Raw genomic sequence first — 115,343 nt, 5'->3', positions numbered from 1 at the left:
CGCTGCCAGCGTGCGCACCGCCTTCGCCGAAGGGGTCGACTACAGCAACAGCGCGCTGAACTGGGGCGCCACAGGCGCGGCCGACAACGAGCGCTGGATCGTCAGCAGCGGCGGCGCGGCTTACATGGTGTACGCCTACGACGCGGACAATAACGGTGCGACCGACGAGATCCAGATTTTGGCGCCGCACCAGCTGCTGGGCCAGCAAGGCTTCGGCTTCCTGCTCACCGGCACCATCATCACGCTGCAAGACAATGCCGATTTCGTCGTCAGCGGCGCCGGCGACGCCATTGTACGCGGCAGCATTACGCTGGCCGGCGCGCATTCGGACCTGGTGATCCAGTCCGACCGCTTCACCTACTGGGAAGGCACTGCCAACGTCGGCGGCAACATCACGCTGCAAGGCGGCGTGGCGCTCGACGGCACCAACCTGCACGGCGCCAATGCGCAAGGCACCAGTCTGTACCTGCACGCGGTGGCAACCCTTACCACCAACAGCGCCGGCAGCAGCATCGTGCTGCAGGGCGGCCAGGACGTCGAGCTGCACGGCTCGGTGGTTGCCGGCGGCTCGGTCGATATGGGCGGCCTGCATCTGGACAAGGCTGACGCCACCATCAGCGTCACGGCCGGCCAGCAGATCCTGCTCGACTCGGCCTTGTCCGCCTCCAAAGCAGTGTCGCTGCTCACGACAAGTGTGCTTGGCGCGGACGACAACGGTTACTCGGTCATCATCACCACGGCTGGCGGCATCACGGCCGCAGGCAACACCTCGGGCGTTTCCGGCGGCCTGGTCAGCATGACCGCTGCCGGCAACGCCAGCATTGGCGGGCATATTCTGTCGGGCGGCGTGAACCGGCCGATTTCCGAAGGCGGCGCGGTCGTCTGGTCGGGCAAGGATTCGAGCGTGAACCTGTCGGCCGGCGGCCAGCTGTACCTGGGCGCGGTCGTGCCAGTGGTTGGCGGCGCCTTTGGCGAAACAGCGGAAATTGGCGCCACCATCCGTGCCAGCGCGCTCGTTGCGCTGCATGGCGGGGGCAACAGCGACGGCGTGGGCATCAAGATGCCGGGCGGCGCGCGCATCGCCACCAGCAACGCCGACGGCATGATCACCATCGATTCGGCGCAAGACGCGCAGATCGACGGCGTGCTGGTCGCCGGCGGCGACGTCGTCGACCATTACGACGCGCGCGGTGAACTGCTCGGCAGCACCACCACCGTCTACAGCGGCGCTTCGCGCATCGTGATCGAAGCCGATGGCCAGATCCGCCTGGGGCGCGACCTGGTCGCCGGCGCACTGATCGACGTGCGCGGCGGCCATGGCACCGGCGCCGTCACGGTCCAGTCGCCGTGGGCCGACGAAGGCATCGTCCTGTCGGGCAACGTGCACCTCAAAACACTGCAGGAAAACAGCGTCATCAACCTGTCGTCCTCGGGCGACCTGTCGGTATTGACCCCGGCCTGGACCGAAGAAATCGTCGCCGACGACTTTGCCCAGTATGCCCGCGGCGACATTGCGTCGGACGTCTCGTTTATCGTCACCCTCAACCTTGGCACCCATACCGTGCAAGGCACGGTGACGCTGCATGCGCTCGACACGCAAGACAATGCCGGCCCGGTCAACCTGGCTGCCGACTTGCAGGCCGCCATTGCCGCCACCACCTTTACCGTCACGGTCAGCGCCAGCGGTTCGCCCGCCGTAGGCAGCAGCGCCACCGTTGGCGACGCGCAGCTCAAGGTCCGTCTGCAGGACAGCCGTCTGCAACTGACCAGCAACTTTGGCTTTACCATGGCCAAGGCCAATGGCGGCAATGCGCAGCTGCTCGGCTTTACCCAGCTGGCCGCCACGGCTGCCACCGCCGGCGCCACCGAATCGGCGCGCACCATTGCGCTTGACGCGGCAGCGCGCGGCTCGGTCGTGAACCTCGGGCGCGCCGACGCGCCGGGCGGCGAAATTACCGTCTCGGGCTGGATTCGCGCCTACAGCGGCATCAATATGTTCGCTTCGAACAGCGCCAGCGGCAACCAGAACGTGAATCTGACGGCTACCGGCGTACTGGAAACACTGAGCGGCAGCATGACGCTCAACCCGACCGGCCACCTGGTGCTGGAAGGCGCGCTGATCGCGCGCGGTGCGTATGCCGACATCGTCATCAACGCCGCCGGCGGCGTCGAACTGCGCGGCGACCTGACCGCCCAGCGCGACATCGTCGTCAACGGCGGCAGCGTGGTGCAGGCGGGGGCAGTGAGCGTGCAGACCACCAATACGGCGCAATTCAATTCGCTTGGCGCCAATGGCCGCATCCTGATCAATGGCGTAAACAACGTCATCATCGACAGCCAGATCGGCGTTGACAGCGCCCAGCTGCGCCTGCTGCAAATCGGTTCCAGCGCCGGCACCTTGATGGTCACCGCCAACGGCGGCCTGTCGAGCGCGCTGGGCCTGGTGCTGTCGGGCCAGAACGTGGACCTGACCGGTTCCATCAAAACCACCGGCGCCTCGCTGCAAGCCTACACGCGCGACATTTCCGTCACTGCGGTGGACAGCATCGCCATGCACGGCACCATCGACGTGGCCGGTTCCATGACGCTGGCCGCCGGCGGCAACATCGACATCTACAATACGCGCCTGCTGATGCAGGGCGCCGGACAGCGGCTTGAAATTACCGCCGGCGGCGCGCTTGCCATCGGCAGCGCCGCGAGCAACACCGGCGGCGTGATCATCGCCGTCAACAGCCTGCTGGACGTTCGCGCCGGTGGCATGCTCAGCATCTCGTCCGACTCCAAGCTGTACTCGGAAGGCGACAACAGCGCCATTTCGCTGCGCGCCGAGCGCATCGCCATTGCCGGCAGCGTGCTGGCCGGCGCCTCGTTCCACGTGGCCGACTACAGCTCCACCTGGACCGGCAAGAGCGCTTCGCTGGAACTGCGCAGCGCGCGCGAAATCGTGATCGGCAACGACACTTTCGGCGCCAATTTGCGCAGCACCGGGCGCCTGCAAATCCAGGCGGGCGTCAATGCAGTGGGCCTGGCGTTCTCGATGACCAACCGCAGCGCCGTCACGGCCGACGCCACCGGCGAAGGCGCGTGGAGCGAAGTGGCGGGCGGCGCGGACGCCTTCCTGTCGATGCAGGGCGAAGGCGACATCCAGCTCAAGGGCCAGGTCGCCGCCAGCGACAAGGGCGCAGATGTGAGCATCCTGTCGCGCTCGCAGGTATGGATCGACGGCCTGGTCCATGCGGACGAGACCTTGACCATCACCGGCGGCACCGACGCCACCCGCATTGGCGTGTTGATCGACACCATGATCGTGGACGCCGCCAAGCAGTACGTCTCCGGCGGCACGCTGGACACCGCCGCCGGCGGCACCATCATGGTCAGCGCCACCGACGGCGTGCTGGTGCAAGGCGTGGTCGGCCAGAACGACCCGAACGCGGCCGGTCCGGCCAACCTCGGCCAGGCCAAGGTCGGCCTGCTGCAAATCCAGTCCACCGGCAGCGATGTGGTGGTACTGCGTAACATCAATGTGCGCGACCACGTGGTCTTGCTGGGCGGTCGCATCAGCGTGCTGTCGGGCAGCGTGGTGTACGCCACCGGCATCAATTCGGACGTCTTCATCCAGGCCCGCACCCAGTTGCTGGTCTCGGGCGTGGACCAGACCCCGGGCGCGGAACGCGACGACGCCATCATCAAGGCCGACGGCCTGGTGCACTTGACGGCGCCGCGCATCGAACTGAACGGCATCGTCCAGGCCGGCATCACCTACAAGGATCCGGCCACGCAATTGGCGGTGCACGTGGGCGGCTCGGCAGGGCGCCTGCTGGTCAACGCCGGCAGCGAACTGAATATGGCAGGCTATTTGCAATCGGACGGCGCCATTGAATTGAACGCGGGCGTTGACATGTCCTGGACGCGCGCGCGCATGGAAGGGGCGATCGCACGCTCCGAACTGCAAAGCGGCGCTATCACCATCCACGGCCAGGGCGTATTGCTGGCCGACGGTTCGGTGGCGATCAAGGCCGGCGGCGACGTCACGGTCAACTCCGACGCGGCCGTCGCCGGGCGCGAAGTGACAGTCGAGACCTTCAACACGGTAGCGCAGACGTTCAACGTCATCACCGGCTACCAGCAAGTGATCACCGGCCAGATCGATGTGCCGGTCATTTCTTACGTGCAGACCCAGATCACCGAGCACACCAGCGACAAATCGGTGAAAATCGGCAGCACCAACCACACCATGGATGTGACGCTGTCGCAGACCGGCTACTACAACCCGAACGCGCCGCAAGGCCAGCAGTTCCGCGAGTACCTGATCGAAGGCATCGATTATTTCAACGACAAGGTGGTCTGGTCGAATGCGGGCACCCCGGGCCATCCGGCCTCGGCCACTTCGCCAGGCTTGACCACGGGCGCGGTGACCACGGTTGCCGAACGCACCGCCTACAAGGACTTCGGTTCGCTCAACGACCTGCAGCGCCAGGCCGTGCTCAATTCGACGCATTACATGACGCTGTACGCGTTCAACGCCACCAACTTGCAAACCCACAGCACGGTCGACGGGGTGCAGCAGCCGAACACCGTCTGGGCGCCGACCTGGAAGACCGATGCGGCCACGCCGCTGGTGATCTACCATATCGCCCTTGAGGGCTGGAACGACAAGTACATCCTGATGCCCAAGGGCGCCCAGAATGACCTGTTGTCGGCCGCCTCGGTCGGCGTGCCGCAGTACTACAGCGACACCACCGACGATGGCCAGGACAACGGCATCTGGACCGATGCCGCCAGCGCCGTGGGCGAGATCGTGGGCCACTACAAGGATACGGCCGGCGTTTCGTACGACCAGGATCATTCGGACTACTACTATCCGGTCAATGGCTTCCCGGCCGTCACGCTGCCGCACGCCGAACAGGAAGACGGACGCGGACGCTGGGACGTGGACTACGACCAGGGTTCGGGCACGCGCGTGTTCGATATTTCGAGCCGCTTGCCGGCCTCCAGCACCACGGTGCTGGTGCGCACCGCCGACTGGGCGCTGCAAGAGGGCGCCAAGGCGCAGTACTACGCGGATGACGCCGACGCTTACAACGCCGGCAACTACACCTACGCCATCAACGAATTCCAGGGCAACCGCTTCACCGACGTTATCTACGCTAGCCAGAACTGGGCCGACATCCTTGGCAACGACACCGCCACGCTGGTACAGACCTGGAGCGGCAGCGAGTACGACGCCAACGCGTTCGCCTACAAATACTGGAGCGGCTGGACCAACCTGGTCGGCCATTGGGTCGACAACGATGATGGCAGCGGCTGGGGCGACTACGACGACGAGGACGAAGTGCCCGAGTGGGGCCACGTGTCGAACTACGACACTTACCGCGACATCTGGAAGCTCGGCTCCGAATACCACAACTGGGAGCGTGACCTGCTGTACATGTTCGCGGGCGGCGAGGACGCCTACGATTTCTGGGCGCCGGATGTATTCAACGGCGCCAACTTCGCGACCTGGAAGCAGCAGTACCAGTGGATCACCACGTCCAACGATTACCGTTACGGCAGCGAAGCGAACGGCGGCGGAGGCGACGACCTGTACATCCACATCATCGGCCGCAAGGAACTCGATGGTGTGGTGGCGGGCACCAACACCAGCTACGACTATGCGTGGACCTCGGACAACCACAAGATCACGGATCGGCGCGACCAGCTGACTTTTAAAGTAACCACCAACGACGTCGACGTCAACGGCCTGCGCGCGGTGTACACCACCAGCACCCAGGACGTGGCGGTGGTGACGATGCAAAAGATTAACGTCTGGAGCACGCAAGCCATTGTCCAGCAGCAGACGGTGCTCACGACCGTGGCAACCAGCCAGACCGAGGCCTTCGACAACGCCGGCGGCGACACGGTCAAGGCGACCAATATCATGATCGACGCTGGCGGCGCGGTCCAGGTCAGCGGCAAGCTGACGGCCAGCGGCCTGCTCGACATCGACGCCCAGAACCAGCTTACCGTGCGCGGCAACGTCATCGACGGCATCCAGGTCGGCTCCGTGCTGGCCGGCGCCAGCGTCGACCTGCACGCAAGCAGTACCTTGACGCTGCACGACTCGGCACTGATTGTCGCCACCGGCACTGCCAGTACCGTGCGGCTCGATTCGTCGGCCGACATGGTCGTCGGCGGCGACATCGCGGCCGGCGCCAATGCCGTATTGACCTTGGTCACGCTGGGCGCGGACCGCGACATCAACCTGTCAGGGTCAATCACGGCCGGCGCCATCGTGATTGACGCCGGCACCGGCAACAGCGGCGACGGCGGCATCCACGCCGACGCCGACACCACGCTCACGGCCACGGCCGGCGACCTGCGCCTCACCAGCGGCATCTACGGCGGCAGCATCGTGCTTGACAGCGCCGTGCTGACGGCCAGCGCCACTGTTCACCTGGACGCAGCTGCCGGTTCGATCCTGCAAATTTCGCCGACCGTGACGATGACGGTGAGCGATATCGATCCGCTGACCCACGCCACCGTGGTGCATGCGCTTGATGTGGCCAAGGCCAACAATGCGATCACCGCCGCAGCGGTCGTCGCGCACGCTGAAAACGCCATTACGCTCAACCTGCACACGGCCAGCTTGACCTTGGCCACTAGCGGTTCGGGCAATGTGGACCTGACCAGCCAAGATGACCTGATCCTGGCCGACGTCCGCCTGGCCGACGGCGCATTAAACTTGATCGCCTTTGGCGACGTGCAGGCCCAGCAGGTTAGCACGGTGGGCTCGAGCGACCGTAATGATATTAATATCGCAACGTACAAGGCCAGCACGGCGACCGCCAACCTGGTTCTGAATAATATGTCGACCGGCGGGCGCGGCGACATCACGCTGGCGGTGCAGGGCGGTATCACGCACGCCAGCGGCCTGATTAAGTCCGACGAACTGATCGTCACCGGCGCCGGGGCGATTGCCTTGACCACCAACGTGGCCAGCCTGACGGTGTCGAGCACCGGCGTCGGCAGCATGGTCATTGCGCAGGGCGCCGCGGCGCTCACCATCAAGAACGTTTCCGTGGCCGACGGCTCCTTTACGCTCAACGCCCAAGGTGCGGTTGACGTGGCCGAACTGCGCCTGGCGTCCAACCGCGCCGGCAACAACATCGACATCACCGCCCAGGGCGACATCCTGGTGCGCCATGCATCGGCCGGCATTTACCTTGACAGTGCAGCCGGCGCGGCTGGCCTGGGCGCCAAGGTGGGTTCGGCGGGCAACATCACGCTCGACTCCATCGGCGGCAAGATTGCCGAGACCTATAGCGACACCGGGGTCGACCTGGTCGGCAAACGGCTGACCTTGTCGGCGGCGAACGGCATCATTGGCCTGGAAATTGCGGCCAGCGAACTGGACGCGCGCACCGACACGGGCAACATCGAACTGTCCGAATTTGACGGCGCGCTCGAGCAGACCGCCGGCCTGTCCATCATCAACGCCACCACCAGCGTCAGCGCCAACGGTAGCAATCTGGTCAGCATTACGGCCCAGGGCGAACTGCGCGCCGGCAAAGTCACGCTGCACGACGAGAACAACGTCGTCATCGGCACCACCGGCGTGGACGCAAAAATCGCCGGCGACACCGTGCGCCTGGTCTCTACCGGCGCCGACGTGCTGGTCAGCGCGCGCACGAGCGGCGAAACCGTCGAATATTCGCGCGGCGTCGCCTTCAATGCGGCGCACGTGATCCACCTCTACAAATTCCTCGGCATCAGCGCCACGCCGGGCTTCAATGCGCCTGAACTGATCGAATACCGCGCCGGCGACTACTTCCTGTTCGGCCCGGACATCCTGGGCCAGACCACGAAGCTGCTGCCAGGCGCGATTGCGGCCGACACCTTGATCCTGGAAACGGGCGGCACCTTGTCGATCGACGGCACGCTTTCGGCCAACACGCGCCTTGAACTGGTGGCCGGCGAAGACGTCAACGTCTCGGGCACCATCAGCGTCAAGGGCCTGCATTTCGACGGCAGCGTGGCCGCCGCCAAAATCGGCACCCTGGCCATCATGGCCAAGGGCGTGCGCACCGTCAGCCAGGAATTTGACTTCAACAAGGATGGCGACCGTACCGACATCTTTACTGAAATTGCCGCCGGCATCGACTTCAACAACGACGGCGACTTGAACGACACGATCGACGAGCACGGCGTAGCCAAGGCCACCGGTGCGATCAATATCCGCACCAACGCGCTGCCGGCGTCGAACTTTGAATTGCGCGCGCTAAATAGTGTGTCCGTAACCTTGAGCAGCGCGCTGGAACTGACCGGGTTCGTCGGCGGCCTGTCCGGCTACGACTACACCGGCAGCGTCACGCTCGACATCGGCGGCACGCTCACCGTCAAGGGCGGCATCGTAGCGGCCAACACCACCACCGGCAAGCTGACCCTGAACGCCACCGCGATCACCAGCGATGGCGCTTCGGTATTCATCGCCAATGCGCTCAATGTGACGGCGCAAAACGGCATCCAGCTCAATACGCTGGTCTCGTCGTTGTCGGCCAAGTCGACCGTCAAGGGCGACATCAAGGTCAACGAAGCGACCGATCTGTACGTCGGCAGCGTGGTAGCCCAGGAAGGGGCGATCGACATTTTCGCCGGCGACAATGTCTACCTGCGCGATGTGCGTAATATGGTCGACGGCCACGACATCGTGGTCAAGTCGGGCGGCGACATGTTCGTCGACTATGTGGAAGCGGCCGTGCTGCAGGGCGCCCAGAAGACCAGCGGCTCGGTCGTTCTCGACGCGCGCCGCACGCTGGTCGAGTGGCAAGCCATCGAGCGCGACGTCAACGGCAGCGTCACCGGCGCCGCCTACGACAACAACTCGGCCGACGTGTATGGTTTCCACGTCACCTTGCGCGGCACCCAGCCGCTGGCGCCCGTCGAAATGACCGACGCCTCCAAGTACGGCGCCGGCGCCGAACTGGAAATTCGCTACCTCGACGCCGACGGCTACCTGTCTGGCGTCACCCAGGTGTCGCTGGAAAACGTGCAAAGCGTGGCCGGCGCCGTGTTCGGCGCCGACGTTTCCAAAGTTACCGCAGCGGGCAGCACCGCCAAGCAGATCGACAAGCTCACCTTTGTCAACCGCATGGGCGACACCTACAGCTACAGCGTCACGCTGGGCGGCGTAGCCTACAGCGTCCAAGCGGGCGACCTGGTGGACGGCAAGACCGTTGTCGGCACCTGGACGTCGATCCTCGAAGCGCTCGAGTTCAAGCTCGAGTCGAGTGGCCTGGTCACCGTGGCGGCCGACCCTGGCGCGCACGCGCTGACCATCACCGCCGTGGCCGACAATAGCACCTTCGTGCTCGGTGCGGTTGACGTTGTCCAGCACCTGGACACGGCCGTGTCGAACGCGTTCGTGGACGATGGCCAGATTGCGACCACCGCGCCTGGCACCGTTGCCAAGCAAGTGAGCGAAGTGCGCTACAAGTTTGAAAACCTCGCCACCGGCACCGATTACACCGTGGTCATCAATGACCATGTGTACAGCGTGCAGACGGGCGAAAACGGTATCCTGAGCCTAAAGAACACGGGCGCTGGCGCCATCAGCGTGAACGTCAATTCACCGATCACGGGCGCCTCCGCGTCGGCCGTGAGCGTGGCCGGGGCCGACGCCACGGTCGACCGTACCATCAACCTGTCGGGCACCGCGGTTGTCATTGGCGGCACCTACACCATTACCGTGGCCGGCGTGGCCTTCAGCCATGTCGCCGTCACCGGCAACACGCTCGACAATATCGCTACCGCGCTGGCCGCCAAAATCGAGGCGCATGCCTCGTATGCGGCCTCGGCCAGCACCACCGTAGTCACCATCAGCGACGGCGCCGGCACCGCCACCTTGTCAGTCTCGGGCTTCAGCCCTTATGTGGGCGCCGACAAGATCACCCTGACCAAGACCACCGAAGCGGGCGTCACGGCCAACCTGACCGGCGCCCCGCTGGTCAACAATGGCCAGTACGTCGTCACCATCGGCGCCAGCCAGTTCGTCTACGTGGCTGACGGCACCGCCACGCTCGCGGAAATCGGCGCCGGCCTGGCCGCTGCCGTCAATCCGCATGCCACTTACGACGCCACGTACGCAGCCACTACCGTGACCAAGACCTGGGCTTCGGTACTGACCACGCTGGCAGCGCGCATTGAAGCGGGCGAAGCGATCACTGTCAACGCCGACGCCACCAACGTGGCGCTGTCGAAAATGGTCTTGACCGCCGTTGCCAACAATACCGCTTTCTCCATCGATGCGGTCGCCGCGTCGCTGGTGGCAAGCGTCACCATCGACGGCACCGAGCCGCTGGTGGCCGCAGCCTCCGGCGTGGCCCAGCAAAACCTGATCGACTTTGGCGCCGTTACGTTCCAGGAAGGACGCAGTGTCGTCGTGCTGGTCAACGGCGTACAGCATTCGGCCCTGACGGTCAGCAAAGTGGTCGCCGGCAACGGCACTACCACCTATCCGGTACGCACCTGGACCCAGGTTTTCACCGAGCTCAAAACATCGATCGAGCTGGACGGAAAAATCACCGTCACCATCGACGCCACCAACCAGGCGCTCACGCTGCTGGCCAAGACGGCCAACGTGGCGTTCTCGGTGGACGCCGCCTTCATCTCGACCAAGGCGGACGTGCTGGGCGCGCCCAATACGCCGACCACCCGCGCCGGCGTCTCGCAGGCGCAGGTCAACACCATCGACTACGCGGCGCTGACCATCCTCGATGGTCACGCGTTCGACGTGAGCGTCAACGGCAATCTGTACAGCGTCACCGCCGGCAAGAATGGCGTGACGGCCAGCTGGAGCAGTGTGTTCACCGCGTTGAAGAGCGCAATCGAAGGCGCGAACAACGTCACGGTGACCAATACCGCCAACGGCGGCGGGCACCAGCTCGTCATCACCGCCAATGTCGTCAATACCGCGTTCACGGTTGGCAAGCCTGCGCTGACCTACAGCACCGACCAGGTGGTCGCCAATCCGGCCAGCCAGGTTCACGTAACGGCAGCCGGCGCCAGCGCCACCCAGGTCAGCGAACTGGCCTTCCGCAACGCCGTCTCGTCCAGCGTCACCTACACAGTGAGCGTGGGCATCGATGCCTACAGCGTCAAGGTGGGCGACAACGTGACCGGCTTTGGCATCGTGAGCGCAGACTGGGCTTCGGTACTGGGCGCGTTTGAAGCGAAGATCGACGCGAATGCGGCGTCGACCGTCGGCGCCGCGTTCAGCGTCGGCGCCACCAATGCCTTGACCCTGACGGCCAAGCAGGCCGACAAGGCTTTTGTGACCAGCGCCTCGGGCGTCGATGGCGCCCAGACCTTGCAGATCAACGACGACTACGTGTTGATCGTGCCAACGCGCGCCGAAGGCAGCTTCGGCATCCACACCACCGGCTCGCTGACCGTCGTCAACCTGCCGACCCACCCGAACGAGTCGATCAATTTTGCGACCGACAAGGATCTGGTGGTGGTCTCGGCGCTAGACGTAGGCAACACCGGCGGCAGCGTGCTGCTGTCGGCCGGCAAAGGCATGACGCTCGGCGGCAAAGTGACGGCCACCTCGCTGACGGTCACCGCAGGCGCCGACCTGACCATTACGTCCCAGGTCAATACCTTGACCGCAACCGTGCACGGGGCCGGCAGCGACCTGACCGTGCTGCAGAGCGACGCCAGTAACCCCGCGCTAGAACTGTCGATCGCGCTGATCGCCATGGACGGCATGGGCAACGGCGGCATCGGCGGCGGCGACATCAACCTAGTCGTGTATGGCAACGTGACGATCGGCGAGATCAGCGGCCTGGTGGGCAACGTGAGCATCACGTCGCTGACCGGCAGTATCACGATCGGCAAAATGGCCAGCGGCGCGCACGTGTTCTTGAGTGCACTGAACGGCAGCGTGACCGCCGGCAGCAGCGCAGGCGCCAGCATCGAAGCGGACACGCTCGAGATCGTGGCCGCCGGCGCCATCAGCGTCTACGAAAAAGACAGCGTCACCATCAACCGCATTGAAAGCAGCAGCGGCGCGGCCGTCACCGTCACGGCCGGCGGCAATCTCACGCTCGACGGCGCCATCGCGGCCCAGCTGGGCAGCGCGGTATCGCTCGCCAGCACGGCGGGCAATATCGTCCTGAACCAGGCAGTCTCCAGCGCCAGCGGCAACATCACGCTCGACGCCGCTGGGGCGATTTCGCTGTCGGCCCAGGCCGACCTGACCTCGACCTCCGGCAAACTCACGCTCAACGCCCACGGCGGCGCGCTCGTCATGACGGGTGAAACCGTGCTCGACGCAGGCAGCGGCTTGATTGAACTGGACGCCGGCGGCGACATCTTGCTTGGCAAGCTGCGCACCACCAATACCGGCGAACTGAATATTGACGCGGGCGCCAAGCTTGGCGTGACCGACGGCGACACCGACATCGTTGCCAGCGGCGCCAGCCTGGTCATCCATGCAGTTGGCGGCATCGCTTCCGACGCCCAGGCGCTGCGCACCCAGGTCGCCCTGATCGAGGCGGCCAACAGCGGCGCCGGCGCGATTGCCATTGAAGAGGTCGACGCACTCGAACTGCGCCATGTGACACAGGGCGGGGCGGGCGCGGTTTCCATCTCCACCGTGGCAGGGGCAATCCACGTGGCCGGCCAAGGCATCACGGCACTGGCCGGCAAGGTCAGCCTGTACGCGGGCGGCATCGGCGGGGCGATTGCGCTGGACGCCGACATCGCGACGACCGGCAGCATCGCCGGCAGCGTCAGCGTGGCCATGACGGCCGAAGACGGCGACATCGTCATGAGCGGCGGCGTGCACGTTGCCGGCGGCGGCGACATCGTCATCAAGGTGCCAAAAGGCGGCTTGCTCAATTCGCACGCAGCCGTCAGCGCTGCGGGCGTGACCCGCGTGGCGGGCTGGCTTACCGTGGCCGACGGCCCGGACGCCGGACTTGAGCGCGACTTCAACAGCGAGCTGTCGTGGGCCATGTCGCAAGGTATGTTCGACGTCGATGCGGCAACCGGCCAGATCACGGTCGCCCACGTGCCGTTCTACCTCGAAGCGGCGCACCTGGCCAACGGAACGATTCTGCGCGCGGCCAATGGCGCCATGCTGCAAACGGCGGACGGCAACATCACCATCGCCGTGCGCGACGAAGTGGGCGAGACGGTCGCCGGCTTCCTGTTCAGCCCATTGTCGATCACGGTCGACGCGGTCAGGCTGACCGCTTCGTCCAGCGAACGCATGGATGTGGCGATTCTGGCCACCGTCAGCGTGGACGTGGCGCGCGACGTTGCGGCCAACGGTTCCAAGGGCGGCAGCACCGAAGTGGTCAGCCTGACGGGCGAACAGATCATCTCCGCGCCGGTGGACGCGAGCGGCAAGGACATCACCGTGCGCGGCAACGACGTCAAGATCGACGGCACCATCCGCAGCGCGGGCGCCGTCATTTCCTTCGTGCCGCTGGACCCGGCCAGCGTCATCGTGCTGGGCAACGGCAGCAGCACGGCTGGCAGCATGCATCTCGATAATGCCGAGCTGGCTGAATTGCAGGACGGTTTCTCCGAGATCGTCGTGGGCAGCTATGTGGGCCACCATGTGATCTACATCGGCCAGGCAGGAAACACCGATGCGGTGACGCTCAACGATACGCTGCACCTCATCAATCCGGTGCTGGGCGGCGAAATCTTCTTTAATACCGACCTGATCCTCAACAACGGTTCCTCGCTGATCATCGACGGCTCGGGCCACACCAGCACGTACTCGGCCGACGTGACCGCCACCGACGACATCCTGGTCAATGACTCGGTGCGCTTTGACGGCGCCAACATCATCCTGACCGCCGGCAGCGACGGCAGCGGCAACATCCACCTGGGCTTCAACCCGGCGCATATCTTCCAGGGCAACCTGGACGGCACGCCCGACAGCGCCATCCTGCGCGCGCCTGGCAATATTTCCATCGGCGGCGAAGTGGGCGGCACCAGCCTGGCCAACGGTGGTCTGGCCGGCTTGACCATCGAAGGCGTAGATGTCGCGGGCACCATCAATACGCCAAACGACGTCACGTTCAGCGAGTCCGTCATCATCAATGGCGACTTCGTGATCCACGCTTCGGGCGTGGTCACCTTCACCAAGTCGGTCACGCTCACCAATGGCGGCGACTTCTCCATCTTTGGCGCCACCCAGGTCATCTTCCAGGGCGGCGTGGTGCTCTCGGGCGGCGGCGACCTGTTCATTGAAGCGGACGAGATCACCTTCTCGAGCGGCGGCGAATCAGTCGTTGGCACCGGCACCATGACCTTGCGGCCGACCACGGTCGGGCTGGCGATTGAACTCGGTTCGCCGCCAAACGGCATCACGGCCGATACGCTCAATATCGACAACAACGAGATCGCCACTTTTGCCGACGGTTTCAGCAAGATCATCATCGGCCACCAGATGGCGGGGCACGCCACGGCCGGTGCGGGCGCGGTGCGCATCGGCGCCATCGGCGCGGTCGAGCAGCCTACGCTGCGCGACAACCTTGAAGTCTACGGCGGCAGCATCGCCGTCGACGACTTCAGTTCGCCGACGCTGAACTACACGCTGCTCGTTTCCGGCACCATCAAGTTCGATGCCGTCAACGACATTTCGATCTACAACCAGGTTGAAGCGCGCAACGGCACGCTGCAAAACATCACGCTGTACTCGGCCTCGGGTGCGATTACCCAGTCCAACGTCATGGCCGACGGCGTGGGCGGCGAAGCACTGCGCGGTGCCAGCCTGGACGCCCATGCGGCGCTGGGCATCAGCCTGCTGTACACGGAATTTGCCTCGGTCAGCGCCCAAAATACGGGCGCCAGCGGCGACATCGTGATTCACGAAACGGCGCTCGGCGGCGACTTGCTGCTGACGCTTGTCAACCAGTCCAGCGTGGCCGGTTCCGGCGACATCGACATCAGCACTGCCAACGGCGCCATGACGGTGCTGGCAAGCGGCAGCGGCGTTGTCGTCAGCGGCACCGGCGACATCAGCCTGTCCGTGGCAGGCAGCGCCAAGGCGCTGCTGGTCAACGACGTCGTCACCACCACCAGCGGCAGCATCAACCTTTACGCGTCCGGGACACTGTCGACCCTTGACGACGCCAGCAATGACGGCGTCACTACGTCCAGCGGCGGCGCTATCAGCCTTGTTTCCAGCCTGGCCAATATCAGCCTGGGTGGCAACGTCAGTTCGGCCGGTGGCCTGGTCAGCGTACACGCTGCCACGGCAATCGCCATGGCGGACGGCAAAAAGATCACCTCGCTCAACGCGCTCGACTCGGGCGCGGTCAGCCTGGTGGCAGGTACCGGCATTGCGCTGTCGATCATTGAAGCCGATGGCATCATGATCCTCACGGCCCAAAACGGCGCGATCGTCGACGTGCTGACCGGCTCCGGCCTGAATCTGGACGGCGACACCGCCCAGGTGACGCTGGCAGCCACCACCGGCATTGGCGCCGGCGCCGGCCTGGCACTGCAAACGCAAGTGGCCGGCCTGTCGGCGGCCAACACCGTCAGCGGCGGCCTGTTCATCCAGGAGGCCACGGCGCTACGCCTGACCAGCGCCGGCAGCTTTGCCGTCGACCTGGGCGGCACCAGCGGCAACGCCAGCATCACCACCGCCAATGGCGCACTGACCGTGGCCAGCGCAGTGCGCAGCACGGGCGCCGTCGGCAACCTGCTGCTGCGCTCCGGCGAAACCGGGGAAGCGACGGCCGCCAACGTGATCATCAAGGCGGACCTGAGCTCGACCAGCGGCAGCATCAGCATCATCGCCGCCGACAGCATCAGCATCGACAACCTCGGCATCGGTGCGCCGCGCCTGGAAACGCTCAAGGCCGGCCAGACGCTCGACCTGTCGGCAGCGGACTCGGTCAGCATGGAAGCGCAAGCCCAGCTGCAGACCAACAATGGCAATGTGCGCCTCGAGGCTGTCGCCGGCAGCGTCAGCGTAGGCGTGGTCAACGCCGGCATCAGCGCCAGCGGCGGCACCATCAGCATCAACGCAGGCACGGCAATTACGGACGCGCAGGACGACGACCTGGCCGCGCCACCTGGCGTGAACCTGGCCGCCTACGGCCTGCGCCTGCAGGCGGGCGCCAGCATCGGCGCCTTTGGCGCGGTGATCGAGACGCAAGTGTCGGTCATGGCGGTGTCCGCAGCGGGCAGCGCCTACCTGGCTGAACGCGATGGCGTCGCAGTTGGCACCGTCGGTCCAGTCTCGGTCAACCGGGTTGACCTGTCTGGCGCCACCGCGCCGGTCATCGACCTGGCCATTACGGGCCTGAACACCGGCGCCGGCTCGGGCACCAATATTTCGGCTGCGGGCAATCTGTCGATCGACAGCGATATCAATACCGGCAGCGGCAATGTACGCATCGACGTCGCCGGCGCACTGACGCTCAACGCCAGCATCGGCAACGGCAGCGGCAGCGGCAGCGGCAGCGGCAGCATTACGGTTCTGGCCACGAACAACATCGTCCAGACCGTGCTCGGACGCCTGGTCACCAGCGGCGGGACGATCGACGTCCAGTCGAGCACGGGCGCAATCATCATGGCCAATGGCGGCCTGGCCCAGACCGACGGCGGCAATATCCGCTACCAGGCAGCCGGCAGCATCACGCTTGGCCTGATCGACGCGCGCAGCGCCGCCAACCGCGGCGATGGCTTGCTCGGCGGGCAAGCTGGCTGGGGTTCGGTCAGCGTTCTGGCTGGCGGGGCAATTGCCGACATCGCAGGCGATACCGCCGCTGACATCTATGCCAGTGACTTGCGCCTGAACGCCGGGGCGGCAGTGGGCGCCGCCGGCGAAGCGCTTGAGATTGAAGCGCTGCGCCTGTCGGCCGTGGCCGGCGGGCTGTATCTGATCGACAGCGGCAGCATCGTTGTCGACCGGACCGCCGCGATCAGCGTCAACCGCGTACTGGCTGACGGCAGCATCGCCGGCTCGAGCGTTACCGACGCCGCACAGGCGGGCATTGCCAGCAGTGCAGCGCTGGTCTTGCAGGCAGCGGCCGGCAGCATTGTCACCGGCATCAATGGCGCGCTTGGCGCCAGCGGCAACCTGCTGCTGGCGGCCAGTGTCGACATCACGCTGGTGGCAGCAGTGACGAACAGCAGCGGCAGCACCAGCGTGCTGGCAGGGCGCGACATCGTCCAGGGCGGCGCCATTGCGGCGGCCGGCGCGGGCGCCAGCATCGAGCTGGTGGCCACGCGCCACGTCGTGCAGCAGTCGGGCAGCGCCATCACCAGCAACAATGGCAATGTATCGCTGCTGGCAGGTCTTGACGCGACGATCGAATCGATTGCAGCGGGCAGTGGCGCCGTGCGCATCATCGCTGGCAACGACATCATCGACAGCGACACCGCTGGCGACAATGAAGTCGATATCAACGCGGGCGCCTTGCAGCTTTCGGCTGGCAACGCCGTGGGCAGCGGCGCTAACGCGCTGGAAACGAGCGTCTCGGTCCTGTCGGCACACGCCGGGGCGGCTGGGATGTATCTGCTTGATACCGACGGCGTCACTGTCGATACCGTCACCATCCAGGTCAACCGGGTGGACGCCACGGGCGCTGCGGCGCAAAGCGCCAATGCGGCCCAGTCGAACCTCAGCGCCAGCGGCAATGTGGTGCTGGTGTCGAATACGGGCAACTTGCTGGTCAGCGATGACGTCAGTTCCACCTCGGGCAGCATCCTGCTCAAGGCAAGCGGCGGCGGCATCACGCTGAACAACAGCGTCATCACGCTGGCCGGTTCGGTCTCGCTGTCAGCGTCCGGTGCGATTGCCCAGAAGGCGGCGATCAGCAGCGCGGCCAGCGTCGACATCGGCGCCGGTGGCGCCATCAGCATGGACGATGGCGTCATCACCAGCGCGGCTGGCACCGTGCGCTACGTGGCCGGCGGCGCGCTGGCACTGGGCGCCATCAGTGCGGCCAATGTCAGCCTGCAGGCAGCAAGCATGACCGACAGCGGCGCGGGCGACATTGACGTGACGGCCGCTACACTGCGCCTGGTCACCACTGGCACCGGCGCTGGCGAAGGCGCCGGCACGGGCGCTGCGCACCTGCAAACCACGGTGGGCACGCTTGCCGCCAATGCGGCAGGGGCGGGCGGCCTGTACCTCGATGAAACGAATGGCCTGGTCATCGGCAGCGTGGCCGGCATGTCGGTCAGCCGCCTGGCTGCCGACGGCAGCAGCAGCGCCGTCAGCGACAGCGCCATGGCCGACCTGATCTCGGGCGGCAACCTGGTGCTTGCCAGCGGCGGCAGCATCACGGTTGACGCCAGCCTGTCGGCCAACGCCGTCACGGCCGCCGGCAACCTGCTGCTGCAAGCGGCAGGTGCGGGTTCGGACCTGGTAGTCAATGGCGGCTTGCTCAGCAGTGCGGGCAACCTCAGCCTTAACGCGGGGCGCAACATTGCGCAAGCATCGGCAATCGCGGCCACGGGTGCGGGCAAAACGCTCGACCTGCTCGCCGCTGGCAGCATTGCCATGGCGGCAAGCAGCAGCTTGGCTTCCAACAACGGCAATATCGTGCTGGAAGCCGGCGTTGACGTCACCATTGCCGCGCTCGATGCAGGCAGCGCGAACGTGAATGTACGGGCAGTTGCGGGCAACATCATCGACGGCGACGCTGCCGGCGACGTCGATGCAGACATCCTTGCCAATGGCTTGCAGCTGCGTGCTGGCGGTGCCATCGGCAGCGGCGGCAACCACCTTGAAACCAGCATCGTCACCCTGACGGCGCAAGCTGGCGTGGGCGGCATGTATGTCAGCGAAACCGATGGCTTGATCGTCGATACCTTGACAATCCAGGCTAATCGGTTGGGCGCGAGCGGCGCGGCAGTCGTTACCGGTAACGCTGCCCAGAGTAACCTACAGTCCGGTGGCGATATCGTTCTGGTCTCGAACGCGGACAGCCTGGCGATCAGCGACACGGTTCTCGCGGCAGGCAATGTGCTGCTGCAGTCGTCCACCGGTGGCCTGGTTGTCAATAGCGCCATCACCAGCACGGGCGGCGCAATCTCGCTCGCTTCCAGCGGCACCATCGTGCAGCACGCCGACATTGGCGTCACAGGCAGAGGCAGCATCGACCTGGCCGCCAGCGGCAGCATTGCAATGGACAATGGCACCCGCATCAGCGGCAACGCCAATATCCGCGTGGCCGCAGGCACCGTCATGACGCTGGGTGCGGTCAGCACCACGGGCAACGTGAGCCTCATCGCGGGCAGCATCACCGATGCGGGCAACGTGGAAACCGACGTTACGGCATCGCAGTTGCGCCTGACCACGGCCAGCACCGGCAACACCGGCGCGGGCCTGGCCGGTTCGCACCTGCAGCTCAATGTTGGCACGCTGGCGGTATCGAGCGCTGGCGTGGGCGGCGTTTATCTGGACGCGGTCAACGGGATCGTCATTGGTTCTGTGGCCGACATTGGCGTGACACGCGTGAACGCTGACGGCAGCGTCGTCAGCGTGGTCGACGCCGGGTTCTCGGACCTGGTCTCGGCCGGCAATGTGGTGCTGGTCGCCAGCACCGGCAGCATCACCGTCACCGAGGGCGTGAGCGCAGCGGGCAACCTGCTGTTGCAGGCTGCCTCCGACATCGTCGCCGGCGCCGCAGTGACCGGTGCGGGTAATGTGAGCCTGAACGCGGGGCGCGACATCGTCCAGAACACCAACATCGTCAGCACCGGTGCGGGCAAGACCGTGGACCTGCTGGCCGTGCGCGACATTGGCATGGCCGCCGGCACGGGTTTGGTGAGCAGCAGCGGCAACATCGCTGCGCAAGCGGGCAACAACGTGACGGTCGCGATCATCTCGGCCGGTACGGCAGGCGTGCGCGTGGTTGCAGGTGCCAGTGTGATCGACGGCGCCAATGAGTCGGGCATCTTTGCGGGCAGCCTGCAACTGGTGGCGGGCAAGGCCATCGGCGCTGCCACCAACGCACTCGACACCACGGTGACGACGCTGTCCGCGCAAGCGGGCGGCGCCATCTACCTGCGCGAGACCGACGGCGTGACTGTCGATACGGTCAGCGTGCAGGTGAACCGCGTTGACGGGCGCGGCGTCGTAGCAGCCACGGTCAATGCGGCCCAGGCCAATCTGGCCGCCGGCGCCGACCTGGTGCTAGTCACCGGCGGCGCGCTGGTCGTCAGCGACAACGTCTCGGCGGCGGGCAGCATCTTGCTGCAGGCGACTGCGGACGACATCACTGTCAATAACGCCATCAGCACGGCCTTGGGTTCGGTCACGCTGTCCGCTTCCGGCGCCATTGCGCAAAAGGCAAACATCGGCAGCGCCACCACGGTGTCGCTGTCATCCGGCGGCGCCATCAACATGGATGACGGCGTCACCACCACCGCAGTTGGCAATGTGCGTTATGCAGCCGGCGGCACGCTGGCGCTGGGCAGCATCGTCAGCGCTTTGGACGTGAGCCTGTTGGCCGCAGCGATTGTCGACAGCGGCGCTGGCGACACCGACGTGACGGCCCGTTCGCTGCGCCTGGAAGCGACCGGCGGCGCCGGAATCACCGGCGCCCACCTGCAGGTAGCGGTAACGACGCTGGCCGCGCAGGTAGCCGGCAGCCTGTATGTGGACGGCATTGGCGCGATTGCGATTGGCAGCGTCGGGCCGGTTGCGGTCAGCCGCCTGGCGGCCGACGGCAGCGCCAGCGTTGTCACCGATCTTGCGCTCTCTGGCCTGACTTCCGCCGGTAGCATTGAACTGGCTGCGGGCAGCATTGCGCAGGCAGCGCAGATCAGCACCACTGGAATGGCAGGCAGCATTGTGCTGGTCGCCACTGGCGACATCACCATGGCGCCGGCAGCAACGAGCAGCACGGATCGCGGCGCGATCACTTACAGCGCGGGCGGCCAGATCGTCATTGGTCTGCTCGACGCGCGCAGCGTCATTGACCGTGTCAGCGGCTCGCGCGCTGGCCAGGCAGGCTGGGGCAGCGTTACGCTCGCAGCCGGCGGGGCCATCAGCGGCGCGGTCCAGGCCTTGCCTGCGCTCGATGTGATGGCAGGCGCGCTCACGATCAACGCAGCGGCGGCCGGTAGCGGCGCCAATGCGCTGGCGACTGACGTAGGCGTCTTTAGCGCCAGCATCGGCGCGGGCGGCCTGTACGTGGCGGCAGCCGAATCGCTGCACGTGGCGGCCGGCGGTGTTGCCGTCACTGGCAATGCGGTCCTGGGCGCGGCGCGAGACATCATCATTGACGCCGGCGTGACAGCCGGCGGCAATCTGCTGCTCGCATCAGGCGGCATGATCGTCACCAACGCCGGCTTGCTCAGCACCGGCGGCAGTATCAGCGCCATTGCAGGTTCGTCGCTGTTGCAGAACCAGGCGATCAGCACGGCAGGCGCGGGCAGCACGATTGACCTTGCCGCCGTGGGCACCATTGCGATGGCCGGCACGGCAAGTACCAGCAGCGCCAATGGCAACATCGCCTTGCATGCGCAGGATATTGAAGTGGGCATGATTTCGGCAGGCAGCGCCAACCTGAGCGTTGTAGCGGGTAACATGATCACGGACGGCCAGAACGCAGGCGCCACGCAAGGCGTCAAGCTGCGTGCGGCAGGCTTGCGCATGGCAGCCGGTGGCGCCATTGGCAGTATTGACAATCCGATCGAGATCGCGGTCAGCCAACTGGCCGCGCAAGCGGGCGGCGGCGACATCTCCTTGGTCGACACCGATGGCCTGGCAGTCAATGCGGCTGGCGTAGCGGCAAGCGTGAAGCGCGTCAGCGCCGATGGCAGCGCCACGCTGGTCACGGAAAGCGCCTTGATCGGCGTGGCTGCACCAGCGGGCAATATCACGCTGGCGGCGAGCAGCGGTCCGGTGGTCCTCGACGTGCCGCTGGCAGCGGGCGCGGGACGCGACGTGAGCGTCACGAGCGACACCTTCGTGGTGAACCAGCCGCTGGTTGGCGCGGGCGGCGAGCTCTTGATCATGCCTGCCAACCCGGCCCTGGGCATCCAGATCGGCGGCGCAGCAGCGGATGCTGCCGGCCAGCTGTACCTGGACAGCGCGTCGCTGGCTAACCTGAAGGGCGGCTTTGACGACGTTGTCATCGGCGCCGGTTCGCTGGCGCCGGGCCAGGACATCGACATCGATGGCCGCACCGTTCCGGTCGTGTTCCGCGATGGCCTGGTCTTGAATGTGTCCGGTCCGGGCAGCGTGATCAGTGTCGAAGGCCAGCTGACGGCCGATTCGCTCGAAGCACGTTCTGCGGTAACGATCGTCGGCGTGGTGACGGTAACGTCCGGTAACGGCGCACTCGCAGGCGGCGACATGCTGTTCAACGAGAACATCGATGGCGCCACCGGCAACGACCGGCTGACGCTGGCCGCAGGCGGCGACAGCATCGTCTTTGGCGGCCCGATTGGCGCCACCACGGCGCTGGCCTCGCTCACCATCAATGGCGCGGCCAACGTCAGCTTTGCCGACGCGGTGACGGTCAACGGCGACGTTGTCATCAACGCCACCGGCGTGGTGCGCTTTGACAGCCTGCTGACGCTGGAAAGCGGTTCGCTGGTGATTCGCGGCGCGAGTGAAGTGATCATCGGCGACGTCGTGCTGCACGCCGTCGACGGCCAGTTCATCGTGCAGGCCAATACCCTCACGCTCAACGGCGACGTCAACGGTGCGGCCAACGTGCTGCTGCGTCCAAGCGACATGGCGCGCGACATCGTGGTCGGCGGCGCTGCTGCCGGCGCCTTCAATATCAGCGCCGGCATGCTGGCGCACCTGTCAAGCGCCGACAGCCTGGTGATCGGCGTGCAGGGCAGCGACGGCCACGCGGCTGTGGGTGCCGGCAACGTCACGCTCGCACCAATCGACCTGGGCGCCATCACGGCCGCGCCGGTCAAGGTGTTCGGCACCAGCATCACGCTCGCGCAGGGCGCCGGCAGCCTTCAGGCATCGAGCATCGTGCTTGACGGGCGCAACGGCGTTGTGCTGCACGACAGTGTGGCTGCCAGCGCGGGCGACGTGGTGATCTACAGCGTCGCGGGCGCGATCGCGATGGATGCCGGCACGGCGGTGACGTCGAGCGCGGCGGTGGTGTTGAACGCGGCGGGCACATTGGGTGTGGCGCAAGTCAATGCCCAGCATGTGGTGCTGCGCAGCACCAGCGGCGGCATCGTCGACGTCAACGGCGACAATGCCGTCAACGTGGTCGCTGCGACCGTGTCGCTGTACGGCTACGGCGCGCCAGTGGGCACCGGCAACCCGATCGAAGTGCAGTCCCCGGCCATTTACCTGGCCGCCCGCACCGGCATCGAATTGCAGGATACGGGCGCGGATGGCCGTACCCACTTCTACGTGCTCGACGGCGCGACGATGTACGAGCAGGCGGTAGGCATTGGCGAAGTTACGCGCCGCACCGAAGACCCGACCCCTGCGACGGTGCCGCACGCACCAGCGCTGGCCACCCCGGCGCCGCTGTCCTTCTTTGGCGCGCCCGCCTTTGCCTCGGCTGAAGGCGGCAGCACGGTGGCAAGCTACCTGGCCGGATCGATCGCGCTGGACAAGGCGGTCAGCGGTCTGCTGTCGGCCACCAGCCAGGGTATTGGCAAGGCGGCAATGAGTACGGGTGCGCTTGGCTTGCAAGGTGCTGGCGGCGCGCAGGCCGAAGAAACGCTGGCGTTCGACTACTGGCTGGAGGATCTCGCTATCTGAGCATGATTTCAAGCAATCAGGCGGCAAAGCGGGCCAGGTATTCTGGCGGTCGGGTAAAGATATGGTACATGCATGTCAATACACGTCCGCCAGACTTACCCTCTCTGCGTGGATTTATTCCTACAGCTCTAGTTAAATTACTTGACAGCAAAACCAAAAGCCATCGACACTGGCCTCCTTCGCTCGTACTGTCTCGGGCTGTCACAAGGGGTCGGAATGCGTTGTCTACACACTGCCAACAAGCGCGGCCATGCGCCAGCGATAATGGTGCGCCGCTCGCTGATCGGAACTGCACTCGTATTGCTGAGCGCGTGCGGCGGCGGCGGTGGCGGCGGTTCCGCGCCGGCGCAGCCGCCGGTTGTCGTCCCGCCCCCGCCGGACGTGCTGGCGGTAAACTCCGGCGTTGCCATCCAGGGTCTGACCGGGGAGGCTGTGCTGTCGTTCCGTCCGGCGCTTCTGGCGGCGGCAACCTACCCGGTGGGCATGAGCTTTACGATCACCGGGGCCACCGGCGGCATTGCCTGTTCGCCCGGCGTGGATTTTTTCGTCGTCGCAGCTTCCAACGTCAGCGCCACGCCGGCGGCCAGCACGACCGGCCGCCTCACGCTTGACGCCGGCTCCGTCAACCGCCAGGTCGATCTGGCCATTTGCAGCGGCGCGGGCAGCGCCGACAAGACGCTCAGCTTTGCCTGGAACGATGGCAACGCAAGCGGCGTAGCGAGCGGCCTGTTGCGCGCCAGCGCAAGCAGCACGCTTGAACTGAGCAAACGTATCAACGACACCGGCATCACCACCTGCGCCAGCCTGGCTGCAGTGGGCCTGGCTTGTCCGCAGGCGGGCCTGGCCGGGCAAGACGCCGAGCTTGGGCGCGACGGCACGGCAGCGATTACAGGGCAGGGCGGCTTTCGAGTGTCAGCCTTCATGCTCACCACCTTGCCCAATTCAAGCTGCGTGCAAGATGGCGTGACCGGGCTGGTTTGGGAAGGCAAGACTGCCAGCGGCTTACACAGCGCCAACGCCACCTATACCTGGCGCAGTGCGGCAGCGGCCAACGGCGGTGCCATCGGCACCGGCAATGGCGGCGTGTGCACCGGCAGCGTGTGCGACACCGATGCGTTTGTCGCGGCCGCCAACAGCGAGCGCACCTGCGGTTTTTCTGACTGGCGCCTGCCGCACGCGGACGAGCTCTCGGGCATTGTCGACAGCGGCGCGAGCGCTGCGCCGACCATCCCCGCCGCGTTTGCCAACCAGGCCGCAGCCACTTACTGGACCGATTCGCCAAAAGCGGGCGACAGCGCGGGCGCGTGGGCGGTTGACTTCAATAGCGGCGCCGTTACCGCGCAGGCCAAATCGACAGCCAATCGCATCCGCCTGGTCCGTGGCCGGTGAACCCTTTGAGCGCCATTACTTCACCTATGTCTCGCGGAGCCACCATGTATAAACAATTGCGTCAGCGCACCCTCGTACTGGCCGCGCTGCTGGCAGCCATTGTCCCGTCGGCGCAGGCCGCCTGCAATGGCGCCGACATCGTCGCCGACACGCCGGACACCCGTTTCACTGTCGCAACCGACACCGTTCTCGACAAGGCCACGGGGCTGACCTGGAAGCGCTGCGCGGAAGGCTTGTCCGGCGCCGATTGCGCCGCCGGCGCTGTGCTGACGGGCACCTGGGCCGAGGCCCTGGCGCGCGTCGCCACCGTCAATGCCGCGTCCGCCACACTGGGTGCAGGCGCGAACGACTGGCGCCTGCCGAACCGCAATGAACTGGCGACGCTGGTTGAACGCAAGTGCACCAACCCGGCAATCAACGCCACGGTATTTTCCCGCACGCCAGCCCAGAGCTTCTGGACGGGGTCGCCCTATGCGCTGAATGCTGCCCTCGCATGGTATGTCGACTTCAACGCTGGCGACGTGGGTCCTGCCTTCAAGACCGGAGCAAAAAACATCCGACTGGTCCGTGGCGGGAACTGAACGGCGGCGCGCGCGCCGTGGATGTGCAAGAACACTGATGTCGGGCCGCTGTACCACAGCGTCCCACCCTTACCAAACCAATGGAGATCTACATGTTTAAACAAGTCGTTCCTGTCAATCAGCAGCGTCACGCCGGGAAAAAAGTCAAGCAGGTTGAAGGTTTTGAATTTGCTTCCAAATTCCACATCGCTTACGTGACAACGCACGAATTTGTCAGGTCGGCAGCGATTTATCCGCTGGTGTTTATCGAAGACAAGGAAAAAGATGAGTTCCGCCCGGTTGCCCTGATGGGTCTGGATGCTGGCGAGAACCTGTTCGTCGACGCCAACGGCAAGTGGGCAGCTTCCTACATTCCGGCGATCATCCGCCGCTATCCGTTCGCCTTGTCGCAGGCAAGCGAAGACGGCCGGTTCCTGGTGTGCGTCGACGAGGGCAGCGACCTGATCAATGACACCGAAGGCCAGCCACTGTTCAACGAAAAAGGCGAGCCGACCGAAGTGATCGAGAACGTCAAGCGCTATCTGTCAGAACTGCAACAGATGGATGCGGTCACCACCGAATTCTGCAAGTTTTTGGCGGAGCACAACCTGTTCGTTCCACTGAACATGCGCGTGCGCCAGAATGACCAGTTCAAGAATATTTCCGGCTGCTACGTCATCAATGAAGAGCGCCTGAACAATCTGTCGGACGAGCTGTTCCTGGACGTGCGCCGCAAGCATTACCTGCCTGCCATCTACGCCCAGCTCACATCGCTGTCGCAGATCGAACGCCTGGTCATGCTCAAGGACGAGAAATCGGCCAAGTAAGTTGTGCCGGCTGGCCGCGCGCAAGTGCGCGCTTCAGCCACACCGACGCCGGCCGCGCTCTGCGGGCGGCGTTTGTTTTTGTCATTCCCCATTTGTCTTTTGCTGGTAAGCCATGTCTGCACGTACCCGAATAACCTTGCTGGCACTGGCCGTGGCCGCCGCGGCGACCGTCGCCGTCACGCCCGCCATCTGCGCCGCGCCCCCGCCCGCTGTGCTCAAGCCGCTGGCCGGCAGCGTCACGCTCACGCCCAAACTGTTGCTGCAACTGGTCGTCAGCCGCAGCGCCGAAGTGCGCTACAGCCGCGCCCAGATCGAGGTGGCGGGCGAACTGAGCAAGGCTGAAGAAGCGCTCTACGAAGTGGTCTTGTTCGGCAACGGGCGGCGCGACGGTGGAGAGCGCCAGCGCACCGTCGAAGAGCGCATTTCCAGCATTGCCACCAGCCGCCTGAACGTGCTGGACGAACTCAATTCCACCGCTGAAGTGGGCATCCGCGAACGCTTGCCGACGGGCGCCGACCTGTCGCTGAGCTATCGCTTGCGCGAACGGCGCAACAACATCATTGGCAGCGGCGCGGCCGGCGACACCGAATACGACGGCGCCATCGTGCTCAACTTCAAGCAACCGCTGCTCAAGGGCGCCGGCAACAAAGTGGTGGAGACGGACTTGCGCGTCTCGCGCCTGGAATACCGGATCGCCACCCTGCAGTACCGCCAGCAACTGCTCAAGACCGGCAACGATGCGCTGGCCCTGTACTGGCAGCTGTACCGCGCCCATGAAGTGAGCGCCATCCGGCAGCGGGCACTCGATTTCGCGCAAAAAGTGCAGGCCGATACGGCGGCGCGCATCGACGCCGGCAAACTGGCCGCCAGCAATGGCATCGAATCGAAGGCGGCGGTGCTGCTGCGCGAAGTGGAACAGATCCGCGCCCAGCAGGGCGTACGCGAAGCCGAATCGCGCCTGGCCACGGTGCTCAACATCGCCGGGCTGGAACAAAGCGGCATCACGCTGGTGCTGCCGACTGGCGCCCCGAATCCGACCGCATTCAACCTCGGTACCGCAAAGTGGCGCTATGAGCATGCGCTCGAGCGCTGGCCGGCGCTGTCCATTGCGCAACTGCGCGCCGAGCAAGCCGGCCTGCGGCTCGACTTCGCCCGCAACCAGAGCTTGCCCACGCTCGACCTGCTGATCACTCGTTCGAATACCGGCCTCTCCAATGAAAACGATATTGCGCGCACCGTGACCGAAGGGGCGCGCTACCAGAACTGGTCGATCGGCCTGAACGTGGAAGTGCCGCTGGAAGGCAACCAGCGCGCCCGCTCGCAGGCCCGGGCCCAGGAGGCGCGCGTGCGCCAGGCCAACATCGAAATCGATTCGATCCGCACCGCCTTGGGCAACGACGTGCGCTCGCGCTGGGACCAGGCGCGCGGCGGCCAGGATGAACTGGCCCGCATGCAGGGCGACATCGACCTGCGCAACGAATTGCTGCGCATTGAAAAAGTGCGCTACGACGCCGGCATGGCGCCGCTGTCGCAGCTGCTGCAGCGCGAATCGGAATTGACCGAGAGCCGCCAGCGCCTGGTTGAAAGTGCGGCGCGCCTGGGCCAGGCCAACGACGCACTGCTGTTTGCCGACGGCAGCCTGCTCGATCACTACGCCATTACCTTGAAAGACTGATATGCCATCCGCAGTTTGCAATCGTGCCCGTCACGTCGCCGCCCGCCTGACCCTGGCGGCCCTGTGCGCCGGCGCCGCCTGCCAGGCCATGGCCGAGCAATTCGTCGGCCTGGTGCATCCGGTGCAGGAAGTCGCGCTCAGCATGGGCGTGGGCGGCGTCGTGTCGCGCCTGAATGTGCGCGCCGGCCAGGCCGTCAAGGCCAACCAGGTGCTGATGGTGCTGGACGACCGCATGCAGATGCTGGAAGTGAACCGGCGCCAGGTGATCTGGCGCGACAACAGCGAGCTGGACGCCGCGCGCGACCGCGCGCGCACCTTGCAAACCATGTACCAGAACACCAAGCGCGTCTTCGACAGCACCGCGTCGATCAGCCGCGATGAACTGGCGCGCCTGGAAGTGGAGTACTCGGCCGCGCGCGGCCGGGTCGAACAGCTGGTGGCGCAAAAGCGCCGTGAAAAAATCGAGTATGACGGCGCCATGCAGGAACGCGCGCTGCGCGACATGACGGCGCCGCGCGCCGGCGTGATCACCAAAGTGGCGGCCAGGGCGGGCGAATGGGCCAAGCCGGGCGAAGCGCAGATGGTGCTGGTCGACGCGTCGACCTGCTACCTGAGCACGAACGTGCCGCTCAAGGCAGTGCCGGGCTTGAAAGCGGGCCAGGCGATCGAAGTGCGCTTCGAGGCTGCATCGGGCAGCGCGCCGGTGATGGGCAAAGTGGCGCTGGTTTCCAGCGTGGCCGACCCTTCCAGCGGCCTGGTGGAGATCCGGATCGACCTGCCGAACCGCGCCTTGAGCATCCGTCCCGGCATCAAGGGCTTTATCGAGCTGCCGCTCGCGCGCCGGTAAGCGGCATGCCACGCCTCCTTTCTGAACAGACCCCGCCATGAATCGCCCAACAGAGTTGCCGCCATTTTCGCCCGAGGCAGCAACGCCGCCCCCGGGGCTTGACGCCGCCGGCCTGGTGGCAGCGCTGCAGCAGCACCGGCGCGAGCGGCGCGGGCGCAACCGCGCCGACTACTGGAGCACCTATTGCGCCCTGATGCGCGCGCTGTGCCGCGCCACGGCCGTGCTGCTGATCCAGCGCACCGAAGCCGGCTGGACGGTGCTGGGCGCGGAAGCCCAGGGCGACGACTGGGCCCTGCGCAACTGGGAAAAAGTGCTGGAAAAGCGCGGCGAGCGCACCCTCGAAAAAGGATTTGCCTTTACCCCGATGCAGGACGACGCGGGCCGCCTGCGCATCCTGGCCGTGGTGCAAACGACCGGGATCGGCGAAGCGCTGCTGGTGATGGACATCCCGGAGCGCGAACGCGGCCAGCTTAATGAACTGCTGATGCGCGCCTTGCTGGTGGCCGACTTCGGCGAACCGGAGGCCCCCGAAGCGGCGCCCGCCGGCGCGGGGCTGCTCGACCTGGCAGCCCAGGTGGTGGCCGAAAAACATTTTGAAGCAGCTGCCCTGGTACTGGTGAATAACCTGGCCGCCGGTGTGGGCGCCAGCCAGGTGGCACTGGGCTGGACTGCGGACGGCGCCGTGCGCACCGTGGCGATTAGCCACCTCGACCGCTTTGAGCGCAACACGGAAAACGTGCAGCTCATGGACGAGGTGTTTGACGAAGCGCTCGGCCACAATGGCCCGGTCTGGTACGCAGCGGGTGAAGACAGCGCGCCCCTGGCCGCGCACGGCAAGCTGGCGCGCGTGCTCGGGATGGCGCGCGTGCACACGCTGCCGCTGGCGGCGAGCGGTGCGGCCGGTGTAGGTGGCAAGGGCGAGGCAGCCGGCGCCGTGCTGCTGTTCGGCTTTGCCCAGGAGCCGGCCCAGCGGCCCGACGAAGCGGAACTGCGCCTCATGTTTGGTTTCTTGCAGCCGTGGCTGGAACAATTGCGCCAGCGCGACCGCTGGTGGGGAGCGCGCCTGCGCGACTGGACGCGCGCGCGTCTGGCGCGCTGGCTTGGCCCGGGCAAGGTGTGGACGCGGGTGCTGGTGGCCACGGCGTCGGCGCTGCTGCTGTTTGTCCTGCTGGGCAGCATGAGCTACCGGTTCGAGGCCAGCGCCCAGCTCACCACCGACAGCACGCGTTTGGTCAGCGCCCAGTTCGACGGCCGGATCGACGCGGTGCAGGCCAGCGCCGGCGACGTGGTGCGCAAGGGCGCGCTGCTGGCCAGCCTCGACACGCGCGAACTGCGCCAGCAGCAGCTTGAACTGGGCGCCGACCGCCAGCGCCTGGAAGCGGAAGCGGACAAGGCGCGCGCCGCCGGTTCGCTGGCCGAACTGGGCGTGGCCGAAGCGCGCTTTGCCCAGGCCGACGCGCGCCTGACCCGGATTGAACAATACCTGGCCCAGGCCCAGGCGGTGGCGCCGTTCGATGGCGTGGTGGTGGCCGGCGAGCGCAAGGACTTGCTCAACGCCCCCGTCAAGAAAGGCGACAACCTGTTTCGGGTGGCCCGCATCGACGGCCTGTATGTGGAGATCATGGTGGCCGAGCGCGACGTGCGCTACATTTTGCCCAACGCCACCGGTGAATTGCGCCTGCTGGCTAGGCCCGGCCAGTCGATCGCGTTTACGCTCTCGAGCGTGATTCCGGTGGCCCAGGTCAAGGGCCAGGAAGGCAACCATTTCCTGGTCAAGGCCAAGCTTTCGCAAGCGCCGGAAGCGTGGTGGCGCCCTGGCATGAGCGGCATGGCCGTGATCGACGGCGGGCAGCGCAACGTCGGCTGGATCCTCACGCACGGCCTGGTCGACAGCCTGCGGATGAAGCTCTGGTGGCTCGGTTGAAGCAGGCCACGACATGAGCAGCGCGGTCTTTAGCGATTCGTGGTTCCGCATCGCCCAGGCCCGCGTGGCACTGCCGGCCAGCACGCGCGTGGAACGCCAGCAATTTGGCGGCGAGCCGTGGTACGTGCTGCATGACAGCTTCACGCACCGCTACTTTCGGATCACGCCGCAAGCGTATGCCTTCATCGCCACGCTCACCCCCGAGCGCACGGTGGAACAAGCCTGGCTCGACTTTATCGCCACCCGCCCGGACGAGGCTCCGGGCCAGGAAGACGTGGTCCGCATCCTCTCCCAGCTGCACCTGGCCAACATGCTGTACTTCCAGGAGCTGCCCGACAACCAGGCCATCTACCGGCGCGGGCAGACGCAGCGCCGGCGCGAGCTGCAAAGCAAACTGATCGGTTTTCTGTACACCCGCATTTTCCTGTTCGATCCGGACCGGCTGCTGGGGCGCTGCAGCAAGCTGATCGCCCTGACCACCGGCCCCGGTGCACTGCTGACGTGGCTCTTGGTGGTGCTGGCCGGCGCGGCCACTGCCGTGCAGAACTGGGGCGCGCTGTCCAACCATTCGCAAGGCTTGTTCTCGCTGTCGAACCTGCCGTGGCTGATGGTGAGCTTGACGGGCATGAAGCTGCTGCATGAAACCGGCCACGCCTTTGTCTGCAAGCGCTTTGGCGGGTCGGTGCACGCCTTTGGCGTCATGTTCCTGATCCTTACGCCGCTGCCGTATGTGGATACCGCTTCCACCTGGGGCTTCAAGAGCCGCTTCGAGCGGGCGCTGGTGAGCGCCGCCGGGATGCTGGTTGAACTGTTTCTCGCTGCCATAGGTGCGCTGGTCTGGGCGCATACCAGTACCGGCGTGATCAACAGCCTGGCGTATAACGTCATGATCGTGGGGTCGGTGTCCAGCCTGCTGTTCAATGGCAACCCGCTGCTGCGCTTTGACGCCTATTACATTCTGGCCGACCTGATCGACATTCCCAATCTGTACCAAAAGGCGCAACAACACTGGATGTACCTTGGCGACCGTTACCTGCTGGGCAACCGGAACGCCGAAACGCCGGCCGTCACGTCGCGCGAACGGATCTGGTTTACCACCTACGGCGTCTCTGCGCTGGTGTACCGGCTGCTGGTGTCGACCGGCATCATCCTGGTGGTGATGGACCAATGGTTCCTGGTAGGGATGTTCATGGCCGTGGTGACGGGCTTGACGCTGCTGATCTGGCCGCTCAAGAAACTGTTCCAGCACTTGAATGGACCCAAGCTGGCCGGCATCCGGCGCCAGGCTTTCACCCGCGCCGCGCTGATGCTCGGCACTTTGGTTGCCGTTGTGCTGTTCATGCCGTTTCCCAACGCGATCCGCGCGCACGGCGTGTTGCAATCGAACGAATCGGCAGTGCTGCACACCGCCAGCGAAGCTATTTTGAAAGAACTGGTGGCCGCCAGCGGTGCGCAATTGCGCGCGGGCGACCCGATTGCCATCTTGGTCAATCCGGAACTCGACTACGACTATGAGCTGGCACGCCAGCAGAGCACGGAACTGGAAGTGCAATACCGCCAGTCGCTGCAGCGCAACCTGGCCGACAGCGCGCCGCTGGAACAGCGCCTGCAAGCCTTGACTGCGCAGATGGCTGAACTAGACCGCCTGCGCGCCCAACTGGTGGTGCGCGCGCCCCATGCGGGCCGCTGGGTGGCCGCTGCCGGCCTGAATGAGCGGCGCGGCGGCTGGATGCCGCGCGGCCACACCCTGGGCGAGCTGGTGTACGACAGTAACTATCGCTTCGTGGCCGTGGTGCCGCAGGAACAGGCCGACGAATTGTTCAGGCACAGCCAGGCCGGCGCGCAGCTGCGCCTGGCGGGCCAGGCCGACGTTACGCTCAGCGTGCCAAGCTACACCTTGATTCCCTACCAGCGCGACAAGCTCGCCTCCAGCGCGCTCGGCTTTGCCGGCGGCGGCGAAATCGCCGTCAAGCCCGGCGACCAGAGCGGCGAAGCGAGTGCCGAGTCCTTTTTTGAGGTGCGCGCCGCCTTGCCGGCCGACCTGCAAGGCGCGCAGAAAGCGGGCTTGACGGTGCTGCCGGGCATGTCCGGCGTACTGCGCATCAAACTGCCGGGCGAGCCTTTGTTTGCGCAGGCTAGAAAAGCCTTGCAGCAATTGTTCCAAAAGCGTTATGGCCTTTAATTTCCAGCAGCGGCGCGCCATCATGGGCGCAGCCGCCGTGGCGCTGGACGCGGCCGCCCGCATGGACCAGGCTGCACTGGCCGCGACCATCGAGCGCGGCCGCGCCGGTTTGCGGCGCGCCTGCGCATTAGGACAAGCCAACGGCGGGACCGCGCGCGCTGATGCGCTGGCGGCACTGGCATGCGCCAGCCGCGCCGCCTTCGGCCAGGCGCCCACGCCGGACGAGCTGGGCGCGGCGCTGGGCATGTACCTGGGCTATGCCGTGCAGACAGGCCACCTGGCGGGCAACGCGCTGGCCGTGGCCCTGTGCGCGGTGTTGCAAGCCTGGAGCGGACGCAATTGCCACGTGGTGTGCGGGGGCGAACAGGCCGCCGCGCGCGACACGGTCCGTTTTCAGGCGCTGTTCCAGTTGTGCGGCTGCAGCAGCGCGGCGCTGGGGCCGGGCATGCAGGCAAGCGACGCCGAAAGCGCCTACGCCAGCGACGTGCTGTACGCCAGCGCGCGCCAGTTGCTCTCCGATGTGATGCGCGAGCAACTGTTGCTTGACGGCGCCACCAGTCCCATCCGGCGCCATTTGCGCTCGGCCGGCCAGGGCGCGGTGCCGCTGATGCGTGCCAGCTCGGTGGCTATTGTTGCCGACATTGAAGCGGTGCTGGCCGACGATGCGTCGAGCCCGGTGATGTTGAGCGCGGCCGGCCAGCTGACCGTGCTGAACCTGGCCACGCTGGCGGCGCTGGAGCTGGTGGCCAGCCTGCAGCCGGAGGTCGACTACCTGATCGACACCAGCTTCGCGTGGCAAGTGCAGTTTACGCCTGGCGGAGAACACCGCCTGCACGAGCTGGCGGCCACGCTGTTGCCGGTCTACTGGCGCCACCCGCGCCGCTGCGCCGACCTGGTGAGCATGGCGATCCTGGCGCGCGACGTGCTTGAGCCGGACCGGCATTATGTGGTTCAGGAAGGGCGGGTGATGATCGCCGACGACAACGTCATGCGCTTGCTGGCAGGACGCGTCTGGCAGCAGGGGCCGCTGCAAGCGATCGAAGCGCGCGCGCAGGTGCCCTTGTCCACGCCGCCGCGCACCATTGCACGGGCCGCTTTTCAGTCATTTTTTCCGCGCTACGAACGGCTGGCGGGCGTGGGTCGCAACCTCGACGGGCTGGGGCGCGAATTGCGCGCCTGCTACGGTCTGCAAGTGCTCGCGCTCGGCGAGGGCCGTGCTGCGGCGCCCGCCCAGTGCCGCTATGAATTTGCCGACCGGGATGCCAAACTGCGCGCCTTTGTCGACTTGATCGTCGACATCTCCACCGGTGGCACGCCCGTGGTGGCCACCGCGCCGCGCAGCGTGGACCTGGCGGCGGTCGGGCGCTTGCTGGTTGAGCGCGGCGTCGCTTTCCAGCTGGTTGACGGACGCGATCGCTCAGCCGACACGCAGACGCTGGCCAACGCCTCAGCCGATGGCAAAGTCACGCTGCTGGCCGGAGCGAGCCTGCGCAGCGGCGAACTGACCTTGAGCGACAAGCTACACGTGCGCCCCTTGCTGCTGGAGCACTGGGACTTGCAGCGCGCCGACCAGGCGTTTTTTGCGCTGGGGGAGGACGCCGTGGTGTTCGCCGCGCACGATGAATTGGTGGAGCGTCCCTTGCCGGGGTGGGGCACTGCGCTGCGTTATCTGCTGCGCCACCGTGCCAGCGCCGTCTTCGGCGCCAAATACATTGTCAGGCTGTCGCAATGGCATGTGAACCGCCATGGCAGCCGCTACCGCGAATCGATGGCGTTGCGCGAAAGCCAGCTGGACGAACAGCTCGCTTTCTCGCGCAAGGCTTAGCATGGCGAGCGCTCCGCGCGTGATCGACGATTTTCTGGATCGGGAATTGTTCCTCTCGCTACAGGCTAAGCTGCTGGCGCCTTCGTTTGCCTGGGAAGAAAGCGCTATTCTTTCTGAGAAAGCGGCCGCGCACCTCGCTCCGTCCGAGAATGTGCAGCAGGTGCACGGCTTCTACCTCGTGAAGCGCGGCATCCGTTTTAGTTCGCCGACGCTGGAGATTGTGCGGCCCGTCATCAACAAGCTCAATCCCCTGGCCCTGCTCAAGGCCAAAGCAAACCGCACCGCGCGCACGGACCGGCACATCGAATACGGCTTGCATGTGGATACGCGGCGGCCCGGCGCCACCACGGCGATTTTCTATTTGAACACCAATAATGGCTATACGCTGTTTGGCGACGGCCAGCAGGTGGCCAGCGTGGCAAACCGTATCGTCATCATCGATGCCGCCACGCTCCACACCGGCGCGTCTTGCACGGACGCCGAGTACCGGATGGTATTGAACCTCAACCTGATGTTGGCTGCGCCCTGATCAACGCTGGTAGAAGGCGTCGCCAACAACCATGACGTCAATCTTGGAATCGTAGAAAAGTTCGATGGCTTGTTCGGGAAACGCTGCGATGGGTTTTCCAGCCAGGTTGAGGCTGGTGTTTAACAGGATTGGGCAGCCCGTCAGCGTATGGAAAGCGGCGAGCAGCTGCCGGTAGGCCGGGTTGCCGTCACCGACGAGCTGAACCCGGCAGGAACCGTCAACATGCGTGATGGCAGGGAAGGTGCCGGAGCGCAGCTGGCAGGTGTAGAGCATGAAGTCGTCGGCAAAGCCGTCGAAATAATCGCTGAAATGTTCCTTGAGAACGGAGGCGCCGAAGGGCCGGTATTGCTCCCGGTGCTTGACCGTGTTGATCCGCTCCTTCCCCTGCTGCAATCTTGGATCCATGAGGATGGAACGGTTGCCCAGCGCGCGCGGACCAATCTCGCCAAAGCCCTGGTACCAACCGACGATTTTGCCTTCGGCAAGCAGCTTTGCCGCGCGCTGTATGGTTGCGTCGGTTGGCGCGGCGACTGCGCAATCGGACTGCGCCCATGGAAACGCGGGCATGGACAGCGGCGCCTGGCCGTGCTCTTGCCGGAGCCATTCGAGGGCGCCCAGGCTCAGGCCTTCGTCGGACGCGTGGGGCGCGATGACGAGCTTGGGGAACACTTGCCTGAACATGGAATTCCACACGACGTTTTGCGCCACGCCCCCGGAGTAGGAGATGGTGTCGCCGGCATCGGCAAACTGCTTGAAGAAGTCGACCAGCATCGCGCCCATTTTGGCGTGCACGGTAGCGATCCAGTCCAGGTGGCTGAGCTTGCCCACCAGCGCATCGCCTTTGTAGGCGTACCAATGGCTGACCGACCAAAGCTCCTTGATCTGCAGGAAGGTGAAGCGGTCGAGGTAGTCGAAGTAGCCCTGGTCGAGCCGGCCGTATGCTTGCAGGCCCATGACTTTGCCGGCGATGTCGTTGTAGTGACCGTAGGTGATGTCGAGCAGCTTGCCCGCCTCGCGGATGCCCCATCCGATCGAGCCGTTGCGGATGTCGCCCGCTGCAATGAGCCGGCCGGCCTTGTACACACTCCACGGGCGCCCGTCGCCCAGGCCATCGATGACAATCTGTAGGGCCGGGGTTTGGGTCTCCAGCATCCAGGTGCTCAAGGCATGCGAATAATGATGGCTTGCGAACCAGCCCTGGCGCACGCCGAGGTAAGCGCACAGCCTGGGCGAGAGACGTTCAGCCTTGGAGGCGTCGCGCGCAAGCCGGTTCAGGACCTGCGGACCAAGTTCGCCCTTGAGCGCGGCCGGCAAGGCGCCGGGGTCAAAGCTGAAGACGATGTCGTCAATGGCGTCGATGTCGAGGTCCCAGATAGATTCGGCCTCGCGCTTCCAGTCCAGCAGCGCGTGGAAATGAAACCGCTTTTCCTGCTTGCGCCGTTCCAGCTTGAGGTACCTGACAACACGCCCGTCGTGAAAGCTCATGTTGACGTCGTGCCCGGGCATCGATACCGATAATAGTTTCATGGATAGTCTTGGGAGGTCGGTAACGCGCGGTAATGATGGTCAGTTCAGCCATCGGGATGCAGCTTGCTCGAGTTCCATTGTAGCAAACAGGATTAGCGGGATCGGTCATTGCTATAAGCGTTAACTAACGTACAGACTGCCGCTGATGGCGGACATAAGTTTGGATTAAAAATAGGAGATCGCCATGCTGCTGAACCGCTTTCGCAATCTACTGGTGGGAATCATTCTTGGGATGATGCAGACCAATTTGATCGGCTGCAGCAGTGGCGGTGACGGTAGCGTCACCTCTGCTCCATTACAGGGCGCTCTGTCATTGACAATTAGCGGCCTGCCGTCCGGGGTGGCGGCCCAGATCACGGTGACCGGCCCGGGAGGCTTCAGCCGGGCCGTGACTGCCAGTCAGGCATTGAACTCGCTCGCGCCGGGTAACTATACCGTCTCAGCTGAGCGCATAACCAGCGGCTCGCTCGGCTACACGCCGCTCCCGGTGAGCCAGGCCGTCGCGGTGACTGCGGGCAGTACCGGCGCCGCGAATGTCACATATAGTGCGGCGGCGCTGACGCTGGCCTTGCGCGAGATCGCCAGCGTGCCAGGCGCGGTGTTCGCGGCCGCACCCGAAGGCGACAGCCGCCTGTTCATCGTCGAGCGCGCCGGAAGGATCCGGATCGTGCAAAGTGGCGCTTTGCTCGCCTCGCCGTTCCTTGACATCAGCAGTCGGGTATCGACCCAGGGTGAGGGCGGTTTGCTGTCAATTTCGTTCCACCCGCAATACGCCAGCAACGGCCTCCTGTTTTTGTATTACACCGATCTGGGCAACAATATTGTCGTTGAGCGCCACCGTGCGTCAAGCAACCCCAATTTGGCCGACTCCGGCTCTGGGCTGGAAATCATTCGCGTTGCCCATCCCAACTTTAGCAATCACTTCGGCGGGACGGTCGCGTTTGGGCCCGATGGGATGTTGTACGCCGGGACCGGTGATGGCGGCGGTGGAGGAGATCCGGCCGGCAATGCCCAGAATCCCGCCTCGCTTCTGGGCAAGATGCTGCGGCTGGATGTATCGGCCTCTACCCTCATGCAGCCCTATGCGGTGCCTTCCACCAATCCGTGGTTCAACGACCCGGGCGGGCGGCGCGCTGAAGTGTGGGCGCTGGGTTTGCGCAATCCGTGGCGCTATACCTTTGACAGCGGCAATTTGTACATTGCGGACGTGGGCCAGGCGCGGCGCGAGGAAGTCAACATCGCCGCCACCAGCCAGGGCGGCCAGAATTACGGCTGGAATACCATGGAGGGCACGCAGTGCTACGGCGCCGCCGCCTGTGTTCAGGGTGGCCTGACGCTGCCGGTTTTCGAATATGACCATGGCGACAATGGCGCGAATGGCTGTTCGATCACCGGTGGCTACGTTTATCGGGGCAGCGCAATTGCCGAGCTGGCAGGGCACTATTTTTACTCGGACTATTGCAAGGAATTTTTGAAGAGTTTCTTGTATTCCGGCGGTACGGTCAGCGCCAGGAGTGACTGGGTGAAACCTGACATTGGCAACGTGCTTTCGTTCGGGCGGGAAGGCAACGGTGAATTGCTGCTGATTGCTGGCAGCGGGAAAGTGTACCGGATCGTGCGGGGCGGGTAGGGTGGGAGCTTGTTTCCGCAATCGGTCTTGATAGTCGGCTACGCCGTTAAGTCTACAACAGGAATAGCAATAGTTTATTTGCTCGGCCCCATGATGCCGATGGTCTGGCCCGGCTTGATCTCGAGCGACAGGTTTTCGTACACCAGCGGCAAATGCTCGCCATACTTGAAGGCGATATTTATCGATCTGGATCAGGCCATACCTGGCCGTGTCGCGCGACGTTATCACCGAGTAGGGATCCACCGGCGCGTTCATCAGGTCGCCCAGGCGCGCTACCGACAGGCTGGCCTGCTGGAACTGCTGCCACAAACCGACCAGGCGCAGCATGGGCTGGGACTAGCGTCCCGAAAACATCTGGAACGCGACCAGCATGCCGATGGTAAACGAGCTGTTGTGCATGACGGTGTAGGCGCCGATCCCGAGGGTCAGCAGGCTCATCAATTGTTCGAGCAGGTTGGACGCCGTGTTGTAGGTGTTCGCCAGTTGCTTGGTGGCAAAGCCCGCTTGCAGGTAGCTGGCCAGATAGCCGCTGTAGCGGCTGTTCAATTGCGGCTCGAGCTGGAGCGACTTAACCGTTTCCAGCCCGACCATGTATTCGGTGAGAAAAGCCTGGTTGCGCGCGCCCATCGTGAACTGTTCCTGCAGGCGCGCCATGGAACATGGGGGCGACGATCAGGCTCAGGATCACGATCACGCTCAGGATCGCCAACACGATCAGCGTCAGCGTCACGCTGTAGTAGAACATGATCGCCACAAAGATGAGCAGGAAGGGAAAATCGAGGATCAGCGTCACCGCGGCGCTGGCGATGAATTCGCGAATCGTTTCCACGCCGTGCAGACGGGCGGCAATGACGCCGGTCGGCCGGTGCTGGGAATACAAGGGAGGCAACTTGAACAGGCTTTCGAACACGGAGGAGCCATCGGACACCGCTCCTGTTCGAGATGTATTGACGGATGGGGATAGTGGCACACTCGTCAATTTCTTCGATGCCGAAGCGATTGCCGGGGCGGTCGCCCACGTTCTGCAAACTCCGGATATGCATCGCGCCCCGCGCCACAGCGCCATCCGCTACGCACAGGCGAATTTTTCGGTGCACAGCGCGATTGAGGCCTACCGGGTATTGCTTCGCTAACATGCATGAATCGAATTTGAACAATGGTCTGCTGGGCTTTTATCGCGCAGTCGTAGAACTGAAAAAGCGACCGGCCTGAAATCGCAAGACATCTCAATTTATAGACAGGAACACCCCATGGCATACCACCTCGAACCTATTACCAAAGCCGACCACGAAAAAATATTTCAGGATGCTGAAGCGTTCCCACGCAAGAAATCGTGGATGACCGCGGCAGTTGCTGCGTCTGCATTTCCTAAGAATTGGGCTGTCGACAGGGAGCGTAATTGCTACCTTCTCTGCATGCCGATCATGGTACGTACCGACTCTATGGAAGAGGGTTATATCGCATTTGTCGAGCGGCATATGCACCAGGTGAAGCTGCCGAATGTATTTGGTCAGACGGTTTATATCGACGAAGTGCCTTTGCCGTCGGGCGAGGCGTTGGCGGCACTGCATCAGGAAATATCTGCGGGCTTTGCTGTATTGGGAAAATTCGGCGACGGTCCCAAAAATGAATTCGGCATGGACGAATTCGCGATTGTGCCTGTGTTCGTTCAGAAAGGAGCTCGGGCATGACTAGCGCGGCAGGTGGCGGGCACCACGTCATGCAAAGTGATGTTGGGCGCTTGGCGCTGCCAGGTGAATTCAAGACAGCGGTCATGCGTGCCATCAAGCTTGAGGTATTCAATGATCCGGTGTACATCCCGAAGAACCTGGACGAGGCTGATAGGCTCCAGTTCAAGGCGAATGAGTTCTGGAACGGGAAAACCGGAACTGAGATGTGGGACCTTAAGCGCACGACCACCAATTCTTTCTTGGATATCGCATCCAAACAATCGATGGCGTGCGGGTGCGCAGTGATCGGCTCAAGCACGGCGCCGGTGCGGGAAGTGATTCGGCACGGTGAGAACGGCTTGTTGGTTGATTTCTTCGATCCTGGCGCTATCGCCCAGCAGGTCGCAGCCGCGCTGCAAAATGGCGGTGCCGTTGCCGCGCTACGCCAGCGCGCCCGGCACACGGCGCACGGTGGTTATGCCATCGCAACAGGTGTCCGGGGTTACCGCGCGCTGCTCGGCTTGGCCGCAGCGCGCGACACGACTGTGGGCGCTCACTCCCTTTCCGGCACGGTACATTGACCGTGGCCAACCAGATTACCCAAACTTTGAACATCTCATCCGCGCAGTCACTGAAGGTCACACTGTCGGGCACCCGTAAAAAATTTCATTCACAGGACAAGCATACTCATGGCATACGCACTCGAAACCATATCCCAGGCTGATCAGGAAAAAATTCTTGCGGACGCCGCAGCATTCCCAGCCAAGAAAACTTGGCTGTCCGCAGTCGCGCACTCACGGGTTTTCCCGAAAACATGGGCGGTTGACAGGGGGCGTGATTGCTATTTGATGTTCATGCCAGCCATGGTCCGCACAGACATGATGGAACAGCCCTATGTGGCTTTTGTCGACGGGCGCATGTACCAGATTAATCTTACGAGTATATTCAGCCACAGCATGTATTTTGATGAGCCATCGCTTCCCTCGGGGCCCTCGCTCAAACTTTTGCACCGTGAAGTCACTGCCGCGTTTGCCGTTCTGGGTGAATTTGGTGGAGGACCGATGAATGCACGGGGAGTCCCTGAGCATGAGATCGTGCCCGTGTTTGTGACGAAAGGGGCATGATCATGTCGATCACTTTCGAAGACGCGATCGCAAAAATCGTCACGGCATATTGGCCGCGACCCAGGCGAGCGCCGCATCGGGCTTGACCCTGGCCGGCGACGGCAGCTACCGCTACCTGCTCGACAATGTCGCCGCGCAGGCGCTCGCCGCCGGCACCACGGTGACGGAGCGCTTCGGCTACCTGGTCACCGATGGCCTGGCGCAAGCGGCAAGCGCGCTGGTGGTGACGATCAGCGGCAGCAACGACGCGCCGACCGTGGTGGCCGATGTGGCCGCCGTGGCCAGCGTGGGCGATGGCGACGTCGTCACGGCCAGCGGCAATGTGCTCTCCAATGACAGCGATGTCGACGCCGGCGCCGTGCTCGGTGTGGCCAATCCGGGCACCTACGAAGGCGCCTTCGGCAGCCTGACGCTGGGCGCGGACGGCAGCTACAGCTATGTGCTCAACGCACAGGCGGCGCGCGCGCTGGCCGAAGGGATGGTCGCGACCGACACCTTCGGCTACCGCGCCACCGATGGCATGCTTACCAGCAGCAGCGTTCTGGTGGTCACCATCACGGGCAGCAACGACGCCCCGACGGTGACGGCCGACAGCGCCGCCGTGACGGAAGACACGAGCGTAACGGCGAGCGGCAATGTACTCGCCAACGACCGCGACGCCGATGCCAATACCGTGCTGCGGGTGGCCAACGCGGGTGCCTACACGGGCACCTACGGCAGCCTGACGCTGGGCGCCGACGGCAGCTACAGCTATGCGCTCGACGACGTCGCGGCCCAGGCACTGGCCGAGGGCAGCGTCGTGACCGACGTGTTCCGTTATGTCGCCAGCGACGGCGCGATCGAGCGCGCCAGCGAGCTGGTGGTCACGATCGCGGGCAGCAACGACACTCCGACCCTGAGCGCCGACGTGGCGGCGGTGACCGAGGACGTGCCCGTCGCCGCCTCCGGCAACGTGCTGGCCAACGACCGCGATGCCGACAGCGGCACGCAGCTCACCGTCGTCAATCCCGGCATCTACACCGGCCTGTTCGGCTTCCTGCGCCTGGGCGCCGACGGCAGTTATGGCTATGTGCTCGACAATGTGGCGGCGCAAAAGCTGGCCGGCGGCGCGGTGGTCACCGAGACGTTCGTCTATGTGGCCAGCGACGGCATCGTCAACACGGAAAGCCGCCTGGTGGTGAGCATCACGGGCGCCAACGACGCGGTGGTGGTCGCGGCCGATACGGCATCGCTGAGCGAAGACGGCGTGGTGACGGCGGCCGGCAATGTGCTGGCCAACGACCGCGACGTCGACGCCGGTAGCGTGCTGGCGCTGGCCAATCCCGGCCAGTACAACGGCAATTACGGCAGCCTGACGCTGATGGCCGACGGCAGCTACCGCTACCTGCTCGACAACGCCAAGGCGCAGGCGCTCGGCGAAGGCAAGGTTGTCACCGACACCTTTACCTACCTGGCCACCGATGGCGCGCTCCAGAGCGCCGGGGTGCTGGTGCTGTCGATCACCGGCAGCAACGACGCGCCGACCGCAGTGGCCGACGCCGCCGCAGTGGCCGAAGACGGCAGCGTGACGGCCGCCGGCAATGTGCTGGCCAACGACCGCGATGTCGACAGCGGCGCGGTGCTCGCTGTCGCCAACCCGGGCACCTACAAGGGCGCCTACGGCAGCTTGACGCTGGTGGCGAGCGGCGGCTACAGCTACGCGCTCGACAATGTCGCAGCCCAGGCGCTGGCCGGCGGCGCGCTCGTCACCGACAGCTTCGTCTATCTCATCACCGATGGCCTGGTGCAGACGGGCGGCAAGCTGGTGGTATCGATCAGCGGCGACAACGACGCCCCGACGGTGGTGGCGGACGTGGCGGCGGTGACGGAAGACAGCAAGCTGACCGCGGGCGGCAACGTGCTGGCCAACGACCGCGACGTCGACAGCGGCGCGCTGCTGTCGGTGGCCGCTCCCGGCGCCTTTGCGGGCGCTTACGGGCGCCTGGCGCTGGCCGCCGACGGCAGCTATACCTACACGCTCGAGAATGCGGCCGTGCAGTCGCTCGCCGGTGGCCAGGTCGTCACCGATACCTTCAACTATGGCGCCAGCGACGGCGCCGTGCAAACGGCGGGCAAACTGGTGGTCAGCGTTACCGGCACCAATGACGCCCCGACCGTGGTGGCCGACAAGGCTGCCGTGCACGAGGACACTGTCCTCACGGCCAGCGGCAACGTGCTGGCCAACGACAGCGACGTCGACGCCGGCGCCGTGCTCAGCGTGGCCAATGCGGGTACCTACCAGGGCGCCTTCGGCAGCCTGAGCCTGGCCGCCAATGGCAGCTATACCTATGCGCTCGACAATGTCGCCGCCCAGGTACTGGCCGAAGGCGCGCTCGTGACCGACACCTTCAGCTACGTCGCCACCGATGGTGTTGCCACCACGGGCAGCCAGCTCGTGGTCAGCATTACCGGCAGCCGCGACGCGCTGAGCGTGACGGCCGACGTGGCAGCGGTGTCCGAAGACCGGACGCTGACGGCCAGCGGCAACGTTCTCGTCAACGACGTGGGCACGGCGTTGACGGTGTCGAGCGCGGGTGTGTTCCAGGGCAAGTACGGCGCCCTGAATCTGCAGAAGGATGGCAGCTACCGCTACACGCTCAACAACGGGGCGGCGGCGGTCCAGGCGCTCGGCAGCGCGCAGGGTCTCGACGACGTGTTCGCCTACAGCGCGACCGACGGCTTTGACACCAGGGCCAGCACTTTGAGCGTGCGCATCAGCGGCACCAACGATGCGCCCGATGCGGTCGAAGACGTGGCGTTGGCGGCGGAAGATCAGCTGGCGCCGGTCACCGGCAATGTGCTCACCAACGACACCGACGCCGATGCGGGCACGGTGCTGACGGTAAGCACGGTGGGGGCACTGGCCGGCACCTATGGCAGCCTGACGCTGCAGGCCAACGGTGCCTACAGCTACGCGCTCGACAACGCACGGGCCACGGTCCAGGCGCTGGCGGCCGGGCAAACAGTGTACGAGACGTTCGCCTACGCGATCGTCGACAACGATCCGACGGCCACGGCGGCCGACAGGGCGACGCTGCGGGTAGCCGTCAGCGGCAGGAACGATGCGCCGCTGCTGGTGAACAAGCTCGACGACAAGCAACTGGCGGCCAACACCGCGTTCAGCTACCAGGTCGATGCGGCCGCGTTCCAGGACGTCGATAAAACCGACGTGCTGCTCTACAGCGCGACCCTGGCCGACGGCAAGGCGCTGCCGCAATGGCTGCGTTTCGACGCGCCAAGCCGCACCTTCAGCGGCTTGATGCCGGCCAGCGCCACCGAAACGGTGCTGGGTCTGCGCGTCATTGCCACCGATCCCGCAGGCGCGTTTGCGAAAGGCGATTTCACGCTCAAGGTCGCCGGGGCGCCGGTACGGCTTGTGCTCAATGGCACCCCGCGCGACGACGTTTTAACGGGCAGCAACTACAACGATATCATCGATGGCAAGCAGGGCTGCGACCTGATGACAGGGCGCAAAGGCGACGATATTTACTATGTTGATGCGGTACAAGGCGGGTGCGACGACGATGACGACGACGACGGCCATGATTATTGCGCATGGCAGATCGCCAGCCGGCGCGGTGACAATGAGCGGGATGACGAAGATGACGATTGCCGGGACGAGCGGCACCCTGATGTAGTTGTCGAAAAAGCCAATGAAGGGTACGACACGGTCTATAGCAGCGTAAGCTACACGTTGGCGGCCAATGTTGAACAACTGCGCCTGCTCGGCTACGCTGACCTCGACGGCGCCGGCAACTCGCTCGACAATAAACTGGTCGGCAATGGCGGACAGAACCAGCTCGACGGCGGTGCCGGCAATGACTGGCTGCAAGGTGGCAATGGCGCCGACCGGCTGACCGACCTGGCCGGAAACAACACTCTCGACGGTGGCGCCGGTAACGATGTGCTCACCGGTGGCGCCGGCGTGGAATTGCTGATCGGCGACGACGGGGACGACGTGATCACCACGGGCTATGGTGCCGATGTGATCGCCTTCAACCGGGGTGATGGCAAGGATACCGTGACAGCCAGTAGCGGGGCCGACAACACGATTTCGCTCGGTCACGGCATCAAGTATGCCGACTTGCGTTTCGCCAAGAGCAAGAAGGACCTGATCTTGCTTACCGGCGCCAACGAGCAAGTCACTTTCAAGGATTGGTACGCCAGCGGCAGCAATCATAGCGTCGCCAATCTTCAGATCGTGATCGAAGGCACGAGCGACTATGATGCCCGCTCGCCCAACAAGTTGAACAACGCTAAAATCGAGGTGTTCAACTTCGACGGCCTTGTGTCACAGTTCGACAAGGCGCTGGCGGCCAATGCGCAGTTGACCAACTGGTCGCTGTCATCGTCGCTGCTCAACTTCCATTTGAGTGGCAGCAACAGCGTAGCCATCGGCGGTAACTTGGTCTACCAGTATGGGCTGAGCGACAGTGTGGAGACGGTGGTGCCGGCGGCAAGCGCGGCCGCGTTGAACGTTTTCGGATTGTCGAAAAATCGGCAGCAGGACGCCATGATGTCCGATTCGATGCGTGGCGTGTTTTAAGCGTGGCGTAGCGCTGATCCAGAACTCCATGCCGGCGCCAGCTTGCATGGAGTTTTTTTATGCTGGGACGCTTCGCAAAGGCCAACAGTGCCGCGATCCTGACAGCGGCGGCGAACGGCGGGATGCGCGTGCCAATGCTTTCCAGTGCTCACGCCATGATCGTTGCAGCAGTTACTCGCTGGTGCGCAGTCGACATACTTTACCGAATTCGCTAAGACTATCGCGCGGCTCGGTGCGCAAGGCGATGATATTTACGTCGCGGCCGTGACGAAGCCGATGGGGCGCTTCGCTGCCGGCGCAGGTGGCGCCATCAATGCGCGGATGGTGTCGATAATCTGCTTCAGCTGGACGCGGGTGTTACGTTCGAAGGTATCGATCTTCAACGACATCAGTTCTGTCTTGTTCTCCAGGTCGTCGGGCCGCCGCGCAAACTCCTTGTTCGTGGCGGTCATCTCGCGCAGGTGCACGAAGGCACGCACGACATACACGACATACACGACATACACGACATACACGCCCATCTCGATCGCCTGTTCCGAATTCAGCACATTCGCTACCTGGATGGCGCCGCGTTAGGTGCAGACAAAGGGCAAGGACCTGGCGAATTTGAGCCTGGCGGGGGGGCGCAATATGTGACCACCGCCAGCTTCTCGGCGTGGTCAGCTGGAACATGAAATCCTGCGGGAAGCGCCGTGCATTACGCTTGACCGCCTGGTTGAGCGCCTTGGTGGCGACGCCCTACAGTTCCGCAAGGTCGGCATCGACCATGACCTTCAAGCCGCGAATGACCAGGATGCGCCTTTCGATCCCGGCCAGCGGTGCCGGTAACGGCTATGTCCGCTCATAACTCGGGCTCTTCCGTCTTGGCTTCGCCCGTTGCAGCAGTGGGTCCCCGTTTGGCGGACTCAAAAAGGAACATACGCGCTACTTTAAATCATCCGCGACGCAGCCCGACTACCCGATTGGTCCCGAACCGGGACCGCACGACAATCACTCTCGCCCAAAGCCACGCCGCTGACCGGAATATATCCATTTCTGCGCAATTTAGCCCCGAGCTCAAGCCGCGAGCTGACGTTCAATAAGCGCATCAAATCAAACATATAGTTCTTGACCGTGCCGCAGGTGAGTTGAAGCGCGCTGGCGATCTGCTTGTTGGAGTATCCCGCAAAAACCAGGTCGAGAATATCCTTTTGCCGCGGCGTGATCCGGATGCCATCTTCACCGCCAGGGTCGGCGCGTCGCATGTCGTCGAGCTGGAAGTGGATGCCGCCATTGCACACGGTGTCGATGGCCCGCACAACCTCGCTTTCATGAGTTCGCTTCGACACATAGCCGACTGCGCCCAGTTCCTTGCAAAGGCTCACTGTCCGCCGGTCGCTAACGTTGGAGAAAACGAGACAGGGAATGGCCCTACACCCCAGTGCTTGCTCAAGTTGCATCAGCGCGGAAGCACCGGTATGCCCCAACAGCATGATCTCAAGAATAACGATGCAAAACGGCTGATCGTGCGCCTGATTAATCAAGGAATTCGCTTGCTGCACGCTGGCAGCACTGGCAACATCCCACGCCGGGAAGCTCTGTGAAATTAGTTGCCTCAATCCCATCAATGTTATTGGATGGTCATCAACAATCAGGCAGCGTGGACTCATGGCAAGAACAATTCCTGGTAGGAATGGTAAAAGTGTATAAAAATAAAAATAGCGGTAATAAAAACATTATCAAAATATTATACGTGGGGCAGGTCTGACGGTCAACGCCAATGCGGCTGGCATAGGGGCGGCGGCCGCCAGAGCAGGCTGTAGGTAACTTAAGTTAGGTGTTTATTTTCACCTATTCCTCTGAGTACATTATTGTTATATTGCCATATAGATAATTTCGCCGGTTTCAAGTTTGCAGGCCAGCATGGCTGCAAATGGCCCGGAAAAGGTGCGGTTGACTACCGCTGGCGCTTTCCTGCCGCTCGCGCTGATCGACCCCCGCGTGGCGGCTGCAAGTCACATCGGTAGCCGAAGACTTTGCAGGGATTCCCCTTCGCCGACGGCGGCGTTTCGACTAGCGTTCCACTGGACTCGACGAGGCAAACATATGCAGGAAGACAGTAATTACCTGATTGTCGTCAATGACGAAGAGCAGTATTCAATCTGGCCCAGTTTCAAAAAAGAAGTGCCGCCAGGGTGGCGCGAAATAGGCTTTGAGGGCGACAAACAGGCTTGCCTGGCGCGGATCAACGAGTTGTGGGTGGATATGCGGCCACGCACGTTGCGCGAGGCGATGGCCTGAGCGTTGCCGGTTTGCCGTGATTGCATCGGTGGCGCGCCGAGCAACCGCGCTCATTCGTGGCTGTACGCGCCGATGTCAACATCGCGCCGGCGCCTTCGGGCCGCCGGCCAAGGTCATCCATGGTGTGCAACGCCTTCAATCCTTCCTGCAATCTCCCGCACTGGTGCTCGCATCGATCCCGGGCGTCCCCACCACGAAATAGGCTATTTTGTCCCAATTCATTTTTACCTTGCTCGGTACCGGCGGCGATATCTTGCCCGGCTTGCGTATCGCGCGCGAGTTGCAATGCCGTGGCCATAACGTGACCGTGCTCGCGCCGGAAACGTTCGCCGCGCGCGCGCGTGCCGATGGCCTGGCGTTCGTGGCCGTCGAAGGTCACGATGCCTGGACCGCCGACGTATCCGACCCGGCTTACTGGGGGCCGCGCGGCACCGAATTGGGCCTTCGGGAGGGCGGCTACCTGCACCGCCCCACGCAGCCCACCTTTGACTTCATTGCGCGGCATCTGGACTCCCGGCCCCTGCTGGTATGCACCCGCAATGCCTATGGCGCCCGTTTCGCCGCCGAACGCTTTGGCCTGCCTTGCCTTTGCCTTGGCTATTCGTCGACGCAGTTCTTTGACGAGTTGCGGCTTCCCTATCGGAACCACGTGCTGCGGCGCACTCCGCGCTGGTGGCAGGTTGCTGCCGTGGCCAGCGGCGACAAAGCGCGCGACAAGGCGTTGCTGGCCCCACTAAACCGTCTGCGCGCCTTGTTTGCGCTGGAACCGGTCACCAATTTTCGCCGCTGGAGTTTTTTCCGCCATCCCAACCTGGCGCTGTATCCGTCCTGGTACGACGACGTCGCCCGGCTTGCCGGTCAGGGCGTCACACAAGGCCAATTCGTGTTCGCGCATGACGCTGATGGTGGCCCGCTCGCGCCGGCGTTGGAACACTTCATCGCCTCCGGCGCGCCGCCGCTGGTGTTCACTTTTGGTACCGGCATTGCCCACGTCGCCGAGCGCTTTGCAGCCGCGCTCGCGCTGGTCGAACAAAGCAACTGGCGCGCCGTCTTCGTCAGTCGTTTCGACAGCAACCTGCCACCGGCTGCGCGTTCGCATGCGCGCGTGCATACGGTGGCGGATGCCGATTTTTCCGCCTTGCTGCCGCGTTGCGCCGCACTCATTCACCACGGCGGCATCGGCACCGCCGCACAGGCGCTGCGCGCCGGCATCCCGCAGGTAATCGTGCCGGTTGCCTACGACCAGCCAGACAACGGCAGGCGTTTTGCCGAATTGGGACTGGCGCAGGTGCTCACGAGGCGCGCGGTCGATGCTCACAGCCTGGGCCGCGCCGTGCAGGCAGCGCTCACCCGCACTGACCACGCCAGGCTGGCCGCGATCGGCGCGACGCTGCGTACCAATAACGGGGCGGGCGCCGCGGCGGACCTTTGCGAGCGCGCCAATGCCATGCCGGCCCATGTCCTATAACAGGAAGAAAAGACAATCATGATCAATAGCGAAAATCGGGATATGGCATGGCGGGCGTTGCCGCAGATCGTGCAAGGGCACGCAGCTGAGCAGCCCGGCGCGCCTGCCTTTACCTTTCTGCCTGATGGTAATGAGCCTTCCGGCCAGCTCGATTTTGCGAACCTGGACCGGCTGGCGCGCGCGGCGGCGGCGCATCTGTCGGCCCTGGCGCAGCCGGGCGACCGGGTGATCATCGCTTGCCCGGCCGGGCTGGAATACGCAGTCGCGTTTCTCGGCTGCCTGTACGCGGGCATGGTGGCGGTACCGGCATTGCCCCCGGGCGGCACCGACAGCGTTCTGCGCCTGCGCGGTATTGTCCTCGACGCCAGGCCGCAGGTGGTGCTGGTGCCGCGCGCCGCCTTGCCGGCCTTGCGCCGCATCACCGACGAGGCCCGGCTCGACGAGGCCGCGTGCACGCGTCTGGCGATCGAAGAACTCGGCACCTCCGGCGCGGCCTGGGTCGCGCCGCAACTGCGCCCTGACGATATCGCATTTCTTCAATATACCTCCGGTTCGACGGGCGACCCAAAGGGCGTGATGGTCAGTCACGGCAATATCGTCGCCAATGTCGGCCTGATCGCCGCAACCGTGCGCCTGGTGCCGGGGGAATGCATGGTTTCCTGGCTGCCGCCCCATCATGACATGGGGCTGATCGGGACCATGCTGTACCCGATGTTCGCCGGCGTGCACTGCGTGCAGTTGCCGCCCGTCGCTTTCCTCATGCGTCCGCACCGCTGGCTCAAGGCCTTGTCCGATTACCGCGCGCAGGGGACCGCCGCGCCCAACTTCGCGTACGAACTGTGCCTGTCGCGGGTGCGCCCGCAGCACATGGCGGGGCTGGACTTGAGCGCCTTGCGCTTTGCGCTGAACGGCGCTGAACCGGTGCGCGGGGGGACCTTGCGCCGCTTCGCAAACATGTTCGCCGGCTGCGGCTTGCGCGCCGACGCGCTGGCGCCGGGCTATGGCCTGGCCGAGGCAACGCTGCACGTGACCGAGACCGCGACGCGGCCGGCCGGCACGGCGCCGCTCAGCATTTACGTGTCGGCGCAGGCGCTGCAACGCGGCGCTGTGGAGCCGGCGCAGCCGGGCGAAGCGTGCATCGAACTGGTCTCCGTCGGGCGCGCGGCCAGCACCCATCAGGTGCTGATCGTCGACCCTGACACCAAACTGCCCCGTGCTCATGGCCAGGTAGGTGAAATCTGGCTGAATGGCCCGTCGATCGCGCAAGGCTACTGGAACCGGCCCGAAGAAAGTGACACCGTGTTTCGCGCCAAGACGGCGCAGTCCGACAAGCCGTACCTGCGCTCCGGCGACCTGGGCGCCAATTGTGATGGCCAACTGTACATCGTCGGCCGGATCAAGGACGTGTTGATCTTCAATGGCCGCAACCTGCATCCCCACGATGTCGAGCAAGTGTTCGAAGCGCTCGATCCCGCCTTCCGCAAGCATGGAACGGCGGCGTTTTCGCTTGACGATGAATCCGGTACGCGACTGGTGATCGTCCAGGAAGTCGAGTCGCGCTTGACGCCGCATTACGACGGCCTGCCCGAACGCGCGCGCGCCGAATTGGCCGACCGCTTTGGCGTGTTCGCACTGGCCGGCATCTGGCTGGTACGGCCGGGATGCCTGCCGCGCACGTCGAGCGGCAAGATCCAGCGCAGCCGGTGCCGCGAGCTGCTCGTCTCCGCGCAGCTCGACGCAACCTGGTCCTGGCGCGCCGAGGGGCAGGGCGCCGACGCCGAGCAGCAGGCGGCGCCGGGCGACCCGGCGATCGAACAGGCGCTGACCGAGATCTGCAAGCAGTGCCTGGGCGTGGATGAGATTGGCCTTGACGACGACTTTTTCGCGCAGCCGGGAGCCCACTCGCTGGCCGCAACCCAAGTGATGTCGATGGTGCGCGAGCGCTTGCTGGTGGACCTGCCGATACGCACACTGTATGACGCCTTTACGATCCGCCGCCTCGCGCTGGCCGTGGGCGACGGTGGCAACGACGACGCAATCCCGGCACTTGCCCTTCACGCCCATGCCTGGGCGGCCGGCGAAGAAGCGCCCGCGTCATCCGCCCAGCAACGACTGTGGCTGCTGGACCAGATGCAGCCGGGCGACCCGTTCTACAACATCGTAGCGGCGGTCGCGCTGCGCGGCGCGCTCGACGTGGCGGCGCTGGAAGGCGCCTTGCAGGCCATCGTCAACCGGCACGAAGCACTGCGCACCCATTTCGAGACCCGGCAAGAAGTTCTGGTGCAGGTAGTGGCGCCGCACCTGCACCTTGCGCTGTGCGCGCGCCAGGTGGACGGAGAAACCGACGCGGCCAGGTGGACCCACGCCCACGCGCTGGTGCGCCAGGAAGCCTTGCTGCCCTTCGACCTGGGCGCCGGACCGCTGCTGCGCGTGCAACTGCTTGGGCTTGACGCCGGCACCCATGTGCTGGTGCTGTCGATGCACCACATTGTCTCGGACCTGTGGTCAATGGGCGTGTTCGTGCGCGAACTGACGGCCCTGTACGAGCAAGCCGTCACGGGCCGGGCGGCGGCGCTGTCAGCGCCGGTGCTGCAATACCGCGATTTCGCGCGCTGGCAGCATGGCTATCTGCAAGGCGACGTGCTGCGCAAGCAGCTGGACTACTGGACCGATTTGCTGGGTGGCGAGCTGCCGGTGCTGGAGCTGCCGCTGGACCGTCCGCGCCCGGCCGTGCAGAGCATGCGCGGAGCAACGCTGCGCTTTACGGTGGACGAAGAAGTGCGTCTGGGCCTGGCCAAGCTGGCAAGGGCCGGCTCGGGCACGCTGTTCATGGTGCTGCTGGCCGCGTTCAAGGTATTGCTGATGCGCTGGAGCGGGCAGCAGGACGTGGTGGTCGGCTCGCCGATTGCGAACCGCAACCGGCGCGAAATTGAAGAACTGATCGGCTTTTTTGTCAACACGCTGGTGCTGCGCACCGAGCTCGGAGGCGACCCAAGCTTTGAACAGCTGGTGCAGCGGGTGCGCGAAGGCGCGCTGCAGGCGTTTGCGCACCAGGACCTTCCGTTCGAGCGGCTGGTGGAAGAATTGCAGCCGCACCGGGAAGCGAACTACACACCGCTGTTTCGCGTGATGTTCGCGTTGCAGAACGCCCCGCTGGGCAATCTGACGCTGCCCGGCCTGGAGCTTGAGCGACTGGAAGTTCGCAGCGGCAGCGCCAAGTTCGACCTGACGCTGTTCATGTGGGAAGAGGCGCAGGGGCTGACGGGCGAGGTGGAATACAGCAGCGACCTGTTCGACGCCGCCACCATGGAACGCCTGGTAGCGGCCATGCAAGGCTTGCTGGCCGAAGTGGTGCGCACGCCGCAGGCGCGCCTGTCGCAGCTGGGCCGCGAGCATGGCGCCGCGCGCGAGCAGCTGCTGCTTGGCTGGAACGACACCGACACGGCGTACGAGGCCGACGCCAGCGTGCACGCGCTGGTGGAACGCCAGGCGCGCCTGCGCCCCGATGCGGTGGCGCTGGAACAGGGCACCGAAAAAGTCAGTTACGGCGAACTCGATGCACAGGCGAACCGCCTGGCGCGCTATTTGCGCAGCAGCGGCGTCAAGCCGGGAGCGCGGGTGGCGGTTTGCCTGGAGCGCTCGCCGCTACAGGTCGTGGCGCTGCTGGCGATCCTCAAGGCCGGGGCGGCGTATGTGCCGCTGGACGGCAGTTATCCGGCCGAGCGGCTGCGCCACATGCTGGCGGACTCGCAGGCGGGACTGCTGCTGACCGAGCGCGCATGGGCCGGGCAGATGGCCGCCGCCAGCTTGCCTGACTGCCGCGAAGTGCTGCTCGACGAGTGCGCCGAGCAGGTGCTGGCCGAGTCATCTGCGCCTATGGGAGAGAAGGTCCCGGCGCAGTCACTGGCCTACGTAATCTACACCTCCGGTTCGAGCGGCCAGCCCAAGGGCGTGGCGGTGACGCACCGGGGCGTACTGCGCCTCGTCACGGCGACCGATTACATCGCCTTTGGCGCGCAGCAGGTGATGCTGGCCGCTGCGCCCGTCAGCTTTGACGCCTCGACCTTTGAGCTGTGGGGCGCGCTGGCGCATGGCGCCCGGCTGATATTGGCTGGCGCGGGCCGCCAGTCGCTGGCCGAGCTGGGGGAACTGGTGCGCCGGCATGACGTGTCCACGTTGTGGCTGACCGCGCCGCTGTTTCACCTGATGATCGAGGAAGGCGCGCACTATCTGCAAGGCGTGAGGCAGCTCATCGCCGGTGGCGACGCGCTGTCGGCAACCGTGGTGCGCAAGGCGCGCCAACTGCTGCCCGATTGCCGGCTAGTCAACGGCTACGGGCCGACCGAAACCACCACCTTTGCCTGCACCTTTGACACAGCGCTGCTGGTGCCGGACGCGGCCACAGTGCCGATCGGCAGGCCGATCGCCAACACCCGCGCCTATGTGCTGGACGTTGATGGCGAGCCGGTCGCGCTGGGCGTGGCCGGTGAACTTTACCTGGGCGGCGCGGGCCTGGCCTGGGGCTACCTGGCCCAGAGCGCGCTGACAGCCGAGCGTTTCGTGCCCGACGCGTTCGGGCCGCACCCAGGTGCGCGGCTGTACCGCACCGGTGACCGGGCGCGCTGGCGCGCCGACGGGCAGCTGGAATTCATGGGACGGCTGGACCAGCAGGTCAAGGTGCGCGGGCACCGGGTGGAGCTGGGCGAAATTGAAAGCGCGCTGCGCGAGCATCCCGCCGTCAAAGATGCGGTGGCGACAGTGCGCGAAGACAGCCCTGGCGAAAAACGCCTGGTGGCGTACGTGGTGCCGCAGCTGGAAAAAGCGCTCCAACAGATGGAGCAGACCGACGGCGAACCGGAGCTGGGGAACCGGCAAGTGGCCGAATGGCAGGAGTTGTATGAGCAGTCGGTGTACGCGGGCGGCGCGCAGGCGGGAGAAGCGCAGGCCGAAGAATTTGCGCTGAGCGGCTGGAACAGCAGTTACACGGGGGCGCCGATCGACGTGTGGCAAATGCGCGAATGGGTGCAGGCGACGGTTGACCGGATCAGCGCATTGGGCGCGCGCAGCGCATGGGAAATTGGCTGCGGCACCGGCTTGCTGCTGCTGCGCCTGGCCAGCGCCACCGAGCACTACCTGGGTACCGATTTCGCACAGGGCGCGCTGGACTATGTGGAACGGCGCGCGGGCGCATTGGGCTTAGGCCAGGTGACGCTGGAACGCAGGCTGGCCGACTGCTTCGACGGCATGCCTGCGCGGCGATTCGACACGGTTGTGCTGAATTCGATTGTGCAGTACTTCCCCGACCGCGCCTATCTAGACCGGGTGCTGGAAGGCGCGCTCGACGCCGTGGCCGATGGCGGCACGGTGTTCATTGGCGACGTGCGCAGCCTGCCGCTGCTCGAGACGTTCCACGCGTCGGTGCAATCGTGGCAGGCCGCAGGCGGCACGCCGGCCGGACAGCTGCGCGAGCGCGTGGCGCGCCAAATGGCGATGGAAAAGGAGCTGGTGCTCTCGCCCGCCTATTTCCTGGACCTGGCACAGCGCCTGGGACGGGTGGCGCACGTGGAAGTGCTGCACAAGCACGGCCACGCCAGCAACGAACTGACCGGCTACCGCTACGATGTGGTACTGCACGTCGGTCCCAAGCAGGAAGGCGCCGCGCTGGCGCTCGATTGGCTGGACTGGCGCCAGCAGGGACTGGACGAAGCAGGCCTGCGCGCGCTTCTGGCGGGTCAGGCGCCGACGGTGGCCCGGCTGGGACTGGCGCGCATCCCGAACGCGCGCACGGTGGCCGACGCGGCGCTGGCGCGCGCATTACAGGAAGCCGGCTCCGAGGTGCCGCTGGCGCGCCTGCAGGAACAGGCGGCAGATGCGGCGCAGGGTGCGTCCCAACCGCAGGCGCTGGTGGAGCTGGCCCGTGAACTGGGCTGGACGGCGCGGCTGCGCTGGAGCGGTGCGCAGCAGGACGAGACCTGCTTCGACCTGGTGCTGGAGCGCGTCGGAGCGGCGCCCGCATGGATCGCGCCGCGGGCGCTGCCCGCTGCCGGCTGGGTGGCGAGCAACCAGCCACTGGCAGGACAGATGATGGAAGAGCTGCTGCCGGCACTGCGCGCGCACCTGCAAGCACGGTTGCCGGAATACGCGCAACCGGGCGCGCTGGTGCTGCTCGAGTGGCTGCCCACCACGGCCAATGGCAAGGTGGACTACCGGCGCCTGCCGGCGCCAAAAGGCGCAGGCAGTACCCAGGAACGGGTGGAGCCGCGCAACGCGCTGGAGCAGGAGCTGGCGCAGATCTGGTCGCAGCTGCTCCGGGTGGAACGCATCGGCGTGCACGACAACTTCTTTGAACTGGGCGGCGACTCCATCATTGCCATGCAGGTCATTTCGCGCCTGCGTCTGGCCGGTTACGAATTCAAGCCGCGCGATCTGTTCGAAGCGCAGACCATCGCGACCGTGGCATTGCGTGCGGTCGCGCTGGACCCGTCGCGCACCGATGGCAAAGCGGAAGAACAAGGGCCATTTCCTCTGGCCCCCATCCAATCCTGGTTCCTGGAGCAGCAGGGGACGCTGGAGCCGCATTGGAATCAATGGTTGCGCCTTCCCTTGCGCGCGCCGATTGCCGCCGACAGGTTCCAGGCTGCCTGCGACGCGCTCGTGGCGCGCCATGCGGCCTTGCGCACGCGCTTTGACGTCGCCCAAGGTGGCCGACAGCATGTGCTGGCCGCCTCGCCAGCGGTGGTCCATGCATACCACCTTGACGCCGGCGCTGGCACCGACGTAATGCAAAAAATCGAGCAGGAACTGCATGCGGGCATCGACCCCGTGCACGGTCCCGTGGTGCGCTTCGCGCAGATCGTCTTCGGCGAGCCGGTGCAGGCCCTGTGCATGATCGTCGCCCACCACCTGGTGGTCGACGGCGTGTCCTGGCGCACCCTGGTCGGCGAGCTTGAACAAGCACTCGCGCAGCCGGACGCATTGGCCGGCATGCCGCGTCCGGCCGCTTTTGGCCAGTGGTGCCGCGCCTTGCAGGGCGCAGGAGATTCGCGCGGCACCGAGCGCGACCTGGCATTCTGGCGCCGCGTGGAAGGCAGCTTTGGCGCCGCCGGAGCCAACCCGGAACTGCTTGGTGTTCCAACCGGCGCACGCGGGACCTGGGGGCGCGCACAAACGCTCATCGGCTGCCTTGAGGGCGCGCGCACGCGCGCGCTTCTGGCCGACGAAACCTTGGCGGCACGCGGCGGCATGCAGGCGCTGCTGGTGACCGGTGTGCTGCGCGCCATCGCTGCCTGGAATGGCCAGCAAGACGTGCTGTTGAACCTGGAACGCCACGGTCGCCGCGTGGACGGCGCCGGCCTCGAGGTGTCAGGCACGGTGGGCTGGTTCACTGCGCGCTTCCCGTTGCGTCTGTCCACCGGGCGCGATCTGACCGCGTCCGACCTGCTCATGCGCACCGCGCGCGCGCTCGAGATGGTACCTGCCGGCGGCGTCAGTTACGGGCTGCTGCGGTACGGCACCGGGGCCATCGGCCGTCAGAGCGAACCGCCGGTCGGCATCAATTACCTTGGCCGCTTCGATCAGATGCTAGCCGGTTCGCACCACTTCCATGCAGATGGCGTGGCGTCCGGGCTCTCGTGCGCGCCGCATTCGCCCCGCGCGCAGCTGCTCGAAGTCGATGCGCTGGTGGTGGGCGAGGAACTCGAACTGCGCTGGACGTATGACCAGGACCATATCGCACTCGCGCACGTCGAACAGATGGCGCAGGCGTTACTGCAATGGCTACGTGATGCAGCAACCCAGAGCGCACCAACCCCGGCAGTGATGCTTGCCGCAGCGCCGATTGCGGGGCTGGGGGCCGACATGGATGACGACGAGTTGCGCCACCTGCTCGATGAGCTTGAATCTGACCTCGACTGAAGCAACGCTGCACGCTCGACAAATAGCGTAGTACAAATGATGAGTAAACACACCAACATGGGCACCAACATGAATGAAAATACAGGCGTAACGGCTCGCGCGACGGATCGTATCGAAGCGCTGTATCCCGCCACGCCGATCCAGGAAGGGATTCTTTTCCATGCTGTCGAGGACGAGACCCGCCCCATTTATATCGTCCAGTTGGTGCTCAATCTGCTAGGGGAGGTCGATGCCCAGCGCCTCGAGCGCGCCTGGAATGCCGTGATCGCCCGCCATCAATCCTTGCGTACGGCGTTTGCCTGGCGCCGGGTCAAACGGCCCACGCAGGTTGTCTATCGCGAGATCAAGGTCGAACTGCAGGTGCACGACTTCAATGCTGCTGCCAATGACGCTGCAGCGCGCTTTTTAGAGGCCGAGCGCGCAACGGCGTTTGTCCTGTCGCGCGCGCCATTAATGCGTGTGAGCCTGCTGCGCTTGCCGGAAAACGTCAACGCCATCGTCTGGACCCACCACCACCTGTTGCTCGACGGCTGGTCCGTCGCCAGCGTGATGCGCGAAGTGATGGAGCAGTACGCCGGCGGCGCACCAAAGGCCGCCGGGCCGCAGTATCGCGACTATATGGAGTGGATGGACGCCCAGCCGCGCGGCGCGGCGCGTGCCTTCTGGAGCGCGCAGCTGGCCGGCTTCGACTCGCCCGTCAGTTTGATTGCGCCGGACCGGGCCGCCAGCAATAGCTCATGGTGCAGCGATGCCGAGGCCAGCGCCTGGCTCGGCGAAGACGCGACGGAGCGCTTGCGCCGCTTCGCGCGCGAACAACAGATCACGCCGGGCACGGTGGTGCTCGGGGCCTGGGCGCTGCTGCTGGCGGCGGCCAGCGGTTGCGACGAGGTGCTGTTCGGTATGGCGTCTTCGGGCCGGCCGGCGGACTTGCCCGGCATCGAAGCGGTGGTCGGCATGTGCGTCACCAGCTTGCCCCTGCGGGTGCGGGTAGGCGCCGACCAGGGCGTCATTGCGTGGTTGCAGGCCATCGGCGAGCAGGTTGGCGGCATGCAGGAGCACCAGCATCTGGCCATTGGCGAGCTGGCCGAATTGACCCTGGTGCCGCGCCGGCGCCAAATGTTCGACCACGTGGTGGCCTTTGAAAACTATCCAATGGCCGAGACATTCGATGCCATTCCCGCCGACTGGAAGCTGGCGAGCCTGGAACTGCACCAGCGCAGCAATTATCCTTACGGACTGATTGTGGTCCCCGGCGCGCGCACCGAGCTGCGCTTTCCCTATGACCGCAAGGCCATGGCGACGGCCGAGGCCGAGGAGCGCCTGGTTCAATTGACGACGCTGATCGGCGCGCTGTCGGACGGGCGCATTGCAACTTTGGGCGACGCCTGGGCCATGCTGGCGCCGGCGCCGCCCGTAGCTGCGCTGATCGACGCGCCTGACGCCTGGGCGACATTGGTCGCCACCGGCCTGGATGCAACCGCTTCCGGGCGGGCGCTGGGCGCGCGTGCGCGCATGCTTGCGGCGGCGCTTGAGCAGGCCGGGCATTCTTGCGACAGCCCGCTCGGCCTTGTGCCAACGCTGCCCGAAGATCTGCTGGTCGGCCTGATCGCCGCCACGCTGCGCGGCAGCGACGTCATGCTGCTCGCGCCGCACGCGCAGGCACCGGCGCTGTGCCGCATGATTGTTTGCGATCAGGAGCCGTCCGTATCCACAGTCGGTGGCCCAAGCTTCATCGGCTGGCCAGCCACGGACGCCGGCACCGACGCCGCGCCCTGCACCAACGAAGCGGTGCGGGCGATCCGTGTCGGGCTCCAGGAGAGCGTGGATGGCAGCTGGACGATGCTGCCGGTGGCGGCGCTCTTTGCGCAATTTCACGCGCTGGCAGCCGGCTGGGCTCCGCGCGCCGGTGAACGGGCGGTGCTCGTATGCCGCGCCCCGGAATTGAGAAATGCCCTCATGTTGGCGCTGCCGCTGGCGTGCGGCGCCGAGACGACGGTGCTCCATCACGCAGCCGACAATACGCTGAGCAGCGTACGCGCAGCCGTGTCGCAGACGCGGGCCGCCTGGGTGTGGACCGATCTGGTCGAGACGAGCGGCGGCGCCGAGTTGGACAGGTGCGTGCGGCCGCGGGTGTGGGCGCAATTGCGTTCCTGGAGCGACGTTGGGCAGATTGACGATGCGGTCCAAGGCCACAGCGCCGTGGCAATCTATGCATGCCCTTACAGCGGCTTGCCGGCGTGGGTGGAAAGCGTCACGGCAAACCCGGACAACAGTGCGCCGCAAATTGACGCCCGCGCCCCACATTGGTCCGTGGTGCGCGTTGGCGCCCAAGGCGGGCGCGATGCCGCGCGGCTCGGGACGGGCAAATTGGCGATCAGCCTTCGCCCTGTGGATTCGCCCGCTTTGCCGCTTGTGGAAATGCAGGTACAGGTGCGCCAGCTGGCCGATGGACGCCTGCTTCGGACCGGCGGCGCCAGCTTAGTTGAGTGGCTGGACGGTAAGGCGGTGGACATGGCGGCGCTGGCCGGCGCCTGCCAGCGCGCAGCGCGGCCCTTTGACCTGGCGCTGGGAAGCCGGGTTGGCTGCGACGGGCGGCGCCGCATGCTGGCCTGGACTGTCGGCGGTGAGCCGCGCGAGCTGCTCGGCGCTGAATTTCCGGTTGCCGGGATTGACGCCACATCGCTGATCTGGGTCCCGCTCGCCCACCTGCCACGCAATGGCGCCGGTGAAGTTGATATCGACGCGTTGAACGTGTTGCCGGCGCCTGGCGAGGCCGAACTGAATGACTGGCTTGCGCGCGTCTCCCCGGACTCGCAGGAAGCCCCGCGCATCCGATTGCGCGCGGTGCTCCCGGCAGACGACGCTGGCGTGGCGGCCGAAGGCCTGGCCGGCCCTGCGCTGGCCGCGCCGGGCGCTGGCGCACCGGTCGCGCCCGTGCCGGCGGTGCTGGTCGAGCAGGGCGGCGAAGCGCTGCTCGATGGCGGCCCCGCCTTGCCGTCCGCGATCGATGGCGGCATGGCGCACATGCTGTTGCTGTGCGCCGAGCGCCACGGGCGCAGCGTACTGCGCTTTTTTGCCGCCGATGCAAGCGACGACCAATCGAGCACACTGCGTGCGTTGTTCTCCGACGCCTTGCGGCTGGCCCAGGAACTGAAGGCCGGCGCTTTGACGCCGGGCGCCCATGTCCTTTTGCAGTGCGACAGCGAGCACGCCGTGCTGCAGGCGCTGTGGGCGTCGATCCTGATCGGCGCGGTGCCGCTGGTGCTGCCGCTGGTGCGGGCAGGCGAGGGGGACCCGGCCATGCGCCGCATGGCACAGGTACTTGAAGTGCTGGACGACGCCGTCATCGTCGTGCATGCGAAACAGACCGAGGTTCGCCGCCAGTGCACCGACCTGCTGGCGCCCTGCGGCGCCCGCATTGTCGTTCTCACCGGTGGCAGCGAGCCGCTGCGGGCCGAGGCTGTATCGAAGCGCGCGGGCGCGGATCTGCTATGCCTGCAACTGACCTCCGGTTCCACCGGGCGTCCCAAATTGGTACCGCTTAGCCACGACAACGTGTTGGCGCAAATCGCGGCAGCAGTGGACTGCAATGGTTTCAATGCCGCCGACGTGAGCCTGAACTGGGTCGCGATGGACCATGTCGCCCCCATCATGCACCACTTGCGCGACACCGTTTCCGGGTGCGAGCAGATCTTCGTTGCCACCAGCCGCGTCATCGGCGCGCCGTCCACCTGGCTCGACCTGGTGGATGCATTCGGCGTTACGCAGATGTGGTCGCCCAATTTTGGCCTCAAGCTGCTCAACGCCGAATTGCGCGACGCGCCGGCCGGGCGCTGGAACCTGTCGCACGTGCGCGGCTTTATCAATGCGGGGGAACAGAATTCCTACGCTGCCGTGGCCGAGTTCATCGCGCTCGCGGGCCGGCAAGGCTTTGATGCGGCGGCAATGCGCCCCGCATTCGGCATGGCCGAACTGTGCACCGGCATCACATTTGCCACCGGCTTCGTTCTTGAGCAGGCCTGGCTGCGCCCGGCCGGCTCGGCGTCGGCCTTCGCCAGCCTGGGAGGGCCCACGCGCGGCACCAAGATTCGCATCGTCGACGAGCACGCGCAGCTACTTGGCTGCGGCCAGATCGGCCGCCTGCAGGTAAGCGGCCCGAGCATGATGCGCGGTTACCTGCGCGACGAACAGGCCAACCGCGCAGCGTTCACGGGCGACGGCTGGTTCGATACCGGCGACCTGGGTTTCATCGGCAACGGCAAGTTGTGCCTGACCGGCAGGTCGAAGGAAATCTTGTGCATACGCGGCGTGAACATTCCCTGCGTCGACGTGGAAGAGGTCATGGAACGGGTGGCCGGCGTGGCCGCCACGTTCACGGCGGCAGTGGCCGTTCCCGGCAGCGCCGATGGCGAAGAGCAGCTGGCCGTGTTCTATGTCGGCACCCCAGGCAGCGACGCGGCGAGCACCGCACAGGCGATCCGGCGCGAGGTGACCGTGGGCCTGGGTGTGCACCCGTCTCACGTGCTGGCGCTGGCGGAGGGCGCCTTTCCCAAGACGTCCAGCGGCAAAGTGCAGCGCGCGCAACTGCGCGAGCGCTTCGTGCGCGGCGAGTATGACGCACTAATGCCGGCCGGCGCGGCGCCGGCTGAAACTGACGATACAGTCGGCAACTGGCTGTTCCAGCGCGAATGGACGCGCCGTGCAACGCCGGCGCGCCTGTTCGGGCGCCGCGCCGGTGCCATCGTGCTGCTGCATGACGGCGGCGCCGAAGCGCTGGCCTGCGTTTCGCGGCTGCGCAAGGCAGGATGGACCGTCAGTGCTGCCGTCGCCCCGTTGGCAGACGACCTGGCGCTGCCGGCTTGGCGCGTGGTGCTGGACGCAGCCCTGGCGGAGCAGGGACAGGAGCGCAGCGTGCGCGTCGTGCGCTGGCTGGGTCAGGACGCAGCGCACGGGCGCGACGGCGCGGGCGATTGGGCGCATGCCGCGCGCGCCACTGCGGCCAACTTGCTGGGATTGGTGCGCGCCGTACTTGAGCGGGCCGACCGGGGTGTTGTTGCACTTGATGTGCTTACCCATGGCGCCTGGGCTGTCGTTGGCGGCGACGCTGTGCGTGGCGGTGCTGCCGCCTGCCGTGGCCTGCTGCGCACCGTCGCACAGGAGTACCCTGACCTCCAGGTGCGCCAGATCGACTTGCCGGCGGTGCTTGACGAAACAGTGCGCTGCGCGCTCGACGCAGAACTGCTGGCCGGCGATTGCCAGGACCAGGTGGCATTGCGTGCCTGCGGGCGGCATGTCGCCGGCCTGGCTGCGGTGCCTTTGCAGATGCTCATGGACCGGGCATGGCCTCGCGGGGCGAGCTGGATCGTCAGCGGGGGCCTGGGTGGCATCGCCTTCGAGGTATGCCGCTGGATCGCGGCGCAACATCAAGGACGTTTCATCTTGCTGGGCCGGCGCGCGCCGCAAGAGGCTTATTCCGCGCTGGCCAGGCTCAAGGCCGAAGGCGTGCAATGCACGTATCGCGCGGTGGACGTGGCTGACGCGCCCGCGCTGCAGGCGGCGGTGGCCAGCGCGCATGCGGAGCTTGGCGGTGAACTGGGCGGCGTCTTCCATCTCGCCGCTGAAGTTGGCGAAGCTGCGCTGGCCGACACCGGCATGGCGCATCTGATTGCCGCGTTTGACGCCCGCCTGCGCGGCGCCGTGCAGCTGCAGCGAATTGCGGCCAACTGGACCGGCCCGGTGGCTGCAAAGCCCCTGTTCATCATGTTCGGCTCCGTTAACGGCTGGGGCGGGGGCATCAACACGCTCGCCTATTCGGCTGCCTGCAGTTCGCTCGAGGCGGTGGCCGAGGACGCGGCCGGCGTCTTGCCTGCGCCATGGCGCAAGTTGGCCATTGGCTGGTCCTCGTGGGAAGACACCGGCTTGAGCCGCGACACGGTCACGCGCGCCATGCTGGCGCGGCGTTCTCTGGTGCTGCTCCGCCCGCGGCAGGCGATTGCGCTGCTGGCAGCGGCAGTCCAGTCCCCCGCGGCGGTGGTGTTCGCCGGCCTGTCGGCCACGCGTCCCGCAGTGCTGGCTCGGCTGCGCCATGGCAGTGTTCAGGCGCCGCAGGTCGAGGTGGACGATGCCGCGCTGGCAGCTTGCAGCGTGCCCCTCACCGACGCCTTCGGGCGCAAGGTGGCCGTGGTTCACATGGCGGGCGCTATGGCGGATTCGACCCCGGCGCAGTGGGCCGAGGGTTCGGTCGGCGCGCGCGTGGAATCCGTCTGGCGCGAAGTGCTCAATGTGACCGGCCGTTTGCGGGCCGATGACGACTTCTTTACCCTGGGCGGTCACTCCTTGCTGGCCACCCAGGTGGTCTCGCAGGTGCGCCAGAAGTTTGGCATCGACTTGCCCGGCAAGGTGTTGTTCGACCACTCGACGCTGATCGCGTTCTGTGCGCAGGTGGAGCAACTGCTGGACCAGGTGGCGGTCGGCGACGACGACGGTGCAGCGCCAGGCTTGGCCCTTCAGGCCCATGCCTGGGCGGCTGGCGAAGAAGCGCAGGCGTCATTCGCCCAGCAGCGACTGTGGCTGCTGGACCAGATGCAGCCTGGCGACCCGTTCTACAACATCGTGGCGGCGGTCGCGCTGCGCGGCGCGCTCGACGTGGCGGCGCTGGAAGGCGCTTTGCAGGCAATCGTCAACCGGCACGAAGCACTGCGCACCCATTTCGAGACCCGGCAAGGAGTTCTGGTGCAGATGGTGGCGCCGCACCTGCAGCTGGCGCTGCGCGCGCGCCAGGTGGAAGGCGATAACGACGCGTCCAGGTGGGCCCACGCGCACGCGCTGATGCGCCAGGAAGCCTTGCTGCCCTTCGACCTGGGCGCCGGACCGCTGCTGCGCGTGCAGCTCCTCGGACTTGACGCCGGCACCCATGTGCTGGTGCTGTCGATGCACCACATTGTCTCGGACCTGTGGTCGATGGGCGTGTTCGTGCGCGAACTGACGGCCCTGTACGAGCAAGCCGTCACGGGCCGGGCGGCGGCGCTGCCGGCGCCGGTGCTGCAATACCGCGATTTCGCGCGCTGGCAGCATGGCTATCTGCAGGGCGACGTGCTGCGCAAGCAGCTGGACCACTGGACCGACCTGCTGGGCGGCGAGCTGCCGGTGCTGGAGCTACCGCTGGACCGGCCGCGCCCGGCCGTGCAAAGCATGCGCGGAGCAACGCTGCGCTTTACTGTGGACGAAGAAGTACGCCTGGGCCTGGCCAAGCTGGCCAGGGCCGGCTCGGGCACGCTGTTCATGGTGCTGCTGGCCGCGTTCAAGGTTTTGCTGATGCGCTGGAGCGGGCAGCAGGACGTGGTGGTCGGCTCGCCGATTGCCAACCGCAACCGGCGCGAAATTGAAGAACTGATCGGCTTTTTTGTCAACACGCTGGTGCTGCGCACCGAGCTCGGAGGCGACCCGAGCTTCGAACAGCTGGTGCAGCGGGTGCGCGAAGGCGCGCTGCAGGCCTTTGCGCACCAGGACCTGCCGTTCGAGCGGCTGGTGGAAGAATTGCAGCCGCACCGCGAAGCAAACTACACGCCGCTGTTTCGCGTCATGTTCGCATTGCAGAATGCCCCGCTGGGCAATCTGACGCTGCCCGGCCTGGAGCTGGAACGGCTGGAAGTTCGCAGCGGCAGCGCCAAGTTCGACCTGACGCTGTTCATGTGGGAAGAGGCGCAGGGGCTGACGGGCGAGGTGGAATACAGCAGCGACCTGTTCGACGCCGCAACCATCGAACGGCTGGTAGCGGCCATGCGAGGCTTGCTGGCCGAAGTGGTGCGCACGCCGCAGGCGCGCCTTTCGCAGCTGGGCCGCGAGCATGGCGCCGCGCGCGCGCAGCTGCTGCTTGGCTGGAACGACACCGACATGGCGTACGAGGCCGACGCCAGCGTGCACGCGCTGGTGGAACGCCAGGCGCGCTTGCGCCCCGATGCGGTGGCGCTGGAACAGGGCACCCAAAAAATCAGCTACGGCGAACTTGATGCACAGGCCAACCGCCTGGCGCGCTACCTGCGCAGCAGCGGCGTCAAGCCGGGAGCGCGGGTGGCGGTTTGCCTGGAGCGTTCGCCGCTCCAGGTCGTGGCGCTGCTGGCGATCCTCAAGGCTGGCGCGGCGTATGTGCCGCTGGACGGCAGTTATCCGGCCGAGCGCCTGCGCCACATGCTGGCGGACTCGCAGGCGGGCCTGCTGCTGACCGAGCGCGCATGGGCCGGGCAGATGGCCGCCGCCAGCTTGCCCGACTGCCGCGAAGTGCTGCTCGACGAGTGCACCGAGCAGGTGCGGGCCGAGTCGTCCGCGCCACTGCAAGAAGCAGTCCCCGCGCAGGCACTGGCCTACGTAATCTATACCTCCGGTTCGAGCGGCCAGCCCAAGGGCGTGGCGGTGACGCACCGGGGCGTGCTGCGCCTCGTCACGGCGACCGACTACATCGCCTTTGGCGCGCAGCAGGTAATGCTGGCCGCAGCACCTGTCAGCTTTGACGCTTCGACCTTTGAGCTGTGGGGCGCGCTGGCGCATGGCGCCCGGCTGATATTGGCTGGCGCCGGTCGCCAGTCGCTGGCCGAACTGGGGGAACTGGTGCGTCGGCATGAAGTCTCCACGCTGTGGCTGACCGCGCCGCTGTTTCACCTGATGATCGAGGAAGGCGCGCACTATCTGCAAGGCGTCAGGCAGCTCATCGCCGGTGGCGACGCGCTGTCGGCAACCGTGGTGCGCAAGGCGCGCCAACTGCTGCCCGACTGCCGGCTGGTCAACGGCTACGGGCCGACCGAAACCACCACCTTTGCCTGCACCTTTGATACAGCGCTGCTGGCGCCGGACGCGGCCACGGTGCCGATCGGCAGGCCGATCGCCAACACCCGCGCCTATGTGCTGGACGTTGACGGCGAACCGGTCGCGCTGGGCGTGGCGGGCGAACTTTATCTGGGCGGCGCCGGCCTGGCCTGGGGCTACCTGGGGCATAGCGCGCTGACGGCCGAGCGTTTCGTGCCCGACGCGTTCGGGCCGCACCCAGGTGCGCGACTGTACCGCACCGGTGACCGGGCGCGCTGGCGCGCCGACGGGCAGCTTGAATTCATGGGCCGGCTGGACCAGCAGGTCAAGGTGCGCGGGCACCGGGTGGAGCTGGGCGAAATTGAAAGCGCACTGCGCGAGCATCCGGCCGTCAAAGATGCGGTGGCGACGGTGCGCGAAGACAGCCCTGGCGAAAAACGCCTGGTGGCGTATGTGGTGCCGCAGCTGGAAAAGGCGCTCGAACAAGTAGAGCAGGGCGAGAACGAGCCGGAGCTGGGGAACCGCCAGGTGGCCGAATGGCAGGAACTGTATGAGCAGTCGGTGTACGCCGGCGGCGCGCAGGCGGGCGAAGCGCAGGCCGAAGAATTTGCGCTGAGCGGCTGGAACAGCAGTTACACGGGCGAGCCGATCGACGTGTGGCAAATGCGCGAATGGGTGCAGGCGACGGTTGACCGGATCGGCGCATTGGGCGCGCGCAGCGCATGGGAAATTGGCTGCGGCACCGGCTTGCTGCTGCTGCGCCTTGCCAGCGCCACCGAGCACTACCTGGGTACCGATTTCGCACAGGGCGCGCTGGACTATGTGGAACGGCGCGCGGGCGCACTGGGCTTAGGCCAGGTGACGCTGGAACGCCGGCTGGCCGACTGCTTCGACGGCATGCCGGCACGGCGCTTCGACACGGTTGTGCTGAATTCGATCGTGCAGTACTTCCCCGACCGCGCCTATATGGACCGGGTGCTGGAAGGGGCGCTCGACGCCGTGGCCGATGGCGGCACGGTGTTCATTGGCGACGTGCGCAGCCTGCCGCTGCTCGAGACGTTCCACGCGTCGGTGCAATCGTGGCAGGCCGCAGGCGGCACGCCAGCCGGACAGCTGCGCGAGCGCGTGGCGCGCCAGATGGCGATGGAAAAGGAGCTGGTACTCTCGCCCGCTTATTTCCTGGACCTGGCACTGCGCCTGGGACGCGTGGCGCACGTGGAAGTGCTGCACAAGCACGGCCACGCCAGCAACGAACTGACCGGTTACCGCTACGATGTGGTACTGCACGTCGGTCCCAAGCAGGAAGGCGCCGTGCTGGCGCTGGACTGGCTGGACTGGCGCGAAGCCAAACTGGATGAAGCAGGCCTGCGCGCGCTGCTGGAGAGCCAGTCGCCGACGGTGGCCCGGCTGGGACTGGCGCGCATCCCGAACGCGCGCATGGTGGCCGACGCGGCGCTGGCGCGCGCATTACAGGAAGCCGGTTCCGAGGTGCCGCTGGCACGCCTGCAGGAACAAGCGGCAGATGCGGCGCAAGGTGCGTCCCAACCGCAGGCGCTGGTGGAGCTGGCCCGTGAACTGGGTTGGACGGCGCGGCTGCGCTGGAGTGGTGCGCAGCAGGACGAGACCTGCTTCGACCTGGTGCTGGAGCGCGTCGGAGCGGCGCCCGCATGGATCGCGCCGCGGGCGCTGCCCGCTGCCGGCTGGGTGGCGAGCAACCAGCCACTGGCAGGACAGATGATGGAAGAGCTGCTGCCGGCACTGCGCGTGCATCTGCAAGCACGGTTGCCGGAATACGCGCAGCCGGGCGCGCTGGTGCTGCTCGAGTGGCTGCCCACCACGGCCAATGGCAAGGTGGACTACCGGCGCCTGCCGGCGCCAAAAGGCGCTGGCAGTACCCAGGAACGGGTGGAGCCGCGCAACGCGCTGGAGCAGGAGCTGGCGCAGATTTGGTCGCAGCTGCTGCGGGTGGAACGCATCGGCGTGCACGACAATTTCTTTGAACTGGGCGGCCATTCGCTGCTCGCCATCCAGGGCATTGCCCGCATCCGGGAACGGCTGCAGGTCGATGTGCCGCTCCAGGTTTGCTTTGCCAACCCCACGCTGGAAGGGCTGGCACGGGCGGTGGAGGAAGTCCGGGCCACAGTGGCTGCGGCCCCCGCCGCGCCGCGCATCACGCGCTTGGACCGCAAGGCGACGATACGTCCGGTGCCGGCTGCCCCGAAGCGCTGAACCGCATGCACCACGACACGACATTGACAGGCTCAAAGACTATGATGACATCCACTTCGGCTAGCGCTACGCCACCTGGCGACGACGACGCGTTCTATGAATTTGAGGCCTCGTTCGCCCAGCAGCGGCTCTGGTTCCTCGACCAGCTCACGCCTGGCTCGCCGTTCTACAACTTGCCGGTAGCGTTGCGGATGCGCGGCGCGCTCGATACCAATTTGCTGCGCGCCTGCCTGGACGCGCTCGTGCAGCGCCATGAGTCGCTGCGCACCACGTTCGCGGAAAGTGAAGGCCAGCTGCTGCAGTTGATACGGCCCGAGGGCCAGGTATGCTGGACCGAGCGCCACCTGGAAGAAGGCGACAGCAGCGCAGGGGCGCAGCGCGCCTTTGAGGAAGCGCTGGCGGAAGGGCAGCGCCCATTCGACCTGGAACGCGGGCCGCTGTTTCGCGCCTGCCTGCTGCACATCGCCGAGCAGGACTGGGTGCTGTGCCTGAGCATGCACCACATTGTTTCCGATGGCTGGTCGCTGGGCGTGCTGGTGCGCGAACTGGGCGCGCTGTATCGGGCCGGCCTTGCCGGGGAACAGCTGGCATTGCCGGAACTCGAATTCCAATACCCGGACTACAGTCACTGGCAGCGCGAATGGATGAGCGGCGAGGCGCAAGATCGTCAACTCGCGTACTGGCATGCCAAGCTGCAGGACGCCCCTGCGAGGACGGCGCTGCCCACTGATTTTCCGCGCCCGCACAAGCAATCCTATCGCGGCGACCTGCTGCCGGTGGAGATCGACCCGGCGTTGACCGCTGCGCTGCGTGCGCTCGCCACGCGCGCCGGCACCTCCTTGTTCATGGTGGTGCTGGCCGCCTACCAGACGCTGCTCTGGCGGCACGCGGGGCAGACCGACATCAGCGTCGGCGTACCGGTAGCCAACCGGCCAAGAATGGAACTGGAAGGCTTGATCGGATGCCTGATCAACACGCTCGTCATGCGCGCGCAGATTGATCCTCAGGCCTCGTTCCTGGTCTTGCTAGGCCAGGTCAAGCAGACCGCGCTCGAAGCGTTCGCGCACCAGGACTTGCCGTTCGAAAGGCTGGTCGAGCACCTCAAGCCGGCCCGGGACCTGAGCCATGCACCGCTGTTTCAAACCATGTTCATGCTGCAGAACATGCCGATGGATGCGTTCTCCCTGCCCGGAGTCGACTGTGTTCCACTTGACCTCAATATCGGGACGGCGAAATTTGACCTTACGCTCTCGCTGACCGAGCGGGGCGACAGCCTGGTCGGCTATCTTGAATATGCCAGCGACCTGTTTGAGCGCGCCACGGTCGCTCGCATGGCCGGCCATCTGACCGCGCTTTTGCGCTCGCTCGTGCGCACGCCCGAACTGCCGCTGGCGGCTTTGCCCTGGATGTCGAGCGACGAGCAGGACGTGCTGGCGCGTGCCTGGAGTGTGGGCGAAGCCGGGCCCGAATCGTCAACCCTGCTGCATCGGTTCGACGCACAGTGCGCGGCTCACCCCGACGCGATCGCTCTCGAAGAAGACGCCGGCCGGCGCCGTCTCACCTACGGGGAACTGGACGCGCGCTCGGCAGCCTTTGCGGCGCGCCTGCAGGCAGCCGGCGTCGGTCCCGACACGCGGGTGGCGCTGTGCATGGAGCGCTCCATCGAGCTGGTGGTCGCGTTGATCGGTATCCTGCGCGCCGGCGGGGCTTATGTGCCGCTGGACCCTGCATATCCGGCCGAACGGCTGGCCTATATCCTGCGCGACTGCGCGCCGGTGGCCCTGGTCGCCACCGCGCAGACGCTCGCGAATCTGCCGCCGTCGGCACTGCCGGTCTTAGACCCGACGGCGCTTGACGCGGCCGCGCCCATGGCCAACGTCAAGCACGCACTGCACCGGCATAGCCTGGCCTATGTGCTGTACACGTCCGGTTCCACCGGGCGCCCGAAGGGCGTCGCGGTCACCCACGGCGCACTGGACAACTTTTTGCATGCCATGGGCAGTGAACCCGGCTGCGCACCCGGCGAGGGCGTGCTGGCGCTCACTTCCATCTCCTTCGATATCGCGGGCCTGGAGCTGCTGCTGCCGCTGGTCAGTGGCGCACGGGTTGTCATGGTCTCGCGCGACGACGCGCGCGATCCGCTGCAGATCGCCGCCCACGTGGCGGCGGGACGGGTGACCTTGATGCAGGCAACGCCGTCGACCTGGCGCATGCTGCTCGACGCCGGCTGGACGGCGCCGCAAGGCATGCGCTGCCTGTGCGGCGGCGAAGCCATGCCGCGCTCGCTCGCCGCGCGCCTGCTCAGTGGCGGCGCGCGCCTGTGGAATGTGTATGGCCCGACCGAGACGACCGTCTGGTCCACCGCGACTGAAATCCCGGCCTCCGACGTTGACCCACTGATCGGGCGCCCGCTGCGCAACACGCGCGTGCATGTGCTGGACAAATGGCTGCTGCCGGTGCCGGCCGGAGTGTGGGGTGAGCTCTACATCGCGGGCGAAGGCCTGGCGCGCGGTTATCTGGCGCGGCCCGATCTGACGGCGGAGCGCTTTGTCCCCGAACCGTTCGGCGCGCGCGCCGGAGAGCGGATGTATCACACCGGCGATGTGGTGCGCTGGCGGGCCGACGGGAAGTTGGAGTACCTCGGCCGGGGTGACGGCCAGGTCAAGATCCGCGGTTTTCGCATCGAGCTCGGTGAAATCGAGCACCAGCTGTCGCTACATGCGCAGGTAGCCTCGGCGGTGGTGCTGGCCCGCGCTGATGCGCCGGGCGAACAACGCCTGGTCGCGTATGTCACGCTCGTTGACGCCCGTGATGGCATTGCCGCCACGCTCAAGGCGCATCTGCAGTCGGCGCTGCCGGACTACATGGTGCCATCGCTGTACGTGGTGCTGGACCAGCTGCCATTGACCCCGAACGGCAAGATCGACCGTCAGGCACTGCCTGCGCCGGACGTCACGCTGGCGCCGGATCTGGTCGCGCCGCGCACCGCCGACGAGCTGCTGCTCGCGCAGATCTGGGCGGAGGCCCTGGGACGCGACGCTCACCAGACCATTGGCGTGCATGAGAATTTCTTCGATATCGGCGGGCACTCGCTGCTGGCCACGCACGTGCTGGCCAAGATACGCGCCGCATTCGACCTGGAGCTGCCGCTGCGCGCGCTGTTCGACGCCGGCACCATCGCCACGCTGGCCGACCGTATCGCGCAGGAGCGCCAGGAGCAGGGTGGTGCGGGCGCCGCGCCGGCCATACCCGCGATCACGCGCTGCGAGCGCAACGCGCCACTGGCGCTGTCGTTCGCCCAGCAGCGGCTCTGGTTTATCGACCAGCTTGAAGGCAGCACTGCGCTGTACAACATGCCGGCCGCCGTGCGCCTGCGCGGCACGCTGGACGCCGCTGCGCTCGAGCGCAGCCTGGACGAGATCGTGCGGCGCCATGAAGCGCTGCGTACGCGTTTTGTCACGCTGGACGGGCAGCCGCACCAGGTGATCGATGCGGCGGCAGGCAGTGCGCTCGCATTCACTGACCTCACTAGCCTGGACCGCGCCGAGCGCGAACAGCAAGCCGGCCAGCTGGCGCGCCAGGAAGCGCAGACGCCCTTCAAGCTGGACGGCGGCGCATTGCTGCGCGCCCGCCTGATCCGCCTGCAGGAAGACGAGCACATGGTGCTGCTGACGATGCACCACATTGCGTCGGACGGCTGGTCGATCGGCATCCTGGTGCGCGAAATGGCCGCGCTGTACCTGGCTTATTCGCAGGGACAGCCGTCCCCGCTGCCGGAACTGGCGATCCAGTACGCCGATTTCGCCCACTGGCAGCGCAGCTGGCTGCAAGGCGACGCGCTGGCGCAGCAAATGGGCTACTGGAAGGAGCAACTGGGCGGTGCACCGACGCTGCTGACCTTGCCGACCGACCGGCCGCGTCCCGCGATGCCGAGCTATCGCGGCGCCAGGCTGGCGTTCACCATTGACGCGGCCACCACGGCCGCCCTGCAGGCGCTCAGCCGCCAGGCCGGCGCGACCCTGTTCATGACCTTGACCGCCGCTTTCAACGTGCTGCTGGCGCGCCATGCCGGGCAAAGCGATATCTGCATCGGCACCCCGATCGCCAATCGCCGTCACGCTGAACTTGAGCCGCTGATCGGCTTTTTCGTCAACACCCTCGTGCTGCGCACCCAGGTGGACGGCACGGCATCCTTCAGCGCGCTGCTGCAGCAAGTGCGCGCCACCGCGCTGCAAGCCTATGCGCACCAGGATCTGCCGTTTGAGCAGCTGGTCGAAGCGCTCAATCCCGAACGCCACACCAGCCACGCGCCCGTGTTCCAGGCGATGCTGGCCATGCTCAATGCGCCGATGGACGAGGTGGTGCTGCAGGGCCTGACGATGCAGGCCCTGCCCGCGACGGATACGCCGGCCAAGTTCGACCTGACCTGGCATGTGCAGGAAGAAGGCGGGCAGTTGCTCACCAGTTTTGAGTACAGCACCGACCTGTTTGACGCCCGGACCATGCAGCGCATGGCAGCTCACCTGAGCGCGCTGCTCCAGGCGGCGGTCGCGCAGCCGCAGTGCGCGCTCGACCAACTGGACATGCTTGGGGCAAGCGAACGCGCCCAGCTGCTTTACGGCTGGAACGACACCGCCGCGGAGCGCGGACAGTCGGGGTGCGTGGATCGGTTCACCGTTGACTCGGTCCAGCAACTGTTCGAAGCGCAGGTCCGGCTGACGCCAGACGCTGTCGCGGTGGTGTACGAAGGCGCGCAGCTAAGCTATGCGGAACTGAACGCGCGCGCCAATCAGTTGGCCCACTATCTTCGCCTCGCCGGTGTTGGGCCGGACATGACGGTCGGCCTGTGCGTGGAACGCTCGCTGGACATGGCCATTGGCGTGCTCGGTGCGCTCAAGGCCGGCGCCGCCTATGTGCCGCTCGACCCGGCCTATCCGCCCGAACGCCTGGCGTACATGCTCGCTGATGCGCGCCCGGCGGTGCTGCTTACCCAGCAGCGCTTCATTGACGGCGGCGAGCTGCAGCCCGGCGGCGACATTGCCGTGTTCTGTCTCGACACCCAGGCGGCGCAACTCGATGCGCTGCCCACGTCTGATCCGCACAACAGCACCGGCCCCGACAACCTGGCTTACGTGATCTACACGTCAGGCTCCACCGGCAAGCCGAAAGGCACCTCGCTGCCGCACCGCGCATTGGCCAATCTGCTGATCTGGAGTGAGCAAGCCTTGCCCAAGACGCGCCGCGCGCTGCAGTTCGCGTCCGTCAGCTTCGATGTCAGCTTCTGCGAAATGTTCACCAGCTGGCAGTCCGGCGGCACTTTGTTCATCGTGCCGGAATACGTGCGCGTCGATCCTTATGCGCTGGCCGAGTTCATGACGCGCCACGCGATCGAAACGGCCACGCTGCCGGTGCTGGTCCTGCAGACCATTGCCGCGATCGCGCCGTCGGCACGGGTCGAGCTGTCGCACCTGAAAGAGATCATCGCCACCGGGGAAGCCTTGTCCGTCACCAGCGCGCTGCGCGACTTTTTGCGCTTGGACGGACGCCGCCTGCACAACCATTACGGTCCGTCCGAAACCCACGTCGTCACAGCCTATACGCTGCCCGCAGATGGAACGTCTGGATCCGGATTGCCGCCCATCGGTCGCCCGATCGACCATACCCAGATCTACCTGCTCGACGCCAACCTCGCGCCGGTCGCCATCGGCGTGACCGGCGACCTGTACATCGCGGGCGAGAACCTGGCGCGCGGGTACCTGAACCGCCCGGACCTGACGGCGGAAAAGTTCATCCCCAATCCGTTTTGCCCCACACCGGGTGCGCGCATGTACGGCTCGGGCGACCTGGCGCGCTATCTGGCCGACGGCAACATTGAATACCTCGGCCGCAAGGACGGGCAAATCAAGCTCCGCGGCTTTCGCATCGAACTGGGCGAAATCGAAACGCGTATCCTGGCCATGGAGGAAGTGCGCGACGCCATTGTGATGCTGCGCGAAGACCAACCCGGCGACAAAGTCCTGGTAGCCTATCTGACGCTGGCGCAGGGCGTGCAGGGCGAACGGGTGAATGACCTTGGCGCTGCGCTCAGGCAGGTGCTGCCCGACTACATGGTGCCGGCGCATTTCGTGGTGCTGGAGAGCTGGCCGTTAACCGTCAACGGCAAGATCAACCGCAAGGCGCTGCCGGCGCCGCAGATGCTGCGCGGCGAGCATGGCTTTTGCGCGCCACGCACGGCGACTGAACAGACGCTGGCGCAGATCTGGGCCGGCTTGCTCAAGCTCGACCAGGTGGGCGTTCACGATAATTTTTTCCATATCGGCGGCCATTCGCTGCTGGCCACGCAAGTGCTGGCCAAGGTGCGCGCCACGTTCGCGCTCGAGTTGCCGTTGCGCGCGCTGTTTGACGCGCCGACGCTCAGCGCGCTGGCTGATCGCATCGACCAGGCGCGCCAGGAGCAGGGCGCTGCAAACGGGCTGCCCGCATTGCCGGCTATCGCCCGGGCCGACCGCAACGCGCCGCTGGCGCTCTCGTTCGGCCAGCAGCGATTGTGGTTCATCGACCAGCTGGAAGGCAGCACTGCGCTGTACAACGTACCGGCTGCGGTGCGCCTGCGCGGCAGTCTGGACGCCGATGCGCTGGCGCGCAGCCTGAGCGAAATCATGCGCCGCCATGAATCGCTGCGCACCCGTTTTGCCAATGTGGGCGGGGAGCCGCGCCAGCTTGTGATCCCTGCGACTGGCTGTGCGCTCGCGTTCACGGACCTAACTGAGCTAACCGGCCTGGACGGCGCCGGGCGCGAAGCGCAAGCCGCCCATCTGGCCTGCGAAGAAGCGCAAACCCCGTTCAAACTGGACGGCGGCGCACTGCTGCGCGCCCGGCTGATCCGCCTGGCGCTGGGCGAGCACATCGTGCTGCTAACGATGCACCACATCGCCTCGGACGGCTGGTCGATCGGCATCCTGGTGCGCGAACTGGCCGCGCTGTACACGGCCTATGCGCAAGGGCAGGCGTCGCCGCTGCCGGAACCGGCGATCCAGTATGCCGATTTCGCCCAGTGGCAGCGCGCCTGGCTGCAGGGAGACACGCTGGCGCAGCAGCTGCTCTACTGGAAAGAGCAATTGAGCGGTGCGCCAACCTTGCTGACCTTGCCGACCGACCGTCCGCGGCCGGCTTCGCCAAGCCATCGCGGCGCCAGTCTCACCTTCGTCATCGGCGCGGCCACCACGGCCGCCTTGCAAACGCTCAGCCGCGACGCCGGCGCCACCTTGTTCATGACCTTGACCGCAGCCTTCAACGTGCTGCTGGCGCGCCATGCCGGCCAGAGCGACATTTGCATCGGCACGCCGATCGCCAATCGCCGCCACGCCGAACTTGAGCCGCTGATCGGCTTTTTTGTCAATACGCTGGTGCTGCGCACTCAGGTCGATGGCACCGCCACCTTCAGCGAACTGCTGCAGCAGGTGCGCGCCACGGCGCTGGCCGCGTATGCGCACCAGGACCTGCCGTTCGAGCAGCTGATCGAAGCGCTCAATCCCGAGCGCCACACCAGCCACGCACCGGTGTGCCAGGTGATGCTGGCGCTGCAAAATACGCCGGACGACGCGCTGGCGTTGCCAGGCCTGCGCATGGACGTGCTGCCGGCAGCGCAACTGCCGGCCAAGCTCGACCTGACCTGGTATGCGCGCGAAGAGGGCACTCAGTTGCTCTGCACCTTTGAATACAGCACCGATCTGTTCGACGCGGCGAACATGGCGCGCATGGCCGGGCACCTGACACGCCTGCTCGACGCGGTGGCGGCCGACCCGGCGCGCCAAGTGGGCACGCTGCCGATGCTGTCGGCGGGCGAGCGCGAACAGTTGCTGGTCACGTGGAACCAGACCGATGTCGCCTATCCCACCGCGCCATGCATCCACCAATTGTTCGAAGCGCAGGTGGCGCGCACGCCGGACCAGGTGGCGCTTAGCTGCCAAGGTGAACGAATCAGCTTCGCGCAATTAAATGCCCGCGCCAACCGCGCCGCACACAGTCTGCGCGCGCGCGGCATCGAACCGGGGGCGGTGGTCGGGGTCTGCCTGGAGCGCAATGCGGACTTGATCGTCGCGCTGCTGGCGGTGCTAAAAGCCGGCGCCGCCTACCTGCCGCTGGACCCGGCCTATCCGGCCGAGCGCTTGCGCTTCATGCTGGACGACGCCGCCACCACGCTGGTGCTGGCGCATGCCTGCTTTGGCGACCTTGTGGCGGGCTCCAAGGCGCCGGTCCAGGTAATCGACAGCGCCTGGGGCGAGGGCGAAAGCGCCGCCAACCCGGCGCCGCTTGTCTCCCCGCAGGACCTGGCCTACCTGATCTACACCTCCGGCTCGACCGGCAAGCCCAAAGGCGTGGCGATTGAACACCGCGCCACCGTCACGCTGCTGCACTGGGCGCGCGACGCCTTTACGCCGGCACAGCGCGCCGGCATGCTGGCCTCGACCTCGGTGTGCTTTGACCTGTCGGTATTCGAGATCTTTGTCCCCCTCAGCTGGGGCGGGCGCATCCTGCTGGTGGAAAATGCGCTGCATCTGCCGACCATGCAGGACCAGGGCAGTCTCACCTTCATCAATACCGTCCCTTCGGCGATGACGGAACTGGTGCGCTTGAACCAGGTGCCGGCCGGCGTCAAAGTGGTCGGCCTGGCCGGAGAACCCCTACAAAACGCGCTGGCGCAAAGTCTTTATCAGGCGGGCGTCGAAAGCGTCTATAACCTGTATGGACCGTCGGAAGACACCACCTACTCGACGTTCGACCGGATCGCGCCGGGCAGCCTGGATGCAGTCTCGATCGGGCGCCCGGTCGCCAACACGTGCCTGTACATCCTGGACGCGTTCCTGCAGCCGGTGGCGCTGGGCGTGGCCGGTGAACTGTACATTGGCGGCGCCGGCCTGGCGCGCGGCTATCTGCACCGTCCCGAGTTGACGCAGGCGGCCTTCATTGCCGACCCGTTCAGCACCGCGCCGGGCGCGCGCCTGTACCGGACCGGCGACCTGGCGCGTTACCGCGCCGACGGCCGCGTCGATTACCTCGGGCGCATCGATCACCAGGTCAAGCTGCGCGGCTACCGCATCGAACTGGGCGACATCGAAGCGGCGCTCTTGAACCACGGCGCCGTGCGTGAAGCGGTGCTGCAGGTACGTGAAGACAAGCCTGGTGACCGGCGTTTGGTCGCCTACCTGGTGGCCGCCGGCGATGCGCCGGATGTGGGCGTGCTGCGCAGCTTCTTGCTGGGCAAGCTGCCGGGCTACATGGTGCCGTCGGCCTTTGTCGTGCTCGCGCAGTTGCCGCTCACGCCCAACGGTAAGGTTGACCGCAAGGCACTGCCGGCACCCGTGCTGCCTGCCACGCTCGCGGCAGCGCCCGAGGTCATGACGGCCACGCAGCAGCAAGTGGCCGCCATCTGGCGCGCGCTGCTGGGCGTGCCGCAGGTGGGACTGCATGACAATTTCTTCGACCTGGGCGGGCATTCGCTGCTGGCGCTGCGGATGGTTGCGGAACTCGAGCAAAAGCTGGCCTGGCGCGGTTCGGTGGCCGCAGTCTTTGAGCATCCGACGCTGGCGCAGCTGGCCGACCGGGTGACCCTCGATGGCGCTGAAGTGCATGAAGCTCGCCTCGAAACAGTGGTAGGCGACAGCAACGACGCGCCACTGTCGTTCGCCCAACAGGGCGTCTGGTTCATGCATCAATTCGATGTGGCCCGCGCCGCCTACCTGATGCCGGCCGCAGTGCGCATTGACGGACCGCTCGACGCCGACTGCCTGCATGCGGCGCTGCGCCAGCTGACGCAGCGCCAGCACAGCCTGCGCACGGGCTTTGTCACGCAAGACGGGGTGGCGCTGCAGCGGGTGTTTGCCGAGGTGGCCATTGACCTGCCGATGCTTGACATCGGCCCCGGCACCGAGGAAGAACTGGCCGCCCGCACCAGCGCGCAAATCGCCGCGTTCAGGAACCAGGATTTCGATCTGGCCCAGGCGCCGCTGTGGCGCTGCATGCTGCTGCGCGCCACGCCAGAGCGCCACGTGCTGCTGCTCGTGCAGCACCATATTGTCTCGGACGGCTGGTCGGCCCATATCCTCATCAGCGAACTGGTGACGCTGTATCTGGCGCAGCGCGATCAGCGCGCGGCGCAGTTGCCGCCTTTGACGCTCCAGTATGCCGATTTTGCGCGCCGCGAGCGCCGTGAACTCGATGAGGACGCGTTCCGGGAGCCACTCGCCTATTGGCGCACCCAGCTTGCGCAACTGCCCCCGCCGTTCGAACTGGCCGGCAGCAAGGCGGCGCCGCTGGAAAGAAGCTACCGCGGCGCGGTGCGCTATTTTGTGGTGCCGGCCGACGTGCGCGGCGCGCTGGCCGCGTATGCGCGCACGCAGCGCGTCTCGGTCTACATGGCCACGCTGACGGCGTTCACGCTGGTGCTCGGCCACTACGGGCGCCAGCGCGACATCGTAATCGGTTCACCCGCAGTGAACCGCCCGCGCGCCGAACTGCAGAACCTGATCGGCTATTTTGTCGATTCGCTGGTGCTGCGCCTGCGCTTTAATGAGCGCATGGCGCTGCCTGAACTGATCGGCGAGAGCCGCAAGGTGGTGCTTGAGGCGCAGCAGCACCGCGCCATCCCGTTCGAGCAACTGGTCGACAAGCTGCGCGTCGAACGGTCGCTTGGCAGCACACCGCTGTTCCAGGTGTGGTTCAACTACCAGAACGATTTGGGCGCCATCGTCGATGCCGACAATCTGCGTCTGACGCCTTTGCCGATCGACGACGACGTGGCCAAGTTCGTCCTGTCGCTGACGATCAGTGAAACCGACGATGAGCTGCGCGGCTATCTGACCTATGCGGTCGATCGCATCGATGACGCCCAGGCCAAATGCGTCATCGAGCGCCTGTGCGACCTGCTGCGCCTGATGCCTGCAATGGGCTCGCCTTCGCTGGGCGCGATCGACGAGGCGCTCGACGCCCTGGCGGCGCAGCGCGAGCAGGAGGCGCAGGCCGAGCGCAGCAAGCAGGACGGCGCGTTCCTGCGCTCGCTGCGGGCGCGGCGCACTTCCTTGCCGGCCGGGTAAGCAGGCAGCTGCGCGCTTGAACACAACGACAATACAACATTGATGAAGCTAGGAAGTAATAATGACCATGACCATGACCATGACCATGACCACCGACCGCGCTGAGCCATGCGCCGTGTCCCCGCAGCAGCGCATGATCTGGCGCGAGCTGCGAAAGGGCGCGCCGTGTCGGGCTATTGCGCTTGGCATGAGCGATGCCGCGCCTGACGACGAGCATCTGGCGGCCGCCGCCCACGCGCTGCTGCGCTCGCACCCTTTGCTGCGTTCGCGCTTTACTGGCACCGATGCCGGCCTGCCTGCCGGCGCCACCGATGGCGCAGACATGTCCGCTTTGCTGTCCCGGCTCGCCTTGCCCGCGGAGATGGAATTGGCATGGGAGGCGCTGCACGGTCTCGACCTTGGCACGGTCGCACAGGCGGTGCTTTATTATGGGCACAGCCAACTGCCGGACGGGCGCTGGCTGTGCGCGGTGGCCATGCCCGGTATGCATGCGGATGGCGCAAGCGCGGCTGCGGTGCTGGAAACGCTGTACGCGCGCCCGGTTATCGGAGCCGATGCGATTCCCTATGACGACCTGGCCCTGTGGTGGGACGATCAACTGCTTGACGAAGAGCGCGCCGACGGGCGCCGCCATTGGCGCGCACTGCCGGTGCCAATTGTTCCACCGCTGCCGGCCGAACGCGAGGCGGCAGGGGGCATGGAGAGCGGCACGCGGGTGCGCCGCACCTTGGCAGAACCGGCTTGCCGGCGCCTGCAGGCGCTGTGCCAGGCGCTGCAAATCGATAGTGAAACCTGGCTGCTGGCCGTCTGGGGCGAGCTGTTGCGCCGCGTGGTTGGGGGCGAGGCCGATACGGTGCTGCCGCTGTGGCTGCGTGACGGAGGACGCGACATGCAGGAGCTTGCCGATACGCTCGGCCCGGTCGCCAAGCTGCTGCCGGTGGCGATGCCGGTGTCCACAGATGCGCCGTTTTCGCGCCAGCTGCGCGTCTGGCAGGCGGCGCTGCAGCAGTCGCGGCGCTGGGCCAGCGATTTCGAACCCGCACAGGTGGAGCGTCTGGCCCCAAGCGCGGCAGGTCCCGCGTGCCCGTTGCAGTTTGCCTGCTATCCCCAGCGCCCGGCCGGTCTGGATCTGGCGCGCCATGCCGACGTGCTGGCTGCCCATCGCTTGCGCTTGAGCGCCTGGATTGGCGAGGCCGGCTGGGCCACGGTGGAAATCGACGCCGATGCGTCATTCGGCCACGCGTATGGCGCGCGCTTGCTGGACCAGTTCATGGCGGCCCTGAACGCCACCCTGGACGACCCTGAGGTGGCGGCCAACCGGCTTGCCTTGCTCGATGATGCCGCGCGCGAGGAAGTGCTCACGCGCTTTAACCCTGCGTTCACTGTTCGCCGGGACGACGAAGATGTGGCGCTGCGGTTTGCCGCCCAGGCGCGCAGCGCGCCGCACCGCGTGGCGGTGGAAGACGAGACGGGCGCCTGGACCTATGCTCAGCTGGACCATGCGGTGGAGGCGCTCGTGCGGCGCATGCGCGAGGCCGGTGTCGGCCTTGAAGACCGGGTCTGCATCTGCCTGGAGCGCAGCCGCGCCTTGCCGCTGGCCGTGCTGGCCGCGCTGCGCGCCGGTGTCGCCTATGTGCCGCTCGACCCGGCGCTGCCGCCGGCGCGCATGGCGGCGGTGCTGGCCCAGGCCAGGCCGGTGCTGGTGCTAGCCGATGCGCACACGGGCGCGCTGTTGCCGGCGCTCGCCTGCACGGTGCTGATGGTCGATGCCGCCGCGCTGGAGCAAGAGGGCGCCGCAGCCGGCCCCCCCGCTACTTTGCAGGCGCTGGCGCCGCAGCAGGCAGCGTATGTCATGTTCACGTCCGGCTCGACCGGCGCGCCCAAGGGCGTGGTGGTGCCGCGCGCGGCGCTGGCCAATTTTCTGGTGGCCGTCGGGCTAACGCATCGGCTTGGCGAGGACGACGCGGTGCTCGGTCTCACCTCGCTTTCTTTCGATATCGCCGGACTCGAATTGCTGTTGCCGCTGGTCGAGGGCGCTCGCCTGGTGCTCGCTTCGGCCGCCAGCGCGCGCGACCCGGAAGCGATTGCCAGGCTGGTAGAGCGCACTGGCGTGACGCTGATGCAGGCAACGCCCGCCACCTGGCAGCTGCTGTGCGAAAGCACCTGGCCAAAGACCGACAAGCCGCTGCGCGTACTGTGCGGTGGCGAAGCGATGAGCGCGTCGCTGGCCAGGGCACTGCTTGAGCGCGTGAGCGAGGTGTGGAATATGTACGGCCCCACCGAAACCACCATCTGGTCCACTTCGCACCGGCTCACGGCGGCTCTGTCGCAGCCTTTGATCGGGCGCCCGTTGCGCAACACCTCCTGCCATGTGCTCGACGCGTATCTGGAACCGGCGCCGGTGGGCGTGACTGGTGAACTGTATATCGGCGGCGACGGCGTGGCGCGCGGCTACTTCGACCGGCCCGACCTGACGGCTGAGCGCTTCGTGCCGGATTTGTTCGGAACGCCCGGCGCGCGCCTGTATCGCACCGGCGACCTGGCCCGCTACCGTGCCGACGGCACCCTCGAATGCCTGGGTCGCATCGACCAGCAGGTCAAGATCCGCGGCTTCCGGGTCGAGCCGGGGGAAATCGAGGCGGCGCTGGTGCGCGCGCCGGGCGTTGGCCAGGCGCTCGTCATGCTGCGCGAAGACGACCCTGGTGCGCCAAAGCTGGTGGCGTATGTGACGGCGCGCGAGGCCCCCAAAGGGGACCAGGCCGGCGGGCCATCGTTCAGCGTGTACTTCTTTGGCGCGGACGGCTTGAACGCCGAGGAAGGCTACAGCCTGTATTTTTCGGCTGCCGAGTTCGCCGACGAGCATGGTTTTGAAGCGGTTTGGACGCCCGAGCGGCACTTCCACCCGGTTGGTGGCCTGTATCCGAATCCGGCGGTGCTCAACGCCGCGCTGGCCGGGCGCACGCGCCGCGTTCACCTGCGCGCTGGCAGCGTGGTGCTGCCCTTGCACTCGACCTTGCGCGTGGCCGAAGAATGGGCCGTGGTCGATCAGATTTCGGGCGGGCGGGCCGGATTGGCCATTGCGTCCGGCTGGCACCCGCGCGACTTTGTGCTGGCGCCGCAGCGCTATGCCCCGGCCGAACGCATCCCTGCCATGCTGGCCGGGATGCGCGATCTGCGCGCGCTGTGGCGTGGCGAAGCCATCCAGCTGCGCGACGGCGCCGGCAACCTGGTCGACGTGCGCAGCTACCCGAAACCGCGGCAGGCGGACATTCCGCTGTGGATCACCTCGGCAGGCAACGCGCAGACCATTGAAACGGCGGCCGCGCACGGCGCCAACCTGTTGACGCACCTGCTCGGCCAGACCATGGAAACGCTGGCCGACAATGTCAGGCTGTACCGCGATGCGCTGGCGCGCCACGGTTTCGATCCGGCGTCGCGGCGCGTGACGCTGATGGTGCACACGTACCTGGGCGAGACGCGCGAGGAAGCGGTGGAGGCGGCGCGCGAACCCTTCCTTGAATACATGCGTTCGCACATAGGCCTGCTCGAGTCGCTGGTGCGCAGCCTGGGCGTCGAGCATCGGGGACTGGGAGCGCAAGACCTGGAAAACGCCGTTGCCTTCGCCTTTGAACGCTACTCGCGCACCGCTTCGCTGATCGGTTCCCCCGAAGACGCGGTGCACGTGGTGCACCAGTTGCACGCCCTGGGCGTCGACGAAATCGCCTGCCTGATTGACTGGATGCCGGCAGCGCAGGCGCTGGCGGGACTGCAGCGCGTACCGGCGCTGCGTGAGATGGCGGCCACGCGCCCCATGCGGCTCGACGCGGACAGCCTGCGCAGCCATTGCCAACGCGTGCTGCCCGACTACATGACGCCCTCGGCATTTTTGGTGCTGGAGCGCTTTCCGCTCACGGTCAACGGCAAGGTGGACCGGCGCGCATTGCCCGCGCCGCAGTCGGCGGCCGATGCAGCCGATGCAGCCGACGGCGCGCCTTTCGAGGTGCCGCGCGAGGGAGTCGAACAGATTCTGGCCGAGATCTGGGCGCGCGTATTGCGCCGCCCGCGCGTGGGCCGGCGCGATCATTTTTTCCATCTTGGGGGCGACTCCATCCTGGCGATCCAGGTCATTGCCCGCGCCCGCGAGGCCGGACTGCGCATCACCCCGCGCGAGCTGTTCCTGCATCCCACGCTGGAACGGCTGGCGGCAGTCGCCATGGTTGCCCGTCCCGACACGGCCGAGCAGGGCCTGGTGACCGGAGGCTTGACGCTGATGCCGATCCAGCGCTGGTTTTTTGACCTGGAACTGCCCGCGCCCCATCACTTCAATCAGTCGCTGGTGTTGGCCGCTGACGATGGCATCGATGTCACGCTGCTGGCCGAGGCGATGGACGCGGTGCTGGCCCACCATGACGCGCTGCGCCTTAAGTTTGTACGCACTGACGGCGCCTGGCAGGCGGAACACGCCGCCCCTGTTGGTGACACCGTGGTGCCGGCGCATGATCTCTCGACGCTGGCCGAACCTGCACGCGACGCGCGCTTTGCCGCGCTGGCCGATGCGCTGCAGGCCGACGCGCGCCTGGAAGACGGCAAACTGCTGCGCTGCGCAGCCGTGCGCTGGGATCAGCGCGCATGGCGCTTGCTGCTGGTGGGGCACCACTTGATCGTCGACGGCCTGTCCTGGCGCGTGATCGTCGAAGACTTGTCGAGCGCATATCGCCAGCGGGTGCGCGGGCAAGCCGTGGCCTTGCCGCTCAAGACCGCGTCGTTGCGCGAATGGAGCGAACGCCTCGGCGCGCTGGCGCAAGACCCCGGCGTGCTGGCCGAATTGCCGCACTGGGAAGCTGCCTGCGCGGCGGCCACGCGCGTACCCGCAGCTGCGCTCGATGCCGGCACCGTTCCCGAGCCGATCGTCCATAGCGTGCACCTGGATGTGGGGACCACCGCCGCGCTGGTGCAGCAAGTGCCAGCCCTGTTCCGCACCCGCATCGACGACCTGCTGCTGACCGCTCTGTCGAGCGTACTGGCGGCGTGGACCGGCAGCACCACCGTCGGCTTTGACCTGGAGTCGCACGGGCGCGAGGCGCTGTTCGACGACATCGACGTGTCGCGTACCGTGGGCTGGTTCACGTCGCTATACCCGGTGCGCATCGCGCTCGGTGGCGAGACCGACCCGCTGCGCCTGTTAAAGTCGGTAAAAGAACAGTTGCGCACCATTCCCCGCCACGGCATCGGCTACGGCGTGCTGCGTTACAGCGCCGGCGCGCCTTCGCTGGCGGCTGGGGCCGCCAATGCGGTGTGCTTCAATTATCTGGGCCAGATTGGCGCCGTCTTCGACGAGCAGGCGCTGTTCGCGCCGGCCACGCAGCCGCGCGGCCTGGAGCGCGACGCCGCCAATCGGTCGCCCAATCCGCTTGAAGTAAATGCGGTCATTATCGACGGCGAGCTGCACGTTTCATGGAGCAGCCAGGATAGCGCGCTCGATGCTGCCACGGTGGCGTGGCTGGCCGCGTCGTTCATGGCGCGGTTGCGCGGCCTGGTAGATGCCTGCCTGGCCTCGGCCGGCGGCTACACCCCGTCCGACTTTCCGCTGGCCGCCGTTGGCCAGGACTGGCTCGACGCACTGCACGCACGCGACGATGCGGCCGGCAATGCGGTGGAAGATTTGCTGGCGCTGACACCAATCCAGCAGGGCGTGCTGCTGCACTCGCTGATGCATGCCGGCAGTGGCATGTATGTGCAGCAGATGCGCAGCGAGTACGACGGCTCGCTCGACGTCAAGGTGCTGCAAGGAGCGCTGCAGGCGATGCTCGATCGGCATGCCGTGTTGCGCGGCACGGTCGTGTGGGAGGGCGTGCAGACGCCGCTGATGATTGTCTACCGCCACGTGGCCGTGGAACTGGTGGTGCACGACTGGCGCATGCACGACGCGGCAATGGTAGCCATGAAGCGCGCCGATTTCCTGGCCGAGGACCGGGCCCTTGGCTTTAACGAACCGGGCCAGCTGCTGCAGCGCTTTACGCTGCTGCGCCTGTCCGACGCTACATACGAGCTGGTCTGGACTTGCCACTACCTGTTGTTCGACGGCTGGTCATTCGCCGAGCTGCAGCGGCAATTCCTTGCCGATTTTGCGGCTCTGGCCCAGGGGCAGGCGCTGCAGGCGCCGCCGCCGCGCCCGTTCAGCGACTACGTCGCATGGCTGGCGCTCCAGGATCATGGCGAGGCGCAGCGGTTCTGGCGCGAGCAGTTGTCAGACATCGAGCAAGCAACGCCGCTGATGCTGGACCATCGCGGGCAGGAACGCCACGGCCACGGCGTGATCGAACTGGTGATCGAGCCGCCCGAGACGGCGCAACTGGCGGCCTTTGCCACCAGCGGCGGCCTGACCATGAACACGGTGGTGCAGGGCGTGTGGGCGCTGCTGCTCGCGCGCCTGTCGCAAGAGCGCACGGTGGTGTTCGGCTGCACGGTATCGGGCCGGCCGGCGGAACTGCCCGGCGTTGAAACCATGATCGGCATGTTCGTCAACAGCTTGCCGGTGCGGGTCGATATCGACGACGCCTTGCCGCTGCGCGAGTGGCTCTCGGCGCTGCAGCAGCGCCTGGCGGAAATGCGGCGCTTTGAAGCCATGCCGCTGACGCAAATCCAGGCGTGCAGCGGCCTGCCGTCCGGTGCGCCCTTGTTCGAGTCGCTGGTGGTGTTCGAGAATTTCCCGATCGACGACGTCTTGAAGCGGGGTGGACATCGCTTGCCGATCCGCTCGCTGTCGGTCCAGGAGCAAACCAATTACCCGCTCACCCTCACCGTGACCGCGGGTGACAAGCTGGCGCTGGCGCTGAGCTACGACTATGCGCGTTTCGACGAGCAGGCTGGCGAAGCCATCATGGCCATGCTGCGCATCCTGTTCGCTTCGCTGCTGACGGCGGCGCAACTGCCGCAAGGCCGGCTGGGCGACCTGGTGCTGCTGGACCCGGCGCAGGAATCCATGCTGGTGCGCGAGTGGAACCGGACGGGCAGGGTGGACGCAGATGGCCAGACCGTGCATGGCCTGGTGCAGGCGCAGGCCCTGCGCACGCCGCAGGCGGTGGCGCTGCGCTGCGGCGAGCAGACCTGGAGCTACCAGCAGCTCGAACACAGATCGAACCGGCTCGCGCACGAGCTCAGATCGCGCGGTTGCGGCCCCGGCGTGCGGGTTGGCGTGTGCCTGCCGCGTACGCCCGACATGGTGGCGGCGCTGCTGGCGGTGATGAAGAGCGGCGCCGCGTATGTGCCGCTCGATCCGGCCTACCCGGCCGAACGGCTGGCCTTGATGGCCGGGGACGCGCAATTGAAGCTGGTGCTGTGCGACGCGCAGTGGGCGCAATTGGCGCCGCCGGCTTGCCTTGAACTGGGCTGCCTGGTGGACGCAACGCTGGCAGCCGAGCGTCCGGCCACGGCGTTGCCTGAGTGCGCACGGCCGTACGACCTGGCCTATGTGATCTACACTTCGGGTTCGACCGGCCGGCCCAAGGGCGTGGCGATTGAACACCGCAGCTCGGTGGCGATGATTCACTGGGTGCGGGAGAGATTCACGGCGCAGGAGCTGGGCGGCATGTTGGCCAGCACTTCGGTATGCTTCGACCTGTCGGTGTTCGAGCTGTTCGCGCCGCTGTCCATGGGCGGCACGGCGGTACTGGTGGAGAACGCGCTGGAGTTGCCGCAGCTGGCGCAGGCGGTCAGCTTCGTCAATACGGTTCCTTCGGCCATGATCGAACTGCTGCGCCATGGCACGCTGCCCGCGAGCGTCACAGCGGTGGGACTGGCTGGCGAACCGCTGACGGACTCGCTGGTGCAGCGCATTTTTGAGCGCTCGCAAGTGCAGGCAGTGTACAACCTGTACGGGCCTTCCGAGGACACCACCTATTCGACCTGGGATGTGGTGCGCCGGGGCGAGCGGCGCGAGATGACGATTGGCCGGCCTTTGACGGGCACCCAGGCGTACGTGCTGGACTTGTGCGGGCGGCCGCTGCCGGTGGGAGTGGCGGGCGAGCTGTATCTGGGCGGGCAAGGTCTGGCGCGCGGCTACCTGGGTCGGCCGGACCTGACGGCCGAGCGCTTTGTGCCCGATCCGTTCAGCGAACAGGCTGGCGCCAGGTTGTACCGCACGGGCGACCGGGTCAAGTGGCGCGCGGACGGCCGGCTGGCGTTCCTGGGCCGGATCGACCACCAGGTCAAGCTGCGCGGCTACCGGATCGAACTGGGCGAAGTGGAGGCGGCGCTGCGCGTGCAAGAGGGCGTGCAGGAAGCGCTGGCGATGGTGCGCGACGAAGGCGAGGCCGGTCCGCGCTTGCTGGCCTGGGTGGTACCCAAGGCCGGCGCGGTATTGGCGGCGGCGGACTTGAAGGCGCTCTTGCAGCGCAGCTTGCCAGGGTATATGGTGCCGTCTGCGATGGCCGTGCTGGCGGCGTTTCCGCTCACGCCAACGGGCAAGATCAACCGGCGCGCATTGGCCTCGCCGGTGCTGGGCGCAACTGCCCCGGCAGCGCCCGAGTCGATGACCGCCACGCAGCAGCAGATCGCCGCCATCTGGCGCGAACTGCTCGGCGTGCCGCAGGTGGGCTTGCACGACAATTTCTTCGACCTTGGCGGGCATTCGCTGCTGATGCTGCGCACGCTCGGCCAATTGCGCGAGCTGGGCGGCAATGCTGCCGGGCTGGACATCGTCGACCTGTTCACCTACCCGACGGTGGCCGCGCTCGCGCAGCGGCTGGCGGCCGATGAGCAGCAAGCGGCCCACAGCGCGGCCACGGCGGCGTCGCGCATCCAGGACAGCGCCGCGCGGCAGCGGGCGGCGCAGCAACAGCAACGTAACAAGCACCTGAAAAGCAAACATGCCAGCACAACCTAGCACGATGGAACTGACAGACGTCGACCATGCACTTGGCGCCTCCCGGGGCGGCAAACTGCTGCATGCCCCACTGTATAATCCGCCGCTTTGCGCCACTTGCCAGGGAGAAACGTCATTGAAAACGCTGCGCTGCCCAAGCTCAAGGAGCGGGCAATGATGCTCCGGATGCTGGGTCTGCGTTTGCTCTGGTACAAGAACGCAACCGCGCAATTGCTGATGCGCCGCTGGCAAACCATTTTGCTGGCCGTGGGAACCATGGCGCCGGTGGGCGGATCCTTGCTCGGCGTGGCGGCCTATCCCGTGCTGGCGCTGCTCGCGCCTGAACACGGCGTTGCCTGGCGCGTGGGGGCGATCGGGCTGTGGCAGGGTTGCTGGGCCTTGTGGGCAATGATGCAGCGCGATCAATTGCACGGCGGCGTATTCACTGACTACGCCCGCGCGCTGCCCATTGGGCGCCGCACCTGGCGCGCCGTGGATCTGGTGGTACTGTTTTTGGCCGACACGCCGCTGCTCATTCCGTTCGTGGCCGCCTTGATCGCCGTCCTCTTCAAGCACGCCATGCCCTGGGAAGTCATCAAGGGTACGATGCTGATCGCTTTCCTGCTGGTCACGCAGCTGTGCGCCCAGATAGCGATCCTGCAGAACCGCCCGCAAGTGGTGCCTAGCTTTTTGGCGATCAATCTGTGGGTTGCCATCGCGCTCGCGCTGCCCCCGCTGTGCGCCGCGCTTGGCGTGACGATTGCCCTGGGCGCCAGCCTGGTGGCCCTGGTGGCGGACGTGCCCGCCATGCCGCGCCGTGCCAACGATGCCTTGCGCGGCCTGTTGCTGCCGCTGGGGCGACGTTTGTCCTGGCTGTTCCAGCAACTGCCGCCGCATGTGCGGCTCTCGCTTGCCATCCTGTATAGGCAGCATTATTCGATCATGCTGGGCAAGTTTTTCACTTGCATGCTGGTGCTGTTCACCTGCCTGGGCTTGATGTCGGTGTGGCAGTACGATTACCGCTGCCTGCCCACGGCGGTGATCGCCTCGACGCTGATCGCGCTCGCCTCCAGTGGGCTGTACCGCCCGCTGGAAATGGCCCACGAGGCGGCGCGCTCGCTGAGCGGCGCCTTGCCTTTGCGCGCCCGCTGGTCGGTGGCGCCGGACACGGTGGCGATCCTGAGCTTCGGTCTGCCGTTTGTGCTGGCGCTGGTCTGGACCTTGCACTCGCGTGTGGGCCTGCCGGCCTTGTCCGCCCTGGTGTACGTCGCCAGTTTCATGCTGCTGTCAACCGTGCTGCGCTGGCCGCAGCTGTTCTCGAGCCGGCATGCCGTTGTGTCCAGTTCCCTGCTGGCCGTGCTGTGGACGGTCGGGACGGCTAATATTTTTCCAATTTTAAAGATTTCATGATGCTACGTTTCGATAACGTTTCAAAATCCTTCAATAAGCGGAAAGTGCTTGACGGCATGAGCCGCAACTTTCCCACGGGACTGTACGCCCTGCACGGCAGTAATGGCATCGGCAAGTCCACGCTGCTGGCCATCCTGGCGGGCATTCTGGCCCCCGATTCAGGCGCCATCGACATCGACGGCTGCTCCTTGCTCGGCTCGCCGGAAGCGGCCAAGGCCAAGCTCTCCTTTGTGCCTGACGATTGTCCGGTCTATCCTTTCATGCGGGGGCGCGAACTGCTGCAGTTCGTCGCACAGGCAAAGCGGGTAACCGTTACCCAAAAGGTCGAAGACTTGATCGACCAGTTCGGCATGCGCCACTATCTGGACACGCGTTTCGGCCAGATGTCGCTGGGCACGCAAAAGAAAATGATGCTGGCCGCGGCCTGGATCGGCGAGCCGTCCGTGCTGCTGCTCGATGAACCGAGTAATGGCCTGGACGGCGCCACGCGCGACGTGCTGATCGCGCGCCTGCGTGACATGGGGCGCAATGCGGTCGTGCTCATGTCCACCCACGATGCCGACTTCGCCACTGCCGTCGGAGCCGAGGTGATTGCCTTTGCCAGCCTGCAAGGCGCCGGGACGCCGGTTGGGGCGGCAACGTGAGCGCGCCCGATTCGACTGTTTTGCCCGCTGCACTGCCATACGTCTCGGTCATCGTTCCCACCTTCAACGGCGCAGACACCTTGCCTGCGCTGCTGGCAGCACTGGCGGCCCAAACCTACCCGCGCGAGCGGATGCAGGTGCTGGTGGCCGACGATGCTTCCACCGATGGCACGGCAGCCCTGCTGGCGCAGCATGCCCCGCAGGTGCAGCATGTGCGCCTGGACCGCAACCGCGGCTCGTACGCGGCGCGCAACGCGGCGCTGGCGCAGGCGCGCGGCGACATCATCGCCTTCACCGACGCCGATTGCCAGCCGCATCCGGACTGGCTGCTGCAGGGCGTGCGCGCACTCCAGCAGCAGGGTGGGGGACTGGTGGCCGGCGCGGTGGCGATCGAGCCGGTTGCGCGGGCGTCGGTGGTGCAGCGCTACGACCAAGCGTTCGGGATCCAGCAAGCGTTTTTTGCCCTGCGCAAGCGCTTTGGCGCCACCGCCAATCTGCTGGTCGACCGGCGCGTGCTGGCCACCGTTCCGGCGTTTGACGAAAACTTGCGCTCGGGCGGCGACAAAGCGTTTTGCGACGTGTGCACGGCCCAGGGACAGGCTTTCTCGTACGCGCCACAAAGCCGGGTCGCGCATCCGCCGCGGCTTGCGCTGGGCGAACTGGTGATCAAGCAGGCGCGCATCGCGCGCGGGCATGCGCAGATTTTTGCGCGCTGGTCGCGCTATCGCATCCTGCCGCTGTCCTGCCATCCCGTCGAGTCGTTTGACAACGCGGCTTTCCAGCGCGAGGGCAGTGCCTGGTTCCGGTGGCGTTTTCGTGCCCTTTACTACGGCCTCGAACTGGTGTACCTGCTGCATTACGCACGCGCTTGTCTGAAACTGACGCTAAAGGAACGATTGTCATGAATGCAATAACGCGGCGCGCTCGCTACGTGCTGTTCGTCTTGCTGGGCACCGGCGGCGATGTCTGGCCCGCCCTCCAGCTGGCCTGCGCACTGCGGGACAGGGGCGACGAGGTTGAAGTGGCGTCCTACGCCAATGTCGAAGCCGACGTGCGCTCCCTCGGCCTGGCGTTCCATGCGGTCGGCTCGCGCGAGGAGTATCTGGCGCAGGTGGAGCAGCCCGCATTCTGGGGCCGCATGGGACCGCACATGGCAATGGCCGAAGGCGGCTACGTACGCCTGGCCATTCCCCGGGTCCATGCACTGGTGGCCTCGCTGCGCGAGCGGCGCCCGGTGCTGGCGTGCACGCGCAACGCCTATGGCGCACGCTTTGCAGCCGAGCAATTCGGGCTGCCGTGCATCAACCTGGTCTACAGTCCGCAGCAATTGATTACCCCGGACCGGCTTCCGTACCCCGCCAATACCCGTCTGGCGCGGGCATTGCCCGTGTTTTACAAGCGCGCGATGCTGCGCCTGGCGGACCGGTTCAACCTGGACCTGCTGTTGCCCACCGTGAACGCACTGCGCCTGCCGCTTGGCCTGCCGCCGATTCGCCGTCTGCGCGAATGGCTGTTTTTTGGCAGCCCGGCCCTAGCCTTGTATCCGCGCTGGTTCGACGATTTGTCGGCGCTGGCAAGCTCCAGCGTGGCCCAGGGCGACTTTCTGCTGCGCCACACTGACGAAGACGCGCCGCTTGACGACGCGCTGCTGCGTTTTCTCGATGCCGGCCCGCCGCCCGTGGTCTGCACCCTGGGCACTGGCATCGCCCATGCCCGCGAGCGATACGCCCTGGTGGCAGCGGCGCTCGCCCAGCAAGGGCGGCGCGGCGTGTTTGTCACTACGTTTGATGGCAACCTGCCCGAGCAGCTGGGCGCGCACGTGTTCAGGGTGGCCTATGCGAATCTGGCGAGCGTATTGCCGCGCTCCGCGCTGCTGATTCACCACGGCGGCATTGGCACCATGGCGCAAGCCATGCTGGCCGGCATGCCCCAATTGGTGATGCCGTTCTTTTATGACCAGGCCGACAACGGCGAGCGCGTGCGCCGCCTCGGTCTGGGCGGCATGCTCGAAGGCAGCGGCTGGGACGTCGGCACCGTGGCCGCAGCGATCGAGCAGGCGCTGTCGCAGCCCGCAGCCCAGCGCCTGGCGCTGCGCGAACGCATGCGCACCTCGGCGGGGGAGGCGGCCTGCGTCGATGCGTTCGAGTCGCTTCTCGCAACGGTTGCGCCGGCACCGGCGGTCGCCAGCGCAAGCCGCACTGCCCTGGCGGAGGTCAGCCCATGAAGCGCTATATGGCAAGCTTTCTGGTGCTGACGGGGCTGCGCTCCCGGCAGATGCTGTACATGGTGGGCGATGCGCTGGCCGGCGGCGTGCTTGGGGCGGCGCTGTTGACGGTGCTTTCCGAAGCGTTGAAGCGGGTAGGCAAGCAACAGGACGATCTGTGGCTGATCGCGGCCTTCGCCGCCGGCCTGGTGCTGTATGTCGTGCTGCAACACTTTGCCGTCGCGCGCATGACGAACGCCACCGAACTGGCGTGTGAAAACGTGCGCCTGCGCCTGTTGAAGGCGGCGCTGAACGCCCCCCTGATGGACAGCGAAAACACGGCCGCTCACCTGAAGCGCGCCTTGCTCACGCGCGATGCGGTGCAAGTGGCGGGCGCGATCCCGAATTGGATCGGCCTGTTGACCTCGTTCGCCACCGTCACCAGCGCGCTGGCCTACCTGGCGTGGCTGTCGCTGACGTCGACGCTGGTCGTATGCGCCGTCATTTTGCTGGCAGTCTACGCCTACCAGATGCTGATCGGGCGGACGATTGCCCGCATGCGCGAAGCCTACCGGGTGGCCGATACGGGACTGGGATTCGCCGACGATTTATTCCTCGGCACCAAGGAACTCAAGCTCGACCCTGAGTTTGCGCGCACCTTTGTGCGTGACGACCTGGCCGCCACCTTGCGCCGCGCGCGTGAGCTGTCGGTCAGCTTTCGCATCCAGCAACACGATGTCGGCCTGGTTGGCGTAGTCGCCTTTTATGGCTTGACGGCATTGGCGGCCTTTGCCTTCGAGCGATGGCTGCATGTGGCGGCCGATATCGTCAGCAGCGTGGTGGTGGTGCTGCTCTTTCTGCAGGGGCATATACAAAGCATGGTCCAGCGCCTGCCCGCGTTGACCGAATCCGCAGGGGCCCAGGAACGCGTCAACGTGCAACTGGCGACCTGGGAGCGCCGCGCCGAAATCGCGGTGGCGCAGCAAGCCATTGCGGCCTTGCCGCCGGACTGGCGGATGCTCAGGCTCGAGTCCGTCTCGTTTTCTTACGGAAAGGGCAGTGCCGGTGGCGCCTTCCAGCTGCGCGACGTGAGTCTGGCGGTGCCGCGCGGCGCGACGGTGTTTATTGTCGGCGGTAACGGCAGCGGCAAGACAACGCTGGCCAAGCTGCTGCTGGGGCTGTATTCGCCGGAACAAGGCCGCTTGATGATTGACGACGTCGTGATCGACGCCTCGCAGGTCCTGGCCTACCGTTCCGCGTTCAGTTCCGTGTTCAGCGACGTCCATCTGTTCCGGCGCTCGCTGGACATGCTGCCCGAGGCGTCGCGCCCGGGGTTCGAAAAGGCGATGGACGAACTCGACTTGCGCCTGCAGTTCGGGGACGATGGCCGGCTTGACGTGCGCGCGCTGTCCCAGGGGCAGAAAAAGCGCGTGGCTTCTGCCTTTGCGCTGGCGGAACACCGCCCGCTATGCCTGTTTGACGAGTGGACAGCCGATCAAGATCCCGAGTTTCGGCAATATTTTTACGAGACGTTCCTGCCGCGCCTGCGGGCAGAGGGGCGCACGGTCTTCGTCATTACCCATGACGACCGCCATTTTCACCGTGCCGACATGCTCGTGCGACTGGATGGGGGGCGGGTGGTCGACGTCGAGCGGCGCGATGCTTGTGCCGCCATGGTAACCATGGCGGCACAAGCGTAGGGACAAGTTTGCACCCGGCTTGCAGCAACAAAATAGCCTTTTTGTCATTGTGTATTTTCTGGAAATTGGTGTATTATCAATGTTGCGTCACGTCTACTTTTTGGCCGTGTGGGTTGGCCTTGCATGTTGGCCGTTTGGGCCGGCCAGACGCGACGGTTTTACCGTCATGTTGCTTGTTCGGACGGTAGGCCTGGCCAACGTCGCGTAACACTAATCTAGTTTGGAGAAGCAATGAAAGTGGTGGGTGTAATTGGCGCCGGCGTCATCGGCAAGGGCGTGGCGCAAGACCTCGCCAGCGCGGGATTCGAGGTCATCCTGATCGATATTTGCCAGCGCAAGCTCGAACAGGCACGTACCGACATCCGCAACGAACTGCGTTTTCATGGCTTGATGAACAGGTCGGGAGAAAAGGTGGACGTGGATGCCGTCCTGCAGCGCATTGTTTTTTCCAGCTCTTACGCCTTGCTCGCGCGCGCCGATGCCGTGATCGAGAACGTGGTCGAGAAATGGGAAGTAAAAAAGAGCGTGTATGCACTGCTTGAACAATACTGCCCGCCCCACTGCATTTACGCGGCCAACACGTCGGCCATTCCCATTACCCGGATCGCCGGCCTGACGCAGCGCCCGGGCCAGGTGCTGGGCATCCATTTCATGAACCCGGTGCCGATGAAGCGCGCCGTCGAAATGATCCGGGGCTTTCATACGACCCAAGACACGCTCGCCACCGCCGGCGACATGCTGAAAAAAATGGGCAAGGAAGCGATCCTGGTCAACGATTCGCCGGGCTTTGTATCGAACCGGGTATTGATGTTGACGATTAACGAAGCCATTTTGCTGGTGCAGGAAAACGTCAGCAGCGCCGCCGACGTGGACCGGATTTTCACCTCATGCTTTGGGCACAAGATGGGGCCGCTGGAAACGGCGGACCTGATCGGCCTCGACACCATTTTGTATTCCATCGAAGTGTTGCAGGACGCCTTTGCCGATTCCAAATACCGGCCCAGCGTGCTGCTCAAGCAGATGGTCGACGCCGGACTGCTGGGCAAGAAAAGCGGGCAGGGTTTTTATCAATATGCACAACAATAGGTCGAACATGAGCACGAACATCAGCACGATTGGCGCAGGCGCAGGCGCCGGCAATGACGGCGAGATCCGCGCGTCACTGAGAAATTTCATCGCCGGTTTCATTCGAAACAAGGAATTCCACGATAACGACGATATTTTCAAGGGTGGCTTTGTCAACTCCATGTTCGTGATGCAGCTGATCCTTTTCATCGAGAAAAACTTCGCCCTGGCAGTGGAGAATGAAGACCTCGAATTGAAAAATTTTTCCAGTGTCGATGTCATGGTGTCGTTCATTACCCGCAAACTCGCGCCCGCCGCAGTGCCATGCGCGTAAAGGGGAAGCGATGATTGCGAGCGGTCCGCACCGGCGCGACGAACTACGCGCGTTCCTGGCAGCCACGGTTGGCAAGCATGCGAACCAGTTCGATCTGGACCAGCGCATACCGCGCAGCGTGATTGCCCAATTGGCCGAGGCGGGCATTCTCGGCGCCCAGGTGCCGCGCCAGTTTGGCGGCACCGAGTATGACGCCTTCGATTTCGGCCATGTATGCGAACTGGTGGGGTATGCCAGCGGTTCCTTGCTCAGCTTGCTGACAGTGCATTCCATCGTTGCGTCCACCATCGTTCGCTGGGGTAGCGCCGCGCAAAAAGAGCGCTGGCTGCCGCTCCTGGCGAGCGGGGCTTCGCTCGGCGCTTTTGCCCTGAGCGAAGCGGACGTTGGCAGCGATGCGCGCAACGTGGGCACGCGCATTCGCCGCGAAGGCGATACGTTTGTTGTGAACGGCACCAAAAAGTGGATTTCGTGCGGCCAGATCGCCGATCTCTTTTTGATTGTTGGTAATTGCGACGGACGCGTGATCGGCCTGATCGTCGAGGCCGACAACCCGGGGCTGAGCATTGCGCCGATCAGCGACATGCTCGGATTCAGGGCGGCCATGCTGGCCGAAATCACGCTCGATGAGTGCGTCGTCGCGCAAAACCAGCTGTTGGGCAGCGTCGACTTCGGTTATGCGCAGGTGGTCGGGTCCGTGCTGGACCATGGCAGATTCTCGATTGCCTGGGGCTGCGTTGGCCTGGCCCAGGCGTGTATCGATGCGAGCCTGAATTACACCGAAACGCGGCAAACCTTTGGTCAGTATTTGAAGGATCACCAACTGGTGCAAAAAATGATCGCGGACATGGTCACCAATACCCAGGCAGCGCGCTTGCTGTGCGAGGACGCGGCGCGCAAAAGAGCGGCGGGCGACCATGGCGGGATCATGGCGACCACGATGGCGAAATACTTCGCTGCGCGCAATGCTGAAACGGTCGCGGCCGAAGCGGTCCAGCTGCACGGCGCAAATGGCTGCAGCAACGACTATCCGCTGGCCCGTCACTACCGGGACGCGAAAATCATGAGCATTATCGAAGGCAGCGCCCAGATGCAACAAATCCTGATCGCCCAGCACAGCTACGGGCGCTAATTTTGAACCAGAAAGCGCCGCATGCAACAGAATATGAGCACTAGCCCGACACCGCGCCGCGGCAAAATCAAATGCCTGGTCTGGGATCTGGACCATACGCTGTGGAACGGCATTTTGTCGGAAGGCGACCAGGTCGCCGTCGCCCCCCAGGTTGTCGAGGTCATGAAGGCGCTCGATCAGCGCGGCGTATTGCAGTCCATTGCCAGCAAAAATGACGCCCACTTTGCGCTCGAGCGCCTGCGTCAATGTGGACTGGACGCGTTTTTTCTGTATCCGCAAATTGGCTGGGGCGCCAAGAGCGCAGCGATCGCAACGATCGCCGAGCGCCTCAATATCGGCAGCGATGCGATCGCCTTTATTGACGACCAGCCGTTCGAACGGGACGAAGTAGCCTCCGTGCATCCGGACGTGCTGTGCCTGGACGTGGGCGAGATCGGCAACTTGCTGGCCATGCCGGAATTGACGCCCCGTTTCCTGACCGACGAGTCCTCTCGCCGCCGCGAAATGTATGTGCTCGATGCCGCCCGCTCCGAGGAAGAGAGCAGTTTCACCGGTCCCAAGGAAGACTTCCTCGCTGCGCTGAACATGATTTTTACGATCGCCCCGGCGGCCGAGACCGATCTGCACCGGCTGGAGGAATTGACGGCGCGGACCAATCAGCTCAACACCACCGGCTATATCTACAGCTATGAAGAGCTTGACGCCCTGCGCCAGTCGGACGACCACTTGCTGCTCACCTGCGCGCTCGACGACAAGTACGGCGCGTACGGAAAAATTGGCCTGGTCTTGATCGAGAAGCGGCCGCGCGCCTGGACCATCAAGCTGATGCTGATGTCGTGCCGCGTCATGTCGCGCGGGGTAGGCACCATTTTGCTCACCCATGTCATGCAGCTGGCCCGCTCGGCCGAGGTCGCGCTGCGCGCCGAGATGGTATTGAACGATCGCAACCGCATGATGTACATGACGTACAAGTTTGCCGGCTTCGTGGCCATGGAAAAGACCGACGGCGTCGAGATGCTCGAACACAATTTGCACCGTGTTCCCGCCATTCCCGGGTACGTCGAGCTGCGTACCTTGTGATTTACGCGCCTTAAGGCACAAGCAGGCACAAGCAATTCCTGAATAAAGGTAGTCAAAAAAATAATGGATCAGCAACAGTTCGAGCAGCAGGATGACGTGCAATTGGCCAGCGATGCGGTGGCAATCATTGGCATTTCCGGGCGTTTTCCCGGCGCCGCCGACGTACGGCAATTCTGGGAAAATCTGCGGGAAGGCAAGGAGTCGGTGCGCTTTTTCAGCGACCAGGAATTGCTCGACGCCGGTGTCACGCCAGCCATGCTGCAGCATCCCGCCTATGTCAAAGCGGCCGCCATGCTCGACGGCGCTGAAGATTTCGCTGCCGCGTTTTTTGGTTTCTCGCCCAAGGAAGCCGAACTGACTGATCCACAGCATCGCATTTTTCTCGAGTGCGCGTGGGAAGCAATGGAGGACGCCGGCTACGTCGGCGAGCAAGTGCAAGCGCGGGTCGGCGTATTCGCCGGCGCGGGGCTCAACAGTTACATGATCGCCAACCTGATGCCCAACCACCGCTTGCTGGAATCGATGGGGACGCTGCAGCTTGTCATCGGCAACAAGACCGATTTCCTGCCGACCAAGGTGTCCTACAAGTTGAACCTGAACGGCCCGAGCGTGAACGTCAATACCGCCTGTTCGACTTCGCTGGTGGCGGTGCACATGGCGTGCCGCAGCTTGCTCAGTTATGAATGCGACATGGTGCTGGCGGGCGGCGCCACCGTCGAATCGCCGCAAAAAAAGGGTTATCTGTACGAGCAAGGGGGCGTGATGTCGCCCGACGGCCACTGCCGCGCTTTCGATGCGCAGGCCCAGGGAACGGTGTGCGGCAGCGGCGCCGGCGTGGTGCTGCTCAAGCGCCTGGACGAAGCGCTGGCCGATGGCGACCATATCTATGCGGTGATCCGCGGCTCCGCGATCAATAACGACGGATCGAAAAAAATCGGGTACACCGCGCCAAGCGTCGACGGCCAGAAGGAAGTGATCGCGCTGGCGCTGGCGATGGCCGATGTGGCGCCCGACACGATCAGTTATGTGGAGGCGCACGGCACCGGCACCGCGCTTGGCGACCCGATCGAAGTGAGCGCCCTGACGCAGGCATTTCGCATGGGTACCGACCAGAGCGGCTATTGCGCGCTCGGCTCGGTCAAGTCGAATATCGGCCACCTGGATACGGCTGCCGGCATTGCCGGTTTGATCAAGACGGTCTTGTGCCTGCAGCACCGGGAGCTGGTACCCTCCTTGCATTATCAGCAGGCAAATAGCGCCATCGATTTCGGCAGCACGCCGTTTTACGTCAATACCGCCGCGCGCCCCTGGACCGCGCAACAGGCTGGCGCGCCGCTGCGCGCTGGCGTCAGTTCGTTCGGCATTGGCGGCACCAACGCGCACGTGATCCTGGAGCAGGCTCCGGCCGCCAAAAAGAGCGCCAGCACCCGTGAGTGGCAATTGCTGCTGCTGTCGGCGCAGACCGACACGGCGCTGGACGCGGCAAACCAACGGCTGCAACAGCACTTGGAGCGCCACCCCGGCAGCGCGCTGGCCGATGTCGCCTATACGCTGCATACCGGGCGCAAGGCCTTTGCCCACCGCAGCATGGTCTTGTGCACGGATACGGGCGACGCGCTGGCAGCGCTGCGCGAGCGCGATCAACGCGACCCAGGCCGCAGCCTGCGCATGCAGGCCGGCGACGGCGTGGCCGGACCCGTGTTCATGTTCCCCGGAATCGGCGACCAGAGCGTCAACATGGCGGCCGGTCTGTACCGTGACGAGCCGGTGTTTCGCGCCACGGTCGACACCTGCGCCACGCTGCTGGAGCCGCTGCTGGGCGTGGACCTGCGCACGCTGCTGTTTGCGAGCGATGGCGCAGCGAGCGCCGCAGCGCCGGCCGCGCTCGACTTGCGCCGGCTGTTAAATCGCCATGCGGACGGGGCGGCGCCGGCGGCGAGCACCGGTCCTGCATGGATGCGCAAGACCAGCCTGGTCCACCCGGCACTGTTCATGATCGAATACGCGCTGGCCAGAACCTTCATTGAGCGCGGCGTGACGCCGGCAGCCATGATCGGCCATAGCCTGGGCGAATACGTGGCCGCCTGCGTGGCCGGCGTGATGTCGCTGGGCGACGCCTTGAACGTTGTCGCCAAGCGCGCCAGCCTGATTCAAGACTTGCCGGAAGGGCGCATGCTGGCGGTGGCCATGCCGGCGGCGGCCTTGGCGGCGCTGGTGGCCGACGGCGTCTCGATCGCAGCCATCAATGGGCCGGCAGCCACCGTGATTGCCGGGCCAGCCGCCTTGATCGGCTCCATCGAACAGCATCTGCTGGGCCAGGGGATTGCCCACCTGCCGGTGCAATCGGCGCACGCCTTTCATTCTTCCATGATGGCGCCGCTGCAGGCGCCGCTGCGCGCCTTGTTCGAATCGGTCACGCTCAAGGCGCCGCAGGTGCCGTACGTGTCAAACCTGAGCGGCACCTGGATTACCGCCGCCCAGGCCACCGACCCCGCCTATTGGGTCAGCCACACCTGCCAGACGGTGCGCTTTGCCGACGGCATTGCAACGCTGTGCCAGCAGGCGTCGGCCACCTTCATTGAGATGGGGCCGGGCCAGACCTTGTCCAGCTTCCTGCAGCAATACCCGGCAGTGCAAGCGCGCGACGACATCACGACGCTGCCGACCTTGCCCGGCCCGCATGAGGGCGCCTCGGATGCGCTGGTGCTCACCCGTACCCTGGGCACCCTGTGGTGTCTCGGCCACCAGGTCGACTGGGCCGCTTATCACCAGCATGAACCACGCTTGCGCGTGTCGTTGCCAAGCTATCCGTTCGAGCGCGAACGCTACTGGATCGATGCACTGACGCCATCGGCGCAGACCAGCGATGCCGCGCTGAGCGCTGCCGGCGTGCTGTACCAGCCGGTCTGGTCCAGTGCGCGCATTGGCGCCAGCACGGCGCGCGCCGGCCAGGCGCCATGGCTGGTTTTCCAGGATGGCGGACCGGTCGCCGAGGCATTGCGGCAGCGCCTGGCGCAGCGCGGCGCGGCGGCAATTCTGGTCGGGCGTGGCGAGCGTTTCGAGCGGCGCGCGGAGAACGCGTATCTGGTGCGACCAGGCAAGCTGGATGATTACGCCCTGCTGGCCGCCGCATTGAGCGACGGCGAAGCGCTGCCAAGCAATATCGTGCACCTGTGGGCGCTGGCGGACCAGGATCATGGCAGCGACACCTACGCCAGTCTGCTGTGCCTGGGCAAGACCTTCGGCAGTACGGAACAGCGCGCCGCTGCCGCCTTGCAGCTGGCAGTCGTGACGCGTGAGGTGCACACCGTGACCGGCGAAGAGCAAGGCGCGCCCGAGGCGGCCGCGCTGATGGGGCCGTGCCGCGTGCTGCCGCTGGAGTTTCCGAACATCCGCTGCTGCAATATTGACCTGGCAGGGACCGCTACGGCGCACGCCGAGACGATGATCGATGGCATCTTGCACGAATTTGACAGCGGCATGCAACAGGACGTCGCCGCGTATCGCGGCGTTTTGCGCTGGACGCGCGCGTTCCAGCCATTCACGCCAAACCCGGGCACGCCATGGACAGCGCCGTCGGCCCCGGTCTACCTGGTCGCTTGCTATCAAGCTGGTGACCTGTCGCACGCGCTGGCGGCCTGTCTGGCGCGTCAACGCGGCGTCACGCTGGTCTTGATGATCGACGCGGCGCTGCCGCCCCGTGCCCAATGGGAACACTGCCTGGCCACGCCGCTTGAACAGGGCGCACTATGCGACACCCTGCGTGGCGTGCTGGCGCTGGAAAGTCTGGGCGCACGTGTCGCGCTGATCGATAACGTGGGCCAGAGCGGCGACGAGATGGCGTACCGGCGCGTTGCCGCCGCGCACCCGCGCCTGAACGCCGTGCTGTACGCGAGCCCATCGTTTGGCTATGACTTGATCCAGTTGAAGGATCCGGTCATGGCAGGCGCCGTGACGGCGCAGATGCAGCGCGCGGCCAGCCTCGCGCGCGCGCTCGACCAACTCGCGCCCGATCTGGTCGCGTTCTTCACTTCCAACCTGGCGGCAGCGGGCGCTGTGGGGCAGCTCGATAGCTGCAGCGCCAATGCTTACCTGCACAATTGTGCCGACCGGGCCTTTGGCGCGCGCCGCAAACCGGTGCTGACGGTGGCGCTCGATGTGCTGGGCCTGCGCGCGGCCAATGAGGTCGCCGCCGGCTTGCCGCCAGCCATGGCCCATGCCATCGCGTCGGGACGGCAAAGCTATGCAATCGATGCGCAACAGCTGGACGCGGTTCTGGCGGACGTGTTCGCAGCCGGTGAAGCGCAGCTGGCCGTCAGTGCGAGCGCGCTGGGCGCTGTGTTTGATGCTCTGCGCGGCAATACCTTGCCGGCGTTGATGCATACGTTTAAGTTGAGCAGCGCGCCGCGCGCGGCCGGCACGCGGCCGCCGTATCGCGCGCCGGAGTCCGATATCGAACAGCAAGTTGTCGCCATCTGGGAAAACCTGCTGGGTGCGAGGCAGATCGGCCTGGATGACAATGTCTTCAATCTGGGGGGCAATTCGCTGCTTGCGGTGCAGTTCATCTCGCGCATCCGCGAGGTGTACGGGATCGACATGTCGCTCAAGATGCTGTTCCAGGCAAACCTGATCTGCGAGATCGCCAATGTGGTGGAAGGCATCCTCCTGCGCGAGATCGAGGCCATGTCCGACGAGGAAGTCGAGCGCATGCAGCGGGAGTACGGTGAGGAAGGCGAAAATGGGGGCGGTCGCACCAGCGTCGAGCCGAGCCTGTATGAATTGCCCAACAAGTTGAAGGTTCAGCATTTCAATAAAGTGGAAACCGACCACTTTTACCACGACATTTTCGACGCCAAGGTGTACTACAGCCACGGCATTACGCTGCCGGACGGAGCCGTCATTTTCGATGTGGGCGCCAACATTGGCTTGTTCTCGCTGTTTGCCCATCACCAGTGCAAGCAGCCGAAGATTTTCGCGTTTGAACCGGCGCCGCCGGTGTTCGAGTTGCTGCAGATGAATCTGCAGTCGTATGGGGTCAACGCCACCTTGTTCAACTGCGGCGTTTCCAATCGCAGCGGCAAGCAGCAGCTGACCTTTTATCCGCACAGCACGGGCATGTCCTCGTTCCATGCGGACAAAGAGGAAGAAAAGGACGTGCTGCGCGCGATCGTGCAAAACCAGCTCAACGACGGCATGGCGGGGATGGAGCAGGTCATGCCGCACATGGAAGATATTCTGACCGAAAGGTTCCGGGAGACTCCGTATGAGTGCGAGCTGGTGACGCTGTCAAGCATCATCGACAAAGAGCGCGTGGAACACATCGACCTGGTCAAGATCGACGTGCAAAAGTGCGAGCTGGAGGTGCTCGAAGGCATTGAGGCGCGTCACTGGCAAGGTATTCGCCAGCTGGTCATCGAAGTCCACGATTTCGACGGACGGGTGGAGCTGGTGCGCTCTTTGCTGGAGCGGCACGGCTACCGCGTGCATGTCGAGCAGGAACTGCTGTATCGCACGTCCAGCATGTCGAACCTGTACGCGATTCGCCCATGATGTTGTATGCGTGACGTTGGTTCAAGCATAAAACGTGTTGCACGAGACGCTTGCCGGTACACTTGGCATGGGCGGCAAGCAGGTCGCGCGACACGTGGGAGAATCGTGGCAGGCTCCCCAAGCGAGGACAACATGGTTGCTGTACACAAAGCACTATGGCCGATTGTGGGCGTGATGTTGCTGGCGCTAAGCGCGCCAGCACGGGCGTCCAACTTCGTGTATCCAGACGCATCGCTGTGGCATGAGGTGGTGGTCAGCGACGAAGGCGACTACGCGATCGGGATCGTGTTCGCAGCCGGCAGCACCCGCCTCGAGCGGCAGCGTATCACGGCCATGCTTACCAGATTTCGCGATGAAGCGCCCGCCAGCGCGACCGGTGCGGGCGGCGTGCCAGCGTACTTCACCGTCGCGGTCAACCGCCTGCCATCGATGCAGCGCGTGCTCAACCTCATCGTGCCTCATCCCGTATCGACCAGCGTTCCGGCGGGCAGGGCAGTCCAGTTGGCAAAACTACATTTAGTTCCTGGGCGATATGAAGTATGGGTCACGACCGCCCAAAGCAGCCTTGAAATGAAATCGTTCAAACTGCAAAGCCACTTGGTCGTCGCCAAACTTGACAATGCAGCGGCGGGCGCCGCGCTGCAACTGCACAGCCCGTCGAAGCCTTGTTCGGCAGAAACCGATGAATTCAGGAAGAACGTGTGTCACCAGTTTCCCCGTCGCTAGCAGCTTGTCGGACTTAACGAGGCGAGCCGGAAATTCAGCTGGCCGAGGACAGATTTCGACGATTTTGAAGGTCAATAGTGGTTCTATTGACCAAAAAAGCGGTGAAATATGGACCGGTCAGGTGGATTTTTCGGCCGCCTCCATTAAGTCCGACAGGCTGCTAGCCTAGCATCGGCGATCATTTTTTGGCGACACGCGCCGCCACCGTGGCGGGCGGCGCCGTCACCGGCGGGGCCGGCTTGCGCGCCATCAGTGTCGGAAAATCGGCCTTGCATTTGACTCCCGCGGGAATCGCCCCGCCGGGATTGGCCAGCTCCATGCGCACCCCGAACGTGCCGCTGGCCGCGTCGATCACCCGGTCAACGACCTTGATGGTGGCGTTCAGGCGCTTGCCGGCGGGCTGCTCGGGCGTAACCGCCACCTGTTCGCCGGCCTTGACGGTGCCGTAGGCGGAACTGGGCATCAAGGCTTCGATGTGCAGCACATTGATCTCGGCAAGTTTCAGCAGGGGTTTGCGAATGTCGCGGTTGTCGGCCAGCTCGCCCGGATTGATCAAGCGTTCGACGACGATGCCGTCAATCGGGCTGCGAATCGTGCGCAGGCGCAGCTGTTCGCTGGCGCGCCGGTATTCCAGCGTGGCCAGTTTGCGCGCATCGGTCGCGTCGAGCAGCTCTGCCTGGGCCAGCCGGTGTTCGGCGGCTGACTCGTCGCGGTCCTGGACCGAGATGAAATTTTCCTTGACCAGCTTGTCGCGCCGGGTCGCCTTTTGCGCCAGAAAACCCAGCCGGCTCTCGCGCGACTGCACCGCGCCCTGCATCTGGGAGCGAAACTTGGCAATGTCGGCGCTGGCGCGTTCCAGGCCCGCATCGAGTTCGATCAGCACCTGGCCGGCGCGCACCGTGTCGCCGCGCTGCACCAGCACCCGGGTGACCAGGCCTTCGGTCGAGGGCCGCACTTCAATCGTCTGGCGCGCTTCGATCAGGCAGTCGACCGGGGCGGCGCTGGCCGCAACTGGCAGCGCGCACAGCAAGGCGGCCAGTGGAAAAAAATAGGGTGAATTCATGTCTTGGTTCCTGAAAAAGCCATTGTGCGCTCCATGGCGCTGTCGCGCTGAGCGGTATTGCGCCGTACGCCGGCATTTTGGCGTTCGGCCCTGTATTGTGCAAGCAGTTGCAGCAGTCGGCCCCAGCGCGGGTGCAGTTCGGCGTTGTCCGCAGCGGTGCGCGCCAGATGGCGCACCAGCAGCGGCGCGAAGCGGCAAAACAACTCGTCTTCGAGGCTGACGATCGCCTCGCACGACCCCGGGTCCCCCTGGCGCCCGGCGCGGCCGTACAACTGGCGGTCGATCCGGCGCGACTCGTGAAACTCCGACAAAATCACGTGCAGCCCGCCGGCGCTGCGCACTGCGGGCGCCAGGTCAATGTCGGTGCCGCGCCCGGCCATGTTGGTGGCCACCGTCACCCGTCCCGGCTGGCCGGCGTCGGCCACGATGGCCGCTTCGTGCTGGTCTTGCAGCGCGTTGAGCACCTGGTGCGCCTGTCCCAGGCTGGTCAACATCGCGCTCAATTCTTCGGACGCCTGCACCGAGCGGGTGCCGATCAACACCGCGCGACCGGCGCCCGCCAGTTCGGCGGCGCGCAGCGCAATCGCGCGCCAGCGCTGCTCCGATTGCGCCAGCAGGCGCACGCCCAAAAAGCGCCGGACGGCGGGGCGGTTGCGCGGGATGGCGACCATGCTGATGCCAAAGTCGGTCTTGATCTCGCGCGCCACTTCGCGCGCCGTGCCGCTCATGCCGGCGACCCGCAGGTAGCGCGAAAAAAATTGCGGATAGGTCTGGCGCGCGATGGTTTCGCGCGGCGCCGTCACCTCCAGGCCTTCCTTCAGTTCGATCATCTGGTGCAGGCCGCGCTCCCAGGTGCGGTCGGGCAAAATGCGGCCGGTGAATTCGTCGACGATCTGCACCTTGTCATCCAATACCACGTAGTTGGCGCCGCGCTTGAACGCGTGCAGCGCCGACAGGGCTTGCTCGACCCGTTCGTCGCGGATGCGGGCGATGTCCCAGTGCAGGTCGTCGGCGCTGAAGGACGCCGCCTGGGTGCTCAGGAAAAAACGCCCCTCGGCACTGAGCCGGAACTGGCGGCCCTGCTGCTGCGTGGTGAAGTGGCCGGGGCCGAGCGCACGCGCCAGCTTGAGCGCCAGGGCGGCGTCCTGCCGTTCGCGCAGCGCCTCGCGCTCGCGCGCGATGACCAGCGGCGTGCGCGCTTCGTCAACCAGGATGCCGTCGGCTTCGTCGACCAGCGCAAAATACAGGCCGCGCTGCTTGCGCTCGCCCGACTGCGGCGCGCACAGGCTGTCGCGCAGGTAGTCGAACACCAGGTCCTTGTTGACGCAGTAAGTGACGTCGGCCCGGTACGCCAGGCGCCGCGCCTGGTCGTCTTCGGCGTGGGTGACGACACCGACCGTAAAGCCAAACAGCGCAAACACGGGGCGCAGGTAGTCGGCGTCGCGGCGCGCCAGATAATCGTTGACGGTGACGACATGCACCGGCACCCCCGCCAACGCCAGCGTGAGCGCGGGCAGCAGGGCGGTCAGGGTCTTGCCTTCGCCGGTGGCCATTTCGATCATGCGCCCGCGCAGCAGGCCGTAGCCGCCCTGGTGCTGGACCGGGTAGGGCCGTTTGCCCAGCAGGCGCGCGCTCGCTTCGCCCGCCAGCGCAAAGGCGCGCGCGGCCAGCGCCTCGGTCACGCCGTCCCGGTGCAGCGCCACCTTGAGCGCGGCGGCGCGGCTGCCCAGTGCCGGCAAGTCCAATTCGCGCAGTTCTTCGGCGCCGGCCTGCACCTGCCTCGCAAAGCGCGCCAGGCAGCGCCGCTCGCGCCACTCGAGCGGCGCGGACCAGAGCGTGCCGGCGCCGGACAGCCAGCGGTCCAGCGCACCGATGCTTTGTGCGGCGCGTTCCGGGTACAGCCAGTCGGCGCCGGGTGTGGCGCCCCAGCGCGCCAGCGTGGCCCTAGACATGCAGCCTCGCGAGGAACAGCTGGCGCAAGCGCCGTCCCACCTGCGCGAACAGGGGCTCGGGCTTGAAGCGGAAGCGCACGTAGACGCGGGTGCCGATGCGCAGGTCAGGCGGCAGCTCGTCAAGTTGCAGGTCGACCTGGAACACCTTGGTCAGCGTGCGCAGCGCGTCCGGGTCGCGCGGGTCTTGCACCAGCGTGCCGCCGCCTTCCAGCGTGAGCGCCTTGCCGGGCAGGCGTTCATCGGCTTGCGGCACGGCGCGCACGATACGCGCGCCGTAGGCCTGCCCAATCCGGTCGGCCGGCATGACGTCGATCCGCACCAGCGCGCTGCGCACCAGGCCAATGTCGTCCTGGCCCACCACCGCGCGCACCGTGCGCTGCGTGGGCGCGACAATGTAGCCGAGCATGTCGCCGCGTTTGACGAAACTGCCGGGCAGGTCGTCGCTGCTGGCGCGCACGAACACGCCGGCCGAGGGCGCCAGCACCGCCAGCTGGGCCAGGCGCGCGTCCAGGTCGGCCAGCTTGGCTTGCTCGTGCTGCAGCGCTTCGTGGCTCTGGAAGGCGCGCGCGCGGTCGGTGCTCAGGTCGAGCACTGCCTGCACCTCCGCTTCGGCCACCTTGGCCAGCTGCTCGCTGTGGCGCGCCGCCAGTTCACGGTCGTGCAGCGTGGCGAGGACCTGGCCGGCATGCACCTGGCGCATCGATGCCACCGGCTGCGGCTGCACGAAGCCGCTGCCGGCGGCGCGCACTTCGGCGTCGGGACTGACCCACACCAGCGCTTCGCTCACCGCCGTATGCGGCAGCGGCACCAGGCTGCCGAACACGAGCAGCACCAACAGCGCCAGCGCGCTGACCGTCAGCGCGCGCGTGCGGCGGCGCGCCAGCGCGGGGCTGGCGAACAGGAAGCGCAGCATCTTGAAAGCGGGCAGCAGCACCATGCCGGCGATCGACCACAGCGCCAGCGCGGCGCCCACAAAGAAGTAGGCGTTGGCGATGATCAGGGCGATCGACAGCGCGAGCGCGGTGCGGTAGACGAATGCGGCCGGCGCGTAGAACAGGAACCAGCGCCGTTCGGCGCGGGTGGCGTCGGGCGCCTCGGCATCCTGGTCGCCAAAGGCGTGGCGCCGCGCGAGGTATGCCCAGTACGTATTGGCGCGCTGCGCCAGGTTCGGTATTTCAATCAGGTCGCACAGGATGTAATAGCCATCGTAGCGCAACAGCGGATTGGCATTGAACGCCAGCGTCGAGATCCCGGCCACCATGATCACGTTAAAGGCGATGGTGCGCACCAGGCCAGGTTCGGCGGCCAGCCAGACATACAGCGCGAGGGACGCGATCAGCAGTTCAGTGAGCATGCCGGCGGCGGCGACGAAGGCGCGGTACCATTTGGAGCGAAACGCGGTCGATGCCGAGGCGTCGACATACGGCGCCGGCGCGAACACCAGCAGCATTACGCCCGCTTCATGCACTTCGCCGCCGCGCGCCTTGACGGCGTAGCCATGGGCCAGTTCGTGCAGCAGTTTGACGGCCGGGAACACCAGCAGCAGGGCCAGCAGGTTGCTTGACGAGAGCAGCTGGTCCGACAGGTTGCCGGTCAGCGCTTCCCAGTGCTGCAGCGCCAGGAGCAGCGCCGGCACCACCGCCAGCAGCCACAGCGCCGCGCCCCAGCGCGAAAACAAGGGCCGCAGCGCTCCGATGGTGGCGCTCAGGAAGCGGTCCGGATCCCACAGCGCGATCCGGATTGCCATCGGGTTGAGCAGCCCGGCAATCCAGGCCGGCCGGCGCTGGGCTTTGCCGCGTTCGAGCAATTCGCCGCTTTCCGGGCGCGCTTCGCTGAGCAAGAGGTCGGCGCCATGCAGCTGCGAGAGCAGGCCGATCACCTCGTCCTGGGACGGGGCGGCGTCGCCCAGTTCGGCCAGCGCGCGCTGCCAGGCGGCGTCCACCCGGCAGCTGCCGTCAAGCTGCGAGGCGACCCACCATGCGCTGGGCGAAAAGCGGTGCGCCCGGTTGGTCAGCGGATCGTGCACGATGTACCAGGACTTGCCGCGAAAGCGCTGGCGGCTCACGCGCGCATGGTCGCGCAGGCGCGGGCGCAGCGCCGCCACCCGGTACCAGCCGTCGGACAGGAACGGGGCCGCCATCAGGGTCCCCACTTCCATGCCTGCAGCACCAGATAGTGCCAGGCCGCGTGGGTCCAGATCCACAGCATGCTGCGTTGGCCGGCGTCGATCTTGCCCACGCCCTGCATGCCGGGCCGCAGCGCCAGGCCGGCCTGGTCAAGTTTGGCTTCGACCCGGAACACATTGCGCCGGTCGGCCGCTTCGGGCGCAGCGATGTTGGTCACCACGAAGCTGAGCTTTTCGCCCGGCATGCCCGACAGCAGCAGCTGGCCGCGCTGGCCCACGCCAACGGCGCGCACGTCGCGCTCGTCGACCTTGATCACCACTCGGTAGGCCGCCAGCGGCGCTAGTTCGAACAGCACCTTGCCCTGGGCGATCGCCGCGCCGATATGCTGCGACAGGTCGCCCGAGACCACGTAGGCGTCGAACGGGGCCTTGAGCGCGGCTTGCTCGAGCCGGTCTTCGGCCAGCAGGCGCTGGGCCTGGGCCTGCTGCATCTGGGCCAGCGCCATGGCGCCCGCCGGCCGGTCGTGACGCGCCAGGGCGTCGCGGTAGCGGCTGCCGTGCTGGGCTTCCTCGGCCTGCCAGCGCTGCAGGTCGAGCCGGATCTGGCGCGTGTCCAGTTCGGCCAGTACGTCACCCTTGCGCACCGTCAGCCCGGCCTTCACCGCCGCACTGCCGATAAAGCCGTCGAAGGGCGCGGCCACCATGCGCTGCTGTTCGCCCTCGATGGCGGCGTCGGCGCTGATGCGCCAGGTGGTGTCGACCAAAGTCAGCGCCAGCACGGCGGCGAGCAGCAGCGCGGCGCCAACGCGCAGGGCCGGGCGGCGCGGGTCGCGCAGGCGCGTTGCCGCCGCATGCCAGGCGGCGCGCGTGCGCTGGCCCACCCAGCGGTGCGCCTGTTCCTTCGCTTCGAGCACCGGGCCGGCAATGCGGCCCATCTGCTCCATGGTGTCCACTTCGGCCGGCGTAAAGCCGCGTCCCGGCGCGCGCTCGAACAGCAGCACGCCGGCGCCCAGGCCAGCGCCGCCGGCCAGCAGCACGCTGCATACCGACATGCCGGCGGCGCTGGCGCGGTGCGCAATGGCCAGCACCGACTGCATGCCCGGCTGCGGCGGCAGCACCACGCTGCGGCGCTGGTCGTAGGCTTCATCCATGGCGTGTTCGAGCGCCCCGGCGGCCTGGCTCTTGCGGTCGAACCAGGCCGAGTGCGACAGCGCCTGCAGTTCGATGCGCCCGTCGCGCGCCATGCCCAGCGCCACCCGGCTGCAATCCATCTGCGCGGCCAGCCAGTTGACGGTGTCGAGCGCGGCGTGGGGGAACTGCTCCGGGCGGCACACCACCTGCAGCAGTTCGGCCTGGCCGCGCCAGCGCGCATCGGCAGGGTGTTGCTGCGGTTCGGCGTTGCCCAGCAAGACCTGGTTCAGGTAGCGCGCGGCCGCATCGACCGCGGCGATGGCGTCGGCTGCGCCCATGGCCGCGCCAGTCACCTCCAGGGCCAGCACGCCGGCCAGCTGGCTGCCGGCCAGCAGCGGCCAGGCCACCGCCACGGCGCCGCCGGCGTCGTGCAGCTCCATCGCGCGCGAGGCCAGGCTGCGCTCGGCCAGCGCGAGCAGGTGCATGGCGCCGCCCTGGCGCGGCCAGGACGCGGCCAGCACATAGGCGCCGGGCGCATTCTCGGCGCGCACCACGATGGCGGCCAGGGTGCCGTCAATCGCGCTGCAGGTCTGCTCCAGCCAGGCCGGCAGCAGCAGCGCCAGCCGGTCCGCCGGCGGCGGCGCGTGCCGGCCCGGGCCGGCGGCGACCTCAGGGTCGCGCGGCAAGGCAGCGTTCATCGACATCGCTCACTCCTTGGCTGGCCGCTCATGCGACTGACACCCGGTACACGGCGCCTTTGGTGGACGAAACGTACAGCATGCCGTCAGCGCCGAACGCCAGGCCGCTGATTTCGCCATCGCGCACGCCCTGCACCGTGGCGTCGATGCGCCGCAACTCATTGCCGTTGCGGTCGATCTTGACCAGGACGGCGCCGCCGTTGACGCTGCCGATCCAGAACGAACCATCGGCGTCGCGCGCAATGCCGGCCCAGCTTTGCACATTGAGCGGCAGCGCCACCCGGGCGATCTCGGCCCCGTTGAGCGGATTGATCTCGACCATCTGGTTGTACTGCTGCGAGAGCAGGAACAGGTGGCCGCTGGTCTGGTCATACAGGCCGGCGGTATTGTAGTAGCTGCCCGGCAGGATGAGCGACTTGATCAGCGCGCCGGTGGCCGGGTTGATGGCGGCCACGTTGTTGGCGCCGTTGTACGGGTAGCCGGCAAACAGCAGCAGGCTGCCGGCCGCCACGCTGGTGCCGCCCAGGTTCAAGCCCGCCGGCGCGATCTGCAGCCCGACGTAGTTGGCCGTGTACTGGTTGCCAAAGGCGGGGGTGAGGGCAATGCTCTGCAGCACCAGCCCGCTGGCCGGGTCGATCCGCAACAGCTTGCCCGGGTTGCCCGTGTCGATGGTCCACATGGCGCCGCTGGCGGTGTCGATCGCCACGTCGCCCAGCGCGCCGATGGCCGCGCTGGCCGTGCCGGGACGCACCGACGCCAGGTTCAGGCTGGCCGAGGTGCCGCCGGCGGTGGTCACGCTGGCCGCGCCCATGCCGTGGTGGGGCAGCAGGGCGGTGCTGAAGCTGGCCTGGCCATTCCAGACGTAGCGCCCCTGCGCCGCATCATAGTAGTAGCTCACGTCCACGCCCGCATTGATGGCCGTGTCGTTGACCGACAGCGACGGGAAGTCGTAGCGGGTGGCCCCTTCGACAAAGCCGCTGCCCAGCAGGGTGCCGCCTTCGTCAAAGCGCAGCACGGTGGGAACGATCTGCAGCAGCGGCTGGGCGGTCGCGCCGAACATCTGCAGCGTGAACGCGCCGTTCGCTTCCACCGGCACTTGCAGCGTGGCCGAGCTGCCGTCGGCCGCGGCCGAGACGGGACTGATGCGCAGCATCGACAGCACGCCGTCGTAACTGATGTAGCGCAGCAAAACGTCGCTGTCGGTGCTCAGCTTGGCGCCGGTCAGCGTGATCAGCTGGCCCGCATTGGCCGAAGCCTCGCCGGAGTTGGCCGGCGTGCCGCTGGCGGCGGTGGCCGTCACGCCCGTCATGCCGGCGCTGAACGCGGTGCTCACGCCGCCGGCGGTGCGCACGCTGATCGGCCCGAAGGCGCCGTTCGTCAGCGGCACCGTGAGCGTCACGCTGCCGTTGACATACTGTGCCAGCTGCGCGTTATATTCGGCGTTGACGTCTGGCCCGATGGCGGGGCCCGCATCGACGATCACGGTGCTGCCGAAGCGATATTCGCTCAACGCCCCTTCCACCAGGCCGCTGCCGTACAGGATCACCACGGCCGAGCTGCCATCGGCGGACACCGATTGCACCTGCACGCCCGTCATGACGGGCACGATCTGCAGGTCCACCCCGGCACCGTTGACGTCGCCTGCCAGGCGCACGGCGCCGCTGATGGCGTTGGCGGGCACCTGGACTTGCGCCTGGGTGCCGGCGTCATTCACCGAACTCGGACGCACCACCAGCTCGGCGCGCGCGCCGCTGCTGTCGACCGTCAGGAAGATGACGTCGGTGCTCATGTCGAGACCGGCGCCGTCGATCCGGATCACCTGGCCGACAACGGCCGAGGCATGCGCCGGATCGGCCGGCGCGCCGCTGGCGGCGGTGGCCGTGATGCCGGTCAAGCTCAGGCCAAAGGCGGCGCTGGTGCCGCCCACGGTGGCCACCCGGATCGGGCCGTTCGCCACGCCATCGGGCACGGTCAGGTTGATCAGACGCCCGCTGTTGCCAACGTCCAGCCCGTAGCTGCGGCCGGCGTCGTCCAGGCGCTGGGCGCCGAACAGGACGGCCGCATTGCCTTCCGCAAAGCCGGTTCCGGTCAGTTGCAGCGGTCCGCCATGATACGAGTAGCCGTTGTAGGCCGTCACGTCTTGCAGCGTGGGCACGATCTGCAACAGCATGCCGGTGCTGTCGCTGGCCAGGCGCACCGCGCCTGTGGTCGCGCCCAGCGGCACGATCACGGTCAGGCTGGTGCGGTCCGCTGCCACGCTGGTCGGGGTGACGGCGCTGTCGTACAACTGCCCGTTATCGTCGAGCATGGTAAACACCACTTGCTCGCCCGGCAAGATGGCGCTGGCCTGGAGCGTGATCAGCTGCCCCGTATTGGCCGACGGCAGCGCTGCCTGCGCCGCCGTTCCGCTGGCGGCGGTCGCGCTGATGGCGCTGATGCGGCTGTCGCCGGCAGCGCTGCGCTGCAGGTTCAAGCTGTAATTGCCCGCATACGTGCCGTTGTTGCCGGAACCGGCCACGGCCGGGTTGTAGGCATTGTTGTAGTACGCACTCACGCCAATGTAATAGGCACCTGCGCCGGTGGCGCTGGCAGTGAACGGTGTAGTCTCGCCCGGACTGCGGTAACCGCCCGCGACCTGCTTGCCACTGGCGTCGAACAGGCGCAGGTGGGAGTAGTAATTGTCAGAGAGGAAGGCCGTGATCTGTTCGCCGGCCGCCAGGTCGACCCGGTACAGGTCGATATCGAAGCCGTCGCCGATGGCGGCCTTGATCTTGATGCCCTGGTTCAGGCCCAAGTTCACTTGCAGCGCCGCCGTCATGATGGCGCCGGCGTCGGCCACGCTCAGGTCGGCCTGCTGGGTGATCGCGACCGCGCCCGTGTGCAGCGTGGCGCGCCCGCCGGCGGTGCGCACGGTGATCACACCGGCGCCGGTGCCGGCTGGCACCGTTACGCGGATCAATTGCTGGTCGCGGTAAGTGCCGTTCTGGCCTTCATTAATCGTGCGCACGTCGATGATGGTGGCCGCCTGGCCGTCGATTTCGACAGTCAGGTTGTTGCGCGTCAGGCCACTGCCTTCGATGGTCAAGACATTGCCCTGCGCTACCACGCCGGCCATGGCGCGCAGCGTCGGCACGATCTGCAGAGGCAGCGATACACCGCTGCCCAGCACGGACACCGCGCCGCTGGTGGCCAGCGCGGGCACGCGGATCGTGAGCGACTTGCCGTCGGCGGACGCGCTGCCGGTGCGGGTGACGGTGCCGACCACGCCGGCGTCGTCCACTGCCGTAAAGCGCACCAGCGTGGCGTTGGTGAAGCCCTGACCCGACAGGGTAATGGATTGGCCGGTGCTGGCCGCCGGCGCCGCCGGGTCGGCCGGCATGCCGCTCACCGCAAGCGTGGTGATGGCGTCGAACTGGCTGGCCAGGATGTTCGCGTTCGGCAAGGCGGCAAGTTCGGCGTAGCCGCCTTCGGTGCTGATCCGGATCGGGCCGTCGAGCGTGCGCGGCGCCACCAGGCTGACGCTGTCGTTGCGCGCGCCGGTGACGTCGAAGGGCGTTCCGGTGGTGTAGGCGTCGGCCAGGACCACGCCGCCCACGGTGACGCTGGACGCGCCCTCCATGAAGCCCGAGCCCTGCAAATAGAACATCTCGTCCTGGCCGGGGCGCCCGGTCATGCCGGTCAAGGTCGGCACGATCTGCAGGCGGATTCCGGGCGTGGCGTTGATGGTTTGCGGGGCGTCCAGGCGGTTGCTGATGGTCTTGCTCAGCACAGTGACGCCGTCCACGGACACGCTCAGCTGGTCGGGATTGCCCAGGCTGCCGTCCCATGAATCGAGCGCATACAGGTCAAAACTCATGGTGTAAGTCTGGCCGGCGGT

The 115,343-nt window shown here is 65.9% G+C and carries 43 protein-coding genes (1 of these 43 running past the window's edge); 33 read left to right on the top strand and 10 right to left on the bottom strand.

Going from position 1 to position 115,343, the window contains the following annotated elements; genetic code table 11:
* The 10 genes from ACP7D4_RS16900 to ACP7D4_RS16855 form a co-directional block, all read left to right on the top strand.
* Positions 1–23,716: the 3' portion of an LEPR-XLL domain-containing protein gene (locus tag ACP7D4_RS16900; RefSeq protein WP_426210260.1), read on the top strand. 13,409 nt of this gene lie to the left of the window's left edge; the window shows 23,716 of its 37,125 coding nt (coding positions 13,410–37,125); its start codon lies off the left edge, out of view; its stop codon occupies positions 23,714–23,716.
* A gap of 216 nt (positions 23,717–23,932) precedes the next feature.
* A complete protein-coding gene (locus ACP7D4_RS16895) occupies positions 23,933–25,105 on the top strand; it encodes a DUF1566 domain-containing protein (RefSeq protein WP_426210258.1) in 1,173 nt (390 codons plus the stop codon).
* Positions 25,106–25,149: 44 nt separating this feature from the next.
* Positions 25,150–25,686, top strand: a complete 537-nt coding sequence (locus ACP7D4_RS16890; RefSeq protein ID WP_426106913.1) for a DUF1566 domain-containing protein — start codon at positions 25,150–25,152, stop codon at positions 25,684–25,686.
* A 92-nt stretch (positions 25,687–25,778) separates the two neighbouring features.
* Entirely contained in the window at positions 25,779–26,492 is a 714-nt protein-coding gene (locus ACP7D4_RS16885; RefSeq protein WP_426106914.1) for a SapC family protein, read from the top strand.
* A gap of 112 nt (positions 26,493–26,604) precedes the next feature.
* Positions 26,605–28,167 carry a TolC family protein gene (locus tag ACP7D4_RS16880; RefSeq protein ID WP_426106916.1) on the top strand — a complete coding sequence of 521 codons (1,563 nt, stop codon included), beginning with the start codon at positions 26,605–26,607 and terminating at the stop codon, positions 28,165–28,167.
* A gap of 1 nt (position 28,168) precedes the next feature.
* A complete protein-coding gene (locus ACP7D4_RS16875; protein ID WP_426210256.1) occupies positions 28,169–29,014 on the top strand; it encodes an efflux RND transporter periplasmic adaptor subunit in 846 nt (281 codons plus the stop codon).
* 37 nt (positions 29,015–29,051) lie between these two features.
* Positions 29,052–30,938, top strand: coding sequence for an efflux RND transporter periplasmic adaptor subunit (locus ACP7D4_RS16870; RefSeq protein ID WP_426210254.1), 1,887 nt, complete (start codon positions 29,052–29,054; stop codon positions 30,936–30,938).
* A 13-nt stretch (positions 30,939–30,951) separates the two neighbouring features.
* Complete coding sequence (locus tag ACP7D4_RS16865; RefSeq protein WP_426210252.1) at positions 30,952–33,120, top strand: hypothetical protein; 2,169 nt, start codon at positions 30,952–30,954, stop codon at positions 33,118–33,120.
* On the top strand, positions 33,110–34,945 hold the full coding sequence (locus tag ACP7D4_RS16860; protein WP_426210250.1) for a hypothetical protein: 1,836 nt from the start codon (positions 33,110–33,112) through the stop codon (positions 34,943–34,945). Before ACP7D4_RS16865 ends, ACP7D4_RS16860 begins: the two co-directional genes overlap by 11 nt.
* Positions 34,946–34,964: 19 nt before the next feature.
* Positions 34,965–35,474, top strand: a complete 510-nt coding sequence (locus tag ACP7D4_RS16855) for a hypothetical protein (RefSeq protein ID WP_426210248.1) — start codon at positions 34,965–34,967, stop codon at positions 35,472–35,474.
* On the opposite strand, the gene ACP7D4_RS16850 is transcribed toward ACP7D4_RS16855, so the two are convergent.
* Positions 35,475–37,001: a carbamoyltransferase C-terminal domain-containing protein gene (locus tag ACP7D4_RS16850; protein WP_426210246.1), complete on the bottom strand. Its 1,527-nt coding sequence runs from the start codon at positions 36,999–37,001 to the stop codon at positions 35,475–35,477. It lies immediately after the preceding gene.
* 184 nt (positions 37,002–37,185) lie between these two features.
* Between ACP7D4_RS16850 and ACP7D4_RS16845 the strand changes: the two genes are divergently transcribed.
* Positions 37,186–38,631: a PQQ-dependent sugar dehydrogenase gene (locus ACP7D4_RS16845; RefSeq protein WP_426210244.1), complete on the top strand. Its 1,446-nt coding sequence runs from the start codon at positions 37,186–37,188 to the stop codon at positions 38,629–38,631.
* 336 nt (positions 38,632–38,967) lie between these two features.
* Here the strand turns inward: ACP7D4_RS16845 and ACP7D4_RS16840 are convergent, their stop codons facing one another.
* Positions 38,968–39,222, bottom strand: a complete 255-nt coding sequence (locus ACP7D4_RS16840; protein ID WP_426107916.1) for an ABC transporter transmembrane domain-containing protein — start codon at positions 39,220–39,222, stop codon at positions 38,968–38,970.
* Positions 39,200–39,541, bottom strand: coding sequence for an ABC transporter transmembrane domain-containing protein (locus ACP7D4_RS16835; RefSeq protein WP_426107915.1), 342 nt, complete (start codon positions 39,539–39,541; stop codon positions 39,200–39,202). The genes ACP7D4_RS16840 and ACP7D4_RS16835 overlap by 23 nt, the downstream gene beginning before the upstream one ends.
* Between ACP7D4_RS16835 and ACP7D4_RS16830 the strand changes: the two genes are divergently transcribed.
* From ACP7D4_RS16830 to ACP7D4_RS16810, 5 genes are all read left to right on the top strand, one after another.
* The gene (locus ACP7D4_RS16830; RefSeq protein WP_426210242.1) at positions 39,522–39,764 is read left to right on the top strand and encodes a hypothetical protein; all 243 of its coding nucleotides are present in this window, start codon (positions 39,522–39,524) and stop codon (positions 39,762–39,764) included. The genes ACP7D4_RS16835 and ACP7D4_RS16830 overlap by 20 nt on opposite strands.
* A gap of 117 nt (positions 39,765–39,881) precedes the next feature.
* Positions 39,882–40,322 (top strand): hypothetical protein, encoded by a 441-nt coding sequence (locus ACP7D4_RS16825; protein ID WP_426210240.1) that lies wholly within the window; start codon positions 39,882–39,884, stop codon positions 40,320–40,322.
* Positions 40,319–40,882: a glycosyltransferase gene (locus tag ACP7D4_RS16820; protein WP_426107912.1), complete on the top strand. Its 564-nt coding sequence runs from the start codon at positions 40,319–40,321 to the stop codon at positions 40,880–40,882. Before ACP7D4_RS16825 ends, ACP7D4_RS16820 begins: the two co-directional genes overlap by 4 nt.
* A gap of 108 nt (positions 40,883–40,990) precedes the next feature.
* Positions 40,991–41,425, top strand: a complete 435-nt coding sequence (locus ACP7D4_RS16815) for a hypothetical protein (protein ID WP_426107911.1) — start codon at positions 40,991–40,993, stop codon at positions 41,423–41,425.
* A gap of 49 nt (positions 41,426–41,474) precedes the next feature.
* Positions 41,475–46,010, top strand: coding sequence for a VCBS domain-containing protein (locus ACP7D4_RS16810; protein WP_426210238.1), 4,536 nt, complete (start codon positions 41,475–41,477; stop codon positions 46,008–46,010).
* 251 nt (positions 46,011–46,261) lie between these two features.
* Here the strand turns inward: ACP7D4_RS16810 and ACP7D4_RS16805 are convergent, their stop codons facing one another.
* Together ACP7D4_RS16805 and ACP7D4_RS16800 are read right to left on the bottom strand one after the other, a co-directional pair.
* Complete coding sequence (locus ACP7D4_RS16805; protein ID WP_426210236.1) at positions 46,262–46,558, bottom strand: hypothetical protein; 297 nt, start codon at positions 46,556–46,558, stop codon at positions 46,262–46,264.
* A 381-nt stretch (positions 46,559–46,939) separates the two neighbouring features.
* The gene (locus tag ACP7D4_RS16800) at positions 46,940–47,659 is read right to left on the bottom strand and encodes a response regulator transcription factor (protein ID WP_426210234.1); all 720 of its coding nucleotides are present in this window, start codon (positions 47,657–47,659) and stop codon (positions 46,940–46,942) included.
* A gap of 436 nt (positions 47,660–48,095) precedes the next feature.
* Between ACP7D4_RS16800 and ACP7D4_RS16795 the strand changes: the two genes are divergently transcribed.
* From ACP7D4_RS16795 to ACP7D4_RS16715, 17 genes are all read left to right on the top strand, one after another.
* Complete coding sequence (locus tag ACP7D4_RS16795) at positions 48,096–48,290, top strand: MbtH family protein (protein WP_426210270.1); 195 nt, start codon at positions 48,096–48,098, stop codon at positions 48,288–48,290.
* A gap of 208 nt (positions 48,291–48,498) precedes the next feature.
* On the top strand, positions 48,499–49,758 hold the full coding sequence (locus ACP7D4_RS16790; RefSeq protein WP_426107907.1) for a glycosyltransferase: 1,260 nt from the start codon (positions 48,499–48,501) through the stop codon (positions 49,756–49,758).
* A gap of 18 nt (positions 49,759–49,776) precedes the next feature.
* On the top strand, positions 49,777–57,672 hold the full coding sequence (locus ACP7D4_RS16785) for an amino acid adenylation domain-containing protein (RefSeq protein WP_426210232.1): 7,896 nt from the start codon (positions 49,777–49,779) through the stop codon (positions 57,670–57,672).
* A 69-nt stretch (positions 57,673–57,741) separates the two neighbouring features.
* Entirely contained in the window at positions 57,742–68,700 is a 10,959-nt protein-coding gene (locus ACP7D4_RS16780) for an amino acid adenylation domain-containing protein (protein ID WP_426210230.1), read from the top strand.
* Between the two features lie 44 nt (positions 68,701–68,744).
* Positions 68,745–79,793 carry an amino acid adenylation domain-containing protein gene (locus ACP7D4_RS16775; RefSeq protein WP_426210228.1) on the top strand — a complete coding sequence of 3,683 codons (11,049 nt, stop codon included), beginning with the start codon at positions 68,745–68,747 and terminating at the stop codon, positions 79,791–79,793.
* Between the two features lie 61 nt (positions 79,794–79,854).
* Positions 79,855–88,677 (top strand): amino acid adenylation domain-containing protein, encoded by an 8,823-nt coding sequence (locus ACP7D4_RS16770; protein WP_426210226.1) that lies wholly within the window; start codon positions 79,855–79,857, stop codon positions 88,675–88,677.
* A gap of 153 nt (positions 88,678–88,830) precedes the next feature.
* Complete coding sequence (locus tag ACP7D4_RS16765; protein WP_426210224.1) at positions 88,831–90,066, top strand: hypothetical protein; 1,236 nt, start codon at positions 88,831–88,833, stop codon at positions 90,064–90,066.
* Positions 90,066–90,710, top strand: coding sequence for an ATP-binding cassette domain-containing protein (locus ACP7D4_RS16760; protein ID WP_426210222.1), 645 nt, complete (start codon positions 90,066–90,068; stop codon positions 90,708–90,710). The genes ACP7D4_RS16765 and ACP7D4_RS16760 overlap by 1 nt, the downstream gene beginning before the upstream one ends.
* Positions 90,707–91,615: a glycosyltransferase gene (locus ACP7D4_RS16755; RefSeq protein WP_426107307.1), complete on the top strand. Its 909-nt coding sequence runs from the start codon at positions 90,707–90,709 to the stop codon at positions 91,613–91,615. Before ACP7D4_RS16760 ends, ACP7D4_RS16755 begins: the two co-directional genes overlap by 4 nt.
* Positions 91,612–92,934 (top strand): glycosyltransferase, encoded by a 1,323-nt coding sequence (locus ACP7D4_RS16750; RefSeq protein WP_426210220.1) that lies wholly within the window; start codon positions 91,612–91,614, stop codon positions 92,932–92,934. Before ACP7D4_RS16755 ends, ACP7D4_RS16750 begins: the two co-directional genes overlap by 4 nt.
* Positions 92,931–94,613 (top strand): ATP-binding cassette domain-containing protein, encoded by a 1,683-nt coding sequence (locus ACP7D4_RS16745; RefSeq protein WP_426210218.1) that lies wholly within the window; start codon positions 92,931–92,933, stop codon positions 94,611–94,613. Before ACP7D4_RS16750 ends, ACP7D4_RS16745 begins: the two co-directional genes overlap by 4 nt.
* Before the next feature lie 231 nt (positions 94,614–94,844).
* On the top strand, positions 94,845–95,699 hold the full coding sequence (locus ACP7D4_RS16740) for a 3-hydroxyacyl-CoA dehydrogenase family protein (protein ID WP_426107302.1): 855 nt from the start codon (positions 94,845–94,847) through the stop codon (positions 95,697–95,699).
* Between the two features lie 7 nt (positions 95,700–95,706).
* Positions 95,707–96,012: a hypothetical protein gene (locus ACP7D4_RS16735; protein WP_426210216.1), complete on the top strand. Its 306-nt coding sequence runs from the start codon at positions 95,707–95,709 to the stop codon at positions 96,010–96,012.
* 10 nt (positions 96,013–96,022) lie between these two features.
* On the top strand, positions 96,023–97,141 hold the full coding sequence (locus ACP7D4_RS16730) for an acyl-CoA dehydrogenase family protein (RefSeq protein ID WP_426210214.1): 1,119 nt from the start codon (positions 96,023–96,025) through the stop codon (positions 97,139–97,141).
* Positions 97,142–97,162: 21 nt separating this feature from the next.
* Positions 97,163–98,221, top strand: coding sequence for an HAD-IIIC family phosphatase (locus ACP7D4_RS16725; RefSeq protein WP_426210212.1), 1,059 nt, complete (start codon positions 97,163–97,165; stop codon positions 98,219–98,221).
* Positions 98,222–98,284: 63 nt separating this feature from the next.
* The gene (locus tag ACP7D4_RS16720; protein WP_426210210.1) at positions 98,285–103,771 is read left to right on the top strand and encodes an FkbM family methyltransferase; all 5,487 of its coding nucleotides are present in this window, start codon (positions 98,285–98,287) and stop codon (positions 103,769–103,771) included.
* A gap of 132 nt (positions 103,772–103,903) precedes the next feature.
* Positions 103,904–104,497 carry a hypothetical protein gene (locus tag ACP7D4_RS16715; protein ID WP_426210208.1) on the top strand — a complete coding sequence of 198 codons (594 nt, stop codon included), beginning with the start codon at positions 103,904–103,906 and terminating at the stop codon, positions 104,495–104,497.
* Between the two features lie 178 nt (positions 104,498–104,675).
* On the opposite strand, the gene ACP7D4_RS16710 is transcribed toward ACP7D4_RS16715, so the two are convergent.
* From ACP7D4_RS16710 to ACP7D4_RS16690, 5 genes are read right to left on the bottom strand one after another with little or no spacing between them, the layout of a single operon-like run.
* Positions 104,676–105,560, bottom strand: coding sequence for an efflux RND transporter periplasmic adaptor subunit (locus ACP7D4_RS16710; RefSeq protein ID WP_426210207.1), 885 nt, complete (start codon positions 105,558–105,560; stop codon positions 104,676–104,678).
* A complete protein-coding gene (locus tag ACP7D4_RS16705) occupies positions 105,557–107,512 on the bottom strand; it encodes a hypothetical protein (RefSeq protein ID WP_426210205.1) in 1,956 nt (651 codons plus the stop codon). The genes ACP7D4_RS16710 and ACP7D4_RS16705 overlap by 4 nt, the downstream gene beginning before the upstream one ends.
* Positions 107,505–109,715 (bottom strand): hypothetical protein, encoded by a 2,211-nt coding sequence (locus ACP7D4_RS16700; RefSeq protein ID WP_426210203.1) that lies wholly within the window; start codon positions 109,713–109,715, stop codon positions 107,505–107,507. Before ACP7D4_RS16700 ends, ACP7D4_RS16705 begins: the two co-directional genes overlap by 8 nt.
* Positions 109,652–111,472, bottom strand: coding sequence for an efflux RND transporter periplasmic adaptor subunit (locus ACP7D4_RS16695; RefSeq protein ID WP_426210201.1), 1,821 nt, complete (start codon positions 111,470–111,472; stop codon positions 109,652–109,654). Before ACP7D4_RS16695 ends, ACP7D4_RS16700 begins: the two co-directional genes overlap by 64 nt.
* Before the next feature lie 22 nt (positions 111,473–111,494).
* Positions 111,495–115,322 (bottom strand): hypothetical protein, encoded by a 3,828-nt coding sequence (locus ACP7D4_RS16690; RefSeq protein ID WP_426210199.1) that lies wholly within the window; start codon positions 115,320–115,322, stop codon positions 111,495–111,497.
* Between the last annotated feature and the right edge of the window lie 21 nt (positions 115,323–115,343).

This window comes from Massilia sp. TWP1-3-3 (assembly GCF_049897805.1).
GTDB lineage: Bacteria > Pseudomonadota > Gammaproteobacteria > Burkholderiales > Burkholderiaceae_D > Telluria_A.
Note: the sequence above shows the minus strand (reverse complement) of the source record. Positions and strands in the feature narration are given on the sequence as shown.

Coding starts and splice junctions, on each gene's coding strand:
- ACP7D4_RS16825 (WP_426210240.1), top strand. CDS start 39,882: ATGGCATACCACCTCGAACCTATTACCAAAGCCGACCACGAAAAAATA.
- ACP7D4_RS16890 (WP_426106913.1), top strand. CDS start 25,150: ATGTATAAACAATTGCGTCAGCGCACCCTCGTACTGGCCGCGCTGCTG.
- ACP7D4_RS16690 (WP_426210199.1), bottom strand. CDS start 115,322: ATGAGTTTTGACCTGTATGCGCTCGATTCATGGGACGGCAGCCTGGGC.
- ACP7D4_RS16725 (WP_426210212.1), top strand. CDS start 97,163: ATGCAACAGAATATGAGCACTAGCCCGACACCGCGCCGCGGCAAAATC.
- ACP7D4_RS16815 (WP_426107911.1), top strand. CDS start 40,991: ATGGCATACGCACTCGAAACCATATCCCAGGCTGATCAGGAAAAAATT.
- ACP7D4_RS16695 (WP_426210201.1), bottom strand. CDS start 111,472: ATGTCGATGAACGCTGCCTTGCCGCGCGACCCTGAGGTCGCCGCCGGC.
- ACP7D4_RS16875 (WP_426210256.1), top strand. CDS start 28,169: ATGCCATCCGCAGTTTGCAATCGTGCCCGTCACGTCGCCGCCCGCCTG.
- ACP7D4_RS16765 (WP_426210224.1), top strand. CDS start 88,831: ATGATGCTCCGGATGCTGGGTCTGCGTTTGCTCTGGTACAAGAACGCA.
- ACP7D4_RS16870 (WP_426210254.1), top strand. CDS start 29,052: ATGAATCGCCCAACAGAGTTGCCGCCATTTTCGCCCGAGGCAGCAACG.
- ACP7D4_RS16715 (WP_426210208.1), top strand. CDS start 103,904: ATGGTTGCTGTACACAAAGCACTATGGCCGATTGTGGGCGTGATGTTG.
- ACP7D4_RS16745 (WP_426210218.1), top strand. CDS start 92,931: ATGAAGCGCTATATGGCAAGCTTTCTGGTGCTGACGGGGCTGCGCTCC.
- ACP7D4_RS16710 (WP_426210207.1), bottom strand. CDS start 105,560: ATGAATTCACCCTATTTTTTTCCACTGGCCGCCTTGCTGTGCGCGCTG.
- ACP7D4_RS16860 (WP_426210250.1), top strand. CDS start 33,110: ATGGCCTTTAATTTCCAGCAGCGGCGCGCCATCATGGGCGCAGCCGCC.
- ACP7D4_RS16845 (WP_426210244.1), top strand. CDS start 37,186: ATGCTGCTGAACCGCTTTCGCAATCTACTGGTGGGAATCATTCTTGGG.
- ACP7D4_RS16705 (WP_426210205.1), bottom strand. CDS start 107,512: ATGTCTAGGGCCACGCTGGCGCGCTGGGGCGCCACACCCGGCGCCGAC.
- ACP7D4_RS16795 (WP_426210270.1), top strand. CDS start 48,096: ATGCAGGAAGACAGTAATTACCTGATTGTCGTCAATGACGAAGAGCAG.
- ACP7D4_RS16785 (WP_426210232.1), top strand. CDS start 49,777: ATGATCAATAGCGAAAATCGGGATATGGCATGGCGGGCGTTGCCGCAG.
- ACP7D4_RS16885 (WP_426106914.1), top strand. CDS start 25,779: ATGTTTAAACAAGTCGTTCCTGTCAATCAGCAGCGTCACGCCGGGAAA.
- ACP7D4_RS16760 (WP_426210222.1), top strand. CDS start 90,066: ATGCTACGTTTCGATAACGTTTCAAAATCCTTCAATAAGCGGAAAGTG.
- ACP7D4_RS16895 (WP_426210258.1), top strand. CDS start 23,933: ATGCGTTGTCTACACACTGCCAACAAGCGCGGCCATGCGCCAGCGATA.
- ACP7D4_RS16740 (WP_426107302.1), top strand. CDS start 94,845: ATGAAAGTGGTGGGTGTAATTGGCGCCGGCGTCATCGGCAAGGGCGTG.
- ACP7D4_RS16880 (WP_426106916.1), top strand. CDS start 26,605: ATGTCTGCACGTACCCGAATAACCTTGCTGGCACTGGCCGTGGCCGCC.
- ACP7D4_RS16730 (WP_426210214.1), top strand. CDS start 96,023: ATGATTGCGAGCGGTCCGCACCGGCGCGACGAACTACGCGCGTTCCTG.
- ACP7D4_RS16780 (WP_426210230.1), top strand. CDS start 57,742: ATGAATGAAAATACAGGCGTAACGGCTCGCGCGACGGATCGTATCGAA.
- ACP7D4_RS16840 (WP_426107916.1), bottom strand. CDS start 39,222: ATGGTCGGGCTGGAAACGGTTAAGTCGCTCCAGCTCGAGCCGCAATTG.
- ACP7D4_RS16770 (WP_426210226.1), top strand. CDS start 79,855: ATGACCATGACCATGACCATGACCATGACCACCGACCGCGCTGAGCCA.
- ACP7D4_RS16820 (WP_426107912.1), top strand. CDS start 40,319: ATGACTAGCGCGGCAGGTGGCGGGCACCACGTCATGCAAAGTGATGTT.
- ACP7D4_RS16850 (WP_426210246.1), bottom strand. CDS start 37,001: ATGAAACTATTATCGGTATCGATGCCCGGGCACGACGTCAACATGAGC.
- ACP7D4_RS16750 (WP_426210220.1), top strand. CDS start 91,612: ATGAATGCAATAACGCGGCGCGCTCGCTACGTGCTGTTCGTCTTGCTG.
- ACP7D4_RS16720 (WP_426210210.1), top strand. CDS start 98,285: ATGGATCAGCAACAGTTCGAGCAGCAGGATGACGTGCAATTGGCCAGC.
- ACP7D4_RS16735 (WP_426210216.1), top strand. CDS start 95,707: ATGAGCACGAACATCAGCACGATTGGCGCAGGCGCAGGCGCCGGCAAT.
- ACP7D4_RS16775 (WP_426210228.1), top strand. CDS start 68,745: ATGACATCCACTTCGGCTAGCGCTACGCCACCTGGCGACGACGACGCG.
- ACP7D4_RS16800 (WP_426210234.1), bottom strand. CDS start 47,659: ATGAGTCCACGCTGCCTGATTGTTGATGACCATCCAATAACATTGATG.
- ACP7D4_RS16865 (WP_426210252.1), top strand. CDS start 30,952: ATGAGCAGCGCGGTCTTTAGCGATTCGTGGTTCCGCATCGCCCAGGCC.